We start from the raw sequence: 115,343 nt of genomic DNA, 5'->3' as shown, positions 1-115,343 counted from the left end.
AATTGCCCTTACCTTTTGGTTTGCCTCAAGAAATGGAATTGGAAAAAAGTTGTCCATATGGCCATGCAGTCATTACGCATGCCAAACCTGGTAGTCCACCCAGAAGCTGGGACGATCGCTACTTAAAAGAACAATTAGAAATACCTACTTACCTAAGAAAAAAAGTACCACTAGAGACTATAGATCCAGAGAAAGAGTGGGTACGCTATCGGTTAGATGATCCACTAAGTGATCTTTCTTTGCAAAAGGATCATGTATAGTATAATTAGATGGTTAATAGTAGAGAAATTTGTATGGCAGTATGAGCTGTAACTTTTCTGATTTATTCGCTATCCTTTAACTTAAAAAAGCGCTTAAATTCAACTATACTGGACTAATTTATTCGGACATTTTTTTCTTAATTTTATTTTCTATTTTTTCCCATTTGCTAATCTACCAATTTTACATGGTTAAGATAGACGTTCATAGGTTTTTGATAGTTAATACTAGAATGAAACCTTTGGTAATTGTATTTAACGTGAGTCCGGGATTAGATTATTTTTTCATTTGATAATCAATATTAATAAAAATTTATAAAATTTGTTTTATAGACAGTTAAATAGGTAGTTGAATAACAAATAATTCTTATAATCAGTTTATTATATATATTATATTTATAAAATTAGATATAAAAACTTGTTAAATAGGTGCAAATATTAACTAAATAATTGATATTAAATTGTTGTAAATCAGTCAAATAAATCCCGAACTCACGTTCTTAATTTTTTATTCCGAACTAAAATGCCTAATCTTATTTCTACCCATCTGATTAATTTATTGTATGACTCTAAAACTAAACGATACGGAAAATAAATTAAAATATTTTTGTCCGATTTTTTCAGTCCAGTATAGTAAGGAGTGCTTGCAACAAATTTTTACACAGGGCTTGACTTTTTGCACACTTTTTGATCAAGCAAAAAGTAAATTTTACATCTCCTTGAAACCCCTAACAAGCTGTAAATTGGCGTAAAAAAGCAAGATGATTTTCCGAAAACAACCGTAGGTCATCAATTTGATAGCGTAACATCGCTATACGTTCTATGCCCATTCCAAAAGCGAAGCCACTGTATTGTTCAGGATCGATATGGCAATTGGTTAAGACATTAGGATCAATCATACCTGCACCCAATATCTCCACCCAGCCTGAGTGCTTGCAAACCGTACATCCCTTTCCTTGACACAACCTACAATTCATATCTACCTCTGCACTTGGCTCTGTAAAAGGGAAATAAGAAGCTCTAAAACGCAGCTTAGTGGCTTGACCAAACATGGACTCGACAAAATGATAGATCGTACCCTTTAGGTCACTAAAGGTAACATCTGTGTGAATATACATTCCATCCACTTGGTGAAAAAAACAATGCGATCGTGCAGAGATCGCCTCATTTCTAAAAACACGTCCCACAGCAATAGATCGAATAGGAGGGCTTTGAGCCACACATGTTGAAATCTGTACAGAAGTGGTGTGTGTGCGCAACAACTGATCTGGATTGCGCTGCAGGAAGAATGTATCCTGCATATCACGTGCAGGATGGTTTTCAGGGAAATTTAATGCACTAAAGTTATGCCAGTCTCCTACAATTTCTGGCCCCTCTACAAGATTAAAGCCCATACGCTGAAATATGGAGATAATCCTGTTTTGCACAATGGTTAAGGGATGTAGGCTACCTATAATCGGACCAAAAGCAGGAAGGGTTACATCTACTACTGGTTGCGCTGTAGATGGCACCGCGTCTGATTCTAGTACGCTTGCCGCATTTTTAAACTTCTTTTGTGCTTGATTTTTTAAACTATTTAGCGCTGGACCTATTGCTTTTTTTTCTGCAATAGAGAACTGCTTGAAGGCTTCAAATAGGCGCGCAATGTGCCCCTTTTTACTGATAAAATCGCGCCGAAAGCTTTCTAATGTTGCTTTATCCTTAATAATCGTACCTTCAATTTTTTCCAGTAATTGGGCAATGCTATCCATCATAATATGTAAATTACCATCTATATTGTAGGCCACCTGTAATGTTGATTTTTTTATCAGGATAACCGGTATAAGTAATATGCTTTCGGTTTAGAAGGTTACTAACCATTAAAAATGCTGCAAATTTTTCGGTAATAAAATAATCCATACCTAAAGAAAGATTTATAATGCTTCCGAGTTGCCTAGGAGTACCATCTATATTTTTTACAATGGTTGGGCTATGTAGATGCAGATTACTTTTTAGTAAAACTTTTAAATGTGGTCTATAGGTGAGCATTTGCTTTAATTTATATAGAGGTTTATGGTACCACCAGATCAGATTCGATGTATTGCCGGAATATCGGTAATAGGTTCCCTTTATGGTTGTATGGAATTTTGTATGAGGCATGCTATAGTTGACTAGTCCAGTGGCTTTTAATACATTACAGTTCTGTGGATTATACTCCAGTCTAATCTGATCCTCCGCAACAGCAACGATTCTAGATTGGTTCTTAAGCTTTCGATAGACCATATGCAGGTGATAAGAAAGATGCGGTGAAAGGATACCTCTAGTACCACCATATAGCTTGAAGTATTGATGAGGGTGTAATAGCTTCGAATTAGAAGCTATAAAAGGATTTTTGGCTACTAGATTATGTAAATGTAATGGAATAACACTACCGCCTACGCCGATACCCTTTATGCCCATATAAGGAGTAAGCCAGGTGGTCACAATGCAACCTATTTTGACGATAGGGTACAGATCAAAATTAGGTATTTTGTCAGGAATTGGATCATTATGGTAGGCCATTCCTAGACCAACTTTTAGCTGAATAGCTTTGGGTAAGGTTAAATAGAGACTAGGCGCAATCGAAAAAATAAAACGGGTTGGTTGGTTTGTATCGTTTTTATAGCCAGCTATATCATTGTAGCTAGCTACTTTTAAAGACCACTTATCGAGCTGTTTAACCCATTTATATTTCAATGTCAACAGCTGTTCGTTTATGTATTCATGGTGGTACTTAAGTAGGCTTAGACCTACCTGTCCATCTTGAGTGGAAGATTCATTAGCTTGTTTAACCACTAGATCAAGCTTTCCTTGATGAAGGCGTCTAAAGGTTGTATGACTATCGCTATATTTGTACCAATCATGCTGATAATGTAAATTGGGTTGTAGGAGCCATGTCCCTATTCCATATTTGCCTTGTAGGGAAAGTGAAGTTTCCCTTGACTTTTTGTTCCATAACTCTGGAACAAAAGCTAAATGGGTCGACCAAATGGCTTGCGCAAAGGAGCAGTTGTCTAGTGCAACTTCTAGATAAGGAAGCGCTAAGGAACCAATACCTAGCCTGCAATAGTGGTCAAAGGAAAGACCAGCCCCTTTCTTTTCTAAACTAAAGGGAAGATATATTACAGGTGCAGGATCAAATGCTATATCTTCTAGCGTTAGCGCTTGTACAGTTGCCAAAGGCTTGTTAAGGCCTTTTGTGGTTCGAGTGGGCGCGTTAAAAAATAGCCTTTCTTCCTGGTTTACCTTATTCTTTTTTTGCTTTTCAATTACAAATTCCGCATCCTTGATTGCCCCTGCCTCACTTTCTGCGTGGCATATAGACACAGCTATCCAAAAAAACGAAGCACTCAATAACCAATTGTATCTCATTTTGCTAGTTTTTTAAAGAAAAAAGGAATTATATCATACTTTTTGCTTGATCAAAAAGTATGCAAAAAATCAAGCCCTGATGCAAAAAGTTGCCAAAAGTGTTCCCCTAAAGATGGAAAATCAGAAGCCACCATGCGGTCCCCAATTAAACTTTTTTATAGTGGACTGATTTATTCAGACAAATTATTAATAATTTTGTTTCCTAAATAATGCACATTGTCTTTCCTTGGGTAGGTTGGGAAGCTTGGATCTAACAAGACTTTTCTTACTTAGTCGTCCCTGAAGTATTATTTATCTACTTGTTAATTAAAATAAAAAATATTAAAAATCTGTTAAATTTGTATTAAGAAATAATCACTTTTTGAGTTGTTTTATATAAAAATCTTGCAAAACAAGGATCAAATTTAAGCAGATATATAATATTTGTAGTAACCTGAGTTGTAGATTTATTCGCCTGATTTACAAATGTTTAGTATTACTTAATTCGTTAATATCTATATCTACTAAATAAGTATTTTATCTATAGATCATATATAATATACTGATAATCAAAATAACTTGTTGTTCAGTTATTTTATTTAATTATATATAAGATGAGTTATGTAAAATAAATTTTTATTTATAGTGATTATCAATATAAAAAATAATATAATTCAGAACTTATAATAATACTTCAGGAAAGACTACTTAGTAAATTCAAGCTCTTTAGCTTTCCCACTGCCCAATCTTACTCAACGGTAGCTTTTCCTAAAGCCTTCGCAAGTTCATCGTTTTGATACTTAAGTGTGTTAATTTCATCTTTATACACACTAAAAACCTCGGATGGATCAAAGGCTATCAAGGCATTCTCTAAATACGAACTATGTTAAAAAGCAAGTATCATCTTAAAAAATTTGGTTTATGTAATCCCAATTCCCCCGTTAAGAAGGATTTACCTTCAGCTTAGATAGATAACCATCCACATAAAAAGTATGATCCCCAAGGATAGCAAATATCTGCCTAATCAGTTTATTAGCCACAGCAATAAGCGCCACCTTTCCAAGTTTCCCTCTGGCTTTTAATCTTTCATAAAATGCTTTACAGGCCTTATTAAAGCGTATAGCCGACCAAGAAGCCATATAGAGCAAAGAACGCAGCTGGGAGTTCCCATGACGGTTGATATGACCCTTTTTCCTTATGGAAGAGCCTGAATGTTCATAACTAGGAGCCAGTCCAATGAACTTGGAGAACTGTTTGGCCCTTTGAAAATGTTGCCCCCCTCCAGTGGCAACGATAAGCTCCAGAGCGATTCTATAACCAATGCCTTTAATAGAACTAATGCGCTTATAGAGCTCATTATAGGTCGCCTGAGTAATAGAAAGCATTTGTTGCTCGAGAAACGCTATCTGTTCTTCCAGAAATGCTATAGTTTTCTTGAGCGCTTTTATGGCTAAAGCATCTACTTTAGGCAATACACTAAAAGACTCTAACAGATTATAGGACATAGTAAGTTATTTTTTCAGCTGATTAAGAATCGTTTGTTGTTGCTTTAAGGTCTGTATATTGGGCGAAGGAATTATATAAGGGGTAGGCTGCATCTTTTCTCCATAAAGGGGAATAAGTTGGGCATCTACCTCATCGGTTTTGGTTACAACTAGCATCATGCGCGCAAAATGTTTGGTTTGCTTGGGATTGACCATCGACACAACTATTTCATGTGCTGTAAGCATCTGCAATAATAAGGCTCCATAGTTTCCTGTAGCTTCTAAAACACAGTGATCGATGATTTATCAAGTTGAGCTAAAAAGGTTTCAATGCCCTTGGTATCATTCTTATAGGTAATGGTACGGTATCCTTTTTCTTGGGGAAAAGCTGCTACAAAGTTGCTTTTTCCTAGATCAATGCCTATATATTTCATAATTTATAATATATGTATTATATTGATTCATCTTTTAAACTAACGTCGCATATACAGGCTTTAAAGCCTATCGAACTATTCAGTTTTTAAGATGAAAGACCTCGGGGCTGAACGTACTTAACGGTATCTAATATCAACTTGAATGCAGCCTTTTCCCAGATCCTTCTTTATTCTATTCTAGATTTACAAATCTATATCTACTTTATGTCTACAAACGCACGAAAACTTCTATAAACATACGACAACACTTCATCTAGACAAATAACAGGATCACTTCCGCTGAAGAACAATAGCCTTTAGAATACGGTAATAATTTGGAAGAAATCTTAAACATAGTAAATACCTTTTAACTAAAGTTACTAAAACTAAGAACTTCTTGAAAACAGGTGAGTAGGCCAAGGCATTTCAGCTTTAGCCTCTCTCAGAACCGTACTTGATAGTCTCCCATCATACGGCTCCCACTTAAACAAACACATTTACCATAACGGCTTTGTCTTTACCAATACTTCATCCTCTTACGAGTTGTATATTGTTAATGACTGTTTAAGCTCAATCCCTTCGCTCCATTGCCATTACAGAAACTTCTTCACTACTATAGATTGATCCGCCCCAGTGCCTTGTATCGGTACTCTATCCCTTATAGTGTTTTCTATTTGGGGGTCTCCCTTAACATCAAGACGACTGGTTCTCGTAGTTCCTCATATAAGCCAAAATTAGAATCATGCGCTCTTTATGCGGGATACCGTCTATACAGCAATCAGGTAAATTATAGACTTACCATGGAACCGCATTCTATTCCACTTTTGATGTCATGTATGTTCTTCTCGACACGTCAACAAAAGTTCATTTTTATTCATCTTTCTAATTCACACCTGCTGAATTTATTTTTAGCTTTTCCTTATGCGCTCACGACCATCACTCTTAATGACAACCGACTAAGGTGGTTTGAGACCTGCTACTGAAAACCGATCTCGAAGGGCCTTCTTTCATCTCATACGAAGCTTTTATTATCACTTTTTTTCATGATAATACCTCTCTACGACACACAACGCGACAGAACCTACAGAAGTCCGCACCAAAAATGATATCACTAGCTGCATTAAGAACCATCTTAACAAGCAATGTATTCAATACGTATTACTACTATTCTACTTCTTTTTTATCAGAATCTATTTCAGCAACTACTTCCGATACAACAGAAGACGTACTTTTCTTTCTTCTGCGTCGTGTTGTTTTAATGAACTTGGTTTCTTTTGTATAGATATCGTTGTAATCCACTAATTCAATCATGCACATAGCTGCATTGTCTCCAGCACGATTGGCCAACTTAACGATACGTGTATAGCCACCTGGACGTTGGTCAATTTTTTCAGCAATATGATTAAACAGTTCTTTTACAGGCTCTTTATCTTGAAAGTGAGAAAAAACTATTCTTCTAGAATGCGTAGTATCCTGCTTGGCTCTGGTAAGAATAGGTTCAATAAATGCGCGCAGCGCTTTGCCTTTAGCTAAAGTGGTAACGATACGCTTATGCATAATAAGCGACTTAGATAAATTCATAAGCAATGCTTTCCTATGCCCTGCAGGCCTACCCAGCCGATTAATTTTGTTTCTATGCCTCATTGATTTGTACTAATACGACCTTAAATGTACTGTATGCCTTAACTTTAAATAAAAACTACCCATCTAACTTATACCTAGAGAGATCCATACCAATTTTCAAATTCTTTTCTGCCAAAAGTTGATCGATCTCATCACGTGACTTACGACCAAAGTTTCTAAATTTCATGGTATCAAAATCTTTCACCGTGACCAGATCTTCTAAAGTCTCAATACCTGCTGATTTAAGACAATTTAACACACGAGAAGAACACTTCAGTTCACTAATATGGGTTTTGAGATTCCTTTGCATGGCTACTGTTTCTTCATCTAACAGCTGAACGATTTCATCCTCTGGCAACTGCACAGGAATTTCCTGTCCAGATAACAAATTGAGGTGCTGAATGATTAAGTTAGCCGCTTGCCTAATGCCCTCCTCCGGGCTAATGGAACCATCCGTTTTTACTTCAAAGGTCAATTGTTCATAATCTGTACGCTGCCCAACACGCATATTTTCCACACGATATTGCACACTTACAATAGGAGAAAAAATAGCATCAATAGCAATGAGATCTAAAACTGGTTCCTTAGGTTTATTCTCCTCAGCTAAAAGATAGCCCCTATGCTTTACCACATGGAGTTCTATATCAAAACTGGCAGATGCATCAAGCGTACAAATCAGTAGATCTGGATTTAAAACTTCGAAAAAAGGAGTAGCTTTAGCAATATCACCTGCACGAAACTCAGATTTGTTAACCCGAATCGAAATAATATCGTCACCCCCTTCTGCAACTTTCTTTAAACGAACCTGCTTGAGATTTAAAATAATCTCTACCAGATCTTCTTGTACACCTTCAATAGTAGAAAACACATGACGGACCCCAGGAATTTTAATGGCAACAATAGCATACCCTTCTAGGGAAGATAACAATACCCGCCTAAGTGTATTACCAATAGTAGTACCATATCCCTTTTCAAGGGGACGAAAACTAAAAATGCCATGTAAGGGATCAACCTTCTCCACAAATATCTTCTCGGGCATTTGAAATGCTAATGACGACATATAGAATCTTTAATTTGATTTAACAAGGAAACAATAGAAACATTACTTGGAATGGAGCTCCACAATACTTCGTTCATTAATTTCTTCTGGTATTTCAGAACGTTGCGGGAAAGCAAGGAATTTTCCTACCATCAATGTTGGATCCCATTCTAACCAACTATATTTATTAGATGGATTATTTGCTATATTATTAATAATCAAAGCCATTTTCTTTGCTTTCTTGGTGATGCCTATTATTTCTCCAGGCTTTAAAGTATAGGAAGGAATATCCACTATTCCAGTATTAACGGTAATGTGCCCATGGGATACCATCTGCCTTGCTTCCCCGCGCGTAGTAGCAATACCCAGCCTATAAACGGTATTGTCTAAGCGAGCTTCCAACCGCTGAAGTATGACTTCACCTGTAATACCTTTACTCTTAGCAGCTTTTTCACAAAGATTCTTAAACTGACGCTGTAATATCCCATAAGTATATTTTGCTTTTTGCTGTTCTACCAACTGAAGCGCAAACTGAGAACGTCTTTTACGCCTTTTACCATGTTGCCCCGGCGGATAACTTTTTCTTTGCAACACCTTATTAACAGACGAACCAAATATCGGACTATTATACCTTCTTGCAACTTTTGCTTTTGGACCACGATATCTTGCCATACGCTATTTTCTTCTAATATAAATAAGTAACCATCAGCTCTCTTTCGAAACTTAATTTCTAATGGCAATTTTGGTACCAAAGCTTACCTATGCTCCTCAAATACATCTAGTATTCTGCAGTGCTCGACTGCACTGCTCCTAAAAATTGCTCATCAGAAATAGGTTGCACAAGAGATCTATTTTATGGACGCCTACGCTTAGGTGACCTACAACCATTGTGCGGAAGAGGTGTAACATCTCTAATAGAAACTACTTCTAAAGCATGCTCTTGAAGGGTACGAATGGCCGACTCACGCCCAATCCCTGGCCCCTTTACAAATACATTCACCCGCCGTAAACCCAACTCATGGGCAGCTTTTGCACAATCGGCTGACGCGATTTGAGCAGCATATGGTGTGTTTTTCTTAGATCCCTTAAAGCCCATCTTACCAGAAGAAGACCACGCAATCACCTGACCCGCCTCATTTGTAATCGAAATAATCAGGTTATTAAAAGTAGCTTGAATATGCGCCTGCCCCTCTTTACCAACCTTTACAACCCTTTTTTTAACTTTATTTTTTCCCGTATTCTTCATCATAATCTTCTATAGACTTTCTTTAAATTTAAAAGAAAGGTAGCTTTTATTTGGTAGCTTTCTTTTTATTCGCAATGGTTTTAGGCTTGCCTTTACGTGTTCTAGCATTGGTCTTGGTCCGCTGACCACGAACGGGTAAACCCATTTGATGCCTATGACCTCTATAACACCTAATTTCAACTAATCGCTTAATATTCAACCGAATCTCAGATTTTAAGTCTCCCTCTATTTTATATACACCACGAATGGCCGTCCTAATGGCTTTTAATTCATCATCCGTCCAGGTAGACACCCGGCGATCTTTATCCATTTGAACCGCTTCAAGAATTTTATTTGCAGAACTCCTACCAATTCCATATATATACGTAAGCGCAATCTCTCCACGCTTATTATCTGGAATATCTACACCTAATACCCTAGCCATATACTACCCTTGTCTTTGTTTAAATTTAGGCTGCTTCTTATTGATGACATACAATACACCCTTGCGACGTACAATCTTGCAATCAGCGCTTCTTTTTCTAACAGATGTTTTAACTTTCATAATTAGCGTAACTACTCGGTTGTTTTGTATCTGTGCACTATCCTGGCTTGCGTTAAATCATAAGGAGTTAACTCCATCCTAACAGAATCACCAGGAAGAATTCTAATATAGTTTTTACGCATCTTCCCAGAAATATGAGCTCTAACGATATGGCCGTTTTTAAGTGCAACCTTAAATACCGCATTTGGTAATGCTTCTTGTACTATTCCACCTTGTTCAATAGGAGGTATCTTAGCCATATTATTTTATCTAATTTTACTTTATCTTAATTTTAGTTACTTCCGTCCTCGCTGCTCTGATGCGCACCATCATCATATAACAAAGAAAGACCCAACCAGGCCCAATATACTAAATTTATTGTGAATACCCAGTACTTACTACTTGATTCAAAAAATCACTTCACGCCAACCCTTTTGTTAATAATTACTTCATATCGACGCATTAACAAGTAACTTTCAATTTGTTGAAAGATTTCTAATATAGAACTGACCATAATTAACAAAGAAGTGCCTCCGTAAAACTTAGAAAAAGATGAACTTAAACCAGCCATACAGGCAAAAGCAGGCAAAACAGCAATAACTCCCAAGAAAATAGCAGCTGGAAGGGTTATCTTATCCAACACACCATCTAAAAAACGAGCGGTTGCATTGCCAGAAGTAATACCAGGAATAAAACTACCCGAACGCTTCATATCTTCTGCTATTTGAACAGGATTGACCGTAATAGCGGTATAAAAAAATGTAAAAACAATAATGAAAAAAGCAAACAAAAGGTTAAATAACCAACTGGTAAAATCTTGCAACATGCCACTGATATAGGCCAACCAAAGAAATTTATCTTTCCAAAGACCTAACAAAAATGAAATAGCAACAATCAAAAGATTGGCAAATATAATGGGCATCACACCTGAACTATTGAGCTTAAATGGTATATACTGACGCTTCCCCCCATATATCGTACTGGTACTCAATTGCTTTGCATATTGAATGGGAACCCTACGTGTGGCTTGTGTAAAAGCAACTAGCGCAAGCACAATTAAAAACAACACGAATAACTCCAATGCAAATAAAAACATAGACCTACTACCACGGTGGACCGCTTCCTCGTATAGGGCAGAGGGAAAAGCAGATACAATACCTACCATTATTAACATGGTCACACCATTGCCAATACCTTTATCTGTAATTTTTTCTCCTAGCCACATACAAAATAGGGCGCCTGCGGTCAAAATAATAATAGAAATAAAAATAAAAAAAGTGCGACTTATGGAAACATTTCCGCTACCTGTAGCAATAAATAAATATTGAAAAGACTGAAATATAGCAATAAAAATAGTAAGTACGCGAGAAATTTGCGCAATTTTACGTTTGCCCATTTCGCCTTCACGTTGTATTTTTTGAATTTTGGGCCAAGCAATGGACAAAAGTTGCATGATAATAGAGGCGGAAATATAAGGGGTAACCCCGACTGAAAAAACAGAAAACTGGTTAAGAGAACTGCCTAAAAAACTATCGAGCAAGCCAAATACGCGCTTTGCGCTACCAGAAATTTGCGTTACATCTATACCCGGCAAAACAATAATACTTCCTATACGGAAAAATACCAAAAAGAACAATGTATTCCTTATACGAATCCTAAGCTCTTTTATCAAAAAGATATCCTTAATAACCTTAAATAGTTTATTCATATATGGGCAATATACTAACTTCTCCTCCAAGATCTTGAATGGCTTGTAAAGCAGCAGCTGAACAACGATGCGCAGCAAGAGAAAGCTTAAAGATTAATGCGCCATCTCCCAATATTTTGTATTTTTCATTTTTCCCGATTACGTTATACTTTATCAAGAAAAAATGATCGATACAAGAAACCTGATACTTCTCGGCTAATACTTGCAAAGTAGAAAGATTCAAAGGTGTAAACTCGATTCGACTAGGACATTTAAATCCATACATAGGAATACGCCTTTGCAAGGGTTGCTGCCCCCCTTCAAAACCAATCTTTCTTTTATAACCAGATCTAGACTGTGCACCATTATAACCACGAGTAGCGGTTCCACCTTTACCAGAACCTTGCCCTCTACCTATGCGCTTTTTATGCTTTAAAGCACCTATTGCTGGCTTAAGTGTATGTAATTCCATAAACAATTATATCTTTTCTGTAACTACTAAGTGGTTGACTTTTTTTACCATACCCAATATTTGAGGGGTAACTTCAACGACAATACCCTTATTAATCCGCCCCAATCCAAGTGCTTTAATGGTAGCTTTTTGGGATTTAGAACGTTTTATTAAACTACGTACCTGAGTAATTTTAATTTGTTCCATAACAACCTTATCCATTAAAGACTTTATCTAAAGAGATACCACGCTGCCTAGCAATGGTCACAGGATCACGCAGTTGCAACAATGCCTTAAAAGTCGCCTTGACGACATTGTGCGGATTAGAAGAACCTTGAGACTTAGACAAAACGTTTTTAACACCCACACTTTCTAAAACAATACGCACGCCGCCACCGGCAATCACACCGGTACCGGAGGCTGCTGGCTTAATCAGGACATTTCCACCACCATATTTACCAGTTGCCCCATGGGGAATAGTGCCACGTAAAATAGGGACTTTGACAAGATTACGCTTGGCTTCTTCTACCCCCTTAGCAATTGCATCTGTTAACTCTTTTGCCTTACCAAGCCCATAACCTACAATGCCATCACCATTTCCAACTACTACCACCACAGCGGAACTAAACCTGCGACCACCTTCAACCACCTTGGTAACGCGCTTAATGGCCACTACCCTTTCTTCAAGATTATAGTCACTGGCCTTGAGTTTTTTACCACCTAATATCATTTTGACTAAAATTTAAGACCTTGTGCTCGAGCACCTTCAGCCAACGCTTTGACCTTACCATGGTAAACATAGCCAGAACGATCAAATACAATGGTTACAATCCCCTTAGCTAGGGCTTGCTCAGCAATGGCTTTTCCTAACACCAATGCCCCCGAAACATTATTTTTACTAATCTTTAACTTACCTAGAGAAGAAGAGAGCAGTGTTTCTCCTTTGTCATCATTAATAAGCTGTGCATACATGGAGGTATTGCTCTTAAAAAGAGAGAGACGTGGCTGCGCCAATGTGCCGTGCACACGCTTTCTAATCCTTTTTCTAACTTTAAGCCTCCTTTCTACCTTTTTATCCTTCACTTTCATCTTTTCTACTATATAGAAATACCAAATAGTTCAAACATATATTGATATGTTACTTCTTAGTAGATTTACCGACTTTACGTCGCACTTGCTCACCCAAGAATCTAACACCTTTACCTTTGTAAGGCTCAACTTTTCTTAAAGAACGAATTTTAGCAGCTACCTGACCAAGCAGTTGTTTATCCATAGATTCCAAATGAACCAATGGATTTTTGCCTTTAGGCAACTCAGTCGTGGCAGCGATCTCTTCTGGTAAAACCAAAACAATATCATGCGAATAGCCTAAACTTAACTCTAGCAATTTATCTTGGACATTGGCTTTGTAACCAACCCCTACTAATTCTAACGTGCACTTAAACCCAACACTGACGCCTACCACCATATTATGAATCAAAGCTCTATAAAGGCCATAAAAGGCTTTAAACTTTTTAGGATCAACTGGTACTACCTTAACCAACCCTTCGGAAACTTCAACCATAATAGTTGGATCAACACGCTGTTGCAACACACCTTTAACACCTTTAACCTGTACAATCCCTCCATCCATTGCCTCTACCACAACCCCTGGTGGCACATGAATGGGCTGCTTCCCTATTCTTGACATTTTTCCTAATTTTAGTAAACATAACAAAGCACTTCACCACCAACATGAATTTTACGGGCTTCCTTGTCTGTCATAATGCCCTTGGAGGTAGACAATATGGCTATACCCAATCCATTAATGACACTGGGCATAGCAGCAAAAGTGGCATATTTACGCAAGCCTGGCTTACTTACACGTTTCAACTTTACAATAGCAGATTGCTTTGTAAAAGCATCATACTTGAGTGCAATTTTAATGATAGGCTGAACGCTGTTGGGCCTAGAGGTCACCTTATATCCTCGAATATATCCTTTTTCTTGCAAGACCTCCGTAAGCTTCGTCTTGGTTTTTGAAGCGGGGATTTCTACAATGCTATGCCTGGCATGAATAGCATTTCTAATCCTAGTAAGATAATCAGCTATTGGATCTGTAGTCATAGTACTTATACATTAACAAATAATAAAAATAGGTATACACATTTATAGTTAGATGACTACCAACTTGCTTTCCGTATACCTGGTAACTTTCCCTCTAAAGCCCACTGTCTAAAGACCAGTCGAGAGACACCAAATTTTCTGATATATCCACGTGCTCTACCCGTTACATTGCACCTGTTGCGCAATCTAACCGGAGAGGCATTCTTAGGAAGTTTATCGAGTGCTATATAGTTACCCTGTTTCTTTAATGCAACCCTTTTAGCAGCATATTTGGCTGCCAAATACCTTCTTTTCCTATCTCTTGCTTTGACGGATTCTTTTGCCATAACTTTTTAAATTAATCTTGCTCCACATTAAAGGGCATTCCCAAAGCTTTCAAGAGCTGAAATGCGGCTTCATTGTCTTGGGCAGTTGTAACAAAAGTTATATTCATACCATTGATCTTAATGACTTTATCAATGCTAATTTCTGGGAATATGATTTGTTCCTGAATCCCTACATTGTAGTTACCCTTTCCATCAAATCCAGTGGTGCGTATCCCCCAAAAATTTCTAATTCTGGGCAGTGCAATGGATATCAAGCGATCCAGGAATTCATACATAAGCTTGCCACGCAAAGTAACTTTTACACCAATAGGCATACCTACTCTAAGCTTAAAATTAGAAACTGATTTTTTGGCACGGGTAGGTACCGCACATTGCCCAGTAATCGCGGTTAACTCTTCTAACCCAAGCTGGATTAATTTTTTATTGGATACACCATCACCTAATCCTTGATTAATACATATCTTCTGTAATCTAGGGACTTGCATAGGAGATTTATACCCAAATAGATCTTTGAGCGAGGGAATAACTTTTGAAAAATACTTTTCTTGTAATCTAGGCTTAAACATTTTGTATGAAATTTCCTGTTTTTTTAGCATACCGCTGGAGCTTACCGGATGCATTATGCTTTCTTCCCACACGAGTAGCGCCCCCACTTATTGGATCAATTAACATGAGATTACTGATATGAATAGGAGACGGTTGCTTCTGAATGACTCCCGTAGGACGTTCAGGAGAAGGCTTTACATGTCTGAGGACTATGTTCATACCTTCGACAATGGCACGGTATGCTTTGGGAAATACTTTTACAACAGTCCCCTGTTCATTTCTATGTTTGCCTGCCAAAATCTTTACGCGATCCCCTGTTCGAATGTGAATCTTGAGATTCTTTTTTATTGTTTTCTTCATGCTTTATAGTACTTCATCAGCTAAAGAAGCTATTTTCATAAACTTTTTATCTCGAACTTCTCGAGCAACTGGCCCAAAAACACCTGTGCCTTTGGGCTCATTGTTGTTTTCAATTAACACAATAGCATTATCCTGAAAGCGAATATAAGAACCATCTTTACGCTTTACTTCCTTTCGAGTACGAACCACCACAGCTTTAGAAATGGTGCCCTTTTTAAGCGCACTAGAAGGGTTAGCCGTCTTTACGGTTACTACAATTTTATCACCAACATGGGCATACCGCCTACGCGTTCCACCCAACACGCGAATACACAGGGCTGTCTTTGCGCCACTATTATCGACTACTTTTAGTATTGATTCCTGTTGTATCATCTTTTATTTAGCTCTTTCTATGATTTCAACCAGCCTCCATCGCTTCTTTTTACTTAAAGGACGCGTTTCCATAATTCTCACCAGATCACCAATACTACAAGTATTTTCCTCGTCATGTGCCATAAACTTGGTGGCCGTTTTGACAAACTTACCATATACGGAGTGTATGGCCTTGGTATCCATGACAACGGTTATGGTCTTATAGGACTTGCTACTGATGACCCTTCCTACCTTTTCTTTTCTTCTATTTCTCAGCATGGTGATTACAATTCTAATGGTTGCTTCAGGCAACTATTCCGAGCTGTTTTTAGTCTTGCAATACATTTTCTTGTTCCCCTAATTTTCATAGGATTCTCAATGGGAGAGACCAAATGGGCAAACCTTAGCTTTACTAAATAATCCAACGTTTCCTTTAACTTATCGTTGCGTTCTTGAGAAGAAAGCAACTGAATCTCTTTGTACTTCATTTTAAAAACTTATTGAACATCCACCTAATATAGCACCTAGCCATAGGCAAACCACCTTACATGCCATGCGACCCATCGAACCTATGCAGCTGGATGATAATCCCTTCGGACTACGAAATTTGCCTTAATAGGTAACTTATGGATGGCAAGACGCATGGCACGTTCTGCTACTTCCCTAGTAACACCATCTAACTCAAAGAGAATTCTACCAGGCTTAACAACCGCTACAAAACAATCTGGCGCACCTTTACCCTTACCCATCCTTACTTCAGCTGGTTTTTTGGTTAGGGGTTTATCTGGAAAGATTCTACTCCAAACCTGCCCTTGCCGTTTCATTTCTCTTGTAATGGCAATACGCATGGCTTCAATTTGCCGAGCAGTAATATAGGAAGGTTCTAGGGCCTTCAGCCCAAAGGTACCAAATTCTAATGAATTTCCCTTCATAGATAAGCCCTTTATTCTCCCCTTCTGCGTTTTTCTGTAACGTACTCTTTTTGGTTGTAACATTTTAGTGATTTAATACAAAAGTTAACATCATGGTAAGGGGCATCTAGCTATTTCCGTTCTCTAGAAGGCGCGATGGCTTTCTCTGCTATCCTATTTGCTTTGCTTGCTGAACGTTGTGCACGATGGACCGCAACATCACCTTTAGAAATCCAAACTTTAATACCTATTCTACCATAAATGGTATGGGCTTCAACGGCCGCATAATCCATATCGTTACGAAGCGTATGGAGCGGCACAGAACCCTCTTTAAACGCTTCTGACCTAGCCATTTCAGCACCATCTAATCTACCGGAAACCTTCATCTTAACACCTTGCGCACCGGCACGGATCACTGCAGCTATAGACTGCTTCACCACGCGCTTATAAGGCATACGACCTCTAATCTGTTGTGCAATTTGCAAGGCAACCAACCTAGCTTCCAAATCTGGTCTTTTTACCTCAACAATATTGAGTGCAACTTGTTTTTTAGTGAGCTTTTTGAGCTCCTCTTTTACCTTATCGACTTCCGCTCCCGACTTGCCAATCACAATGCCTGGGCGAGCGGTTCGAATGGTAACGGTAATTTTTTTGCCCGCACGTTCTATAAGAATTCTAGCAACGCTGGCTTTAGCCATTCGAGCATCTAGATAGACCCGTATTTTTTCATCCTCCATTAACTTTTCTGCATAGGAGGCTTTTGATGCAAACCAACTAGAATCTGGCTTTCGGATAAACCCAACTCTAAAGCCGACGGGATTAACTTTTTGACCCATTGTAGTATTATTTCATCTATAGTGTGGCTAGGTAGTTGTACTTGAAACGATCTCACGCGGGACAGCAGCAAAATTGGTTGCGCTATCTACCACAATAACAACATGACTAGATCTTTTTCTAATTCTATGCGCTACACCTCTTGGTGCGGGCATAATTCTTTTGAGCATACCTGCCCTATCCACGGTTATCTTTTTTATAAAAATTGGCACCTCTTCCAAATCCACTCCATTATGATTCTGCCAGTTTGAAATAGCAGAAAGCAAGAGTTTTTTAAGTTGAACAGCAGCCTGCTGTGGCTTGCTCTGTAAAATAGCTAATGATGTAACCACGCCTTTACCTCTAATAAGCGCCACCAATCGCCCCATCTTACGCGCAGATATAGGTAGTTTTCTTAACTTTGCAGTTGCCTCCATAGTTCAAATTATCTTTTTTTAGACGTATGGCCTTTAAAATTTCTTGATAAGGCAAACTCACCTACCTTATGACTTACCATTGATTCTGTAATAAAAACAGGAATAAACTTATGACCATTGTGCACCGCAAGGGTATGGCCTACAAAATCTGGCGTAATGGTTGACCGCCTAGACCAGGTTTTAACTACCGTTTTCTTACCGGATTGATTGAGTATATCTATCTTACGTTGTAGATGATGCGCCACATAGGGTCCCTTTTTTATAGATCTACCCATTATTTTTTCTTTTTACTAATGATCAGTCTAGCAGAATATTTATTGCGATTTCGGGTCTTTTTACCTTTTGTATATAACCCTCTAACAGACCTAGGATGACCTCCAGAGGCCTTGCCTTCGCCACCACCCATTGGGTGATCAACAGGGTTCATTACAACTGCCCGGACACGCGGCCTTTTACCGAGCCAACGGCTTCTGCCTGCTTTAGCAATGGTAACATTATCATGGTCACTATTGGAAACAGATCCAATAGTAGCCATGCAATGGCCCAATACCAAACGCCTTTCACCAGAAGGCAATTTAATGGCCACATACTTGCCACTTTTAGAAAGCAGCTGCGCATAAGACCCAGCACTTCTGGCTAGTGCAGCGCCACGCCCAGGTGCTAGCTCAATATTATGAATAATCGTTCCCAATGGAATATCCTTCATTTCCATAGCATTTCCTAAATCTATTGGGACATCTGAACCTGCTACAACCTTAGCCCCAACCTTAAGCCCTTCCGGTGCTATAATGTAGCTTTTTTCACCATCTACATAATGCAATAGGGCTATGTATGCCGTACGCATAGGATCATACTCAATAGCGTGCACAAATGCAAGAATACCAAATTTCCTTCTCTTGAAATCAATAAGACGGGCACGGCGCTTATGTCCACCCCCTCTATGCGGAACGGTGATTCTACCTCGATTATTCCGACCACCTGTGCGCTTGGTCTTCACTAAGAGTGACTTCTCCGGTTTACGAGCCGTAATAACGGTAGAAAAATCTGGCGCTATTCTAAAACGCTGACCGGGGGTGGTTGGATTAAGTTTCTTTAATGGCATAACTAGATCAACTAACAGCTATAAAATTCAATGCAAAAGGTTAGAAATTACTATAAAAATCTATAACATCCCCTGCCTTAAGCGTTACAAGTACTTTCTTATAGGAAGGCCTTTTCCCTTTCATTACGCAGGACTTGGTATACCGCGTTATGGGTTTACCAGCATAACGCATGGTATTAATTTTATCCACTGTAACGCCATAAAAGCGTTCGATTTCTTTTCGTATCTGGTGCTTATCTACACGACTATCTACAATTAGACCATACACACCATACTTATTAAGTGCCGATACTTTTTCGGTTACCAAAGGTTTCTTTAGGATGCTCATCTGTTATTGAGTCAATTTTTCTACTATAGGTGCTATTGCATTCTCCATAATCAACAATTTTTTTGCATGCAACAGGTCATAGGTATTGACGTGATCCACACAAAGCACCTTTGTTTGCTTGATATTTCTACTGGATAGCACAATATTTTTGTCTGCGTTGGGTAAGATCAATAATGTCTTTTCATCAAAAAAAGACAAGTTTTGTAGCATGCCTAAGTAATTTTTTGTTTTTGGTGCATCAAAAGAAAAGGGCTCTAAAATGGAGATATGGTTTGCCTTAGCTTTATAGGTAAATGCAGATTTTCTGGCTAATTTTTTTACCTTACGATTCAATTTAAAACTATAATCCCTTGGTTTTGGACCAAAAATACGACCTCCTCCTCTGAACAGAGGCGACTTGATGTCACCAGCCCTAGCCGTACCTGTACCTTTTTGTCTCTTAATTTTTCTTCTAGAACCACTTACTGCACCACGCTCCTTTGCCTGATGGGTCCCTTGACGCTGACCGGCCAGAATAGACTTTACATCCAGATAAACAGCATGATCATTTGGTTCAATACCAAAAACCTCCTCTGGCAATACAATAGAACGACCCGCCTCTTCCCCTGTATATTTTAATACTGATAGGTTCATTTTACTTCTCCAAAATTACATAACCATTATTTGCACCAGGGACTGCTCCATGGAGTACGATCAGATCTTTTTCTGGCAACACCTTGATCACTTGAAGGTTTGCCACTTTAACCCTATGGCCACCTGTTCTTCCAGCCATACGCATTCCCTTGAATACACGGGATGGAAAAGAAGCCGCACCAACAGAACCGGGTGCCCTTTCTCGATTGTGTTGACCATGGGAACGTCCGCCTACCCCACTAAAACCATGTCGCTTTACAACACCTTGGAAGCCCTTACCCTTGGATGTGCCCACCACATCTATAAACTCACCCTCCTGAAAAACATCTTCTATACGCATCACCTGACCCAATACCATCTGCTGGAACAACTCCTCATCATCACACCTAAACTCAACTTGTTTTCGCTTGGGGGTAGTAGCAGCTTTGGCAAAGTGGCCTATAAGGGGCTTAACCGTATTCTTTTCTTTTTTATGGCCATAAGACAACTGAACCGCCTGATACCCATCTATAGGTTTTGTTCTAAGCTGTGTCACCACACAAGGACCTCCTTGAATAACGGTACATGCCTTCTTTTGACCTTTACTATCATAAAGACTGGTCATCCCAATCTTCTTTCCTATGATTCCAATCATCACTTAAACATTAATCGTACCCACTCGATCGCTCCAAAACTAGCAAAAAAAACCAGAAAGGATATATAGCGAGAGGGCAAGTTTAAATAAAAATCTAAGCCGGATCAAGCGATCCACCTTAAAACCCCACCACATCCAGGGTGCGTGTGACTCAAATATATAAAAATTAACGAACAAAGAAAAATAGTAGCTAGGTTAGTAGTACGTTATAAACCTAAACTATATATTTATGTACATGCTGGGCAAAAAATAAAAGCACGCGCCTTATAAAAGGCTGCTGAAAGCTGCGCTTTCTAATTGCAAATTTTTACAAGGCGCGTGCTTTTTCGTAATATGTACAGTCCGCTACATAAGTTATAAACAGACTTTCAATATATAAAAATTATATAGCAACTATGGGTTACATTACAAATTTAAATTTATGCCTGTGAAAGGCTATTTATTTCCTGGTCAAGGGAGTCAATATGTAGGAATGGGCAAAGTGCTCTATCACCATAGCAGATCAGCACGTCAAATGTTCGAAACAGCTGATCGAATTTTAGATATGGATCTGACGCAAATGATGCTAGAAGGTTCTCAGGAAGCATTAAAAGCAACTGCAGTTGCGCAACCTGCTATTTTTTTACATTCGGTTGTTACTGCTTTTGTGAGTGATGCGTTTCATCCAGCAGCTGTAGCGGGCCATTCTTTAGGTGAAATAGCGGCCTTAGTGGCCAGTGAAGTGATTCCATTTGAAGATGGGTTGCATTTGGTAGCCGTCCGCTCTAAAGCTATGCAAAAAGCCTGTCAGCTTTGCCCTGGTACAATGGCCGCTGTACTCGGTCTAAGGGATGAAGTAGTTGAAGAAATTTGCGCAAAGATTACACAAGAAATCGTTGTACCAGCTAATTATAATTGTCCAGGCCAATTGGTTATCTCTGGAAGCCAGTCAGGCGTGGCGTTGGCTGTAGAAGCTTTAATCAAATCGGGTGCGCGGAAAGTCATACCATTGCAAGTAGAAGGAGGATTTCATTCTCCGCTGATGGCGCATGCTCAGGAAAGTTTTGCAGAGGTACTCTCCTCTATTCCCTTTTCTAAGGGGATCTGCCCCATTTATCAAAATGTTACCGGACAGCCTGTGACCAATCCCCAAACCATCAAGGCCAACTTACTGCAACAGTTGATTGCACCTGTTTTTTGGACTAAAACGATTTGCCATATGGTGGAAGATGGTATTACTGAATGCATTGAATGTGGCCCAGGAACTGTTTTACAAGGGTTAACCCGAAAAATAGCTGCTGCACTATCCATTGGTGCTATGTAAGCAAACCACCATCAACCTGAATGACCTGCCCTGTAATATAACTTGACGCATCGGAAGCTAAAAAGCGTACACAATTGGCTACATCTTCTGAAAGCCCCACGCGCTTAAGCGGAATCTTTTGCATCCATTCTTTCTGTAGTGATTTCTCAAGTTGATCTGTCATAGCAGTTGCTATAAAGCCTGGAGCAACAATATTGGCACGTATGTTTCTACTTCCTAGCTCTAAAGCAATGGATTTGGTAAAACCAATCATACCAGCCTTGGAAGCAGCATAATTTGCTTGTCCGGTATGGCCCCTAATGCCTACAATAGAGGCTATATTGATAATAGAACCACTGCGCTGCTTGAGAAAGGTTTTTATAGATGCTTTCACTGTGTTAAAAACAGATTTTAAATTCACATTCAATACCACATCCCAATCAGCTTCTGACATGCGTAGTAGTAAATTGTCTCTAGTGATACCCGCATTGTTAATCAACACATCTAATCCACCAAATGCCTCTACCACATCCTCTACTACTTTATGGGTAGCATTAAAGTCAGAGGCATCTGCATGAATGCTCTTTACCTCTACACCAAAGGCGCGTAATGCCGCTTCTGTAGCTTGTACTGCTTCCAAATCAGATTCGAAATAGGTAAAAGCAATATCGCCTCCTGCTTCTGCTAATTTAAGTGCAATCGCTTTCCCAATGCCCCGTGAAGCACCTGTAATAAATATTTTTTTCCCTTTTAGATGCATAATACAAAACGCTACCGAATGACCCTAATATTATATGTTGCAAAATACAATCATTTCGTGGATCATCCATTATATTAATGAATGGTTTACAATAAACCACTAATCCTTTAGCATAGCTAGATTTAAAACCTTTTCAGTATGTAACTGCAATTCATGGGTTATATCGACTAGTTGCAATTGCGCTGCTAGTGGTATATAAAATTTTTGGATTAACCTTACTTTTTCTATCTGTTTTTCTACAGTGTGGCCAGAAATGGTTCTTGCATTATCAGCTTTTTGGCTGGGTAGTTCTTTTTCTAAGCGCGCTGCAGCCCATACAATCTGTGTAATACAAGCGCCAAATAGGGTCGTTAAGCCTGCTTCTGTAAAAGGCGTATTTTCTACTATATCATGGACTAAACCAGCAATAATCACACTAGAATCTTCCGTTATAACGTGAGTTCGGGATTAGATTATTTTTTCATTTGATAATCAATATTAATGAAAATTTATAAAATTTGTTTTATTAGACAGTTAAATAGGTAGTTTAATAACAAATAATTCTGGTAATCAGTTTATTATATATATTATATTTATAAAATTAGATATAAAAACTTGTTAAATAGGTGCAAATATTAACTAAATAATTGATATTAAATTGTTGTAAATCAGTCAAATAAATCCCGAACTCATGTTTATAGTCAATAAAATAGAAGCTACCGCCATGGGATGCAAGTAAAATAGCTCGCCTGTTTTTCTTCTTTGTGTGGCATAATAGACTTTAATCAATTGCAGTGCATCGATAACTGCATCCAGATTAACGCCTTTTTTCTGTTTAACTGTATCTAAAAAAGTTGCTTCTTCTTTGATACTTATTGGGTCCAATGCCATCCTTTGTGTATAGACGACAGGCGAAAGTGTAGCAAATGCGTTAGTAATTTCTTTTACATTTACAGGTATCACGTATAAATGGGTGATTTCTGATTCGGAACAGAACCGCTCATAGTAACCGTAATGTGCATGCACAATATGTTGATTTTCCAAATCTATTCTTTCTTCATTTTCATTTAAGATCTGAATGTCTGCCATTTCTGCCACCTTATAGATGGAGCGTATGGTAGGCAACCGTGCTGCAGTTGTGATGACAAAACTGATTGCATTTATTTTTTGTAGTTTACCCTGTAAAAGGGTTAGTCAATAACCCAACTGTGTATCATCTATATATAGAGAGATATCTTTTCTTTGAGCTTTATGTAACGATTCATGTGCGTTACAGGAGTATAAACTACTGATAATTAATTTTTTATACTTTCTATAGCACACTGTATGTAGAGGTGCTTTGTATGCATTATTACATATGGCGCATCATATATATTTCTAATTTCTATAGCATCAAAACATTCGGCTAATAGTTGATCAATGCTAATCCAACCTCTGATGGCTCTAAGCGACGAATCAGTTGATTATTCAATTGGGATATGATATAGCTGCTTTCATAAGCAAGTGCTTCTACTTGCTGTTTATTAAAAAATTGCTTTGCATTTTGCTCCTTTTGTTCACTAGTTAATGCTTGTATCATGGATGAGCGTTTATTCAAGCCCTTGTTATGGTACAAAAAGCCACCCACTAAAACGAATAGCATAAATATTGCATAGACAATATTTAGATTCAGGTCTAAGAAGCAATCTATCAATATGCTATTACCATCTATATAGTGGAGCACTATCCACACCACTATACCACTCATTATACATTCAAACAATAGCACAATCAATGGAGTAAGAAAGATAGATAAGCAGAGGTTAAGTATCAAAATGATGTCATGTAAATGCGCGAACTTACTAAGCATAGCGATGCCAGTACCTACTAAGAAAAGAAAATAGACATAGCTTAATGGCCATATTACGGACACAATTTTACGGACATATGGTTGGGGTGCAATGAAGACATACACTAAAAAAAATGTGGCAACAAAGAGGCTTGGCAAAAGGATAAACGCTTCTAATCTAGCATACCATATGGGATTACTGGAGAAGGTATAAAAAGAACCATAACCTGTCAAGAGAATATAAAAACTAAAAAGTATATACGGTAGGTTATCCTTAGGCAATTGTTTTTGAAGATAATCCCAAAGATTAAATTTCTTAATCCAGACATGTTGAGCCAACCGTTTCCATAATGATAGCCGTTTAGGTACTGGTGCTTGGGCCAAGCTATTGGTTAAGTAAGGTTGATCTGCACTCTGTTTACCCTTGAAAAATTGGACAACCATCATACTGAGTAGATTCATCACAATGGCTGGGAGTAACCCATTCATACCTACATTAGGTACAAAACAGCACCACGCCATAGTAGTTATCCCACCCGTTAGCATACCTATTAAAACGGTGTATGGATGCAGTGAAATGCCGATTAAAGAAAGTAGTAATGGTAGGCTTACAAACGTTTTAAATAAAATAATGGTCATCCATAGCATTTGGTCTTTAGGATATAGTTCAAGCAGCGTTGCCATCACCCCTACCATAAACCGATAGATAATAGGTTTTTTAATCCATTTAAACAGATCGGGAAGGTCGTTAGTCATTAAACCAGTAGCTGCATGCAAGTTTGCACCTGCTGTAGAGCTGATTAAAGCAGCAAAGCCTATCATAAATAACCCTTTTAAGCCTAGATAGGCATCAAAAGTGCTTAAGGGAATAGCCGATAGCATCAACCTACTAGAATTTTTTTGTGTCAACAGCGCAATCCATAGCAAAAGCAAGTTTATGCTTAATGAAAAGAAACCGGCACCATTAAAAGAGCACTTTATTTGGGTGGCATTTTTAGCCATTAAAATAGAGGCTACCTGAGCAGGGTAAAAAGCGGGTATCGCAAAAGCAGTCAAATAAACCATATAGTCCAGTGGAGCAGCATGAGTATGCATCAAGCTACTCCAAGAGCGTTTCATGGCTAAAGCAAGGCTAGCCTGATCAGCATTATATTGGTTTACCATGCATTTCCATAAAATCCAAGCAATGATGGAGAGCAATATGCCAAAGATTGTACAACGTATTACACGTATTAGTGGCAGTAATTGTAGGTTATTGGATCCCATACTACTCATTATAAGGAGCGCTGCTATAAGCAGACTATAGTGTGCTTGAATAGTAAAGCACGAGCACATAGCGATTGCAAGTAGTTTGAATTGCATGGCAACTACCGAAACGCTATGTAGTATACCACATATGGCCACAATTTTTCGAATAGAGTTGCCATAGAGTCGCCCCATTATTTCTGCTACTGAGCAATTGTTTAAAAAAAGATGTAAACGATATACCAGCAAGATGCCTATTATAAAATAGCTCATCGCGCTACCTGTCAAGCTTAGTAAGCTATCTATATGGAGTGAATGACACAACACCTCCCCTCCATAGGTTATGACTAGAATAGCCGCTATAATATGGGCTGTAGTAAAGCGAGTAGCTTGGATACCAGCATACTTAATCGCACAGATGCTAACCAATAGATTGATCAATAAAAAAGGGACAAAAATAAGACTGTCTAAATGCATTGTCAACTCTGTAATTATTACTACAAAAATGTGTCTGTATAAAGATCTACCCCACAGTCACCTGTTAAATTTTCCATATAAGCAACAGAAGGACCCATCCATCAATTATTAAAACCATACGAAACAGCAATAGGTGCTATTGAAAAACTCTTAAGATAGTTCTTGATCCAGCAAAGTGCTAAAATGTTGCAACGATCTAAGAACAGCCCTATTTAAAATAGGATATTGGATCTCTTGCTCTTTCCCAGTATACACATATCCTATTAAAAAGAAAAATTTAGAACGGGTAGTAAACAAAGCATCTTCCAATATATATTTATTGGTTCGATAGGCTTCTCTAAGCAAGCGCTTCACTTTATTACGTTGCACAGCAGCACGAAGGTGCCGTTTAGAAGCAGTAAAAAGAACTTGACTGCATACCAATAGCTCCTTCCTTTTTTCTAGGTAAAAGATACTGCAGGCAGGTAGCTTAAAAACGCTCCCCTCCTGAAAAAGCATTTTTATATGCTTTCGGTTGACTAGCTTATTGCACTTAGGCAGGCTGTTTTGTCGCATAACCAGTAGCGGAAGGCAATATTAACGTTTGTGCCTAGGTTCATCAGAAACAGTTAATTTGACTCTTCCTTTGGCGCGTCTTCTAGCCAATACGGAACGGCCATTAGCAGTTGACATACGCTCCCTAAAACCATGCTTATTGCTTCTTTTTCTAAGTGATGGTTGAAATGTTCTTTTCATAGTGCATTAATAATCTTAGATTTAGGCAAACAAAACCTTTATTTTTATTATTTCTTTACTGTTATAAACGGACCAGCATTGAAAATTTGTTGGCTTATAAATAGCAACGCAACCCCGCTCAATTTACCAGTTGGGGACTAATCTATACTCATATGCTCTCGCATTCCAATACGATACAATGCGCCAAGGCTTGCTTTGGGAAGGTATGTAAATCTACAGTAGAATCCAAATTATTCTATCTATCCCTTCGGGAAAATGAATTTGCATGCTACGTTTTGCTTGATCAAAGGAATTTGCACCCTATTTTTTCTTGATAAAGCAGTAGCGAAAAATCAAGCCTTGTGCAAAAAGCTTATCGAAACTTTTTACAAGGGACGTTTTTTCTTCTTTTATGTTGCCAGAAGGCTAAATGGCTGCGTTTTTTGAACAGATACCATGTTGAATCGATAGGAGCAAAAACTATAAACCTGAGTTCGGGATTAGATTATTTTTTCATTTGATAATCAATATCAATGAAAATTTATAAAATTTGTTTTATAGACAGTTAAATAGGTAGTTTAATAACAAATAATTCTGATAATCAGTTTATTATATATATTATATTTATAAAATTAGATATAAAAACTTGTTAAATAGGTGCAAATATTAACTAAATAATTGATATTAAATTGTTGTAAATCAGTCAAATAAATCCCGAACTTACGTTATAACATAGCCTCTAAGTAACCTTCTGGAAGTTGTACGGTAACCTTTTTTTGTGCTTCATTAACGTTTACCAGAAATGGCTTAGAATAGGGAATCAATAACTCTTTTTCATGATGGTCAATAGCCATCATATACTGGTCTCGTACACAATATATAGCTTGTATACTGCCAAGCTGACCCAATACAACCTCCTCTACTAAACCATCTACTAAACTATACGGCAGCGTAGTTTTTATCCATTCCGGTTTAAGGGCTACTGGCAGAAATAGGGGTAGATTGCAGAGCGCATAAGCCTCTGTTTTAGACTGGATAAGATCTAATTGTATAATCGTTTTAGCCTCCCTAGCTATAATATGCTTAATGCAATAAGGTACTTTTGCATGATCTATTTCTACAAATAGAGCGGGTAATTTTAATAGCTCAGCATGATCTAACGGATATAAAAATGAAGCCACTAGGCCCCCTTCCATTCCAATGGGCTTTTTAAATGCACCAATTTGGAAATATTGCTCATTTTGAATGGATTCGTAAAAAAGTTCTATAGGATACAAGGCCATAAAGGAACTGGTCTGCTGCTTTTTGCTTGATAAAAGAATTTTTATCTCACTTTTTGCTTGATCAAAAAGTGGATAAAGAATCAAGCGCTGATAAAAAAATGGCTACAAGGCTACCTTAAATTTGGAAAATCAGCATCAACGATCAGCAAAGCGCCACACAAGCGGTCTATACACACAGATGCAATAAAACATACTTGCCTTAAGTTGAGACTATTCAGGGGAACACTTCCCATACGTAACCTTTTGTACAAGGAGGCATTTTGTTCGTAATGTGGAGCTGGAGGGAATCGAACCCTCGTCCGAACAAGACAATCGCAACGCTTTCTACATGCTTAGTCACTGTTTATTGTCGGCGCAACCAAGGTCAGCCACACACCTGATGTTACGCTTATGCGCAGTTATTGCTTATGTCGCCATCACGCACCTAGCAACACTAGTCCTATGCATCGATGCCCCTATGCTGATCCCATAGAACAAAAACCAGCGGGACAAATCCCCCTTAATCTATCGATTAAGCAGCCAGAAGCAATTCGCCGCCTTCTCCTTCATCTTCATCTTCTTCTCGTCGAAGCGCAACAAATTTGCAACGGCGAGGATTGATAACAGCTAAGTTGCCGTTTATGCACTGTGTAAGTTTTATATTTAAGAGGTAATACTTACAACACCTCGCATGCTTACATTGGATTTAACCTTCCCGTCAATTCCAGTCAACCCCAATCTGTTTTAGCTTAATTCATATAAGTATGGTTAAATATAATACTTTTTATTAGCCGAACAAAAAAGCGCCTTTTGTAAAAAGTTGCGATTAGAAAGGCCACCCCTTAAAGATAGAAAATCAGCAGCCGCTCTGCGGGACCCAACCAAACTGATTTTCTTTCTATCTTTAGGGTTGGCCCTACTTTTTGCATGAGGGCCTGATTTTTTAGCTACTTTTTTATGGAGAAAAAATAGCATATCCACTACTTTTTCTAGAAATTTATTATAATTGCTTTAGCGGATACAGCCACAACCTATTCTGCAATTTGCTTCATTCAGTTGTATTCAAAATTTTTTTAGTATGTCTACCAACTTTACGGATCATAAATTTGGGTTGCCCAAACCAGACTTTCAAGCACTGCCTAAAAAAAAAGTTACATGGCGCCTGCTGGTTATTGTAGGTATAATCGTCCTGCTTGTCGCAGCCAAAGTGAGTTATAATTTCTTTTTTAAGGAAGTAAAAAACCCTACATCTTGTGCTCAAGCAGCCAATAACAAGCCCACTACCGACCAAACCACAGATACAAGTAAACCATCGCCTTCCGAAATAAGGCCTTCAACAGAAGTGGGTGCAAATGCTCATACAACAATCCATCCATCCGTTTGTGAGGCCAATACGTTTGAACATAAACAAAACAACAAAATAAAAAAAAGCATTAGTGCGACTCAAAAGCAGCTGGCAGCCAAACAAAGTAAGTCACTGGTCAAACCAGGTACCTATCAAGAAGTAAAGGAACCACAGGGCATATACCATCTAGTGGTGGTCAACCATTTAGACAAATGGTCTGCAATGAAAGTGGTGCAGCAGCTAATGAAAAACAACTTGGGTGTCTGCCTTATCTTACCTAGAATCGACAAGAGGGAAAAGTACTATCGTGTTACTATAGGGCATAGTAAAACCCGATATGAAGCAGATGCAAAGCTTGCACAATTCAAACGAATGTACAACAATATCTTTATTTTGAAATATTAATCCCTATATTTAGGCTAACCTTAGCCACCCTATACTAGTTAATAACTATGAATATATATACCTCACGAACACTATTAGGCCTGCTGTTAAAAGGTGGTTGGCTCATGTTGCCGCTTGTATTGTTATCGTTAATAAGCCTCTACATAATAGCAGAGCGTCTATTGACTTATCGAAAGTACTTGAGCTGTTCTAGCAGTTTTTTAGAGGCGATAGAAGAAGTATTAAACAATGGAGATGTGTCTAAAATACAACACATCTGTGGTGAACAGGATAACATCATAGAAAAAGTAATCAGCAAAGGGATCGAGCAACAGCAAGCTTCCAATCTTGCATTGATTTTAGAAAGTGAATCTAATAGGATGATAGCCTTTTTAGAAGAAAAGCTTTCTTGCCTAGCGACGATCTCTGGAGCAGGACCTATGATTGGCTTTTTGGGTACTGTAACCGGTATGATTCAAACATTTATAGCCATTTCCGAAGAAAAGCATCACATCTCTTCTCAGCTTTTTTCAAGTGGCATTTATGAGGCAATGGTTACAACTGTAGCAGGATTGATAGTTGGAATTATAGCTTACCTGGGTTATAATTACTGTATTGCTCAGGTCAGTAAAGCTACAGCAAGGTTGAGCTATCTAGTAAATCTCTTTTTAGCTAAAGTTAAATAGGTATTGGCAGCATACTAAAACAAGTAAGAATTTGAAAATCAGCACAAAAAATACAATAGATGCTTCTTTTAGCATGGCTTCTATGACTGATATTATATTTTTACTATTGCTTTTTTTACTTATTACAACCAGTTATAGCCCCAAGACGCTTCCTATTGACTTGCCATTAAGTACACATGAAAGAACCGAGCCTGTACAAGTCAATGTCACTGTTACCGCTCAGCCAGCCTATTATGTGGAAGGGAAGCGGGTTGCCTTTAACCAACTACAAAACGTATTAGAGGATGTATTAGCCAAAACATCCAGTAAAGTTGTTTTATTACATATGGATAAAGGGCTTTCTATAGCCCATATGGTTAAAGTAGCGGATATAGCTAATCAACTAGGAGCTGCTGTTTCCATAGCCACCGAATTTGGAAAGAAACGATGAAAAGTAGCGGGTTATTTTCCCCAAATGGAAAAGGCATCGCCATATCGATCGGTTTACATCTATTTGTTTTAGGATTAGCCTATTATATGCAACGCATCCCAACGGCAGGCGCTTCTAGCGGGCAAGCTTATAGAATTGCTTTACAACCGGCTACCATTTATACTATAACAAAAGATCATCCGTCTAACCATAACCCTCAAGCACAAAAACAAACCGCTCGTCCAGTAGTCGCCCAAACCAATCCGTCATCTAAGAAAAAGAATACGTACTTGCGTGCGCAACAGCAGCACCGAAAGCAACTAGATGGAAAGGGAACACAAAAACTTGCACAACCTCATAAAAAACCTCTTAAAACGCCTAAAATAGATGAAAGAGGGTTATACAACAGAGGAAAAAACTGTGTCAAACAAACAGGCGCTATCCTTGAATTAAAGGGTTGGGAATGGGATGCAGTGCCCAATCCAAATGATACTACAGAAGAATGCGGTAAAATAGTTTTTGAAATTAAAGTAGATCAAGATGGTGAAATTATTTCTATTCAAACTATTGAGAAAACAGTTACCCCTATGGTAGAAAAGATCTATGCAGATGCACTGCGTGCGCTTACCTTTAGCAAAACAGCTGGGACACCATCTGGTATCTCTACAGGTAAGGTTACCTTTGTGCTAATAGCCAAATAGCAATTTATTTAATAGCATGTGTCTATCTTACTTTTTATAAGGCGTGGTTTTTGCTTGTATTGGCTAACACGACCAGGTAGCTGAACAGGCAATGGACATTCGTAATGTTATGGAAACTTTGTGAAAAATAAAAAAGTTCATAGCTTTATTGAGTTTATTGCTTCACAAAAACATCTTTTCATAATATTCTTATGTTTTTAGCTTCTTATAAATGCTTTTTATTTAAACTTTTTAAGCGTAGCTTAACCATTCTATTGGTACTTACTTATATAACAATGGGCAGTTGTGGTACGATTCCTGATGACAAAGGAGAAATTATAGGTTACAGCAATAAGGTAAAATGGAAAAATGATGTCCCTTTAGGTATGGTACTTATTCCAGCTGGTACATTTTTAATGGGTGGCGGGGTCAACCAAAGCGTGATTGCCAAAACCCATATCACACAAATTACAACTGTAGCGCCATTCTATATAGATGAGGCGCCCGTTACCAATGCAAAATACCGTGCATTCATAGATATTGTTCAAGCTGATCCAACAGCATATGGGTTAAACGAAGCATATATCAATGAAAAGTTAATTCCTGACATAACAGTTTGGCGAAAAGATTTTCCAGATATGTTTATGGACGACTCATTTGGTGCAAACTATTGGAATGATTGCCGCTTTGATCATTACCCTGTAGTGGGCATCACTTGGGAGGCAGCACAACAGTTTGCACATGTTCGTTCTATTTACAGGAACAAGTATTTAGAAGCTCAAGGACTACCTCCTGCTCCTAACTTTAGACTTGCTACGGTTGCTGAATGGGAATATGCTGCAAAAGGAGGCCGAGCATCTGGACAGTATCCATGGGGAGGTCCTTCTGTAAGAGATCAAAAAGACAAGTTATTGGCTAATTTTCAGGTTACAAAGGGGAACTATGCTGCATCTGGTTACGCCTATACCGCTCCAGTAAAGGCTTTTCCACCTAACGATTATGGCCTTTATGATATGGCAGGTAATGTTTCAGAATGGTGTAAAGATGCATATAGCCCCTTACTGATCCATAAAAGTGAGGCAATTAGTCCCTTTTATAGAGATGAAGAAGGAGTGTTTAAGGTCATCAAAGGAGGCTCCTGGAAAGACTATGCCTATTCGCTACAAACAGGAATTTCTGATTGTGAGCATAAAGATATACCACGCTGCTATATTGGCTTTAGATGTGTGATGTCTGCCATATAACTTGTATTAATCATACATTTATTGACTATTTAAATTCTTAAAACATAATGAAACATAATCTAATAAACAGTTCTTTTACATATAAGTTTTATAATACTATCATGCCCTTTATCTACAATATTGGTGCAGCCATTGTAATTTTTGGGGCCATGTTTAAGTTATTAAACCTACCTGGAGGCAGCATCATGTTGGGGATTGGACTTTTTACAGAAGCAATCATTTTCCTTTTAAGTGCTTTTGCACCTAAGGAACAAGCCATAGATTGGTCGCGCGTATATCCTGAACTAGCGCCTGATTATAAGGGTAAAAATTTGGCAAATCGTTCTGTACCAACAGCCCATACCATTACCCAAAAGTTTGACCAATGCTTGGAAAAAGCTTCCATAGACATCTCTTTATTAGAAAATTTAGCGGCTACTATGCGTCGTTTTTCAGAAAATATGGCTAATGTGCCTTCTTTTGCTAATGTTAGTGAGGTCACAGAAGCCTATGTGCATCATGTAGGACAGGCTACGCAAGTGATTGGAGATATTGCTAAAGTAAATGACGCAGTTGGGCATATACTTCATTCGCTTATAACGCTCTCTTCTGAGCGTAAATTGACCCATTATTTTAGTCAAATGGAAGAAATGACTGATACATTAACCTCCATGAATGGGCTTTATAAAAAAGCTTTAGCCCATATGGAAGACCAGATTACCCATACCAGTACGCTGTATGACTATTTAGAAACCGCTTTAAAAGCAATGGAAGTAGCAGGTAACGAATCGATACACTTTAAAAAAGAGCTTGCCTTACTAAATGAAAAAGTAACCGCCCTGAACGAAATATATGCCAAGACTTTAACCGCTTTTAAAAGCTAAATGGTTATATAATTCATAAAAATAAGTTACTAATCAATGTTTAAATAGTATGGGTCAAGAAAAATTAAGTTCCAGACAAAAAATGATAGGGGTGATGTATCTAGTGTTAACGGCCATGTTAGCACTTCAGGTCAGCTCTAGTGTATTAGATAAATTCATGGTATTGAGTCACAGTATTGATACCAGTCGAAAGCTACAATTCAGCCAAAATGAACGTGCCATTCAGTCATTAAAAAACATGGGCAAAGATATGGGCAATCGTCGAGAAGATATAAAAATATTGACACAAGTGTTGGCTATGCATCAGGATACGGTAGCACTAGTGGATTATATCGATGGATTAAAAAAGCAGTTAATTGATGCAGAGGGCGGTATCGATCGCCTCACCAAATTACCCAAAGGGTTGAAAAGTGACACGGCAGTAGCCCGCTTTATGATCAATAAAGGAGAAGGGGGTATATTAAAAACCAAATTAAATGGATATATAGCACAGCTTTCTAACCTGGTTCATAAACCTTATACACCTATTGCTTTTGATGCAAAGAACCATGATTTTTTTAGTCATGATCCCAATCAAGCTAAAAAAGACTTTGTTACATTAAATTTTGACCACACACCACTTGGTGCTGCATTGGCTACATTGAGCCAGTTCGCATCTGAAGTGGTCACTACAGAAGCAGATGCCATCAACACATTGGGCAACATTATTGGTTCTTCTGATGTTAAATTTGACACACTTAAATTATTAGCCAACACCAAGTCGTACATTGTCACTGCTGGAAGCAAGTATGAAGCAGATTTAATTTTAGCGGCCTCTTCTTCTGCAGTAACTCCAGAAATGTTTATCGATGGCCAACCCATTAGGGTACAAGATGGCGTAGGAAAAGTCTCCTTTACAACCTCCCCTGGTAGCTATGACAGCCATGGATTTGCTAAAAAGACCTTTAAAGCTGCTATAAAATTGAGGCTACCTGGGGGTAAGGAATCTATCATTACAGAGGATATACCCTATCAGGTTGCCAAACCTGTAATTCAAGTAAAGGCTGCTGCAGTACAGTCACTTTATCGCAATTGTGGAAACGAATTGGACATTCAAGTCCCTTCTCTTGGTGCTGCCTATAATCCACGCTTTAAAGTAGAAGGGGGTATTATCATACCTGGGCCCAAAAAGGGAGTAGTCACCGTGATGCCTAAGGCTAACGAAGTTAAATTGAAAGTATATAATGAAGACAACTTAATAGATACAGTATCTTTTATAGTGCAAAATATTCCGACTCCACAAATTTCTATCACCACCAAAAATAAGCCTATTGATATGAAATTAGGCATACCTGCACCTGGGCCCAGGGTAGTTGAAGCAAAAGTAATCCCCAACAAGTATTTTCAGGATTTCCTACCCAAAGATGCCAGGTACCAAGTAGTAGAATGGGTGATTACGTTAGCCAGAGGTAGTCGTCCTGTGCATACATTAAAGGTAAACCAAAGTATTGCGGATTTGCACAGCATAGCATCTCTTGCTAAACCAGGTGATCGATTGGTAGTTGAAATAAAAAAAATAGAAAGAAAAAACTTTAAAAATGAAGTTGAAACCATTATGGATAGATCATGCTTCAATATTTTACTTAATTAATTGTACCACTACTATGTCTTTCAACAAGCGTTTTTTTGCCCTAGCTATTTGGTTAAGTCCTATTGCATCGTCCTATGGACGTACAGATCATTTATCCCAAAGTTATAGTCCCCATGCTACTCGACCTATAGCTAGAGCCTATGTTTTATATGCCAGAAAAGTTTGGAGGGAAATATATTTAAATGAAAAACAAAATGGTCCTTGTTTTATGCATGGCAAAGAAATTTCCAAAGTCATTGTAGATGGAGCAAAAAATGGATTACTGACAACCTATATAGATGACACCCTGACGGAAATCATGCCTCAAGCGCAATTTTTGAAAAATTTACAAATTTCAGGAGAAGATGCACAAACTACTACGCATGAATTTTTTCCAAAGGAAATTTCTACATTAAGATTGGTAGAGCATGTAATCTTTAATAAGATTACGGCTAGACAAGAGTATGATATTGAATCTATTCAATTAATTGTCCCGGGTAGAAACCATCCTCCCACCTATTTAGATCACACTATAGCTACTTTCAAGTATAAAGATGTAATAGATTATTTTAACAAGCTACCTTTTGAATCAGTTTGTTGGTACAACACCGCCAACGCTGCAGAAAACTTAACCTGGATAGATGCTTTTGCACTTAGACTATTTGGCAGCAGGATTGTAAAAGTGGGCAATATAGATGATACCACTGTAGATGAGCTATATGAAAAACAACCTGGTGACGGCAAAAGGTTGATTGCTTCTCAAAAGCTAGCGGTAGAAATTGATGTAGAAACGGAAGCATTTTTATCTGATTATTAACTAAAACAGAATCCACTATACGGACACCATTACATTGTGTATCTGCTTAACTGTAGGGTGTACTTTCCAAGCACAACTTTTTGCAAGGGGACATGATTCCTTGTTTTGGGGTAGTATTCCAGATGACTGAATGGATAGAAGTAAAATTTCTAGATAGATAAACAAATCCAATATGAAGCTAAAAATAAAACGATCATTGCCACTTTTATGCCCATATATTGCTTTTACCTGCGCGCTGTCACCTTCTATTCAAGCGGCTGCTCCTATAAAGTCTTATGCTAAACCCCTTACTATAACAGCTATAGCGTTACACCTTCCTTATGCCGTGCACAAATTGCGCAGCAAAAATGAAAGTTTGTATAGCAGACTATTTTATAATGGGGATCACTGAGCAACACTATGGAATCATTCCTTGAATTTAATCGGTTTTGCTGCCCTAAGTAGTGCACTACCTGCCAAATATCTATTTTTAACAAGCGCTATTTTATTCGGTTTACAAACCTCTACCTATGTTTTTTGTCAATCTTATGGTGTGTCTTTGGTATGGTCTGGCCTAACAGGAATACTCTGTCATAGACTATGCATACAAAAAGAAGTTAAATGGCATTTGCTTTTAGCTATATTACTCAATAGTGCTACCATTGGTCTATTATGCCTATACTAAACCAGCTATAACTACTATTTCCCATTTAGGGGGTGCTTCGAGCGGTTTTGTCTTGTCATTTTTACTTCCTTATAAAAATCAGCTGTAGCGTATCCATTCAGCCCATGGCGTCAACTTAAAGAAACATATCAGTGATTACTCCAGAAAATGTACCCGTTCATCCAACGGCGTCAACTTAAGGGTTTTATTTTATTGATTTTCAATTATAAAAGTATAATTTTTAGATTAACCTGAGTTCGGGATTAGCTTGTTAAAAAATAGCTTTAAAAAGCTCCTTTGTGTTTTAAATTTGGAGATAAAAAAATACTAACCAGATTATCCAAAGGAGCCAATTATGAATGTAGAAAAATTAGTTGAAATATATTATGCTGTTGATGAATTTCTCATAAAGTTTATGCCGTATATAGAAAAACAACTGTTAACCAACTCTAAAAGAAAACCCACTAGAACTTGTTCATTAACTTTGAGTGAAATAATGACTGTTCTTATTGCCTTTCATGTGATTGGTTTTAGAAATTTTAAGTCTTATTATATTCATTTACAGCAATTTCATTCTAGTAAATTTGGAAAGTTAGTAAGCTAGAATAGATTTATAGAACTGATCCAAAGAACGTTAGTTCCCTTGTACTGTTTTACACAAAGTCTTTCTAAAACAAAAACAGGTTGTTATTTTATGGATGCAACAGCCATCAAGGTTTGCCATATCAAAAGAGCCTATACGCACAGGGTTTTTAAATCGATTGCTACTAAAGGTAAAACCAGCACCGGTTGGTTTTTTGGATTAAAGTTACACTTGATAGTCAATGATTTAGGAGAAATTATGAATTTTCAACTGACCACAGGTAAAACTAATGATAGGCTTCCTGTAGAAAATTTGTGTAAACACTTGATGGGTAAAATGTTTGCCGATAAAGGTTACATAAGCAAAGATTTATTTAAAAAACTGATCGAGAAAGGCGTGGAACTCATTACCCAGATCAGAAAAAATATGAAAAATGCTTTTATGCCACTCTGGGATAAACTGATGCTTAGAAAACGATCTATAATTGAAACTATTAACGTGAGTTCGGGATTTATTTGACTGATTTACAACAATTTAATATCAATTATTTAGTTAATATTTGCACCTATTTAACAAGTTTTTATACCTAATTTTATAAATATAATATATATAATAAACTGATTACCAGAATTATTTATTATTCAACTACCTATTTAACTGTCTATTAACCTCAGTTCGGGATTATACGTATTGTGAACCAGTCATATATATATTAGTTATAGAAGGTTTTTTCTCTTTTAGTGCATAAGCTGTAATTCCAGCTATCAAATTGACTAGAAAATTAGGTATGCTTCTATGCCTGGCATGTTCTATCTGGCTAATATTTTTGAGCTGATCTATAATAGTTTCAATTATAGATCGTTTTCTAAGCATCAGTTTATCCCAGAGTGGCATAAAAGCATTTTTCATATTTTTTCTGATCTGGGTAATGAGTTCCACGCCTTTCTCGATCAGTTTTTTAAATAAATCTTTGCTTATGTAACCTTTATCGGCAAACATTTTACCTATCAAGTGTTTACACAAATTTTCTACAGGAAGCCTATCATTAGTTTTACCTGTGGTCAGTTGAAAATTCATAATTTCTCCTAAATCATTGACTATCAAGTGTAACTTTAATCCAAAAAACCAACCGGTGCTGGTTTTACCTTTAGTAGCAATCGATTTAAAAACCCTGTGCGTATAGGCTCTTTTGATATGGCAAACCTTGATGGCTGTTGCATCCATAAAATAACAACCTGTTTTTGTTTTAGAAAGACTTTGTGTAAAACAGTACAAGGGAACTAACGTTCTTTGGATCAGTTCTATAAATCTATTCTAGCTTACTAACTTTCCAAATTTACTAGAATGAAATTGCTGTAAATGAATATAATAAGACTTAAAATTTCTAAAACCAATCACATGAAAGGCAATAAGAACAGTCATTATTTCACTCAAAGTTAATGAACAAGTTCTAGTGGGTTTTCTTTTAGAGTTGGTTAACAGTTGTTTTTCTATATACGGCATAAACTTTATGAGAAATTCATCAACAGCATAATATATTTCAACTAATTTTTCTACATTCATAATTGGCTCCTTTGGATAATCTGGTTAGTATTTTTTTATCTCCAAATTTAAAACACAAAGGAGCTTTTTAAAGCTATTTTTTAACAAGCTAATCCCGAACTCAGGTTAATAGGTTTTAACTTTGTAAAAAGAAAGAGTCCAACAAGTGGCAGAAATAGCATTTATGTATTTCCAACGAAACAATCCCAACAAAGCATCCGTAACAGACTAAAATACCTGACTTGTAGAAGAGCATCAATCAAACCTCAAGCATTCATCGAGCAAATAAAACCAGTAGTGTTAACGTGAGTTCAGGATTTATGTGACTGATTTACAACAATTTAATATCAATTATTTAGTTAATATTTGCACCTATTTAACAAGTTTTTATATCTAATTTTATAAATATAATATATATAATAAACTGATTATCAGAATTATTTGTTATTCAACTACCTATTTAACTGTCTATAAAACAAATTTTATAAATTTTTATTAATATTGATTATCAAATTAAAAAATAATCTAATCCCGAACTCACGTTATTAATAACCGATTTCGCAGATACTTAACCCATAGAAGAAAAGGCCTTGGGTGTGGGTGGCAAAGCTATCCCAATAGAAAACTCTATACAATGGGGATGTTGTACATTGGTAGTGGAATGATTAAGTATCCTGAGAGAGTTGTGCAAGGTTTATAAAGAAGACTGTCGGACCACCGTATTCGGGAAAACTGAACGTACGGTGGGATGAGGAGGGAATGGGTAAACAATGAAAAATCAAGTTAGTCAGTACTGTATTGCGAGCAATCAGAAGCAATAGATATGCCTAATTTTAAGTGGTCCAACCATTTCTTTACTCTAGACCATTACAGGGATAGAAAACATTCGTATGATTCAAAAAGGAAGTGTTCTATAAACTGTGTCACATCTCCTGTTCATCTCAACGTCTCTTTTAATCTACCGGGAAAAAAGATGTCTATCTGAGATATGGTCAACGCCCAGTTTCGCAGCGGAATAGTCCATTTATCCTCGATCTTCTTTATGGCACAATATACTAATTTATACAAAGCATTTATACTGATAAACGCTCCTTTTGTCTTGGTAAACTTCCTAATCTGCCTATGCAAGCTTTCTATAGGATTGGTGGTATAAATTAGCCTTCTGACAGAATCTGAATACTTAAAATAACCAGACAAATGTTCCCAATTATTTTGCCGAGATTTGGTAACCATTGGATACTTCCCCCCCCCCATTTTTCTTCTAATTCCAATAGATAATGCTCAGCAACTTCCTTACTTGAAGCTTGATATATTTGCTTTAAATCAGTTAAAAAACGTTTTACGTCTTTGATAGCTACATACTTGAGTGAGTTTCGTATCTGATGTACTACACAGACCTGCACTTGTGCATTAGAGAAAACGCTATTTATGGCTGAAGGAAAGCTTTTTAGGCCATCAACACAGGCAATAAGGATATCTTCTACACCTCTTTCCTTAAGCTCGTTAAGTACACCCAATCAGAAGTTAGCCCCCTCACTTTCAGACAAATAAAATCCCAATACTTCTTTTTTACCCTCTTGATCTATGCCTAACAAGGTATACATGCATTTGCTTACACATCTGCCATCTTCTTTTACCTTAAAAAACATCCTATCCATGAAAACTATCGGATAAACTGATTGAAGAGGGCGGTTACGCCATTCATTTATTATCGGTAACAAGCTATCTGTAATAGATGATATTTCAGCAGCTGATACTTTATGATCATAGATCTCTTCAACATGAACGGCTATAGATTTATAGCTCATACCACTAGAAAACATGCTTAAGATCTTGCTTTCCAGCTCAGGATGTAGGCTTGTTTGACGCTTTTTAACTATTTGTGGATCGAAACTACCTGTCCTATCCCTAGGAGTTAGCAGATCAAAGGAACCAGAACTTGTACGTAAAGTTTTAGAGCTTTTGCCATTTCTTCTATTATTTTCTGTTGAATCACTAGATAAATGGTGTGCCATTTCACCTTCTAGACTTACCTCTAGAAGCTTTTTTATCAGAGGCGTTAAAGCACCACCTTTTCCTGTTAAAGGCTTACCTAAACGGATAGAGCACAAAATATTTTCCTACAGAAATTTGTAATCTACTAAACCAACATAGGAATTGTTCTTATTTTCTTCCATGTCTAAAACCTTTAATGTTTATTTAATTAATTTATAACTTTTTATCGCCTTGACACAGTTTATAGAACACTTCCAATTAGTCTACTCATAGCCCCCTTCCTGGCCATATCTATTGGTCAAACTCACTGATCCAGAATGCTTATTGAACAGATCATAAGTAGCATAAGCAGCTAACACCGACTTTCCAGAAAAAGCAATGCCTACCTCTACTACTTCTTTTACATGAGGGTAGTGCAATATTTCAGTATGATAGGCTTGTGCTTGTATTTGCGCTAAGGCCAGCTTAGCTGCGTTTTCTAATTCTTCCTCTTGCCCAACTTGCTTAAATTCTAATAGAAGCGCTTTTGAACCTTCTTTTTTAGGTATTAATAAAAGATCATAACGGCCTAAGCCGCTTTCTCTATTCGACCGTATATAATGGGTTATACCTAAACTTGCTAACATCCCTAACACAAAACCATGATAAAAGCCTTCTGGTATTTTACTTTTTTTTGTATCAAAATAGCTAACACTTCTACACAAAAAGTAGCTAAGCTGCTCTACAAAAGAAGAGACTTCACCAGCTGCCAAATATTTTACAAAAGAATCATATTGCCTCTTTCGCTCAAACTGATTAATGAACCATTCTTGAAAGAATGTGCTATAAAGTTTCCATATTTCATAATTAGGAACTCTGACTCTACAATCATATACATTCGTATAGGCACTTAAATTATTTGTTTCAAAAGTCAAATAACCAGCAAATAATAATAGGCTCCAAAAAGATGTATCGTCTTTATCTAGGATGTCAAAAGAAAGATGTTTGTTAATAGATATATCTAAGGATTCCCGTCGCATCAACTGTTCGAACTGCTCTTTGATATCCGAATCAGCAGTAAGTATCTTTTGTTCGATTAAGTTATTATTACCCGTATTCACCCAATAGACATCAAAGCAACTCGATCTATTGATATAGGAAATAATAGACCAAGGATTATACATGACTAACTTGCCTACTCTGTAACCATTGTACCAATTTCTTACTTCTTCCATGGAAGTATTAAGACCATTTGCTTTAAATAAAGATGAAACCTCATCTTCACTAAAGCCAAAGTGGCTACTATATTCTTCGTCTAGCAAGGTATAGACTTCTAAGTTATTTAACCCAGATAACATACTATCCTTAGAAACACGCAATATTCCTGTTAATACGCCCCTCTCTAGCGTAGTATTACCCTTTAGAGAATTACTAAAGAGATTACGCATAAACTTAACCATAGCTTGCAAGTATCGCTCATTGCCATAAGCTTTATTTAGCGGAGTATCATATTCATCTATCAGAATATATACTTTTTGGCCATGATGCTGATACAAACACTGACTCAGCAGCTTTAAAGAGCTTTCTAACTGTTGCTGATTAGCCTCATTACCTGAAATTCTGTACAGTTTTTTTAGCTGTATTTTATTAACTTTATCACTACTAAATAAATAGGCATAGGACTCATAAAGGGTCGATATCAATTCATACACCGCATTATAAGCTCCTTGAAAATCATCCGAATTGACATCCTTAAAACTTAGCATAATGACAGGATACTTACCTTGATGTTGCTTAAGGTATTTGCCACCATCTAGCCTACCAATGGCTAAATTATCAAATAAGCCTGCTGTACTTATCCCATTAACCTCTGATGCAAAAAAATGCTGAAACATAGACATATTCAGTGTCTTTCCCCAACGACGGGGACGCGTAATTAAGATAACCTTATCACCCTTTTCAAGAAACTCAGCAAGCATGGCTGTTTTATCGCAAAACAGATAGTCTCCTCTCACTAACTCTTGAAAATTATCAATACCAATCGGTAACTTGTACATACTACTGTAGGTCCTTTTGAATTAGTTAGTCGTTATAACTAAGCTTATTACTAACCAATATTGTATATATCATTTATAAAAAGTTCGCCATGGCGAACTTTTTATAACACATCAATAAACGGTTCTGTCGCGTCTATATTTTCGTTAGTAAAGGCTTTTCTTTTAAGTGAAGGGATATATATTGGGTATTATTTGGCCATTAGCATAACAAAATTCTCAAAAGTAGAAAGATGATTTTTAGCTCCAATTACTTGTCCTTTTTGAATCATACGAATGTTTTCTATCCCTGCAATGGTAATGGCTGCAGACTTAAAACACTTAAAACTAAGTATAGGTTTTAGCCGTTTTTTGATAAACCTATGATCTTGTTCAACTCTATTATTCAAGTATTTGTTTTGAAATATTTAAATGGTATGATCTTGATCAAGTTCTGTATTGATCGTATCAAGGGCAGCTTTATTACTACCGCTTTTGTCAATTACTACTTTCTTAGGAATATTATTTTCTGTGATCGCCTTACGAAAAAAAGAAAAAGCTGCAGACTTGTCTCTATTCTCAGATAGAAAAAAGTCAACTGTATCACCATAACGATCTACTGCTCTATATAAATAGATCCACTTCCCGTTTAGTTTAACATAGGTTTCATCCATTCTCCAACTACCACCAACTGGTCGCTTTCTTTTTCTTACTGCTTCATCTATAAGAGGAACAAACTTAATAACCCATCTTTGTAGCGTAGAATGATCAACTCTTGCGCCTCTCATACGCATCATCTCTTCCAAATCTCTATAGCTCAAGGAAAAACGACACTTCATCTAGACAAATAACAGGATGACTTCTGCTGAAGAACAATAGCCCTTAAAATAAGGTAATAATTTGGGCGAAATATTAAACATAATAACTACTTTTTTAACTACAGATACTAAAATAATGATTTTTTAGAATAAACGCGACAAAACCAAATGAAAAGCTTGTTTGATCCGATCTTTTAGTTTATGCAACATGGTGGCTACTGGATGTTACATATTTTTCCCATTTCTCTATCAGTTTAATAAAGTTTTCTGGTAAAGGGGCTTCAAAGGAGATGGCTGCTTCTGTTACAGGGTGCTTAAATCCAAGAACAGCTGCATGGAGTGCCTGGTAAGGCATTAGTTTAAAACAATTATGTACAAAGGCCTTATAGGAGGCATACCGCTCGCCACTAGCAATTACATCGCCGCCATATTGAGGATCACCAAAGACAGGGTGGCCTATATGTTGCATATGCACGCGAATTTGATGGGTGCGTCCTGTTTCTAATCTACAGGCTACAAGGGCAACATGGTGTAGTCGCTTGATCACTTGATAATGGGTAACGGCTCTTTTACCTTGTTGATTGTCTGGAAAAGCTGATATTTTTTGATGGTTATGGCTGTCTTTACCTATATTGATATCAATCGTGCCGATCTCATTTTGGGGATTGCTCCAGACCAATGTATAATAGGTTCGTGTTACGGTATGATTATAGAATTGACGGGTCAAAGCTACCAAGCTCTCCGCTGTTTTGGCCACTACCAATAGACCTGATGTGTTTTTATCAATCCGATGTACCAAGCCAGGCCTGGTGGGCATATTGTCTTTTAAAGGCAAATGCTTATAGCGATACAATAGTCCATGGGCTAACGTTCCGGTTCGATGGGCTGTATCCGGATGTACGACCATTTGGGCCGGTTTATAAACAACAAGTAGGTGGTCATCTTCATATACAATATCCAATGGTATCGTTTCTGGAGTAAGTGTGGCTGCATCAATGGGTTTAGGGATATGCGCTACTATTTCGTCTTCAGGCTGTACCATATAATTCGACTTGATAAAATGTCTATTGACGGAAATCGATCGATTGGCAATCGCCTCTTGGATTTTATTTCGACTGATTTGTAAAATGTCTGATAAAAATTTGTCTATACGGAGATTAGACTGTTCCTTTGTAACGGTAACGACATATTCCGTAAAAAGTGTTTCAGGTAGAGGATAATCTTTCATCTGTAATAGGGTTAATGCATGCGCAGCATGCGCTCAGGCAACGGTGGGGACTTAAGGTAAAGTATTACTGCTTATTTTTATATAATATTTATTTTGTTTTGAAAATTGTATCGATTCAACCTTCTGACCACACTGCCTAAAAACAAGAAAAATCGCGTATTGTAAAAAGTTGCGCATAGAAGAAATAGCCCTTCAATTTAATGGGGCCTCGGGGCGGCTTCTGATTTTCCAGCTTTAGGGGTAACTTTTCACCAACTTTTTGCACAACGCTTGATTTTTTGCTTACTTTTTGATCAAGCAAAAATTAGCATACAAATTCCTTATTATACAAAGTTACGCTATAAAATCTTTTCGCTGCATAAGCGCATCCACCAGTAATATATGTCTAAATAATTTTCGTTTTCTACCAAAGGAGACCTTTCGATCTTCTATTGCACTAGAGGCTAATCGGGAGGACTGGGGTTTTTTCGCTACTACCTCGTGCAAAGGAACAGCTTGAGGTGCTTTGCGCACTACTTGTTTAGTGATGGGAAGGGGCGTAATAGGAGCGGTATCCTTATCCTTTACCTCTATCTCATCTTGATCTTCATCTAGCTCCTCATTAACCGTTGAACCATCCGAAGCAGTCAAATGCTTATATAACCATTGAATGCCCCAAAAGATTAAAACCATAATGACCTTAATCTCTGTTTCAGATTTGCATACAAAAAATCCCATAAGTTGAAAAATAAGAAAACTTCCCCCTGTAAAAAGTTGCAATCAGAAAGTAGAGCTTACAACTGCACAGAAAAACAGTTAAATGTAGAGGCCGCAGGGTGGCTTCTGTGTTTCTCGGTGTGTTTTCAGCAGATTTTTGCACAGGACTTAATTTTTTGCTACTTGTTGATCAACCAAAAAGTAAAATACAAATTCCTTACCTGGAACTTAAGTTAAAAGTAAGCTTTTTTTTCTAGAGTTGACGCTTGATTTCCTTTCGTTCAAAGCCTTCTATAATATCTCCAACTTCAATTTCATCAAAATTTTTAATATGTATACCACATTCAGAAACAGATTTTACCTGTTTAATTTCCTCTAACCCATGCTTTATAGTGTGGATCGCACCCGTAAATACAACCTGCTCTTTCCGAATTACGCGTATCGGATTGGATTGTGCAATAAAACCTGTTTGTACTTGACATCCTGCAATATTACCAATTTTTGAAAAAGTAAAGATCTTTTTAATTTCTGATCGACCAGTAGGAATTTCTTCTATAGTAGGCGCTAAAAGTCCCTGTACCGCACTGCGCAGATCATCTATAGCACTATAAATAATTGAATATTGTTTGATTACTACTCCTTCTCTTTCAGCTAATTTTTTGGCTTGTGCAGATGGTTTAATGTGGAAAGCAATAATAATCGCTTCAGCGGTAGCAGCAAGGAGTACATCAGACTCTGAAACGGCTCCTACACCTTTGTGTAGAATATTCACCTTTACTTCTTCATGTGATAACCTAAGCAATGCGTCTGCTAATGCCTCGATAGAACCATCCATATCTCCTTTAATGATAATATTCAGCTCCTTAAAGTTTCCTACCGTTAAACGACGTCCAATTTCATCAAGGGTAAGGTGGGATTTGGTACGTAATGCTTGTTCGCGCAATAACTGCTGCTTTTTTTGCGCCAATTCTCCTGCCTCTTTTATACTATCCATCACACGAAAAGTATCTCCTGCCCTGGGGGCACCATTTAACCCCAACACTTGTACAGGTGTGGCAGGAGAAGCTGTTTTACGCGCCATGTTTTGATGGTCTAACATGGCTTTTACCTTTCCATAATAGACACCAGCCAGCACAATATCACCTAGATGTAAAGTGCCATCTTGTACAATTCCAGTCGATACATACCCTCTACCAGGATCTAGGAAGGACTCAATAAGCGTACCTCTTGCTTTTTTAGAAGGAGTTGCCCGTAACTCCAGTAAGGATGCTTCCAGAAGAATTTTTTCTAAAAGCTCATTTACCCCTTGGCCTGTTTTAGCCGAAATCTCTTGGCATTGATATTTCCCACCCCAATCTTCAACTAAGATGTTGAGATGGGCTAAATCTTCTTTAACCTTTTCTGGGTTGGCTCGAGGTGTATCAATTTTATTGATGGCAATAATAATTGGACAACCAGCTACTTGCGCATGACTAATCGACTCCTTGGTCTGGGGCATAATGCTATCATCTGCCGCTACCACAATCACAATAATATCGGTTACCTGTGCACCCCTGGTACGCATAGCTGTAAAAGCCTCATGGCCAGGTGTATCTAAAAATACAATCTTTTTGTTTTGATCAGTCATAATATCATAAGCCCCAATGTGCTGGGTAATGCCACCAGCTTCTTTTGCGGTTACTTTTGTAGTACGAATACAATCCAATAATGAAGTTTTTCCGTGATCCACATGCCCCATAATGGTTACAATAGGTGGACGCTCCACAAGCTCGCCACCTCCCTGGTCTATATCCTTGGATGCTTCTTCATCATGTAGGTCAACAAATTCTACGCTATAGCCAAACTCATCTGCAACAACAGTAATGGCTTCTCTATCTAGACGTTGGTTGATCGATATAATCATACCTAAAGACATACAAGCAGAAAGTACCTCATTTACCGTAACGTCCATAAAAGAAGCTAGTTCATTGGCTGAAATAAACTCGGTGATTTTTAAAACTTTTTCTGTTACCTTTTCGTGATATTGACGCTTTTCCTGAGCTTCTAGGTAGGCACTACGCCTATCTCTCTTATATCTAGAGCGTGCACCATCGCCGGCGCTTTGGTGCAACTTTGCTAAGGTTTTTTTTATTTGGCTTTCTATTTCTTGAGAGGATACGCCTTCTTGTTCTTTTGGACCTAATTCTATTTTAGGACCCTTTTCTTTACGAAAATGCGTAACGGGTGCGTTACATTTATTACCGATGGATCTAGGGACAATAGTGATGCCTATGGGGTTTTTTAACCTAGCTGGTGGCTTTGTGTCTCCTATTTTAGAGGTACCCATTGAGCCATTCAGCTTTTGTGATACCCTTCCACGGCTATAGCGATGCCTTCTAAAGGCAGATTCAGGTAACGTCATTTTGCCTACTATAGTAGGTCTTTTAAATTGATCTAAAAAAGTTATTTTATCTGGTTTAGCAGGGGCTTGTTCCGTTGCTTCCTCCAATTGCTTTAAAGGTGCTGTAGTGCCGGATTCTACTATTACTGGAACAGGTGGCAATGCTGTCGTGTCAGTAACAACAGACTGACTTTCAGCTTTAACTTTTTCAGCAGCTAAGTCAATCTTCCCAATAGCCTTTAAACCAGGTAAAACCGGAACAGAAGCTTGATAATGAGTAGGCGGTGCGGTGTGTTCTTGCACTACGCTTTTAATTTTTGCTTGCGTTTCTGTCTTCTTTTTGGCCTGTTCTTTACTTTTTACACGAGTATGTTTACTAGCCAAAGCAGAAAGACTTGGATAGGTTTTGCCAATGGTTACATACGCAGCTTCTTGTTTATCCACACCAGCTGAGATAAATTCAGCAGCGAGCAAATTAAATTGTTCAACCGTTATCTTAGCATTGGGCTTATTGTCTACTACAAACCCTTTTTGGGCTAAAAAAGAAGCAATGGTCTCTGTTCCTACATTTAATTTTCGAGCCACTTGGCTGAGTCGCATGTTTTTTTCTTCATTCATGGGCTATCTTTCTCTATCTAGAAGGCATATTTAGGTTAACCATTAAGCGCCTGATCTAATATAGCATAGATTTCATCTATCGTTTCCTCTTCCAAATCAACACGTTGCTCAAGGGTTACCCTGGATAAGGTTAAAACACTTCTAGCTGAGTCTAAACCAACTTTATGCAATTCCTCTAAAATCCAAGGCTCAATCGTGTCACTAAACTCAGAAAGCGGAATATCATTTTGCGCTAAATGGTTGGGAATGTCTCTATAAACATCTATTTCTTTGCCAATGAGCAGACCTGCTAGTTTAATGTTTTGGCCTCCTTTACCAATGGCTAATGCAATTTGATCAGGATCTAAGTAGACAGACACTCTTTCACCATTTTGCTCGACCCGATTAATGCATGCAGGGCTTAGGGCACGGGCAATATACAGCTCTAAATTATCAGTATAATTGATAATATCAATGTTTTCATACTGGAGCTCTTTAGTAATACCATGTATACGAGACCCTTTGATACCTACACAGGCCCCAACTGGGTCAATTCTATCATCAAAAGTCTCAACAGCTACTTTGGCACGAGCCCCTGGGTCTCTTACAATTTTTCTTATGGCAATAAGCCCATCCTGGATTTCAGGAATCTCATTTTCAAATAGTCTTTCTAAGAAAAGAGGAGATGTCCTAGAAAGTATAACGCGCGGAATCGCATTATTAAATGTCATCTTGCAAACGACCGCACGAATATGCTCTCCTTTTTTAAATTGATCCTTAGGTATTTGCTCTGACTTTGGTAAAAAAAGCTCATTGTTTTCATCATCCAATAAGATCACTTCCTTACTTAGAATTTGATTTACTTCAGCTGAAATCAAGCAACCCACTAGCTGTTCATATTTATTATATAGGGACTCTTTCTCTAGTGCTCGAATCTTTTGTATAAGCATTTGCTTGGCAGTCAGTATGAGCCTTCTACCAAAATCGGAAATTTTAATTTCCTCGGATAGCTCTTCCCCTAGCTCAAAATCAGCCTCTATTTTTCTAGCTTCCGAAAGTGGTATTTTATTAGGCGCAGATGCGTCTACTGCATCATCAGCTATAACTTCACGAAAACGCCATATCTGCAAATCTCCTTTATCAAGATTGATAATGATATCAAAATTATCACTGTTTCTAAATTTGCTGAGCATAACCGCACGAAACACATCCTCTAAAATACGTATGACGGTGGGCCTATCAATATTTTTAGATTTAGCAAATTCTGCAAATGATTCTACTAATTTATTACTATCCATTGATCACTTAAAACATAAGTACGCATAAAAGCAAAATATCCACAAAAAGGCAGAACAAAGGGAACCCTACAACAACAGGCTGTCTGGTCAGGGCTATACAACTAGGTTACACGCTTTACTCATTTTTATTAAAGGTTACACAAACGTACGCTGGGAATTAAAAATAATAATTTAATTTAGTGTAACTAAAAATCCAATCCCAAACGGATGCTATGTAGCAACCCTAATATTATGCTTTTTTAGAATGATTCCAGTTTACAGCGGTAAGATTGGAATCCTAGCAATATACAAAAAAAATAGCTCTAAAACATTTTAGATTTTATAGAAATAGTCAAAAGTAAGTTTTAATCTTACTTAATATCTTAGTAGTACATTATACACGATAGTAACGTGAGTTCTGGATTTATTTTACTGATTTACAACAATTTAATATCAATTATTTAGTTAATATTTGCACCTATTTAATAAGTTTTTATATCTAATTTTATAAATATAATATATATAATAAACTGATTACCAGAATTATTTGTTATTCAACTACCTATTTAACTGTCTAATAAAACAAATTTTATAAATTTTCATTGATATTGATTATCAAATGAAAAAATAATCTAATCCCGAACTCACGTTAATAGCTTTTTACAAGGAGTGGTTTTTTGTTTTTAGGCAGTGTTTCTCAAAAAGCTAGATGGATACTTTTCTCCTTGCCCCATCACATTGCCAGAGAGCAGAACGCATGGTCTTATTTTTGCTTTTGATGATGTCAAATCATAGATACATTTCAGTTATCTTCAACTTATTTTGCATTCCAAACCCAAGGTTATGTTGCCATTTAACGACTACGCTTTTATATACTTTATAGGTATTGGTGGCATAGGCATGAGTGCTTTGGCACAATTATGCGCTAAGCAAGGTTACCAAGTTTTTGGGTATGATCAGTACCCATCTGCTGTAGTATTACAACTTGAAAGGGAAGGTATTACGATATATTGTAATGATACGCTGACTGCTATTCCTGAAGTTATTTGCAACCAACCCAACCAAACCCTAGTGATTTATACACCAGCTATTCCAACCGATAGTCCTATTTTAAACTATTTTAAAGGGGCTGGTTACAAGATCCAATCACGTGCAGAGGTTCTAGGAATTATTTCCAAACCATTTGCTACGATAGCAGTGGCGGGTACACATGGCAAAACGACTACTTCAGCTATGATCGCCCATATACTCTATCAAAGCGACCTGCCAATGGTTGCCTTTGTGGGAGGTATGATGCGTCTATATGATACCAACTTATTATACAATCGTTCATTAGAGGACGTAGAACTAATGGTAGCAGAAGCCGATGAGTTTAATAGATCTTTTCTCCATCTTCAACCCACCTTTAGCATTGTGACTGCCGCAGATGCAGATCATCCAGAAACCTATACAACAACAGCCCTTATGGAGGATGGTTTTATAGAGTTTATCCAAAAAAATCAGAAAAATTTACTTATACAACATAGAGCTGCAGATCAGCTAAAAGTGTGCAACCATTATGACAAACCTTTCCTAACCTATGGGTTGGATCAAGGAGATGTGGTAGCGGGTAATGTAGCTATTGCACCCCATCAAAGTACTTTCGACTATTTAGGACCGGGTACAACCATTTCTAATGTAGTTTTACCTATAGCGGGATTATATAACATTGAAAATGCATTAGCAGCTATTACAATCTGTTTGACACTTGGTATAACAGAAACCCAAATACGGACTGCCATTGCCAATTTTCCTGGTATAAAAAGGCGCTTTTCTTTTGTTTGCAACCATGAGCAGTATCTTTTTATAGATGATTATGCGCATCATCCTGTAGAAATTAGTGCTTTACTAAGCTCGGTTAAAAAGCTCTATCCTAATAGTGCTATAACGGCTATCTTTCAACCCCATCTTTTTTCACGTACCCAAGCTTTTTATAAAACATTTGCTACTAGCTTAAGTCTAGCAGATCAGGTTTTTATATTACCCATCTATCCAGCCAGAGAGGTACCCATTCCAGCTGTTACCGCACAACTTATTTTTGATGAACTAACCTGTAAAAGAAAAGCCTTGGTGACCATGGATGGTTTACTTACAGAGCTGACTGTTTGTGCCACGATTCAAGCACATCAGATCATCCTTACCATTGGTGCGGGAGATATAGGCCAGGCGGTTTCAGCTATAGCTACTACCTTACAACAGATTTTTGGGTATACACATTAAAATATAGGCCATTTGAGACCGTTGTGATAGGTCGATAATATAATTTTGCTATTTTTCTAGCATTATTTTTTTGATTTTTAGTGTTATGGGTCTAAATATTCTTATTATTTATTGATTTTCAGGTTTATTTCAGTTTATTTTTGATAGACCATTCCCCTAAACACCTTTTAATATGCTATTTGGCGACCTGTATAAGTTATAGGCTATTGCGTCCAAAACGTATTGTGTATGGGTTTTAGCAAGACCTATATAACGCGCTCTTGAACTTCGGAACCAACTTTTGATACTTCCAAATACGCGTTCCACCTTATACCGAGTTTGAGCTACTAACGTGAGTTCGGGATTAGATTATTTTTTCATTTGATAATCAATATCAATGAAAATTTATAAAATTTGTTTTATTAGACAGTTAAATAGGTAGTTTAATAACAAATAATTCTGATAATCAGTTTATTATATATATTATATTTATAAAATTAGATATAAAAACTTGTTAAATAGGTGTAAATATTAACTAAATAATTGATATTAAATTGTTGTAAATCAGTCAAATAAATCCCGAACTCACGTTACTAATTTATTAAACCGCTTGGCAGTAGGTGATAAGGGATTATTTCTAGTGGCTTTCTTCTGAATAGCTGATTTTAAGGCTTTATTCTTTAATAAGGTTTCATTAGGTGAGCCGCTGCAGCCCTTATCTGCATATAGCCTACTACCTGCTTTTAGCTCTACTTTATCCAATAAGACTTGTAAATGAGCACTATCATGACTAGATGCTTTTGTGGTACTGACTGCTAGGACTAAGCCTTCTTTACTTTCCACAAGAACGTGTCGCTTATACCCATAGTAGAGATTATTTCCTTTTTTTGTCCAACTCGCTTCTGGATCTACACCTTTTTGATAACTTTCAGCTACAGTTATAGTGCCATCTTCATGGAGATCATAGCTTTTTTTACCTTTAGGCCGTCTAGGCGTGGGGGTAATAGAGGCATCAACAACTGCACCATGTTGAACGAGTAGTCCATGTGCAGCTAGCTGATCATTAATCATTTTCAATAACTTTTCTAGGGCCTTTTGTTCGGTAAAGGAAGTCCTAAATCTGCTTAATACACTATGATCTGGAACAGAACTATCCATCGAAATACCACAAAATCTGCTAAAAGTAATACGATCATTTACTTCTTCTTCTACTTGATAGTCACTGAGTGCATACCAGGTCTGAAGCAAGAACATTTTAAACAAAAGCAGCGGACTATACGCTGGCTTTCCTGATAAATGTAAGCCTTTAGGGTAATATGAGCGGAGTAATTTTTCTACTGATGACCAATTAACTAGCTTATTAATTTGATCAAAAAAGGTATGTTTGCATTTACCCCTGTTCGCTGAAATATCTGCCAAACTTAACTGACCACTTGTTTGAATTGCCATAACAATACTATTAAAAAGCTTAAGTATAAACGATTAAAGAAGTAACATAATTTAACTATTGTATAACACTAAAAGTCACTTTTTATACCAAAGCTTAAAACTCTATTGCAACGGCCTCCATTTAAAAAAAGCGCCAACATGATGGCAACCCTCATCATAAGGTTACATAAGCGCGCTAGAAGCGATCAGAAAATCAGCTTAATGACGACCTATAGAATGGATGCTGATTGCCTAGCTTTAAGCGTGATTTTTCAGCAACTTTTTGTATCAGTGTTTGCTTTTTTGCATACTTCTTGATCAAGAAAGTTGAAAAAGTCCTTTTAAAGGGCTATATTTGACCCCTGATGCTGGATCCATTGAAAAATAGGTTCCCTTTGGACAAAGGGTTAGCTTAGCATAGAGCGGAATCCCTAAATTTATAATGACAGATTGTATCTCTGCAAGGTTTATCTACCTATACCACACTTAGTGCTGCTTTGGATTCAGTAAGTGGCTTTCAGCTAAATCACTTAATGGCTATGCAATATAACACACTTCTATATCGCTTCTTTTTTGATCCACTTGCACATGGTATAGCTTGTGTAATCGTGGCTTACCTAGTTGCACCTGCTCAATTTGTAAAAGTAGTCTATCAAGAAACAGGCGAATCATATTCCTCTATTGTCACAAGATGTATACGTGCTAAAAATTTTAAATTGTTTTTTTCCGGAGCACATATTTATGCACTTCGACAGTTTATAGCTGCTTTGGCCTTTGGGGGTTCACAATGGCTTTTCCTTTGTTCTACGGGCTATTGTGCGATAACCAATTTTACGCTATTGGTCATCTGGGAGTGCTTTTTAGCTGGAATAGTAGAAACGGTTGTCACCATATACAGCGAAACAAAAGAAATTGCCGCTAATAAAGGTTCTTTAATGAAACGAAAAGAAAAGGTTATGGATATTTTAACCCCCGTTCTTTTAAGGAACATACTGGGTGGCTCGGCATGTATACTGGCCTACGAATTTACAAAAGATATAAGTGGGATAGGCGCAAATATAGTTGTGAGTGCGTTGTTGGGTATAGCTGTATCTGCCTTAAGTATGCCATTTGATCTGATCGCCACTCAAAATTGTGGCTCAGAGGTGCGTATGACTTGGATAGGTCGATTAAAACATAACATTATAGTTGAAAAAAAAATTTTTGCAATCTTTAATGGATTAACCATGCGCATTTTGCAAATCGTTCCTTATTCTATTGCCCACAGCCTTGTAATGGTTTTCCTGGGAAAATGCTAAGGTTAAGAATGATGTATCCTATTTTTTTTGATAAAAGGAATTTGTACGCTATTTTTTGCTTGTTTTTGGGTAGTATGACCAGAAGGCTGAACGGATACCCGTTTAATAAACTTAAAATCAATATGAAACAAATAAGCGTCCTACTAAAAAAATGGCACCTTATGCACTGGCCTATTAAGGGCAGTGCGCTGCAAAAATTTTTTTCTATGGCCATCTTAATGTTTCTTATTTTGTTGAATCAAAATTTAATCCGTGGCATAAAAGATGGTCTTGTCGTTACCTTAATAGGAGCAGAAGTATTGAGCTTTATTAAACTATTTGTTGAAATGCCCGCAGGGATTTTATTTGTAGTGATCTATACCATCTTATGTAATCAGGTCACAACAGAAAATATTTTTAGAGGCATTATACTTTTTTTTCTCTTTTTTTTTATTCTATTCGGCTTTTTTTTGTTTCCTTATCAAACGCTATTACATCCCGATCCTTGTAGGGTAGATGCTTACATTAAGCTTTATCCTCATTTTAAATGGTTCTTTATCATGTGGGGTAAGTGGACATTAATACTCTTCTACATGCTAGGTGAACTGTGGCCCATGATTGTTTTTACCCTGTTATATTGGCAGTTGGCCAATAAAATAACTACAACAGAAGAAGCGGGTCGGTTTTACTTCTTTTTCAACTTGATTGGACAAGCCAATCTACTTATTTCCGGCACTATCATAGTATACTTTTCGCATACCGATCATTTTTTATTACGCTTTACAGATAGCTATAAAATGGAAGCAGCATCAAAAATAGCCACGCTGATGATCGTTATTACCTCCTTATGTCTCTTTATTCTACTTTTACACAAGTATATCGAAAAGTATATTATCTACAGTCAAAGGGTACCAGCCAGGCCAGCTACCACATTACAATTAGGACTATATAAAAGTTTTAAAATGATTTCCACATCTAAATACCTTGCATTAATTTGTGTATTAATGATCTCTTACTCTATGGTTGTACACTTAATAGAAGGCCTCTGGTTTTATGAAACCAGTCTTTTTTATAAGAAAGATCCTACAAGTTTTATTACTTACCAAGGTAAGGTCTTATTCTGGACAGGCGTTTGTACATTGTCTTGTTCTTGTTTTGGTAATGTAGTGATTCGAAAGCTAAGTTGGTTAGGTGCAGCACTGATTACACCTGTTACAACACTTATAGTGGGAGGCTGTTTTTTCCTGCTTATCATTGCCACGCATTACAACTTTTTATCAGAGACTATAATGGGTATATCCACTTTAGCTGTTATTGTAACCATTGGTGGTCTACAAAACGTATTAGCTAAGGGAACTAAATATTGTTTTTTTGATGTAACCAAAGAGATGGTTTACATTCCCTTAGACTGTGAAATGGGCACAAAAGGAAAAGCAGCGGTTGATATATTAGGTGGAAAAATAGGGAAATCTGCGGGGGCTATTTTACAAGTTATCTTTTATACTATTTTCACTTCTGCACAGCCCAATCAACTGGCGCCATTTTTAATGGTAATATTTTTGTTTATTTGCATCGTTTGGATGACAGCAGTTTGCATGCTCTCAAAAAAATACCATAGCCTAATCAACAAGGCAAACTGTCCAATTTTCAGGCCAAGCTTAACCAAGGCTAAATAAAGGCATTTATATCACACTTTTTTATCAAGAAAAAAGTGTGATATAAATCAGGCCCTGTGTAAAAAGTTTCTGAAATCCCCCCTTACATCGAGAAAAGCAGAAGCCACCTTTCAGCCCCTATTTCAATTATTTTTCTTTTCAACTGCAAGCTGCACTTTCTGATTGCAACTTTTTTAAGGAGGTGGTTTTTTTATTTTTTTCGTGGAACGGCCATACCGCTAAATAGGTACTACCATTTAGTACTCACCTCAGTTCGGGATTAGACATATTGTGAACCAGTCATATATATATTAGTTATAGTTTGCTGTCTTTGAAGCTTGGTCATGCCCAGCTCCGCAGTAATGGAATAATAACCAAGGGTATCTGTATGTTTGAACCAAAAATCTGCTAATTTGGCTTGAATGTTATATAACCGCATTCTATGCGAAAATGGAATATAAAAACATTTTAGATCAAGGAAAAGTTTACTACTGGAATAGTAGATCAATTCTGAATCTAAACTTCCCAATGGCACCCCCCTATAGCTTACACGAACGATATCACAAATTTGCAGTAAGATGGCTACAATACGGACAACGGCTAGATCAGAAGCATTCTGACCGTTAAGCATGGCACCACGGTACAATTTGTAACGCTTTAATCTATTCAGCTCCACTAATATAGAGACTATTTTTAAGCCAAAACGCTTTTGAATGGTTGCTTTCTGGACTAAGCCTTGTAAGAAAGGTGGCGCTAAGATCGCAGTAATAACACCAGGAAGACCCAAAGACAGCTCCATAACAGCAATCATAGCTACCTCGATAGATGCCCTTAGGGAATGCTTGAACATTTTTGAATTTGCTTGTCTTGCAATCCTTTCTGCCCATGAATACGCCTCCTGTATCTTTGGCCAAGTATGTTTTATTTCTTTTGGCGTTTCAGACACCGCTCTTGTAAGTTGATGCAAGTTCCAATCATTTAGATTGAGTATTTCATTTCTTTTCATGACTCTATACAATCAAAAGTTTCCTACATAAACCAATTGCGTAATGTACGGCTTTTGGCTAATGCCTCACTTCAAGTAAAGTTCTTTACTTCGCTTCAAAGTTACAACTTTATACATTTGCATGGCAAACAATAGAAGCAGCAATGCTCTAATTTTGGGAAGCCTCCAAAGCGAATAAACTATAATTTAATTATAAACAAAGCCCAATAGAATTACAAAAATAAAACTGGTATTAGATAGCTCCTTCACTATCGCTGCTCACACCCAAAGCAAAAAAATATTTTTATATCTTACTTATTGCTTGATCAAAGCGTGGGGCAAATCCTTCCATTAACCCTGCACGAATAACATAGCACTTAATAGTACCTGAGGCCGGAATCGAACCGGCACGATATCACTATCATTGGTTTTTGAGACCAACGCGTCTACCCATTCCGCCACTCAGGTAAAAAAGCGAAAGCAACTACCAAATAGATGTCTATGAGCAGATAGAAAGAACCATTCAAAGTGGATAGGTAAGAGGTCGCGAGTGGGGTTGAACCACCGTAAGAGGTTTTGCAGACCTCCGCCTAACCACTCGGCCACGCGACCCAAATACAGCAACTACCCTTTCTCTTCTCCTTTTGTGTTCTGTTCTAATTTTTCTTTCAAGTCAGCAAAAGCTTCAAACCCTTTAGCAGATGGTGCTTCCTCTATTTTTCCTTTTGTATCCCCTTTTGTTTTGCCCTCAACTTTAGTTTCCATTTCTGGATTAAAAAGAATTTGATATGACAAAATTATTTTTTTATCTCCTTTAGAAAATTTGATTACTTCAAAATCTAACTCCTCTCCAACTTCTGCTTCCCTACCATCTGATTTAATTAAATGCTGCTGCGGCACATGACCTTCTATACCATGCGCCAATTCAACCATTGCCCCACGACCTGGAGTCTTTTTCAGTACAGTACCTTTATGTAGCGTACCTATTTGGAAAATCTTTTCACAGGCATCCCATGAATTTCTCTGCTTTAATCCAAGTGAGAGGCGCCTGTTTTCCCGATTAATACCTAATACGATCGTTTCTAATTTTTCACCCAATTTCAACACGTCAGCAGGGTGTGCCACCCGTTTAGTACCAGAAAGACGAGAAACGTGCAACAGACCTTCAATACCTGGTTCTAGCTCTATAAAAGCACCAAAGTGGGTCAGATTGCGCGCAATACCTTCATGGGTGGTCCCTACTGCATAAGTAGATAAGAATGTATCATGTTCCCACGGATCTCCAGTTAATTGCTTGATGCCCAAAGATATTTTATGATTCTTCCGATCCAATGACAATATATAGGTATCAATGGTATCACCTATTTTGTAATATTCATTGGTATCACGCAAATATTGTGACCATGAAATATCTAAAACATATACAAAACCTTCAACACCTGGCATCAATTCTATAAAAAGGCCATAATCAGCAATATTGGTTATGGTGCCCTTAATGGTGGATCCTACTTGCACCGTCTCTGGAAGGGCATCCCATGGATGGCCTTGAAGCTGCTTCAAGCCCAAAGAAATACGCTTTTTATCTTCATTAAAACCAATGACCACTACACTTAGCTTTTGGCCAAGCGTAAACAGCTCCTCTGGATGGTTGACCCTACTCCAGGCCATATCTAACTTATGGAGTAAGCCATCTACCCCCCCTAAATCAATAAAAGCACCAAATTTAGTGATGTTTTTTACATAGCCCTCTAGAATTTGACCTTTTTCAAGCTTACTCATGATTTCGAGTTTCTGTCCTTCTAGTTTTTTCTCAGTTAGTGCTTTATGGGAAACAACCACATTATCATTGGCATGATTGATTTTAATAACCACTACATCAATGGTTTTACCTACAAAAACATCAAAGTCTAAAACAGGCCTAATGTCAATTTGTGAACCAGGTAAAAAGGTTTCAATATCACAGACCTCTACAATCAATCCTCCTTTAGTTCTACGTTTGACAAGTCCTTCTAATACCTCCCCATGTTCCAATGCATGCTGAATTTTCTCCCAAGCTCTTACTAATTTTGCTTTTTTACGAGAAAGAACCAATTGACCTTTGGCATTTTCTGTTTCTTCTATATATACTTCAACCTCGTCACCTGGTTTTAATTCAGGCAGATCCCTAAACTCAGAGACAGAAATTAAACCATCGGACTTGTACCCAACACCTACAATAACATCTTTATTGGTGATGCTTATCACAGACCCTTTTATTACTTCATACTGGCTAATAGCGCTTAAGGTAGTTTCATATATTGCGGCAATATCTGCTCTTTTTTGATCTGTATATGCACTGCCTAATTTACCAGCCTTGTCATATTGATCCCAGTTGAAAACTCCTTCTGTTGCATTCATAAGGGGAAGGTGTTGACTTTTATGATTACTTGAAAACAGCTATTAAACTACTCGTTTGATGCTGCTTTACGTAGTTAAAAAATGAAATTAAATATACGACTTCTACATAAGTGCTCAGAACTGAATAGTCAGCCTTGCCTTACAAGCTATAAAGTTACAAAAAAAATATAAGGATTCGTATGGGTTACCTAATGTTAGACATATTTCATTAGCTTATATTCATAACGCTGGTTGGGGATTACAATATTTTTGGTTTTGTCGCGTTTATTCTAAAAAATCATTATTTTAGTATCTTCAGTTAAAAAAGTAGTTATTATGTTTAATATTTCGCCCAAATTATTACCTTATTTTAAAGGCTATTGTTCTTCAGCAGAAGTCATCCTGTTATTTGTCTAGATGAAGTGTCGTTTTTCCTTGAGCTATAGAGATTTGGAAGAGATGATGCGTATGAGAGGCGCAAGAGTTGATCATTCTACGCTACAAAGATGGGTTATTAAGTTTGTTCCTCTTAATAGATGAAGCAGTAAGCAAAAGAAAACGACCAGTTGGTGGTAGTTGGAGAATGGATGAAACCTATGTTAAACTAAACGGGAAGTGGATCTATTTATATAGAGCAGTAGATCGTTATGGTGATACAGTTGACTTTTTTCTATCTGAGCATAGAGACAAGTCTGTAGCTTTTTCTTTTTTTCGTAAGGCGATTACAGAAAATAATATTCCTAAGAAAGTAGTAATTGACAAAAGCGGTAGTAATAAAGCTGCCCTTGATACGATCAATACAGAACTTGATCAAGATCATACCATTCAAATATTTCAAAACAAATACTTGAATAATAGAGTTGAACAAGATCATAGGTTTATCAAAAAACGGCTAAAACCTATGCTTAGTTTTAAGTGTTTTAAGTCTGCAGCCATTGCACGCCGGCACAGGTGTGCAACAAATGGGGTGTAAGTCCCCTGACTCTAATTTGTCTATTTCGGGAGTCTAGATTGAACCGATCTTCGAGGCTGATTTTCATGAATGTTCATACGGCTATAGACCGAAACGAGGAGCCAAACAAGCGAGTTTAGTGATCCGAGAAGATCTATACCAGCAGGCATGGGGCGTAGTTGAGATTGATTTTCAATCATACTTTATTAGCATCCCACACGAAAAGTTATTAAAACTTATTAGTAAAAGGATAGCAGATGGCAGTATGTTGAAGCTAATTAAACAAACCCTAACAACGTCAATAGTAAAACAAGGTAAAATTACATGCAAGAAAGTTGGAGTACCGCAAGGATCACCAATATCACCGTTGTATAGTAATATCTACCTAAATGTTATAGACCAAGTGTGGCACTCAAGGGGGTATCCAGAAAAGCTAAGCGCAACCTTGCATAGGTATTGTGATGATGCAATTTTGGTATGTCGTAAGAGTGCTAGCTTAGCGCTGGAGAAATTCACAGAATTAGTAAAGAGGTTATCGCTCATTATTAACCACCAAAAGACACGAATAACGAAACTGAAAGAAGGCTTTAACTTCATAGGTTTTTACTTTGTAAAAAGTAAAGAGTCCAACAAGTGGCAGAAATAGCATTTATGTATTTCCAACGAAACAATCCCAACAAAGCATCCGTAACAGACTAAAATACCTGACTTGTAGAAGAGCACCAATCAAACCTCAAACATTCATCGAGCAAATAAAACCAGTAGTGTTAGGATGGGTTAACTATTTTAAACATACGAATGCGAGTGAAGCTTTTGTTAGATTGCAGGACTTTATTAATAACCGATTTCGCAGATACTTAACCCATAGAAGAAAAGGCCGTGGGTGTGGGTGGAAAAGCTATCCCAATAGCAAACTCTATACAATGGGGATGTTGTACATTGGTAGTGGAATGATTAAGTATCCTGAGAGAGTTGTGCAAGGTTTATGAAGAAGACTGTCGGACCGTCATATTCGGGAAAACTGAACGTACGGTGGGATGAGAAGAGAATGGGTAAACAATGAAGAATCAAGTTAGTCAGCTACTGTATTGCGAGCAATCAGAAGCAATAGATATGCCTAATTTTAAGTGTCCAACGATTTCTTTACTCTAGAATTTATTAAACCTCTTGGCAGTAGGTGATAAGGGATTATTTCTAGTGGCTTTCTTCTGAATAGCTGATTTTAAGGCTTTATCCTTTAATAAGGTTTTGTTAGGTGAGCCGCTGTAGCCCTTATCTTCGGAAGTGTTCTATAAACTGTGTCACATCTCCTGTTCATCTCAACGTCTCTTTTAATCTACCGGGAAAAAAGATGTCTATCTGAGATATGGTCAACGCCCAGTTTCGCAGCGGAATAGTCCATTTATCCTCGATCTTCTTTATGGCACAATATACTAATTTATACAAAGCATTTATACTGGTAAACGCTCCTTTTGTCTTGGTAAACTTCCTAATCTGCCTATGCAAGCTTTCTATAGGATTGGTGGTATAAATTAGCCTTCTGACAGAATCTGAATACTTAAAATAACCAGACAAATGTTCCCAATTATTTTGCCGAGATTTGGTAACCATTGGATACTTCCCCCCCCATTTTTCTTCTAATTCCAATAGATAATGCTCAGCAACTTCCTTACTTGAAGCTTGATATATTTGCTTTAAATCAGTTAAAAAACGTTTTACGTCTTTGCTAGCTACGTACTTGAGTGAGTTTCGTATCTGATGTACTACACAGACCTGCACTTGTGCATTAGGGAAAACGCTATTTATGGCTGAAGGAAAGCTTTTTAGGCCATCAACACAGGCAATAAGGATATCTTCTACACCTCTTTCCTTAAGCTCGTTAAGTACACCCAACCAGAAGTTAGCCCCCTCACTTTCAGACAAATAAAATCCCAATACTTCTTTTTTACCCTCTTGATCTATGCCTAATAAGGTATACATGCATTTGCTTACACATCTGCCATCTTCTTTTACCTTAAAAAACATCCTATCCATGAAAACTATCGGATAAACTGATTGAAGAGGGCGGTTACGCCATTCATTTATTATCGGTAACAAGCTATCTGTAATAGATGATATTTCAGCAGCTGATACTTTATGATCATAGATCTCTTCAACATGAACGGCTATAGATTTATAGCTCATACCACTAGAAAACATGCTTAAGATCTTGCTTTCCAGCTCAGGATGTAGGCTTGTTTGACGCTTTTTAACTATTTGTGGATCGAAACTACCTGTCCTATCCCTAGGAATTAGCAGATCAAAGGAACCAGAACTTGTACGTAAAGTTTTAGAGCTTTTTCCATTTCTTCTATTATTTTCTGTTGAATCACTAGATAAATGGTGTGCCATTTCACCTTCTAGACTTGCCTCTAGAAGCTTTTTTATCAGAGGCGTTAAAGCACCACCTTTTCCTGTTAAAGGCTTACCTAAACGGATAGAGCACAAAATATTTTCCTCCAGAAATTTGTAATCTACTAAACCAACATAGGAATTGTTCTTATTTTCTTCCATGTCTAAAACCTTTAATGTTTATTTAATTAATTTATAACTTTTTATCACCTTGACACAGTTTATAGAACACTTCCTATACGGCATAAACTTTATGAGAAATTCATCAACAGCATAATATATTTCAACTAATTATTTCTACATTCATAACTGGCTCCTTTGGATAATCTGGTTAGTATTTTTTTATCTCCAAATTTAAAACACAAAGAAGCTTTTTAAAGCTATTTTTTAACAAGCTAATCCCGAACTCACGTTATCATCCAAACCAGAAATTCTTGTTTGACGATTAGGCAATAAAATAGGTTCAAAAGTCGATGCTCTATCTCTGGGTACTTCAACCGATATAACGCCATTATCAGTAATAACTTGCTTACTGGATAATCCATTACGTACATTCTCTGAATCACTACGTGCATACTTATTTATAACCTAAATGGTCATCCATTTCTGACTGTAAACGTGAGTTCGGGATTAGATTATTTTTTCACTTGATAATCAATATCAATGAAAATTTATAAAATTTGTTTTATTAGACAGTTAAATAGGCAGTTGAATAACAAATAATTCTGGTAATCAGTTTATTATATATATTATATTTATAAAATTAGATATAAAAACTTGTTAAATAGGTGCAAATATTAACTAAATAATTGATATTAAATTGTTGTAAATCAGTCAAATAAATCCAGAACTCACGTTTTAAAGTAGTGCATTGAAAATTTGGTAACGCTTTCATTTTAAACTGGTTCCTTTGCAACGTTATGATAGCCTTAACAATTTAAAGGTATCTTTTTATCTCGGTTCTTTTTTGTTAAATTTGATGCTCCTTATACTTAGTTACACTATGGTAATCGTATACCAAATCCTGGGTATATACTAATCAGAAAAATTTTAATTTTTACATTGATCACAAACAACAGATATGAAAGTAATAGAGATTTTAGGGTATAAAAGAGCAAATCTCGGTAAAGCTGAGTCTAAAAAGCTAAGAACAGCTGCACACGTTCCAGGTGTATTGTATGGCGGCACAGAACAAGTACATTTCCATATGCCTATGGTTTTTTTACGTGATTTGGTTTACACACCTTATGCCCATTTTGTAGATCTAAATATGGAAGGAGCTATTTATAGATGTATTCTACAGGAAATGCAGTTCCACCCTGTAAGTGAAATGATGTTGCACGTGGATTTTTTGCAAATTTTTGATCATAAAAAAATTAAAATGCAGATTCCTACTGCATTTGTTGGTAAAGCCATAGGTGTGACCAAGGGGGGTGTGCTCTCTAAAAAACAAAGAAAACTAACGATTGCTGCATATCCTAAAGATATGCCATCGATGGTCCATATCGACGTTTCTGATCTGGATTTAGGACAAATTGTACGTGTATTCCAAATTCCAATAGAAAACTATATCATTTTAGCATCGCCTAATACGCCAGTGGCCTCTATTGAAATTCCAAGGGCATTACGTAGTGCCGCCAGTAAAGAGGAGAAAAAAGGCAAGCAATAGTAAATTGCTTTTTGCATGTATTCAGAATATTACCATTGGCTAAAGGGGCAAAATATATTATGAAGTTGTTACTGGTTGGATTAGGCAATATTGGTGCAGAATATGTTCATACTAGGCATAATGTAGGTTTTTTAGTAGTGGATTATCTAGTTGCTCAACAAAAAGGTTCATTTCGAGTAGGTAGACTGGCTGCTACTGCCTCTTTCAATTACAACTATCATCAAATCTATATGATTAAGCCTACAACCTATATGAATGATAGTGGCAAGTCCGTTAGGTATTGGTTGCATCATTTAAACCTACCAATCGAACAAAGTTTAACTATTGTAGATGATATCACACTGCCTTTCGGTACAATGCGCCTACGTTCCAAAGGCTCTGATGCAGGTCACAATGGCCTAAAAAGCATTGCCGATGCTTTAACCTCAGACCATTACCCGCGTCTTCGAGTGGGTATCGGGAACGATTTTCCTAAAGGAGGACTGTCAGATTTTGTATTAGGCAATTTTAATACAAAAGAATTACAAGAGATAGATGGTCACTTAAATAGGGCGTGCCAAATATCGATGGCTTGGTGCAATGGAGGCATTGTGCATGCTATGAACCAGTTTAACTAAACAAACATACCACTAGTGGAAGTGCCAGCCACCTATCCATTCAAGTCAAGCACCTAGCGCATACAAAGATTGTCTTGATTAGACTTTTTACTTGATTAAAAAGTCTAATCAAGCAAAAAATGACATATAAGCCATTAGCTTTTTTTTCACCTTTCTTTAAAAAACTTGGTAAACGTTAAAGGTGTAAGCTGGTGCTGGTACTTGAAGGCATACTCAGCACAATAAAAGCTTTTATAGCAACGCATCTATTTTGGTAGGCTACTTCTGTCATCTATTTATGCATACATTATTTTGTCATCCTCAAAAAACAAACCATACAACGGTTAGTTACCATAATAGAGATCAGTCATATACCTAGCTTTAAAGGCTATACAGAATCAACAGCTTTAACTTTTGCTGCAAAAAACTTAGAATGCTTAAAAAATGGGATATAGTGCTCCTCTACAACAATAGCTGTATTGGTACTAATGTTACGTCCAATTTTTTTTGCTCGTTTTTTTTTAGAAAAACTACCAAATCCACTAAAATGAACGCGATTGTTATTTGTTACTGCATCTTGAATAACATGGAATAACGCATCTAACGTATTTTTGACATCTTCTTTTTCAAGTCCCGTTTTACGAGAGATTGCTAAAATTACTTCTGCTTTAGTCATAACGTATACTAATTTATAAGATTATACAACGGTTGATATGGATGGGTGGTTTTTAATTAGACCAATCAAATCCCTTCCATTCTATGGATAACAAGTTCATTATCATGCCATGAATTTACATGAGACAGTTTGAACTTGCAATTATTTCGCCCAATAAAACGACTATTATTTTTGATAAATAGCAATTTATGCATTACATTTGCATTAGACTGTAGCACTTCGTGCAAGTTTTAAGGTCTGGTAGTTCAGTTGGTTAGAATGCCTGCCTGTCACGTAGGAGATCGCGGGTTCGAGTCCCGTCCAGACCGCTTGTATCTGGGATTAGATAGAAAAACAGTTCCTCTAACAGCTACAAAGTAGCTTAGTAAACAAATAGGCTGTATATACGCATACAGTTTTTGATATGGCTTAATCCCTTAAGCTATACCTAAGGTAGGAAGATAATAGAGGTGATCCAACGCATCTTTTGGGACCTGGCCTATTGGTCATGCTGTGCTTTATAACTTTACTTCGTTTTTGTATTTTTTGTTTCTTATAGTATTGCGCATGATTCAAAGAATTCAATCCCTCTATTTGGGCACAGTATCTATTATTATGGTCGCCTTTCTTAGGGTCGCAGTTTGGGTAAAAGTAGATTTGGATGGTGTTTGTACCATCAGGCCCTATGCACTTATTGCTTCTACAGGGCAACATATTATATTCCCTTATGGCCTGTCCGCTTTATTAGCCTGTTGCCTTATTGTAACCGCAACGTATGCCATCATACGGCATGATAATAGAAAGTTACAGCTTCGTTTAACCGCTGGCATGAATCGAATATTGGTTATATTGCTCATCTTGATTTTAGTGCTTATTAAAAAGGCCCATATAGCCTATCTTCTGAGTGGATATGGTAGCTATAAAATAGGCATTATGCTTCCTTTCATTGCCTTAGTAGCCAATCTATTGGCACGGTATCATATTAAAAAAGATGAACAGTTGGTCAATGAAGATCGCTTAAGATAAGCAGTTTGTATCTTATTGCTTGCTTGACCAAAGAAAGTGATGGCCTACTTTTTTCTTGATCAAGAAGTAGCCCAAAAAATCAAGCCCTGTGCAAAAAGTTGCCAAAAAGTTACCCTTAAAGCTGGAAAAATAGAACTTGCCCACCGTGCAGACTTCAAACAGGCTGATCGGCCGATCAACTTTAGGGTTACCTTTTCTAATCGCAACCTTTTACACATGGGCATTTTTTCTTGTTTTGTGTTGCCAGAAGGCTAAATGGATAGAGGCAAACCGTGCGCTCGGAAGGACTCGAACCCTCAACCTTCGGAGCCGAAATCCGACGTTCTATCCGATTGAACTACGAGCGCGCAACCAAAATTTTGTATATTCGCCAGTAAAGATACAAAATTTTATGCATATATGCTTGTAGCCAAAGAAGTTTGTAAATCTTATCATGGATATAAGATCCTGAAACAGATCCATTTATCCATCCATGCTGGAGAAATGGTAGCCATTATGGGGCCCTCCGGGGCTGGAAAAACCACTTTGTTACATCTTTTATCTACATTAGATAGGCCAGATAGTGGTTCCCTAACGATGGATGGGATAGATCTTATAGAGCTAAAAGGTAGTGGATTGGCCACATTTAGAAATAAAAAAATAGGGTTTGTCTTTCAATTTCATAACCTGTTACCCGAATTTACACTTTTTGAAAACATTTGTATTCCTGGTTATATTGGTTTTTTATCAAAAAAAGAAGTAGCACAAAGGGCTGCTGACCTGTTAGCTTTACTGGGCATTAGCCATCGAAAAAATCATCTGCCAGAGGCGGTTTCTGGAGGAGAACGGCAACGTGCAGCTATAGCTAGGGCATTGATCAATAGCCCATCGATTATTTTCGCGGATGAACCAAGTGGCAATCTTGATGCCAAAAATGCAGAAATGCTGCATGCGCTATTCTTAGATCTCTCAAAGCGGTTAAAGCAAACTTTCGTCTTGGTAACCCATAACCAATCGTTGGCAACCATTGCAGATAGAATTTTATTACTAGAAGATGGTATATTGCAGTCAGCTAAAACGGCTGCTGGCAATGGTAAAGCGTACCATGCGCCATGATTGTCGCTTAAAAAGTATGCAAAATAGCGGCCTTAACGGCTGCTGGCAATGGTAAAGCGTACCATGCGCCATGATTGTCGCTTAAAAAGTATGCAAAATAGCGGCCTTTTAATCCAGTAATACGCCATAGGTTCTGTCGCGTCTATATTTTCGTTAGTAAAGGCTTTTCTTTTAAGTGAAGTTTTGGATGTATATTGGTTTTGTCGCGTTTATTCTAAAAAATCATTATTTTAGTATCTGCAGTTAAAAAAGTAGTTATTATGTTTAGTATTTCGCCCAAATTATTACCTTATTTTAAGGGCTATTGTTCTTCAGCAGAAGTCATCCTGTTATTTGTCTAGATGAAGTATCGTTTTTCCTTGAGCTATAGAGATTTGGAAGAGATGATGCGTATGAGAGGCACAAGAGTTGATCATTCTACGCTACAAAGATGGGTTATTAAGTTTGTTCCTCTTAATAGATGAAGCAGTAAGCAAAAGAAAACGACCAGTTGGTGGTAGTTGGAGAATGGATGAGACCTATGTTAAACTAAACAGGAAGTGGATCTATTTATATAGAACAGTAGATCGTTATGGTGATACAGTTGACTTTTTTCTATCTGAGCATAGAGACAAGTCTGCAGCTTTTGCTTAGTTTTAAGTGTTTTAAGTCTGCAGCCATTGCACGCCGGCACAGGTGTGCAACAAATGGGGTGTAAGTCCCCTGACTCTAATTTGTCTATTTCGGGAGTCTAGCAGGAGGTTGGATTTGTGGGGTGATTCACAGGTTTAAGTTACCTTTAAATGCATCTGCAAAATAGCGGGCTGCAACAAAAGTGAACCTAAATTAGCCTCGTTAAGCCGTTTAAGCGCATTTGCCGACTATCTAGTGGCTACAGGAAGGCTGATAGTAGGATGGAAAAAATAGACCATGACCATCATACAAGTGCCGGGGTGTTAGGGGTTGCACGCTATGAATGTTTCACATCGTAGTCCGGGAGATCTGATATGAATCCAGTAGGCCACTGGAAACTTTATTGTATAAGTAAAGCGAAATCAATAAGGGTGATATCAGAAGTCCGCGGGGTCTATAATACCGTTCGTATTGATTGGGAAACCACTCAAGAGGAAAGGGACCCTACTTCAGTTAACGAGTTTAAAAGAGTTGAGAATGTCTGATTGCCCTAAAGCTATGAACGGAACATTAAAAGTTCAGCAACTCCAAAGAACTCTATATCTCAAATCCAAGCAATGTAAGGAAGTCAGATTTTATAGTATATATGATAAAATTTATCTAAAAGATGTACTTTGGGAAGCTTGGCGTCAAGTCAAAGCAAATCAAGGTTCAGCAGGGATTGATGGTAAAAGCATAAGTGATATAATAGATCAAGGTGAGGCAAAGATTATCAATAAATTGCAGCAGCAACTACGCGCAAAGCTATACAAATTTACCTCAAGCAGGTTGGTAGAAATACCCAAAGCTAAAGGTGGAACAAGGCCACTAGAGGTAATGACCGTAGAAGATCTCATAGTGCTCACAGCAATGAAAATAGTCATTGAACCGATCTTCGAAGCTGATTTTCATGAATGTTCATACGGCTATAGACCGAAACGAGGAGCCAAACAAGCGAGTTTAGTGATCCGAGAAGATCTATACCAGCAGGCATGGGGCGTAGTTGAGATTGATTTTCAATCATACTTTACTAGCATCTCACACGAAAAGTTATTAAAACTTATTAGTAAAAGGATAGCAGATGGCAGTATGTTGAAGCTAATTAAACAAACCCTAACAACGTCAATAGTAAAACAAGGTAAAATTACATGCAAGAAAGTTGGAGTACCGCAAGGATCACCAATATCACCGTTGTATAGTAATCTACCTAAATGTTATAGACCAAGTGTGGCACTCAAGGGGGTATCCAGAAAAGCTAAGCGCAACCTTGCATAGGTATTGTGATGATGCAATTTTGGTATGTCGTAAGAGTGCTAGCTTAGCGCTGGAGAAATTCACAGAATTAGTAAAGAGGTTATCGCTCATTATTAACCACCAAAAGACACGAATAACGAAACTGAAAGAAGGCTTTAACTTCATAGGTTTTTACTTTGTAAAAAGAAAGAGTCCAACAAGTGGCAGAAATAGCATTTATGTATTTCCAACGAAACAATCCCAACAAAGCATCCGTAACAGACTAAAATACCTGACTTGTAGAAGAGCACTAATCAAACCTCAAACATTCATCGAGCAAATAAAACCAGTAGTGTTAGGATGGGTTAACTATTTTAAACATACGAATGCGAGTGAAGCTTTTGTTAGATTGCAGGACTTTATTAATAACCGATTTCGCAGATACTTAACCCATAGAAGAAAAGGCCGTGGGTGTGGGTGGCAAAGCTATCCCAATAGCAAACTCTATACAATGGGGATGTTGTACATTGGTAGTGGAATGATTAAGTATCCTGAGAGAGTTGTGCAAAGTTTATGAAGAAGACTGTCGGACCGCCGTATTCGGGAAAACTGAACGTACCTTGGGATGAGAAGGGAATGGGTAAACAATGAAGAATCAAGTTAGTCAGCTACTGTATTGCGAGCAATCAGAAGCAATAGATATGCTTAATTTTAAGTGGTCCAACCATTTCTTTACTCTAGACCATTGTAGAGATAGAAAACATTCCTATGATTCAAAAAGGACAAGTAATCGGAGCTAAAAATCATCTTTCTACTTTTGAGAATTTTGTTATGCTAATGGCCGAATAATAACCAATATATATCCAAAGCTTCACTTAAAAGAAAAGACGTTGCTAACGAAAATATAGACGCGACAGAACCGGTTAAGCTAGCAGATCTAATGAAGCAAGAACTAGCAGAACTGCAAAAAAACATGCAAGAAAAATCCTAAAGAAGTATCAAAGGCAATAGTCTTCTATTACCTGAACAAACATCCACTTTGGAATGGTTCACTCATTTACCTTTTACAAACTAACCTTGCGATCTAATCTGCTTAAAAAGGATTGTAATATAATCGCAGCACTTACTTTATCTACATTGCTTTTATGCACTCTATCCTTTTTAGAATAGCCCGCTTGGTAAAGCCCCTGAATAGCCAACTTAGAGGTAAATCGCTCATCCTGGTAGTAGAAGCTTTGCGCTGGAAATGCCTTTTGTAATTGCACACCGATATGCTCTACGATCCTACTCATTTTAGAAGGTGCTCCATTTAAACCTTTGGGCATACCCATCACAAAGCTTACCACGCTTTCTTGTTGTAGATAGTCCTTCAAAAAAGGAAATAAAGTGGGGGTGGCTATCGTCGTCAAAGGGGTAGCAATGATTTGTAAGGGATCGGTTACAGCAATACCAACACGCTTGCGCCCATAGTCTATCGCCATAACCCTACCTGCTTTTTTTTCCATTATTTTTTTAATGATTAACGTGAGTTCGGGATTTATTTGACTGATTTACAACAATTTAATATCAATTATTTAGTTAATATTTGCACCTATTTAACAAGTTTTTATATCTAATTTTATAAATATAATATATATAATAAACTGATTACCAGAATTATTTGTTATTCAACTACCTATTTAACTGTCTAATAAAACAAATTTTATAAATTTTCATTGATATTGATTATCAAATGAAAAAATAATCTAATCCCGAACTCACGTATGATTAAATAAACAGCCTGTTTTTAGCGCCTCCATTCAGCCATCTGCTAGAATTGGCCCTTTATACTGGCTACTATACACTTTGCTGCTTCTGTAGCACCATGCTTTTGACCCAATAATCGACGAATCGTTTGATAGGCTTCTTTTTGCCTGGCGCCACCACTTCCTGATAAAAGACCCTTTAAAGTGGCATAGATCTTTTCACTAGTGAGTTGATATTGAATCAATTCTGGAACCACTGTTTGATTTACCAAAAGGTTGACTAAAGAGATATGTTTTACCGTGATCATGCTTTTGTAAAACCAGTAAGCCAGTGGATGGGTCTTATAGATCACTACTTGCAACAAATTAAATAAAGCAGCTTCTAAACTAGCTGTGCCAGAAGCAATGATACCCGCCTTTGCAACGGCCATTAGGTCGTAGGTTTGGTCGTAAACCACTTGGATGGTAGGTGGACATATTGCCTTATACAAACCATTTGGAATATGACGCAATCCAGCTACTACAAACTGATAGGTATGGTCTACTTGGGCAACCATCAGGGGCAATATGCGCCGAATTTCATCCAACCTACTACCGGGCAATAAAGCGATAATAGGCCGGTCATCCAGTCTATTATCTGCTCTAAAATAGGGATTGATGCGATGGTCGGCTATCTTTTGAACCAGCGGATTGCCTACATAATCAATGGTATGGTATCCCTGCGCCTGATAATAAGCTACTTCAAAGGGCAAGATGGATAATACTTTGTCTACATCCCGCTGGATTTTTGTAATCCTTCGTGAACTATGTGCCCAGATCTTGGGCGGTATATAGTAACATACTCGAAATCCATTTCGCTTGGCAAAGGCGGCTAGTCTCATATTGAAACCACTGTAGTCGATTAAAATGACTACATCGGGCTGGTAACCGATTAAACCTTTTTGGCAAAATTTTAGCAACTGCCATAGGGTATAGCACTTTTTTAAAAAATCTATCCCCATATAGGCCATTGTTGAACCATCTACCCTGCAAGGCTTACCAATAGCTTTTGACATAACCATACCCCCACAAGCCCAAAAATCGGCATAGTGATCTATGGCTTTGATTTGCCTAATCAAATCAGCGCCATGCAGATCCCCGGAATGCTCGCCAGCAATAATGTAATAGCGCATGGGTATTTCCGTTTTAGATGCAAGGATTTTATGTGATCCTTTTTGCTGGATCAAAAAGTATTCAAAAAATCAAACGCTGATGAAAAAAGTAGCCATTAATACTTTCCCTTAAACCGACACCATTGATGTTACGGCTGTGCACAAATTAGGAAATAAAAGTAAAAAAATATAAATTCAAGGGTCCAATCATTGCTTTCTAAGCCTGGCTCATACGAAAAAAAAATTAAAATATTCACCCATTGAAATTCCGTACCAGCTTATCTTTCTTGCTGTGGTTTGCCCCATTGGTTGTATTGCAGGCTTCAAACGACTCCTTTTGGAGGCGCATTCAGCTACAGGGTGCCTTTTCTATAAAAGCGGATAGATATAAAGTACACACTAGTGGCATGCACCCTGGTAGACAAGAGGGTGAAATGGAAGTCAATGGTAAAGATGAAACTACCATACACGCCTACCGCATACGTTGGTATCATGCGTCTTCTATTTACTTTGAAAGAGATCAAGATACAGATGATCTCGAACAAAGTGGTTATGACCCTAAAGGTATGTATGGTTTTACGGGAAAGGGTATGACCCTTGCTGCCCAACTTTTGGTAGCTATGGACCTTCAGCAGTTGCGAATCGGCGCGGGTGTGGGTATAAGGTATTCTTTTTTAGAAAGGATGGAGGGGCAATGGGTCCATGGTAAACCATCGGATGACGATCAAAATAAGGAAAATAAACTACTGGCCTATATACCTGCACGTCCCTATTACTTTACTTGGACTCCCTTACTCCGATTAGGTTTTAAACTGATTGAAAATCAAAATTATGATTTATTAATAGATGGCACTTGGGCACCTTGTACTTATCACTTTTCTGAATTGGGAAAAAGCGGTCATTGGCACTACAGCCGTAATGGTGATTTGGGAGGTACATGGAAAAAACAGATTACGCGTTGCATCTATTGGAGCCTTCGAGTGGCTTATGGCTTTTGCTTCAACAATGAGCTTATAGAACCGTATGAACCATCTAGCCCTGATCATCTGCTTAGTGTAAGCCATTATATAGATGGTATAATGGCCCAAGTGGGCATCAGCATACGCATACCGGGACTTAGCAAATGTCCTATAGTGGGATGCCATACCACACTAGACCATATGCATGGTGGCAAGCAGTACAGAGGAGATAGACTTCTTACTGGATTATGGTAAATTACAAAACCCCATGTCCACAAGACAAACATATGAAATGGTATACCCATCCAAAAAACTTTTTCTGTTAGATGGTATGTCGCTCATCTACAGAGCACATTTTGCCCTTGGCAAGGCAGCGCCTACTACCACACAGGGGATTCCAACAGGAGCCATATTGGGCTTTGTAAATACCCTAGTAGAGGTATTACAAAAAGAAAAACCGACCCATCTCATCGTGGCCTTTGACGGAAAAGAAAAAACCTTTCGCCATGAACTATTTCCAGCCTATAAGTCCCACAGACCGGTACAACCAGAAGCTATCTCTATAGCCATTCCTTATATTAAAGCTGTTCTAGATGGGTTTGGTATCTTATCTGTAGCCTGTAGTGGATATGAAGCAGATGACCTATTGGGTACGCTGGCCCAAAAGGCGGAGGGATCTACTACCTACATTATGTCCACAGACAAAGACTTAGCCCAAATGGTACAGCATGGCATCTATCTTTATAAGCCTAGCAGCCATGTCCAAAAGGCGACCATACTCGGTGAAAAGGAAATTCTGGCACAATGGGAAATCGCTAGACCAGAACAAGTAAAGGATATTTTGGCATTAGAAGGAGATCCTTCTGATTTTATTCCAGGTATTCCGTCTATTGGCAAAAAAACTGCTCGAAAGCTTATAAAAGAATTTGACAATCTAGAAAATTTATTGGCGCATAGCCATCAGCTAATGGGCAAATTACAAGCAAATGTCATCCAATATGCAGACCAAGCTATACTTTCCAAACAACTGGCAACCATTCGCACAGATGTACCCATCACGCTAGATTGGGAAAGGTGCCGTTACCAGGGACCCAATAGAGCCAAATTGGAACCACTACTTACCTTACTGGAATTCAGGCAGCTCAACCAACGGTTATTTGGGCAAAAGGGACAAACAGCTGATTTATTTGCAGCTACCGACAAGGTTGCTTATACCCTTATAGACACCCTGCCCACCTGCGAAGCATTGATGCAAAAGCTGCAGAAAACAACTATATGGGCTTTCGATATAGCCACCACCAGCATAGATCCACACACAGCCCATTTACTAGGCATTGCTTTTGCTTACCAAACTGGACAAGCGGATTATGTAGCCATACCCACACATACCGCAGCGGCCAAGCCATTTGTATCCCTGCTTCAGGCACTATTCGACCGAACAGATGCGATAAAGGTAATACATAACTTAAAATATGCGCTGATCGTATTGCAGCAGCATGGCCTCAGCATGGCCCCTCCCCTATTTGATACGATGATTGCCCATGCGTTGATTGCACCTGATAGGCAACACCATTTTACTGCATTATCGGAACAATATCTAAACCATACCCCCTCTAAAAAACAGGTCAATAGGGCAAAAACAGCACCCGAGCAGATCAAAGACCCTATAAGCGAGCAAGCGGATCTTACCTTACAAATTTACCCAATTATTGCCCAAGCATTAACGGAACAAGCGGTTGCTGATTTATTTTACCGAGTTGAAATGCCATTGGTTCAAGTATTGGTAGCTATGGAACTAGAAGGTGTTTCCATTGATCTAACCTTTCTGGCTACCCTAGGGGAAGAAATGGCGCGCACCACCAACGACCTGAAGCAAAAGATTTATACATTGGCGCAAACCACATTTAATATGGATTCCCCAAAGCAACTGGGTGAGGTATTGTTTGAAAGGTTGCAACTGCATGAAAAGCCTATCAAAACCAAAGGGGGACAATATGCAACGGGAGAAGCGGTATTGGCTAAGTTCATGAAAGCACATCCTATTGTTCCAGTCATCATGGAACACCGTATCTGGCAAAAACTCCGCTCGACCTATGTGAATGCACTACCCAAGATGGTCCACCCTATAGACAAACGGCTCCACACTTCCTATCACCAAACCGTGGTCACTACTGGCCGGTTGAGCACTACAGGACCTAATCTGCAAAACATACCGATTAGAACCCCCTTAGGACGTGTACTGCGCAAAGCTTTTATTCCACACCACAAAGGCGATCGTCTCTTTTCTGCTGACTATTCACAAATAGAACTGCGGATTATGGCAGCTTATGCACAAGATGCAACAATGATCATGGCCTTCCAAGAAGATAAAGATATACACCAGATCACGGCACACAAACTCTTTAAAACAGATGTGGTAGATGAGGAAATGCGGCGAAAGGCAAAAATAGCCAATTTTGGCATTATATATGGCATCTCTCCCTTTGGCCTTTCGGAACGCATGGGCAATTTATCTAGAAAAGAAGCAGCTGAGTTGATCGCCGCCTACTTTGAAGAATTTCCAGGTATTAAAAGATATATGAAAACAACTATAGCCAAGGCCCAAGCAAATGGCTATGTAACCACCCTACTGGGTAGAAAACGTTTCCTGCCCGATATACACGCTCAAAATAGTACGATACGAGGCGTTGCAGAACGCAACGCAATAAACACTCCCATTCAAGGCAGTGCGGCTGAAATGATTAAATTGGCAATGATCCAGATTCACCATTGGTTGGAAAGCCATAAGCTTAAAAGCAAAATGATGATACAGGTACACGACGAATTGGTTTTTAATGTACCAAAAGCAGAAGTAGCCGATCTACAGCATCATATTCCGCTACTCATGGCACAAGCCTTGCCATTGGAAAATGTGCCTATTAAAGTAAATTGGAATGTGGGGGCCAATTGGCTTGAAGCACATGAACCAGTTGTGCCTACAAAAACGCCCATCAACTTCTAGTGCGTATGTTTTTCCTGTTAAATTTTTATATCATTGTAGGAGCCTATTAGCTTGAAAATAGGAAGAGATGCAGGCGATGCATCGTTTATTAAAAACAGACCCTACACCTATGTTGAAAAAACAAAACAATTTTATACAACGTTTTCTTTCGATTGTCTTCTTTACACCTGTTATTATTTTTTCCATTTTTTGGTCCGCATGGACCTACTTTTTTCTTTTCTTTTATGTAGTCATGCTGGCCATGCTAGAGTTTTACAAGTTGCTTAAACAAGCAAATGTTGCGCCCATGCGCGGCTACGGCATTTGGCTAGGGCTACTCCTGTATACCATAGCTTTCTCCTACTACCTTCAAGTTAACTACTCACCCCTATTAAGCTATGGTTGTATTCCATTAACTATTTTAATATATGTAGCTACATTGTATAGCCGAAAACCCTCTAACCCCTTTTTAGATATCGCAGCTACCTTTTTAGGTATTTTGTATATTGCCCTTCCCTGTAGCATGCTGCATTATCTAGCTTTTTTTAACGGCATCTATTCCAACCAGCTGATATTAGGCTTACTGGCCATTGTTTGGAGCCAAGATACAGGGGCCTACCTAGTAGGTTCAGCTATAGGACGCTCTAAACTTTTTAAACGGATATCGCCTCAAAAAACATGGGAAGGCTTTTGGGGAGGTGCCTTATTTTCGGTAATAGCTGGCTATGCGATGGCCTATGTTTTTAATATTTTACCCTTATGGCAGTGGCTTTCGATCTCGGTGATCACTATTTTTACAGGGACTTATGGAGACTTAGTCGCCTCATTGCTTAAAAGAAGTGTAGATGTAAAAAATGCTAGCGAAATGATTCCAGGCCATGGAGGACTCTTGGACAGAGTCGATAGTTTATTGTTAACCATCCCCACAGTAGTTGCATTTTTAAAAATCACTTTACTGTATGGGTAAAAACATTACAACCAGTAAAAGTGTAGACGACTGAATAATCTATAACACTACCAGGACTATAGATTTTTAAGTTTTTAAATAATGAAAATACATAAAGAAGGAAAAGAAATTTTATTATGGACACCTGTCTTACTGTTGCTTATTTACTATGGCATGCATAAAAAAGTGGTACTCAGTTACCATCAATCCATAGGATTTGCAATAGTGAGTGGTGCTTTTTATCTTTGGTTAATCTATTTTTTTAGAGATCCATACCGCATCATTCATACCCAAGATCAATACATATTAGGGCCAGCAGATGGTAAAATCATTACCATTCAGAAAGTATATGAGGAGGAATATTTAAAGGAAGAACGCATCAAAATCAGCATATTTATGTCTCCTTTTAATGTACACGTCAACCGATTTCCAATGTCTGGCAAGATTGTATTTTTTAAATACCACCCAGGCCAGTACCTGATTGCCTTTCATCCTAAAGCCAGCACGCATAATGAAAGAACTTCCATTGTCATTGAAAATGAAAATGGTCAGCAAATTCTTTTTAGACAAATAGCTGGTTTTATGGCACGCCGCATTAAGTTTTATTTTAAAGAAGGTGAGGAAGTGCAACAGGGTGAAAAATGTGGTTTTATTAAGTTTGGTTCAAGAGCAGAGATTTATTTGCCGCTAGATGCTGATATTCAAGTAGCTGTAGGCGATAAAATAAAAGGCGGCATTACCGTTTTGGCCAAGATATAAGTAGCATACAAATGCCTTATTTATTACCATTTTTTAGATTAATATATGGCGGTACATGTACGCTTTGCCCCTAGTCCAACGGGTGCACTACATATTGGTAGCGTGAGAACCATTCTTTATAATTATCTTTTGGCCCAAAAAGAGAAGGGTCGGTTTATATTGCGTATTGAAGACACGGATCAAAAGCGTTTGGTAGCTAGTGCGGAATCTTACATGCTAGAAAGCTTGCGTTGGCTGGGGATTGTTCCAGATGAAGGTCCTGAACAAGGGGGACCATTTGTGCCTTACAAGCAATCTGAACGCATTGCCATTTATCAACAATACATCAAACCCTTATTGGACGCGGGGCATGCCTATTATGCATTTGACACACCAACAGAGATCGAGGCGATGCGGGAACGGCTTAAAGCAGCAAAAGTGGCCCACCCACAGTACAACGCCATAAGCCGTGCATGGATGCGCAATGGGCTTACCATGCCTGCAGAACAGGTAGAGGAATGGATAGCGGCCGGTAAACCCTATGTCATTCGATTAAAAGTAACGCACAAAGAACTTATACGCTTTCAAGATGGTGTCCGTGGCTGGGTAAAAGTAGATACTTCTGTATTGGACGATAAGGTGTTGATGAAATCAGATGGCTTGCCTACCTACCACTTTGCTAGTGTTGTAGATGATCACCTCATGAAAATTACCCATGTCATCCGTGGCGAAGAGTGGTTGCCCTCTACTCCTATTCATATATTGTTATATCGTTACTTAGGCTGGGCAGATCAGATGCCTCAATTTATCCATCTTCCGCTCCTATTGACACCCGATGGTATCGGAAAATTAAGCAAACGCCATGCCGATCAATATGGATTCCCGGCATTCCCTATTACCTGGAACAGCCGAGACCTTACAATTGACAAAGCCTTTAGAGAAGCAGGCTATTTGCCAGAAGCTTTGTTGAATTTTTTGGCTTTATTGGGGTGGAACCCAGGCACTAATCAAGAAGTATTTACCAAACCAGCTTTAATAGAGGCTTTTTCTCTGGAACGACTAGGCAAATCAGGTGTGAAATTTGATATAGCTAAAGCCAAATGGTTTAACCAACAGCATATTAAACAACAAGGACCAACCGCTTGGGCCAGCTACTTTATAACAGAAGCAGCTAAAGAAAGTATAACGTGTAATCAGGAAGATGCAATAGCCATTTGTAACCTGGTAAAGGATAGAATTACTTTTCCAAAGGATTTCTGGCAAGAAGGTAGGTTTTTTTTCTTTGATCCTGTTGATTATGACGCTGAGCTGATCCAGAAAAGGTGGAACAACCAAACCAAAGAGGGAATGGTGGCTTTTACCCAAAGTCTTACTGCCCTAGTAGAATGGAAGGCCCATAAGATTAAACCGTTGTTACAGGCAGTTCCTGGCATCATGCCCCTCTTGCGTATGGCCCTTACAGGAAGTACAGCTGGTCCAGACCTTATAGAAATTATAGTCTTACTGGATAGAGATAGGACCCATAAAAGAATAACTGCTTTTTTAGAAAAAAAGGGATAGAAGAATATCACTTCCTTACCTTGGCAGCAGCTAACTTTGCAATAGGCACTCTATATGGAGAACAGGATATATAATCTAAACCTATCGACTCGAAAAATTCAATAGAAGGTGGATTGCCTCCATGTTCGCCACAAATACCTATTTTTAAATTTGGATTGGCCGACCTACCTCTTGCTACCGCTATTTGAATCAATTTTCCAACGCCTTCTTGATCAAGCGTAACAAAAGGGTCTCCTTTAAGCAAGCCCTTTTGTTGGTAACTGTCTAAAAATTTTGCGCCATCATCACGTGAAATACCAAGGGTAGTTTGGGTTAAATCATTGGTTCCAATTCTAAAAAAATCGACCAATGGTGAAATGGTTGCCGCTTGTAAGGCTGCTCTTGGCAACTCTATCATTACACCAATCTTATATAACCTGAGTTCGGGATTAGCTTGTTAAAAAATAGCTTTAAAAAGCTCCTTTGTGTTTTAAATTTGGAGATAAAAAAATACTAACCAACGTGAGTTCGGGATTAGATTATTTTTTCATTTGATAATCAATATTAATAAAAATTTATAAAATTTGTTTTATAGACAGTTAAATAGGTAGTTGAATAACAAATAATTCTGATAATCAGTTTATTATATATATTATATTTATAAAATTAGATATAAAAACTTATTAAATAGGTGCAATTATTAACTAAATAATTGATATTAAATTGAAGTTGTTGCAATAGAGTTTTAAGCTTTGTTATAAAAAGTGACTTTTAGTGTTATACAATGGTTAAATTAGGTTGATTCTTTAATCGTTTAAACTTAAGCTTTTTAATAATATTGTTATGGCCGTCAAAACAAATAATCAATTAAGTTTTGCAGATATTTCAGCCAGTCGACGTAAGTGTAAGCATACTTTTTTCGATCAGCTTAATAAGCTGATTACTTGGAAAGTAATAGAAAAAGAACTTTTCTTGTATTATCCTAAAGGTTTGTGTTTATCAGGAAAGGCAGCTTATAGCCCACTTCTTTTATTTAAAATGCTGTTGCTTCAAACATGGTATGCTCTGAGTGACTATCAAGTAGAAGAAGAAGTAAATGATCGTATCACTTTCAGCAGATTTTGTCGTATTTCCATGGATAGTTCTGTTCCAGATCATAGCGTATTAAGCAGGTTTAGGACTGCGCTTACGGAGAAGCAGGTCCTAGAAAGGTTATTGAAAATAATTAACGATCAACTATCTAGTCATGGTGTATTAGTTCAACATGGTGCAGTTGTTGATGCCTCTATTACGCCTACCCCTAGGCGCCCTAAAGGTAAAAAAAGCTATGATCTCCATGAAGATGGCACTATAACTGTAGCCGAAAGTTATCAAAAAGGTGTAGATCCAGAAGCGAGTTGGACAAAAAAAGGAGATAATCTCTACTATGGGTATAAGCGTCACATCCTTGTGGAAAGTAAAGAAGGCTTAGTCCTAGCAGTCAGTACCACAAAAGCATCTAGTCATGATAGTGCTCATTTACAAGTCTTATTGGATAAAGTAGAGCTAAAAGTAGGTAGTAGGCTATATGCAGATAAGGGCTATAGCGGATCACCTAATGAAACCTTATTAAAGAATAAAGCCTTAAAATCAGCTATTCAGAAGAAAGCTACTAGAAATAATCCTTTATCACCTACTGCTAAACGGTTTAATACATTGGTAGCTAAAACCAGGTATAAAGTAGAACGTGTATTTGGAAGTATTAAAAGTTGGTTCCGAAGCTCAGGAGCTCGCTACATAGGACTTGCTAAAACTCATACGCAACACGTTATCGAAGCAATAGCCTATAACTTATACAGGTCGCCAAATATCATATTAAGAGGTCTTTAGAGGAATGGTCTGTCTAAAATGCAATAAAAGTACATGAAAATCAATAAATAATAAAATTAATACCACTTTAATACCAAAAATCAGTCTAAACAACCCTAAAAATATTATAATAGAAATCTATCACAACGGCCTAAAATTGTTGTAAATCAGTCAAATAAATCCCGAACTCACGTTAATTAGTATCCATTCAACCTTTTAGCCATACTACCCTAAAACAAGAAAAAATGCGCATTGGAAAAAGTTGTGAGTAGAAAATGTAGCTTGTAGCTGGAAAATCAGCTGTAAGCTACATTTTCTACTCACAACTTTTTTCATCAGCGCTTGATCTTGATTTTTTGTCCACTTTTTGATCAAGCAAAAAGTGGTAGATATCATCCTTCGTATCAAGAAAAAAAGTATCCATAAAGTGCTTTACACTACTGTTTCAGTAGATAGGCTTTGTAACTTTTTCCTTTGTACTTCAATGACATCATCTTCAATTTTCTCAAATAATAATATAGGAAGTGCTAATGGATCCCCTGATTGTACGAGCTTGGTCACATGTAAGTTCCCCCAGCCTGTTTCTTTTAACCCCAACATATGCGCCATTTTCTCACTTGTTGTAGGCAAAAAAGGTTTGATCAACAGGGTTACAGTAGCTATGAGTTGCAATGTGACATGCAATACAGTGCCAGCCTCTTCTAGGTTGCTTTTTACCAAATGCCATGGTCGCCTATCGGTTAGGTATTTATTGCCCAATGTAGCGTAGCCCATACATAATTGGAGTGCTTCTTTAAATTTAAACTGTTCTATAGCATTACCTACTTCTGTAAAAGAAGCCATTAATGTAGTCAGTAAGGATTGATCCGCTTCATTAGGCGCCATATTGGGTGGAACCAATCCACGAAAATATTGATGCACCAAACTTAGGGTTCTATGGACCAAATTGCCAAGGTTAGCTACCAGTTCATAATTATTTTTATCCTGGAAATCTTGCCAAGTAAAATCGCTGTCTTTATTTTCTGGCGCAATGGTACAGAGTACATAACGCAATACATCTGCTTTATCTGGAAAATCTGCTAAATAATCATGCAACCAAACCGCATGGTTGCGGGATGTAGAAATCTTCTTTCCCTCTAAATTTAAAAATTCATTGGCTGGAACCTGCTGAGGCAAAATAAACTTTCCATGTGCTTTAAGCATAACAGGAAAAATAATACAATGGAATACAATATTGTCTTTGCCAAGGAAATGGACAAGCTTGGTAGCTGGATCTTTCCAAAAAGGTTTCCAATCGATTTGTTGTGCTTTTGCCCACTCTTTGGTTGCGCTAATATACCCAATCGGTGCATCGAACCAGACATAGAGGACCTTTCCGCTTCCTTCAGGCAGTGGAACAGGAATGCCCCAAGCTAAATCACGGGTTACAGCACGTGGACGCAAACCTTGGTCTAGCCAGCTTTTACATTGACCATATACATTGGTTTTAAAATCTTTATGTTCTTCTAAAATCCACTTTTTAAGCCAGCCTTCATACTTATCTAGTGGTAGATACCAATGTTTAGTGGATCTTAAAATAGGTTTTGCGCCGCTAATAACAGAAATTGGATCAATCAATTCTTCTGGACTTAGTGTGCTGCCACACGCTTCACATTGATCTCCATAGGCATCGGGATGATTACAGTTCGGGTTCGGACAGCTGCCCTTGATGTAGCGATCAGATAGAAATTGCTCACAAACAGGGTCATAATATTGCTCTGTTGCATACACCTCAAATATGTCCTTTTGGTGCAATTCCTTAAAAAATTCCGTTGCGGTCTCATAATGAGTAGGTGAGGACGTTCTTGCAAAGATATCAAAGCTAATACCCAATCCATCTAGTGATTCTTTAATAAGTGTATGGTATTGATCCACTACTTTTTGAGGCGTAGAACCTTCTTGTTGGGCACGAATTACCACAGGCACCCCATGTTCATCAGAACCACTAATAAACACTACAGTAGCTTGTTTTTGCCTTAAATAACGAACGTAAATATCAGCAGGAAGATAGGCCCCTGCTACATGACCTAAGTGGACGGGCCCATTTGCATAGGGAAGTGCAGCGGTAACCGTATATCTTTTTGGATGAGCCATTTGTGTACTAATAACGTGAGTTCGGGATTAGATTATTTTTTATTTGATAATCAATATTAATGAAAATTTATAAAATTTGTTTTATAGACAGTTAAATAGGTTGTTGAATAAAAAATAATTCTGATAATCAGTTTATTATATATATTATATTTATAAAATTAGATATAAAAACTTGTTAAATAGGTGCAAATATTAACTAAATAATTGATATTAAATTATTGTAAATCAGTCAAATAAATACCGAACTCACGTTAATAAGGATGATGAATGTTGCTTTTTGCTGGATCAAAAAGTAGCCAAAAAATCAAGCCCTCATGCAAAAAATTGCTGCAAGCACACCGAGAAAAACAGAACTCGTCCGCTACGCGGGCTTCAATTTTTCTTTTCATTTGTAAGGTGCACTTTCTAATGGCAACTTTTTACAAGGGGCGTTCTTTTTCGTAATAGGAACAATAAGCAGCACAATTTCTGAATTATTAATTTTATTTCCAATATGCTATGCCTTGTAGTAGGGTGTATTTGACGAGCATAAACAAGCTTCGACACCAAAATTGTCATTAGAAATAGGCTTCAAAATAGGTCTAATTTGATATTCAATCAAATTAAAATACATTTTCCTTTAAGTTGGCGCCACCCAATGACTTCCTGGCCAATTGGATAGCTCGCTTCACCGGCCAAAGGGAAGCTAAAAGACTAAATAAAGTGGTTACAATAGAGGTGTATAAGCAATCGAACCGATGCATCTCTATAGGATAAGGGGTCCTATTGCACGCCTTAGTAAAGGTAATGATGCCAAATTTTTGCTGCAACAAGCACAAAGCCCACCCTATTATAAGACCATATAGAATACCTTTCAAGGATACCAAAAGCCCACTATAGAAAAAAACCTTACCTATTTGACCCGGTGTAGCCCCAAGTGAAGAAAGGATCATGATATCTTTTTGCTTGTGTAATATCAACATGCATAGCATAAAGAAAATATGAAGCGAGGCCAAAAGCAATACCAAAGCAAAAATAAAAGAGACGCAAAGCCGCTCAATAAAAATAGCTCTACGACGGGTTTCATTTTGTTCATCTCGATTGGTTACCTTATAGCCATCTGGTAATAATCTTTGTATGCTTGCTTGCGTGCTTGTTAGCGCCGCTGTATCTTTGATTACAACCTCCCAATAGGTACGTTTATGGAAGCCATCGGTCAACGCTTCCACAAAGTGAATAGAGGTAATCATATACTTGCTATCTATTTGCCGCGCTATAGAGAAAAGGCCATTCACCTCTAAAGTTACACGCTTATAGGGCTGATGTAGATGGTGGCTGCCCTGCTTTGGATAAAAAACCTCTACCCTATTGTTATCAGGTGCCCATTGTAAACATTGGGCAACCCGTATACCCGCAGCAGCTTGAAGCTTACCATCCCCCCAAAAAGTAACCGCATCCATACGCCTGCAATTTCTATAAAAGTCACTTTCTGGGAAATTATTTGAAACGCCTTTAATGGTCACAATGGTCTGCTGACGCTGCAACCGTACCAGTGCAGTTGCTTCTAATACTTCCACAATATTTGTTACACTAGCAAGATGCATCAGCTTACTTTTTAATTTGGGATCATAGACAAATGTTTTACTTGTTCTAGGTTCTATTTTTAATGTAGGCGTATAGGAATAAAATAAAGCGGATAATAGCTTTTCCATACCATTCATAGTGGATAGTATGCATACTAAAATAGCTGTACCCAATGCCATACTATAGCAAGCCAGTCTAGACAATTTACAAATCAGGGTTGTGTAGCCATGTTTTTTAACGTAACGTTTGGCAAGAAAAAAAGAAATTTGCATATAATTATGTACAATATCAGTGAACGTTAGTGTTAAGATGTGGATAAAAAATATTAAATAGTAGTAGCAGGAAATACTTAGGAAACTTCTTGTACAAATTTAAAATTTACTATATTTTAGCCTCCTAAAAGGAAGGTCTAAAGCCTATCAAACGCAGTTTAAATTTAAATTATTTTTCACTTTTGCATTATGTACTGGACACTTGAATTAATATCACATTTAGAAGACGCACCTTGGCCAGCTACCAAGGATGAATTAATAGACTATGCCAAACGGTCAGGCGCCCCCTTTGAGGTCATTAGAAATCTAGATGAATTGGATGATGATGATGATCTATTATATACATCTATTGAAGAAATATGGCTTGACTGCCCAACAGGTGATGACTTTATCTTTGATGAAGATTAATATTAAGACTTGAAAACCAGAAACTGGGGTAAAACACAACGCTGCATCCGAGTCGTATAGTATGTATGATCCATTCAGGCCCCATCAGGTAGAAGCATCCTGCATCTTATATATGATTTAGCAATCATTTCTAGGTAATAAGGTGTTATAGGTTAACATCTTATCCTAGATTTCAGGCCGCACCACCACTATCCATATAGCGCTATAACGTTTTAAATGGGTTACATCCATGCAGAAAAAAGATAAAGGCCTTACACAGTCTATAAGCTTAACAGCCGGACTATTGCTTGCTTTTTTTATACCAGGTAAGGTAAAGGCAGATTTCCCTGCTTCTTATACACTTAGAACCATAACCATAGCATCTACAGGTGCTATGGAGCCAATGGTTGGAAAGCCATATCCTTACTTACGTTTGTTAAAATGGCTTACCCCTACAACAGATGCCTCACTCATTTACAGATACATCACCTTGGAACCTGGTGCAACTTTTAATGCGAAAGCACTCTTGTTTATCCAGAAACGATTGATCGCATTACCCTACTTTTCGACTGTATCTGTTAGACGCAAAGGGGTTGAGGGAGGTAGTGCAACCATCCTATCTGATCTGCTCGTACAAACCAAGGATCGATTTCCCATAACAGTCGATATGAGTCTAGATGAGGGGCCGTTGCTTACCATCACGCATCATAATGCATGGGGCTATGGACATGGCTTAAGCCATCAGCTGTTTCTTAAAACAAGATGGGGCTACGGATTGGCCTATGAACTGCCTAAGCTACATGGAAATTATTTTTTTGGGGGACAATGTTATAAACAGATAGGCAATGCCTACGGCAATAGCTATAAATTTAACTACCAAAATCTATGGGTGGGCAAATTATTTGCTATAAAGGCTCCCTTCTCTCTTTATTATTGGATTACTGGACTAAGCGGCTCCAAGAAACAGTTTGCTGCACCTGTTCAGGCTATGGAAAATAAAACTTACTATAATAATTATGCATTTATATTGGGTAAGGTAGGATGGGTAGTAGATGACTACGCCACTATAAAGCGCGTGTACAGATTGCATGCTTTGGAAACATTACCCAAGGGTGGATCTATAGAAATGCTATATGGCTACCAAAATGGCGCCCTTAACAATAGACACTATATTGGTATCAATTGTATTAAAAATATAACAAACTCTACGCTTAAATATTTGCATTTAAGCTGTGAGTCAGGGTCTTTTATCCATAAAAAAACATTCGAAGCAGCAATACTGAAACTAGCATTGGCCTATGCTGGTCCATCTATACAAACGTGTAATGGCACACGCCAATTTATTGCCATACACTATATAATAGGTTACCGCATGCCTAAGGAGCGTATGTTGGGTATCAGACGCCGAGACTCTGAAGCCTTAGAGGCCCCTGATGACGATAAGAGCATGCAAGCGCCGATCCACGCACGGCTCAATGTCGATCTAGACAGCACCTTGCATATGCCCATTATGGTAGCCCCCATCCGCTTTGTTTGCCTTGGATTTGCTCATTTTATAGCCCTTTACAATGAGCATAATGCCTTATTGAATCAGACATGGGTAGATAGGTATGGGATAGGCTTACAATTAGAACATGTTACCATGCAATGGCTGACCGCAGCATTGAAAATAGGATATAGCCCTTTATTAGACAAAGTAGTGCCATCGGTGCAGCTTGCCATACGCCACTTTAAGAATAAAACAGATCCTAAACCTACACCGGTTGCCTATCACTAATCGCTTACCATTATTCTATTTACTTGCTTATGGTGGCCATAGAAGCACTTTACCAGAAATATTTAACAGCGCAGTCTGTAACCACAGATACACGTCATTTGGATCCAGGTGCACTTTTTTTTGCTATTCGGGGCCCTCGCCTTAATGGCAATGCCTTTGCAGCAGAAGCCCTTGCAAAGGGTGCCCGTTATGTAGTTATAGATGACCCTGCTTATGCCACACCCTCATCTGCTTATATTTTAGTAAAGGATAGTCTGGCCACACTCATACAATTAGCCAGCTACCATCGGTCGGAATATGGCCCTCACTTTCCGGTTATAGCCATAACCGGTTCTTATGGTAAAACCACCACCAAAGCGCTTATCTACACCACCTTGCGGACCACCTATAGAACGGTAGCCACCAAAGGTAACTTAAATACCCCTATTGGGGTGGCTTTAACCCTTTTATCTATGAAGCAGGATACACAAATAGCAGTTGTAGAAATGGGTGCTACCCAATTGGGTGATATTGCATTATGTTGCAACATAGCTCGACCTACACATGGTCTCATCACCGCTATTGGCGCAGCACACCTTGAAGGATTTGGGAATATAGCAGGTGTGATTCGAGGTAAAAGTGAGTTATATGATTACCTCCATGCTACTGGTGGCACTATTTTTTTGAATATTTTAGACCCCTTATTGTCTACCATAAGTAAGCGATTCAGGCAACCCATTACCTATCCCCACGACTTTGCACCGATTGAGCTGGTGCGTGAAGCGCCCTATTTGCATTACAAATCCTCAGACCGAAAGGAGTTTACCACCCATTTATTAGGGAAACCCCATATACACAATATAGCAGCAGCGCTTTGTGTTGCCCAATACTTTAATGTACCGAGCCCAGTAGCCCATCAAGCCATTCAAGCCTATATCCCTACCAATCAACGGATGCAATTAGTGGTTAAAGGGAGCAATCAATTGATTATTGATAGCTATAATGCCAGTCCTGCTTCCGTTCAAGCAGCACTGGATACATTGTTGCAATTAAAGGTGCGTTACCGTATCGTTATGTTAGGTGATATGGCTGATTTAGGAAGTCAGACTACTGCTTGGCACAATCAAATTGTTGAACAACTTTTTCAACCTTACTATGATCGCGTACTGCTATGTGGTCCTTTTTTCACCCTGGCTGCCCACAAACAACCCAACCCAAAAATCCATTGTTTTCCAGACAAAGCGGCATTAGCTGATTATTTAGGTAGCCATAACTTTCAAGATAGTGGCATTTTATTAAAAGCATCCCATAGTATAGCCATGCACACGCTAGTAGAGCGGCTGCAATAGCCATAAACCCTCATTTATACTAGATACAACCTAAGTTTTTGAAAATTATATGCACTTTTTTGTTATAACTTTAGTAAATTTACATGCCTTATATCTGTCAAGGTTATATGGATAGGTGGGTGAGTGGCTTAAACCAGCAGTTTGCTAAACTGCGGTATGGATTGTTCTGTACCGGGGGTTCGAATCCCCCCTTATCCGCCCACTATCTTACTTGTAACGTGAGTTCGGGATTAGATTATTTTTTCATTTGATAATCAATATTAATAAAAATTTATAAAATTTGTTTTATAGACAGTTAAATAGGTAGTTGAATAACAAATAATTCTGATAATCAGTTTATTATATATATTATATTTATAAAATTAGATATAAAAACTTGTTAAATAGGTGCAAATGTTAACTAAATAATTGATATTAAATTGTTGTAAATCAGTCAAATAAATCCCGAACTCACGTTTGTACATTCGGGGCGTAGCGTAGCTCGGTTATCGCGTCTGCTTTGGGAGCAGAAGGTCGCAGGTTCGAATCCTGCCGCCCCGACGAAAGGAATGTATATCCTACTTTTTTCTTGATAAAGAAGTAGCCAAAAAAATCAAGCTCTGTGTAAAAAGTTGCTGAAAGTGTACCCCTAAAGCTGGAAAACCAGAAGCCGCCCTACAAGCCCAACCAAACTGATTTTCTGGTCATCTTTCAGGAAAGGGTGATGAGTCGCAACTTTTTATAATGGGCATTTCTTCTGTTTTTGGAGTGTAACGTTACCAGGTAGCTGAATAGATACTTATAGTGTGCGTTTTTTTCGTAGCCTAGCCAGGTAGTAGCATGCATACAATTTTTTCCAACTAAATAAACGGATACATTTTAGGTTCCGTAGCTCAATGGATAGAGCAACTGCCTTCTAAGCAGTAGGTTGAAGGTTCGAGTCCTTCCGGAACCACACGCATTATATCTTTGTATCCATTCAGCCGTATGGCCATGTAACAAAATAAACAAAAAAGGGTTCTGTCGCGCTTATTCTAAAAAATGATTATTTTAGTATCGGTATTTAAAAAAGTAGTTATTATGTTTAATATTTCTCCCGAGTTATTACCATATTTTGAAGGTTATTGTTCTTCATCAGAAGTCATCCTGTTATTTGTATACATGAAGTGTCGTTTTTCCTTGAGCTATAGAGATTTGGAAGAGATGATGCGTATGAGAGGCGCAAGAGTTGATCATTCTACGCTACAGAGATGGGTTATTAAGTTTGTTCCTCTGATAGATAAAGCAGTAAGAAAAAGAAAACGACCAGTTGGTAGTAGTTGGAGAATGGATGAAACCTATGTTAAACTAAACGGGAAGTGGATCTATTTATATAGAGCAGTAGATCGTTATGGTGATGCAGTTGACTTTTTTCTATCTGATCATAGAGACAAGTCTTCAACGCTTTCTTTTTTTCGAAAGGCGATCACAGAAAATAATATTCCTAAGAAAGTAGTAATTGACAAAAGCGGCAGTAATAAAGCTGCCCTTGATGCGATCAATACAGATCTTGATCAAGATCATACCATTCAAATATTGCAAAACAAATATTTGAATAATAGAGTTGAACAAGATCATAGGTTTATCAAAAAACGGATAAAACCTATGCTGGGTTTTAAGAATTTTTATTCTGCTTCCATTACTATTTCAGGGATAGAAAACATTCGTATGATTCAAAAAGGACAAGTAAGAGGAGCTAAAAATCATCTTTCTACTTTTGAGAACTTTGCTATCTTAATGGCCGCATAATATCCAAAATTTGACTTAAACGAAAAACCTATACTAAGAAAACTATAGACGCGACAGAACCAGCTTTTTTGCCTACTTTTTGATCAAGCAAAAAGCAGGATATAAATGCCTTTTTTATCACTGACCTAAACAGATACCCCTAACTTTGTTGCAATAAAAATAATTGCTTATAGACCCCTCCTTTTGCTAGTAGACTTGAATGGGTGCCCTGTTCTACTACTTTTCCTTGCTCCAATACAATAATTTTATCGGCATGATAGATGGTGCTTAGCCTATGGGCTACCACAATAGAAGTTTTACCTTTAATGAGTAATTGAAGACCTTCTTGTACGCTTCGCTCAGAAGCGGTGTCTAAAGCTGAGGTGGCTTCATCTAACACCAAAACAAGTGGATTCCCTAATATCGCTCTAGCAATGCAAATACGTTGCTTTTGACCACCAGAGAGCTTGTTGCCATTTTCTCCAATAACGGTATGATAAGCTTGGGGAAAAGTCATAATAAAATGATGAGCACAAGCTATTTGGGCAGCTTTTATAACCTCTTCTTGGCTGAATCCTGGCCTATTCAGCACAATATTATTAAAGACCGTATCGTGAAATAAAATAGATTCCTGGGTGACCACCCCCATTAAACGATGTAGCGATGCAGCACTAATCTGGGAAATGGGCAGATCATCTATTTCAATGCCACCATCATTTGGTTGGTAAAGGCCCGATAAAAGGGATAAAAGGGTAGATTTTCCTGAGCCAGAAGCGCCAACCAATCCTATAGTTTCGCCTTTTCGAATTGTAAAATTCACTTGATGTAAGACCTCTTTGCGGTTATTATAGGAAAAAGAAACATTTTTAAAGACTATTTCACGCTTAAATGTGGTACATATGCGCTCCCCTGAAACATTTTTAAACTCAGCTTTTTCATCTAATAAATCGAAAATACGTCTTCCAGCAGCTATCCCCCGCTGAATATGGCCAATAAATCTTGAAATCATTTTGATCGGTATAAGGGTTTGGGAACAAATAACGATGTAAGCAATAAAAGTACTGGGCGTAAGCATGCTACGATCCAAAAGGACCAGATGGCCACCATAGGCAAGCATAATCGAAACCGCTACCACACTTAACGATTCAGATATAGGCGCAATCATATACGATTTTTTTGCTACAACCATATTGGTATGGGCATAGAGCTTGCCTTCTTTACCAAACTGATCAACAGCATATTTTTGCGCACCAAAAATTTTGATGATACGAATGCCACTTATGGTTTCTTCCATCAAGTTCATTAAACTTCCCAACGACTTTTGCGTTTCATCTGTCCATTTACGGAGGGATTGTATAATCGCAGCTATGGCCCACCCCACAATGGGTAAAAATAATAAAGTGAAAATACTAAGCGTTGGGGACATGTAGAATAGAACAACAATGTAACAAAAAAGTTGAGTGGGCTCCTTTAAAAATAGCCGTAACGTATCAGCTACAGCATGTTCGATTTCTTGAACATCAACAGTAATACGTGCCATTACATCCCCTTTCTTTTTATCAGTAAAATATTGAACAGGAAGATCTAAGCTTCTTTGAAAGAGTGCCAAGCGTAAGTTATGAACTAGATTTATGCGGACTTTAGCCATGGTAATATCCGCTATATATCTAAAAAATCCACTAATAGTATTAGATAGCATAAATAAAAATGCCAACAAACAGAGTGCACTTATTTTACCGTAATGGATAATTACTTTTATAAAAAAGTAATTAAATAAGCTAGTAAGATAACCAATGTCTAGCTGCCACTTTGGCCTCACTTGTTCTGCCAATAGCAAATGGTTTAATTCCTCTTGATTAAATAGCACCTTAAGCAAAGGAATCACCAAGCCATAGGTAGCCACTCCAAAAAAAATGGATAGAAGAATAGCAAAAAAATAATAAAAAGCGCACTTCCTTAAAGGTCTTACGTAATCTAAAATTCTAGAATAAATGCGCATTGGAAAGAATTTATATCACACTTTTTGCTTGATCAAAAGGTAGCCCAAAAATCAAGCCCTGTATAAAAAGTTGCTTCAAGCACACCGGAAAAAACAGAAGCGACTTCGTGACCTTCACCTAAACTGTTTTTCTTTTCAACGGTAATATGGACTTTTGCATCGCAACCTTTTACAAGGGGCCTTCTTTTTCGCAATAAGGTCAGTAAGCAGCAGAGGACATTGAGCGATTAACCACCCACAAAAAGATCACTTGCTATTTTATCAGCTAGCAATTTACCACTATTTGTTAAATAAAGTGTATGGCCAATCAAATTGGCCAATCCGCATAGGATAATTTTTGCTAAATAATCCTTTTGTGTGACCATAAGGTCAATAGCATATTTTTCACGAATCCAAGCCAGGTCACATCCCCAGCAGGTTCTGATACTGGTCATAATATATTCATTTACATGATTGGCCATCGTTAATGTTTCTTCCGTATAAGGCAGCTTGCCATTTTGAATGGCTTTAATATACAGTGCATTATGGGAAATATTCCATTGCCTTTGCAGACCATTATAGGCATGTGCACCAGGTCCTATACCTATATATAGGCCGGATTTCCAGTAGTTTGTATTGTGTCTGGAGTATTTTTCCGGCTTACAAAAATTAGAAATTTCATAGTGCAGATAACCCTGTTTGCTACAAGTTGCTACTGCTAGTTCAAACTGTTCTGCCGTTAAGGTTTCATCCATTTCACTTATGCTGCCTTGTTGATGCCAATAGCCAAATACGGTTTTGGGTTTAATCGTCAAACAATAGGCAGAGATATGCTCTGGTTCTAGCAATAGGGCTTGTGTTAAATCGGCATACCAATCCAGCGTTGTAGTACCAGGAATCGCATAAATAAGGTCTAGATTTAAGTTATCAAAGCCAGCAACACGTGCCCATTTTACACTGTTTTGGGCCATGGCACTGGTATGGGCCCTATTCATATAACGAAGTACTTTATCATGAAAGGACTGTATGCCTATGCTGAGTCTATTCACACCCATGTGGTGCAATCCTTGCAATTTTTCAAGCGTTATGTCATCAGGATTTGCCTCTAGTGTAATCTCTGCCGCTGGTACTATAGGAAAAAATCGTAAGAGTTGATGGAGCAACCGCTCTATTTCTGAAAGGGTTAATAGGGAAGGCGTACCTCCACCAAAATAAATGCTGGTAATCGGAATACCTTGCAAATAATCCTGACGCAGCGCAATTTCCTTAAGCATACTGTCTATCATTAATGATTTTAAGGATACTTTAGTACTAAAGTGAAAGTTACAATAGTGGCAAGCTTGCTTACAAAATGGGATGTGTAGGTAAATGCCCGCATGGCTTTTTATTTGTTCTTTGATCCATGGGATCTGACTATTGTAACACAAACTCGTAATGACAGGTATGTAAGGATAACAGGCCAACAAATTTTATAAAAAAGCGCTTTATAAAAATATTTTTTTCTGAAAGTGCGTTAAAAATAGATAAATTTTTGTAAAAAGTTTTAGTTTTCATCTCAATTGGTTTTTTCTTGTTTTTAAGCAATATGGCCAGAAGGCTGCATGCATGTCAAATTTTTTATTGGCGGCCATACGCGATGAGACATACCAACGATTCATAAACCGTTTTTTACGCGCCTGCGCTAATATTTTTCAGGTCAGTGGTAAAAAAGGAATTGATGTGCTGTTTTTTGCTGGATCAACAAACAGCACCCCCATGTCTTATCCCCATACTATCCCTATTGCACATTGCTTACCCACTACTTGTAGGTCCATGCGATCCAACGTTAGGTCATTACATACTACTTTTGTCGCCGTAGTAACGGCTTTAAGATCTTGGCTTAAATCTTCCTCTAAAAGTGTACCACGAATGGCAAGCAATGCAATAGGCGATTTTATAGAAAGCTTACAATCTGCTTTAGCCTTACGTACCAACCCAATGATTACTCTAAGATGGACTACTTGGTTCAGTTGCGATTGACTTACAGTAGCGTGTAATGCCCATTTAGGCCAATTGCCTCTTCGGTGAATAGAACCTTTATGGGGATAAAGCCCCTGAGACAGTTCTTCCGTAATATGGGGCAAAATAGGTGCAAAGAGCTGTAATAGACCATAGAAAGTATGATAAAGCGTTAAAATAGCACTACGCTGACCTTGACCATCCTGCTGAAGTCCATTATAGACCCTAGCTTTACTAATCTCGAGATAATCATCACAAAAAATGGACCAAAAGAATGTTTCTACCGATTCCAACGCCTCTGCATACCGATAGGCTAGTAACTGTAGATAGACCTTTTCAGTCAGTTCTGCCAGCGATTGCAAGAGCCATTTATCTAGCGTATGGGTGATTTTTTGCAACTCAAGCGGGTGATTGAATCCTTCTATTTTATCCAAATGGCCTAAAATAAACCTACCGGCATTCCATAATTTAGTAACCAGCCTTTTCCCATTTTTCATCACATTATCAGAATAACAAGTATCTGAACCTAAACGAGCATGGGCTGCCCAATAGCGGATAACATCGGCCCCATACGCTTGTAAAAGCTTTTCTGGAAGGAGCACATTACCCTTAGATTTAGACATTTTTTGTTTATCTGGCGCCAGGCACCACCCATGGATCATTATATTTTTCCAAGGCACACTATCCTCATGCAAATGGGCTTTGAGTAAAGTATAAAAGGTCCAAGTTCGTATAATTTCATGGGCTTGTGAGCGCAAATCCATTGGAAACAACTTGAGATGCCTATTATAGTCCACACTAAAGTCCTTATGAATAGCATGAGAAGAAAGTTGGGGAGAAATACTACTAGTTGCCCAAGTATCCATCACATCATAGTCTGGTTCTACCTCTGCGCTGGTATAGCCTATGGGTAGATCTTGAAGTGGATTTACAGGCAACTGGTCTATAGTGGGCACCAAAACTTTACCTTCTTCTCCAGATCTTTTAGAATACCAAATCGGAAAAGGAACACCAAAATAACGTTGACGGCTAATACACCAGTCCCAAGCCATGCCATTAATCCATTCCTCTAGCCTATGCTGCATGGCAGCAGGATGCCATTTGAGTTGCTTGACTTTAGCTAAAAGTGCTGCTTTATGGTCCATGGTTCGTACAAACCATTGGGGGGTAGTAAGCATTTCTAAGGGTGCACCAGAACGTTCTGCACATTTTACAGACTGCTGTATGACGGTTTGCTTGACCAACAGCAACTGATCTTTTAAGATTTGAAGGATTTTTTCACGCGCTTCTGATACCTTTAACCCTTGTAATGGACCAGTATGCGTGACCCTACCTTGTTTATTCAGGATGATACAAGTAGGCAATTGGTGTTTTTTCCACCACATTACATCCGTTGGGTCTCCAAACGTGCAACACATCACCAAACCAGTGCCCTTATTGGGTTGAACCAACTCATCTGCTAAAATAGGGACCCTTATATTAAATATAGGTGTAATCGCATAGGTGTGGGCCAGATCCTGGTAGCGCAAGTCATCGGGATGGTAGAATAAGGCCACACAAGCGGGCAACAATTCTGGTCGAGTCGTAGCAATGGGTAGAGGGGCTTGCGTCGCTTCATGTGTAAATAGAATATCATTCATATAGGCGACACGCTCCTTGTCTTCAATATCAGCTTGTGCCAAAGCGGTACCATCTACTGGATCCCATAACATAGGTTGCGCACTACGGTATACCGCACCTTTTTCCAAAAGTGCCAAAAAAGACATCTGCGAAAGCTTACGAGATAGTGGGCTAATCGTCTGATATTCCAAGCTCCAGTCAACCGAAAGGGCCATAGCCTTAAAAAGATTCCTACACTTTTCCTCTTCAGTAACTACTACTTCCCAGCATAATCTTATAAACTCCTCTCTATCCATATCAGCCACACGAACGCCTTTTTGCTTTTCTACCAATCGCTCTGTGGGTAAACCATTATCATCAAAGCCCATTGGATAAAAAATATTTTTACCCAACATGCGTTGAAATCGGACTATAAAATCAGCTTGTGCATAGCTGCAGGTATGGCCTATGTGCAACTGTCCAGAAATACTAGGAGGAGGCGTATCTACCACAAAAGTATCTGCACGAGGCAATGTGGGATCCCAGCTATATAGCGATTCTGTTGCCCAAAAGTGCTGCCAATATTTTTCTCGTTCCAAAAAATTATACCGTTGGGGCAAGGAGAATATGGTCATTTGTTCTTAAGTAAAAAAAATAGTTTGGATATTAAAAATATCACAAATATAACTGGCTTGTAGACATTATCCTACATCTTAATCGCCTAAAGGCTTGTTGTACCTAAGCTTTTTAATCTACACTTAGGCTTAAAAATGTATAAAAAAAAGGATCTAAAATGTCTCTTTCTCACATCCACCAGCTGGTTCATATACTATAAGCTTAACGGGCGCTTGAGCCAAATAAGCCATAAGCGACTTATGCCCTTTATCATTATTACCAAACTCTATGATATACAGGTTTATTTTCTGCATTACAAAAAGATGCATCAAGCTATTTTTTGCTGACATCTAAGTCTAATAACGTGAGTTCGGGATTTATTTGACTGATTTACAACAATTTAATATCAATTATTTAGTTAATATTTGCACCTATTTAACAAGTTTTTATATCTAATTTTATAAATAAAATATATACAATAAACTGATTACCATAATTATTTGTTATTCAACTACCTATTTAACTGTCTATAAAACAAATTTTATAAATTTTCATTAATATTGATTATCAAATTAAAAAATAATCTAATCCCGAACTCACATTAATATTGTATTCATGGTGTATTATAATTATATTTTCTTGTTCTTACATCGTATAAGAAAATGCAACACATTCTTCTGCTATTTTATGCAAAACAAATAATGGCAAGTAGGTAGTTATTCTTTTTTCGACTATATAAAATAAAGTCCAGCAGCAGACCAATAACCTACTTATTTAATATACACTTATTACTTGCTAAGCTAAACCAGATAGGTTGGATCAACATTTTAGCTACGATCATTTTGTAATTTACTATTTAACGTGAGTTCGGGATTAGATTATTTTTTAATTTGATAATCAATATTAATGAAAATTTATAAAATTTGTTTTATAGACAGTTAAATAGGTAGTTGAATAACAAATAATTCTGGTAATCAGTTTATTATATATATTTTATTTATAAAATTAGATACAAAAACTTGTTAAATAGGTGCAAATATTAACTAAATAATTGATATTAAATTGTTGTAAATCAGTCAAATAAATCCCGAGCTCACGTTATTTAACACCAATATAAGTAGCATATCAAATCCTTACTTTAGAAATCGAATGAAAAAAGTTGCTTTTCATACATTAGGCTGCAAACTGAATTTTTCCGAGACCTCTGCCATTGGCCGCTTGTTTACAGAAGAAGGATTTGTTACCGTAACCTTGGCACAACGTCCGCATGTTTTTGTCCTGAATACTTGCTCTGTAACGGAAAATGCAGATCATAAATGTTCAAAAATTGTTAGAGAAACGCTAAAAATGGCACCAGAAGCTTTTGTAATTGTGATAGGCTGCTATGCCCAACTTAAGCCAGAAGAGATTGCGGCCATACCAGGTGTGGATGCAGTATTCGGAACACATGAAAAATTCAAACTACTCGACTGGATTACCGATTGGAATAAAAAAAAATCGGATGAGTTGGCAACCATACAAATTACCTCTATCAAAGAAAGGCTAACCTTCTCCCCTGCCTATTCTATAGGAGACCGCACCAGAACTTTTCTTAAAGTACAGGATGGTTGTAGTTATGCATGTTCTTTTTGTACCATACCACTTGCTAGAGGTCCTAGCAGAAGTGCCACCATTTCAGAAGTGGTCGCACAAGTCCAACCCATTGCTAGCAAAAATGTAAAAGAAATTGTCCTGACTGGGGTCAACCTAGGGGATTTTGGCATTATTGATACCAAACGCCAAACCAATTTTTTTGAACTGATTCAAGCCTTAGATGCAGTAGACGGGATAGAACGTTTTCGCATCTCTTCTATTGAACCCAATTTACTAAACAAGGAAATTATAGATTTTGTAGCTACTTCCAAACGATTTGTGCCACACTTCCATATTCCCCTACAATCTGGTAGTGACAAGATTTTAAAATTAATGCGCCGTCGCTATTTAACCGCACGCTACCAAGAGCGTATAGCAGACATAAAAGCACAAATGCCCGCTTGTTGCATAGGTGTAGATGTACTAGTGGGATTTCCAGGTGAAACAGAAGAAGATTTCTTAGAAACCTATCACTTTTTAAATGGATTGGCTATTGCATATATACATGTATTCCCTTACTCAGAAAGGGCTAACACAAAAGCCGCTCATATGGCTGATGTAGTACCGCAAAAAGAACGTGTAAAACGGGCCAGAATGCTGCGCATACTTTCGGAAAAAAAACTAAGACATTTTTATAGCCAACATCTGGGTCATACCGCTACGGTTTTATTTGAATATGGAGCAGACGACGGCGTTATGGAAGGGTTTACAGAAAATTATATTCGGGTACAACTGCCCTACCAAGAGGCATTAGCCAATAGACTCTGTAAGGTGCTACTCAAGGAAATAAATGCAGAAGGAGTAGTTATTCCAGAATTGGTTGCGTTCACATAAAAGGATTGAGGCCGTTATGATAGGTCGGTAGTATAATTTTGGTTCTGTCGCGTTTATTCTAAAAAATGATTATTTTAGTATCGGTATTTAAAAAAGTAGTTATTATGTTTAATATTTCTCCCGAGTTATTACCATATTTTAAAGGTTATTGTTCTTCATCAGAAGTCATCCTGTTATTTGTGTACATGAAGTGTCGTTTTTCCTTGAGCTATAGAGATTTGGAAGAGATGATGCGTATGAGAGGCGCAAGAGTTGATCATTCTACGCTACAGAGATGGGTTATTAAGTTTGTTCCTCTGATAGATAAAGCAGTAAGAAAAAGAAAACGACCAGTTGGTAGTAGTTGGAGAATGGATGAAACCTATGTTAAACTAAACGGGAAGTGGATCTATTTATATAGAGCAGTAGATCGTTATGGTGATACAGTTGACTTTTTTCTATCTGATCATAGAGACAAGTCTTCAACGCTTTTTTTTTTTCGAAAGGCGATCACAGAAAATAATATTCCTAAGAAAGTAGTAATTGACAAAAGCGGTAGTAATAAAGCTGCCCTTGATGCGATCAATACAGATCTTGATCAAGATCATACCATTCAAATATTGCAAAACAAATATTTGAATAATAGAGTTGAACAAGATCATAGGTTTATCAAAAAACGGATAAAACCTATGCTGGGTTTTAAGAATTTTTATTCTGCTTCCATTACTATTTCAGGGATAGAAAACATTCGTATGATTCAAAAAGGACAAGTAAGAGGAGCTAAAAATCATCTTTCTACTTTTGAGAACTTTGCTATCTTAATGGCCGCATAATATCCAAAATTTGACTTAAACGAAAAACCTATACTAAGAAAACTATAGACGCGACAGAACCTACTTGCATGATAAAATCACTAAAACGTACATAAATCTTGGTAATTGATTACCAATTAACTTATTAACGTGAGTTCGGTATTTATTTGACTGATTTACAACAATTTAATATCAATTATTTAGTTAATATTTGCACCTATTTAACAAGTTTTTATATCTAATTTTATAAATATAATATATATAATAAACTGATTATCAGAATTATTTGTTATTCAACTACCTATTTAACTGTCTATAAAACAAATTTTATAAATTTTTATTAATATTGATTATCAAATGAAAAAATAATCTAATCCCGAACTCAAGTTATTATTATCTCATTAGAAATAGTTACTAAAACTAAATCTTTAATATATTTACATATTCTATTACAGAAGTAGAATATAAATCCATATAAGGGGTAAAATTTTTTTAATGCATCGGCAACGTATTTTTCCACATTCATAAGTGACTTCGTATATTAATTAATACTTTCAAGCAGCTATCTTCTAGTTATCTAATCCTAAACCCACATTAATAAACATTTATCTGGTAAATTATGGAAGCACAAAACATACGAGATATTATTTCATCTGATTACCCATATGGTTTTGAGAGCAATATTCCTGTAGATGCGATTCCAAAAGGCTTAACGGAAGCTACCATTCGCCTGATTGCTGAGAAAAAAAACGAACCAGATTGGTTGCTAAAACGGCGTTTACAAGCTTTTGATCATCTCTCCAAAATAAAAGAGCCTACCTGGGCAAAGGTATCCTATTCACCTATAGATTACCAAAATATTATTTATTATGCAGCACCCAAACAAAAAGCGCAATTAAACAGTTTAGAAGAGGCGGATCCAGAATTATTGGCTACCTTTAAGCGCTTGGGGATTTCGTTAGAGGAGCAAAAAAGGCTAGCAGGCGTAGCTATGGACGTAGTATTGGATAGTGTTTCCGTTGGAACCACCTTTAAAGATACGTTAAACAGGCTAGGCATTATTTTCTGTTCTTTTAGTGACGCCGTTCAAAAGTACCCTGATTTGGTTCAAAAATATTTGGGTAAGGTAGTCCCTATGACCGACAATTACTTTGCTACCCTCAATACTGCTGTATTTAGTGATGGCTCCTTTTGCTACATTCCCAAAGGTGTGCATTGTCCTATGGAGCTTTCCACCTATTTTCGCATCAATGCCACCAATACGGGTCAATTTGAACGCACTTTAATTGTAGCAGAAGAAGATGCTTGTGTTAGCTACTTAGAAGGGTGCACAGCCCCTATGCGGGACGAACATCAATTACATGCCGCCGTAGTAGAGATTTATGCTGAAAAAGGGGCCCATGTAAAATATGCTACTGTACAAAATTGGTATCCAGGCAATAAGGATGGCGTGGGCGGGGTCTATAATTTTGTAACCAAGCGAGGCCTTTGTGCAGGCGCGCATGCTAAAATTTCCTGGACACAAGTAGAAACAGGTTCATCTATTACTTGGAAGTACCCTAGTTGCATTTTAATGGGAGACCATTCGGTAGGTGAATTTTACTCTGTAGCAGTGACTAAGAACAAACAGCAAGCAGATACAGGCACAAAAATGATTCACTTAGGGAAACATACCAAGAGTCGAATTGTATCCAAGGGTATTGCAGCTGGTCAGTCCAGCAATAGCTATAGAGGGTTGGTCAAGCTCACGGCTGGAGCAGCATATGCCACTAATTTTTCTCAGTGCGACTCTTTATTGATGGGAGATAATTGTGGCGCCCATACTTTCCCTTATATAGAAGTAAAAAACCCAACTGGGCAGGTTGCACATGAAGCTACTACCTCTAAAATTAGTGAAGACCAACTTTTTTATTGTAATCAACGTGGTATTGATCATGAGAACGCCATTGCGCTTATTGTCAATGGCTACTGCAAGGAAGTACTCAATCAGTTGCCTATGGAGTTTGCTGTAGAAGCACAAAAACTACTAGCACTTACTTTAGAAGGCAGTGTCGGATAAGGTGACACCATTGGCCAAACGGGTTCTGTCGCGTCTATATTTTCGTTAGTATAGGTTTTTCGTTTAAGTCAAATTTTGGATATTATGCGGCCATTAAGATAGCAAAGTTCTCAAAAGTAGAAAGATGATTTTTAGCTCCTCTTACTTGTCCTTTTTGAATCATACGAATGTTTTCTATCCCTGAAATAGTAATGGAAGCAGAATAAAAATTCTTAAAACCCAGCATAGGTTTTATCCGTTTTTTGATAAACCTATGATCTTGTTCAACTCTATTATTCAAATATTTGTTTTGCAATATTTGAATGGTATGATCTTGATCAAGATCTGTATTGATCGCATCAAGGGCAGCTTTATTACTACCGCTTTTGTCAATTACTACTTTCTTAGGAATATTATTTTCTGTGATCGCCTTGCGAAAAAAAGAAAGCGTTGAAGACTTGTCTCTATGATCAGATAGAAAAAAGTCAACTGTATCACCATAACGATCTACTGCTCTATATAAATAGATCCACTTCCCGTTTAGTTTAACATAGGTTTCATCCATTCTCCAACTACTACCAATTGGTCGTTTTCTTTTTCTTACTGCTTTATCTATCAGAGGAACAAACTTAATAACCCATCTCTGTAGCGTAGAATGATCAACTCTTGCGCCTCTCATACGCATCATCTCTTCCAAATCTCTATAGCTCAAGGAAAAACGACACTTCATGTATACAAATAACAGGATGACTTCTGATGAAGAACAATAACCTTTAAAATATGGTAATAACTCGGGAGAAATATTAAACATAATAACTACTTTTTTAAATACCGATACTAAAATAATCATTTTTTAGAATAAACGCGACAGAACCTTGAAGGTTCACTTACGCATCGCAGTTTTTTACAGGGGACGTTTTTTCTGGTTTGTAGACAGTTTGGCCATTGGTTGAACGGATACGGCTTGTATAATTGAAAAGAAACCATTACATTAACCGTAAGTACAACAGCAACCTGAGGTTATCTAAGGAATCCCAAAAACTATCCTTTTACGAAGCATAGCCTATAAAAGAAATGTATCTACTCTGCTTTTTGCTTGGTCAGAACGCATGCAAGCAATACCCTTTTTAGTAACAAGTTGCGCTACTCTCTACTAAGAGGGGGCTTAAAGCGGACTCTTTGCTTGTCGCAACATTGCCATCCAGCCGAATGAAGCATAAACAAGCAATGATATTGGGAAGTATAACTTAATGAACAGTAAAAATTATGGGGCGCATTAACCTACCTAAACATAGTAAAATACCTATCTTAATAAGTATTTCTAGTTTTCTTCTTTGCGTATTTACTAACGCTTATGCAGGAAATGTAAAAAATACAACCAGTAAAAACTCCCTGACGATCTTACAAAAGATAAAAGAATTTTGCAAGCGACATTCCTCTAAAAAAAGCAAAAAAGACCATTGTGGTTCCATCCCTACCCAAAACAATCAAACGAAGGATGCCTCTAATGAGGCCCTTTTAAGTCAGGCTATGGCACAACCCATAGAGCCAACTGATGGTGATAACAAAAGCGAGATCGTGCTAAATGAATATGAAAAAATAAAAGATCTGTATGCTTACGATCCTATTGGGCAAGTATGGGTGCAAATCAAATCTTTTAAAATTATAAGTGACTGTCGTAATGATAAACCAATAGATTTAACCGTCGATGGTAGCCCTTATATAAATTTTTGGACATACGATTTGTCCAATCAAACATGGCACAAAGTCAACCTTAGACCTTATTTGCAACAACCCAACATCCAGATAAATAGTGATTTCTCTGCCATTGCTACAAAAGAATCAGTCCCACCCAATCATAATAACCCGCTGAATGACGTGGCTGCAGATGCGTTATTGGAAGAATTGCTGGGTGTGCACACATTTATTAAGCCCGCTCATTCTGAGCAGAGTATATGGGCCAACTTTTCATTTGATTTCAGTATAGGAGCTGGAGCTGTTTTTTATAGTAATCGCTTGGAACAGGTGCGTTTATTCCAAAGGCCAAAACAAGATTACTTTTTTATAACTAAGGCCAATGACGTATAGAAGCCCAATTGATTCCACGATGCGCTTAATACGGTGAGGAACTTTGACCAATCTGATCGTATAACATGTTGGTTCTGAAAACGCAACATTTCAAGGCAAAAGGTGGGGGGTGCCTATTAACGTGAGTTCGGGATTTATTTGACTGATTTACAACAATTTAATATCAATTATTTAGTTAATATTTGCACCTATTTAACAAGTTTTTATATCTAATTTTATAAATACAATATATATAATAAACTGATTATAAGAATTATTTGTTATTCAACTACCTATTTAACTGTCTATAAAACAAATTTTATAAATTTTCATTGATATTGATTATCAAATGAAAAAATAATCTAATCCCGAACTCACGTGTCTATGCGATGTACCAAGTATAATCCACCTAAACATGCAAAAAACAAAATATGCCAAGATAAAAATTAGCCATTAAATGGCGTAAGCAAGCTGGAAGGTCTACAAAATTTGCTGGATTGAGATGAATGGTTCCTTGTAAATATTGTTTGTAAGCATAATATTTATTATAATTAGTTATCTGATAGCTCAGTATTTTTTACAACAGTAAGCGCGCTGGTTAGGCGGATAGCTGGCTTTTTAGTCTCTTTTTACAAGGGGGCCTTAAGTAGGACTATAATAAGTTATATAATTTTGAACATGTTATTGCTATGAAAATTAAAATCGCGTTACTTGGCTTATTTTTTGCCAATAGCATCCTACATCCTATATATGCTGATCAATGTGGATTTCAATTAGAAGAAGATGAAGTAGATAAAAAGGCAGAAGAAGCGGCAGAAAAAAAAGATGATTCTAAAAATTTAATAAAATTGGGCACTACTGTTACGATGAGCCCTGCCTTTGTATACCAACGCCAAACGTGGTCGACTAAAAATAGTCTTGGTGCGCAGCTAACATTCAATGCGGATGTGCCAAAAGCTTGGTGTAACAAAGATGCAACCGTAAAGATAGATGCTAAGTGGGATGGAAACACTTTTACCATTAAAAATTCTACTGTAACTATTGGAAGGATGGTAACGATGGGCTATACTTCTAGTATTTTTGGTTATGAAAAAGCAGATCCTGCTTGGTTTATATCCACAGACGCAACTGTGTTGCAACTAAAGTATGAGTATACTTTTGATTGGTTCCGGATGGGTTGTGCTATTGAAAGGCCTGTTGCGCTACAAGTAGGATTGTTTGATAAAAACAAGTCAGCATTGGAAAAAAAAGGTGATAAAGAGGAAGATACAAAGAATCAAAGTATTCAACTAGATCATTTAAAAGATAAGAAACTTCCTTTCAAAGTTAAGAATAGTATACCAGCTAGTGGCTTTAATTTAAGCGTTGTTACGGATCGCTGTAATACTAGCTTAAGTGGCTTACTCCGTTGTACAGACTATACACATAGTACTAATTCTGAAGAAAAAAAATTGCAGCGTATTTATTACGCTACCTACGGTGGGAATTTAGGCATGCAGTATCAAGTGGTACCTAAAAAATTTACAGCTACAGCGCAAGGTATTTATGTGCATGGTTTGGGTGATTACGTATCAGGACTTTCAGCTATTCAAAAAGATGAAGAACGCAAAGAGATGTGTGCGGCCTACTATATAGATAAGGAAAACAATGCATTGTCCTCTATAAATGCATGGGGTCTTGGGGCTACTTTAGAGTACTGTGCAACACCTAAATGGACATTATCTATAAGAGGATCTTATCTGGAAACGGTAGAAGATGCACAAAAGCCTGTTGAAGCCTTTCGGGCTCAGTGGAATCTAATTCCGAAAGTTGCCTATGCAGTCAACAAGTATTTCACGCTTTCTGGCGGATATAGTCTAGTAAAAGAGTGTAGAGTAGATAAGACAAAAAATAAAGCAAGAGAACATAAATTATCTGGAAGTATAAAGTTTAGCTTATAATATTTTATAGACTAGATATTTTTGTAAGTAGTATATTCACTATCTCAGTTGTAATAAAATAGTTATTTTATTACAACTGAGGTAGTTCCGTTCTGTCGCGTTTATTCTAAAAAATGATTATTTTAGTATCGGTATTTAAAAAAGTAGTTATTATGTTTAATATTTCTCCCGAGTTATTACCATATTTTAAAGGTTATTGTTCTTCATCAGAAGTCATCCTGTTATTTGTGTACATGAAGTGTCGTTTTTCCTTGAGCTATAGAGATTTGGAAGAGATGATGCGTATGAGAGGCGCAAGAGTTGATCATTCTACGCTACAGAGATGGGTTATTAAGTTTGTTCCTCTGATAGATAAAGCAGTAAGAAAAAGAAAACGACCAGTTGGTAGTAGTTGGAGAATGGATGAAACCTATGTTAAACTAAACGGGAAGTGGATCTATTTATATAGAGCAGTAGATCGTTATGGTGATACAGTTGACTTTTTTCTATCTGATCATAGAGACAAGTCTTCAACGCTTTCTTTTTTTCGAAAGGCGATCACAGAAAATAATATTCCTAAGAAAGTAGTAATTGACAAAAGCGGTAGTAATAAAGCTGCCCTTGATGCGATCAATACAGATCTTGATCAAGATCATACCATTCAAATATTGCAAAACAAATATTTGAATAATAGAGTTGAACAAGATCATAGGTTTATCAAAAAACGGATAAAACCTATGCTGGGTTTTAAGAATTTTTATTCTGCTTCCATTACTATTTCAGGGATAGAAAACATTCGTATGATTCAAAAAGGACAAGTAAGAGGAGCTAAAAATCATCTTTCTACTTTTGAGAACTTTGCTATCTTAATGGCCGCATAATATCCAAAATTTGACTTAAACGAAAAACCTATACTAAGAAAACTATAGACGCGACAGAACCACACAACCATGCGGTTGAACAGATACCGTCCAGCTAAAGTCCATGGCTAACAGTTGTTTTACAGCCATTTTAACCATATACTTGTAACCTTTTTTCTACATGCTTGTTTCTTTTTCGGTTTCTTTTGTCCCGCTGAAATATCTTCGAAAAGCTTGTATACTCTTTTGGCTATTGGGGTTGCTAGCATGTAAGGACTTTAAAAGTTGGGAAAGTAAATATTCTGATAAGATAAACATTGCATTTGATTCAGAAAAGGATAAGCAGGACAGTAATAAGTTCAAAGATTTGCAGAGCTATAAACTTTCAAAACTGAATTTTAAAATAAAACCGCCCGCTACAAATGGCGACACAAATATTTCATTAAATAAAAAAAATAAGCGACTACCTATACGGCTCGATCCAGATGCCAATGAAGTTAGTTTTGAGTTAGAGGGTTTAGAGAATAATATATACTATCACAAAGTTACCATTCGTTATAAACGTATCGTCTCCCTAATTTCTCCTAAAGCTGGAGGACTTCAGATACAATATGTTATTGAGGGTATAAAATTTAGTCCCAAGAGGCATAAAAGGCCTATCTTTAAGGAAGGTAAAAGCGAAAATCCAGTTCCCTTGAAAGGAGAGAGAGAGAAAGATAAAACGCATGTTATCTTATATTATTAGACTGCTATTTTTTATTTTGGGTTGTACGTTGCCTCAGTATATAATGGCCAAGCATAAAGCGCCCCAAAATAGGATCTGGCCAACTACCTGGTACCTTGGTGTAGATCTAGCGAAAACTTTCGTGGGTTGGTACCAAAACACAGGCCATGCTTATGAAATACATGGGTCTATCGATTTTAGCGACATCTTATTGGATGTAGACTATGGATTGGGGCACATTCAGCGTAATCACACGCAATACAACGGCTCCTTTGCATCTGCTACTGGTCCTTATTTTAGAATGGGCTTAGGGTATAATTTTTTGACATCCACTGCAGATCACAATCAATTTTTTATAGGCTTCCGTTATGCCAGAAGCTTTTTGGGTTTTCAACTAAAGAGTGATAAGTTTCAGTGCAACCACCCACGAGATAAAGGTTGCGATAAGCAGTGTATCCTTCCTCCTCCGTTTCTTCGGGATATAAAAAGTAGTGCCATAGCCCATTGGTGGGAAATTGTAGCAGGCGGAAAGGTATATCTGATGCATATATTATCTATTGGCTGTACCGCTCGCTACAAGTTCGGTAAAAGAATAGCAAATAATTTAATAAAAGATAATGTATATGCTTTGCCATTTGATATCCCAGGTTTTGGCTTGGCAGCATTTGACCATGCTTTTGGTTATAGTTTGTATATTTTATTGCGCATTCCACTACAGAAAAGCAATAAGACTTACCATGAGCATGTTCCTCAAAAAAGCGTAACCTAAGCCCATTTAATCTTGTAAAAATATATTACACGTTATTGTATCATGAAGCGGTATGGAAAATACATTTTAGTATTGTTATTGATCATTCTTGCAGATCAAGGATGCAAGCTTTGGGTATATAGTCATATGGAGTTAGGTCTAGATCACCAGATTAAAATATTTGGCAACCTATTTAAGTTGACCTATGTTCTGAACTATGGCATGGCTTTTGGGTTGCAATTTGGCTTTAAGTATGGAAAACTATTGATCACCTTTGTGCGTCTTTTTGCTTCGTTTTATATTGCACTTCATATTGTTCAATCACTGGCTCAGTCATCCCCTGCGCTTTGGATTTGGGGATGGGTATTGCTTTTAGGAGGTGCTATGGGCAATACCATTGATAGTATTTTTTATGGTGTTTATTTAAATAATGCACCCGACATAGCGCCTATGAAGTGGTTTCATGGTCAGGTAATTGATATGCTCTATGTTGATTTTTGGTCTGGTCTTATGCCCCATTGGGTACCTATTTGGGGAGGAAAAGAGGTCTGCATTTTACCTATTTTCAATATAGCAGACCTGGCTATTTTTCTCGGATTAGGGCTTGTTTTTTGTTCTTTTAGTACATTGGCTCTATCGAAAAAAAAGGATTAAGTAATGGATCTTATCGTATAAAAATTTGTGTATATGAAGCAGTTTATAAAATATTTTTCTATTGTATGGTTGATTATCTTGGCAGACCAAGCGTTTAAACTTTGGGTGCACACCCATATGGCAATGGGGACAGATGGGCAAATTAATCTTTTGGGCAATGTCTTGAAGCTTACCTATACTTTAAATGCTGGAATGGCTTTTAGTATCCATTTGGGTTTTAAGTATGGCAAGTTATTGATTACTATGTTCCGTGCTTTGGCCTCTTTATCTATTTTGGGGTATATCATTCAATCTATAAGAAGCAATGCACCTGCTGCTTGGATCTTCGGATGGGCCTTGGTTTTAGGAGGCGCTATTGGCAATAGTATAGATAGCATTTTTTATGGTGTATATTTGAATAACGCACCTGCTGACGCCCCTATGAAGTGGTTTTATGGTCAGGTAATTGATATGCTGCATATTGATCTTTGGTCTGGCGTTATGCCTAGTTGGGTACCCATTTGGGGCAATTACTATGTATATTGCCTTCCTGTTTTTAATATAGCTGATGTAGCTGTATCTGCTGGATTAGGGTTCTGTCTCGTTTATTCTAAAAAATCATTATTTTAGTATCTGCAGTTGAAAAAGTAGTTATTATGTTTAATATTTCGCCCAAATTATTACCTTATTTTAAAGGCTATTGTTCTTCAGCAGAAGTCATTCGGTTCTGTCGCGTCTATAGTTTTCTTAGTATAGGTTTTTCGTTTAAGTCAAATTTTGGATATTATGCGGCCATTAAGATAGCAAAGTTCTCAAAAGTAGAAAGATGATTTTTAGCTCCTCTTACTTGTCCTTTTTGAATCATACGAATGTTTTCTATCCCTGAAATAGTAATGGAAGCAGAATAAAAATTCTTAAAACCCAGCATAGGTTTTATCCGTTTTTTGATAAACCTATGATCTTGTTCAACTCTATTATTCAAATATTTGTTTTGAAATATTTGAATGGTATGATCTTGATCAAGATCTGTATTGATCGCATCAAGGGCAGCTTTATTACTACCGCTTTTGTCAATTACTACTTTCTTAGGAATATTATTTTCTGTGATCGCCTTGCGAAAAAAAGAAAGCGTTGAAGACTTGTCTCTATGATCAGATAGAAAAAAGTCAACTGTATCACCATAACGATCTACTGCTCTATATAAATAGATCCACTTCCCGTTTAGTTTAACATAGGTTTCATCCATTCTCCAACTACTACCAATTGGTCGTTTTCTTTTTCTTACTGCTTTATCTATCAGAGGAACAAACTTAATAACCCATCTCTGTAGCGTAGAATGATCAACTCTTGCACCTCTCATACGCATCATCTCTTCCAAATCTCTATAGCTCAAGGAAAAACGACACTTCATGTATACAAATAATAGGATGACTTCTAATGAAGAACAATAACCTTTAAAATATGGTAATAACTCGGGAGAAATATTAAACATAATAACTACTTTTTTAAATACCGATACTAAAATAATCATTTTTTAGAATAAACGCGACAGAACCAGACCAATGGATGTAAATGCTTCTTAAGTTTACGATAAATCGGTTTTGCATACAAAACTGTAACTGAACATAGGTATACTACCACTGTAAAGAGACAGGTATAAGCTGTTTCTTTATATATCATCAACCAAATCTTATGGATAGGAAATATCCTGGTGAAAAATATTCCCATTATAAGATGATCCACAAGTGCAGAGATGTATAGACTGATACAGTTGCTTATCGTAAAACCGTACCGCGCCTTTAGCTTTAAAAACAGTTTGAAGCCAATGTATGAAGCAATCAATATGGCGCATAAAGAGGCTGGTATAAGCCCCCTAATAAGTTTACCGGCAATGTAATATTGCTTATTACATAATAAGGCAAGACTGGTGGATGTGCATAAAATTATACTTATAGTAGCCTTTTTGCTACCATGACACTTTGCTATACAATTTAAGATCAGCATTAAGAAAGTAAATATTAACGAGCAATAGACTAGTTTATTAGTAAAATTCATGCACAATGTAGAGGCAAACAATAAACCAAGTTTATAAAAATAGTTGTTTAAATTTTTATTCATGATATTACTTGCATTTAATTTAATATGTTGTGAACATACCATAGCACGTTTCAAATATACACATTTATTTTCTTTATAACCTCTATTCGAGATTGTAGATTTTATTTTTAAATAGAGCATACATGGTATAAAATGAATAAAGCAGGCCAACCGGTTCTGTCGCGTTTATTCTAAAAAATGATTATTTTAGTATCGGTATTTAAAAAAGTAGTTATTATGTTTAATATTTCTCCCGAGTTATTACCATATTTTAAAGGTTATTGTTCTTCATCAGAAGTCATCCTATTATTTGTATACATGAAGTGTCGTTTTTCCTTGAGCTATAGAGATTTGGAAGAGATGATGCGTGTGAGAGGTGCAAGAGTTGATCATTCTACGCTACAGAGATGGGTTATTAAGTTTGTTCCTCTGATAGATAAAGCAGTAAGAAAAAGAAAACGACCAATTGGTAGTAGTTGGAGAATGGATGAAACCTATGTTAAACTAAACGGGAAGTGGATCTATTTATATGGAGCAGTAGATCGTTATGGTGATACAGTTGACTTTTTTCTATCTGAGCATAGAGACAAGTCTTCAACGCTTTCTTTTTTTCGAAAGGCGATCACAGAAAATAATATTCCTAAGAAAGTAGTAATTGACAAAAGCGGTAGTAATAAAGCTGCCCTTGATGCGATCAATACAGATCTTGATCAAGATCATACCATTCAAATATTGCAAAACAAATATTTGAATAATAGAGTTGAACAAGATCATAGGTTTATCAAAAAACGGATAAAACCTATGCTGGGTTTTAAGAATTTTTATTCTGCTTCCATTACTATTTCAGGGATAGAAAACATTCGTATGATTCAAAAAGGACAAGTAAGAGGAGCTAAAAATCATCTTTCTACTTTTGAGAACTTTGCTATCTTAATGGCCGCATAATATCCAAAATTTGACTTAAACGAAAAACCTATACTAAGAAAACTATAGACGCGACAGAACCTCCCCCACATCAGGGTACTGGTGTGCGGGTTCTCACACAACTTAATCGGTTATGCCTATAACAAGCTGTCATGTTATTCTACGTAGTCGAATTGAAGTTACTATTGATCAGCATAGTCAAAATAGTATGCTCCAACATATCATTCATAAAATTATCCGGAAACGGATTATGCCTATTTTATCAAAACTCTTTGCTCAATATGTGCCGAACGATGTAGTCATCCATTTAGACAAGATTGCCATAGATGTAGGTAGCTTCAATCTATCCAGCCTTGACAAACAACTACCCTGTCAGGTGGAACAAATGTTAACGCTTAAGCTAAAAGAACAGATTGGAAAGGTAATTCATAATCCTACTTGGTATCAAGTCATTCCACTACCAGATGCAAAACGGCAAGCTATAGCACACTATCTATCAGAAGGTAATTTTGCTTGGTGGATGGTCGAACGTTGTGAAAAACAAATTGAAAAAATATATCTAGCGTTGCTCCGCCATACGCCTCTGCTTATAGAGCAACTTTGGTATAATCTGACCAAAAAAGAAAAAGCCGTTCAACGTTGCATTGCAATTTTTTCCCCGGCTACCTTGGAGCATACCCTTGCGTGTTTATTGAAGCAGCCTATAAAATATTTTAAGCCTATCTTAGCTGAAACAGGGTTATTGTTATATCAAGCGAAGATTTTACCCAACTTGTTGTATACACCGGGACAGCAGGTGCTTTCCATGACCCTATTAGGTATGATCAACCAACAAAGATCTAAAATAGACCGTATGGGTTTGTTGCGTATGCTCCTCCAACAAGTAGCCATACAAACCTCCACCAGCTACGAAAAAATTCTAGAAAAGTTACACACTTACTGTGCACAAAATGAGGAAAAATCCTCATACGACCCAACCATAAAAGCATTAGTCCTTCAGTTGCGTGACTTACTCATAACGCCACCAAAATTCTGGTATCAGGATATTAAAAATCAGGAAAAGGTATTAAAGGAATTGGACAAAATAGGCAATAACACAATGGCGTTCTATCAACTATCAGTAGCTATGAGTGGCATTAAGATAGCAATGGACAAAGCCGGTATAGGTCCTCTAGTAAAAAGTTGGCTTCAAGAAGAAAAAAATAGAGAAAAACTGGCTAAAAACTTACCTGATACCCTCTTTGTTGCATTTTTAGAATCTATAGATCCCTCTATTGTATCTATATTTTCTGATTTTATGCAGATCTCAACTGCTACTAATGCTGCCATCGCACTTGTTTGCGCGATTAAAGCCATTACTTTAGCCTATTGTGCCTTTGGATATGCTCAAACGCTCTATTTTGAAGAGATTCAATCGTTGTTTAGAAAATATATTGCCAATAGCCTTATCAACAAGCAACGACTTTCCGCCTTGCTTACTACTCAAACGTATAACCTAGCTATAAAAGCCATTATGGTTCCATTGGCATCCACAGCGATCCTTCCATCAGATGCTTTCAAAACAACCATCTACCAAGATGGACTACATCATCCACCTATCGTTAACCCACTCCAGCCTATTGTATGCTCATCTGATGCAACAGATAGAAAGGTGTCAATCCATCGGCCTATCATAGAACGTAGTCTTGCACAACACATGCCGATTGCAATGAAGTTTCTAGATAGACTAGAAACTGTGCTCATTGCATTGCTTCAGACTACTGAATGTCAGGTAAATATAGACTCGATAAAAAATATGTTGATTACAGCAGCGACTGTAGATCCACCGATTACGGAAAGACACTATATAGCACGTATTGTAGACTACCTTATGCCTTATACGCCATTTTCTTATGATATATTATGTGATCGGTTATTGGATAGGGCCACACAGGCAGGGTATCAACATCTAGCAGCGTGCTTTTCTAGTTTGGCATCATTTCAAAACGATGCAATAAATAAAGATAATCATTATATAGTAAAAGGCTACTCAGCGGCAGAACTACTTGACACATTGCAAACAAAGTATTACACAGCGCACTTGGATAGGGATCCTATTTCAGTCGAAGAAAACCCATTATCTGATGTAGTAGATTTCCTTGCTTATAATGAATTACCACCCAATCAGTTGGTGCCCGCCTATTTAATAGTCAAATGTTTGGGGCGTGCAACACCCCAACAAATACGGGATCAATTAGCGCCTTTATGCCGAGAGGCCGCTATCTTAAAAAAGTTAATGCAACATGCCACAGAGGTCACCTTATCTAAACTATTACAGGCCTTTATTCCATTTTCCAATCAGATGCTAGATGGGTTAGAAAGGGTGATCATACAATCAAAAATGCTCCAGAGTACCCAGCAGCAGACCAATATCCGTTTAATCAAAGAAATTTTTATTGCAGCAGCGATCACCCATACGCCACCCGAAAAACAATATATAGAGCGCATATTACTCCATCTTAGCGCACAAGCTTCATGTCGTCCAACAACCTTATGTAATCAGTTAATAGATGC

At 37.5% G+C, this 115,343-nt stretch carries 107 protein-coding genes, 7 tRNA genes, 1 other RNA gene and 10 pseudogenes (2 of these 125 cut by a window edge); 52 read left to right on the top strand and 73 right to left on the bottom strand.

The annotated features are described in order from the left end of the window. Positions 1-260, top strand: partial view of a cell division protein FtsZ gene (gene ftsZ / locus NBW36_RS01140; protein ID WP_250238550.1) — the final stretch only. 1,171 nt of this gene lie to the left of the window's left edge; only the last 260 of its 1,431 coding nucleotides appear in the window; the start codon falls outside the window, past its left edge; its stop codon occupies positions 258-260. Positions 261-985: 725 nt separating this feature from the next. Here ftsZ and pheS read toward each other — a convergent pair. From pheS to rplC, 33 genes are all read right to left on the bottom strand, one after another. Further along, a complete protein-coding gene (pheS, locus tag NBW36_RS01135; protein ID WP_250239055.1) occupies positions 986-2,011 on the bottom strand; it encodes a phenylalanine--tRNA ligase subunit alpha in 1,026 nt (341 codons plus the stop codon). Positions 2,012-2,021: 10 nt separating this feature from the next. Beyond that, positions 2,022-3,647, bottom strand: coding sequence for a hypothetical protein (locus NBW36_RS01130; protein WP_250238549.1), 1,626 nt, complete (start codon positions 3,645-3,647; stop codon positions 2,022-2,024). 920 nt (positions 3,648-4,567) lie between these two features. Further along, positions 4,568-5,131, bottom strand: a complete 564-nt coding sequence (locus NBW36_RS01125; protein ID WP_250238548.1) for a transposase — start codon at positions 5,129-5,131, stop codon at positions 4,568-4,570. A gap of 6 nt (positions 5,132-5,137) precedes the next feature. Continuing rightward, positions 5,138-5,356 (bottom strand): IS110 family transposase, encoded by a 219-nt coding sequence (locus tag NBW36_RS01120; protein ID WP_250239047.1) that lies wholly within the window; start codon positions 5,354-5,356, stop codon positions 5,138-5,140. 35 nt (positions 5,357-5,391) lie between these two features. Then, positions 5,392-5,544, bottom strand: a complete 153-nt coding sequence (locus NBW36_RS01115) for a hypothetical protein (RefSeq protein WP_250238547.1) — start codon at positions 5,542-5,544, stop codon at positions 5,392-5,394. 1,143 nt (positions 5,545-6,687) lie between these two features. Beyond that, the gene (gene rplQ, locus NBW36_RS01105; RefSeq protein WP_250238546.1) at positions 6,688-7,167 is read right to left on the bottom strand and encodes a 50S ribosomal protein L17; all 480 of its coding nucleotides are present in this window, start codon (positions 7,165-7,167) and stop codon (positions 6,688-6,690) included. Between the two features lie 55 nt (positions 7,168-7,222). Further along, positions 7,223-8,206, bottom strand: coding sequence for a DNA-directed RNA polymerase subunit alpha (locus NBW36_RS01100; protein ID WP_250238545.1), 984 nt, complete (start codon positions 8,204-8,206; stop codon positions 7,223-7,225). Positions 8,207-8,248: 42 nt separating this feature from the next. After that, a complete protein-coding gene (rpsD, locus tag NBW36_RS01095; protein ID WP_250238544.1) occupies positions 8,249-8,857 on the bottom strand; it encodes a 30S ribosomal protein S4 in 609 nt (202 codons plus the stop codon). A gap of 181 nt (positions 8,858-9,038) precedes the next feature. Then, a complete protein-coding gene (gene rpsK, locus NBW36_RS01090; protein ID WP_305883059.1) occupies positions 9,039-9,431 on the bottom strand; it encodes a 30S ribosomal protein S11 in 393 nt (130 codons plus the stop codon). A 46-nt stretch (positions 9,432-9,477) separates the two neighbouring features. Then, entirely contained in the window at positions 9,478-9,855 is a 378-nt protein-coding gene (gene rpsM / locus NBW36_RS01085) for a 30S ribosomal protein S13 (RefSeq protein WP_250238542.1), read from the bottom strand. A 3-nt stretch (positions 9,856-9,858) separates the two neighbouring features. Then, positions 9,859-9,975, bottom strand: coding sequence for a 50S ribosomal protein L36 (gene rpmJ, locus NBW36_RS01080; RefSeq protein WP_243018400.1), 117 nt, complete (start codon positions 9,973-9,975; stop codon positions 9,859-9,861). An 11-nt stretch (positions 9,976-9,986) separates the two neighbouring features. Continuing rightward, the gene (gene infA / locus NBW36_RS01075) at positions 9,987-10,214 is read right to left on the bottom strand and encodes a translation initiation factor IF-1 (protein ID WP_114910315.1); all 228 of its coding nucleotides are present in this window, start codon (positions 10,212-10,214) and stop codon (positions 9,987-9,989) included. A 155-nt stretch (positions 10,215-10,369) separates the two neighbouring features. Next, on the bottom strand, positions 10,370-11,662 hold the full coding sequence (secY, locus tag NBW36_RS01070; RefSeq protein WP_250238541.1) for a preprotein translocase subunit SecY: 1,293 nt from the start codon (positions 11,660-11,662) through the stop codon (positions 10,370-10,372). Further along, on the bottom strand, positions 11,655-12,113 hold the full coding sequence (rplO, locus tag NBW36_RS01065; protein WP_250238540.1) for a 50S ribosomal protein L15: 459 nt from the start codon (positions 12,111-12,113) through the stop codon (positions 11,655-11,657). The genes secY and rplO overlap by 8 nt, the downstream gene beginning before the upstream one ends. A gap of 6 nt (positions 12,114-12,119) precedes the next feature. Further along, on the bottom strand, positions 12,120-12,299 hold the full coding sequence (gene rpmD, locus NBW36_RS01060; protein WP_250238539.1) for a 50S ribosomal protein L30: 180 nt from the start codon (positions 12,297-12,299) through the stop codon (positions 12,120-12,122). A gap of 7 nt (positions 12,300-12,306) precedes the next feature. Further along, positions 12,307-12,822: a 30S ribosomal protein S5 gene (gene rpsE, locus NBW36_RS01055; RefSeq protein ID WP_250238538.1), complete on the bottom strand. Its 516-nt coding sequence runs from the start codon at positions 12,820-12,822 to the stop codon at positions 12,307-12,309. Between the two features lie 5 nt (positions 12,823-12,827). Next, entirely contained in the window at positions 12,828-13,181 is a 354-nt protein-coding gene (gene rplR, locus NBW36_RS01050) for a 50S ribosomal protein L18 (protein ID WP_250238536.1), read from the bottom strand. 49 nt (positions 13,182-13,230) lie between these two features. After that, the gene (gene rplF, locus NBW36_RS01045) at positions 13,231-13,782 is read right to left on the bottom strand and encodes a 50S ribosomal protein L6 (protein ID WP_250238534.1); all 552 of its coding nucleotides are present in this window, start codon (positions 13,780-13,782) and stop codon (positions 13,231-13,233) included. A gap of 11 nt (positions 13,783-13,793) precedes the next feature. Further along, on the bottom strand, positions 13,794-14,198 hold the full coding sequence (gene rpsH, locus NBW36_RS01040; RefSeq protein ID WP_250238532.1) for a 30S ribosomal protein S8: 405 nt from the start codon (positions 14,196-14,198) through the stop codon (positions 13,794-13,796). A gap of 56 nt (positions 14,199-14,254) precedes the next feature. Continuing rightward, positions 14,255-14,524: a 30S ribosomal protein S14 gene (gene rpsN / locus NBW36_RS01035; RefSeq protein WP_250238530.1), complete on the bottom strand. Its 270-nt coding sequence runs from the start codon at positions 14,522-14,524 to the stop codon at positions 14,255-14,257. Between the two features lie 11 nt (positions 14,525-14,535). Then, positions 14,536-15,090 carry a 50S ribosomal protein L5 gene (gene rplE, locus NBW36_RS01030; protein WP_250239045.1) on the bottom strand — a complete coding sequence of 185 codons (555 nt, stop codon included), beginning with the start codon at positions 15,088-15,090 and terminating at the stop codon, positions 14,536-14,538. Further along, a complete protein-coding gene (gene rplX / locus NBW36_RS01025; protein ID WP_250238528.1) occupies positions 15,083-15,430 on the bottom strand; it encodes a 50S ribosomal protein L24 in 348 nt (115 codons plus the stop codon). The genes rplE and rplX overlap by 8 nt, the downstream gene beginning before the upstream one ends. Positions 15,431-15,433: 3 nt before the next feature. Beyond that, positions 15,434-15,802, bottom strand: a complete 369-nt coding sequence (gene rplN, locus NBW36_RS01020) for a 50S ribosomal protein L14 (RefSeq protein WP_250238526.1) — start codon at positions 15,800-15,802, stop codon at positions 15,434-15,436. A 3-nt stretch (positions 15,803-15,805) separates the two neighbouring features. Beyond that, positions 15,806-16,060 (bottom strand): 30S ribosomal protein S17, encoded by a 255-nt coding sequence (rpsQ, locus tag NBW36_RS01015; protein ID WP_250238524.1) that lies wholly within the window; start codon positions 16,058-16,060, stop codon positions 15,806-15,808. 5 nt (positions 16,061-16,065) lie between these two features. Then, positions 16,066-16,269 carry a 50S ribosomal protein L29 gene (gene rpmC, locus NBW36_RS01010; RefSeq protein WP_250238522.1) on the bottom strand — a complete coding sequence of 68 codons (204 nt, stop codon included), beginning with the start codon at positions 16,267-16,269 and terminating at the stop codon, positions 16,066-16,068. A gap of 81 nt (positions 16,270-16,350) precedes the next feature. Next, positions 16,351-16,776, bottom strand: coding sequence for a 50S ribosomal protein L16 (gene rplP / locus NBW36_RS01005; RefSeq protein ID WP_250238520.1), 426 nt, complete (start codon positions 16,774-16,776; stop codon positions 16,351-16,353). A 47-nt stretch (positions 16,777-16,823) separates the two neighbouring features. Then, complete coding sequence (rpsC, locus tag NBW36_RS01000) at positions 16,824-17,528, bottom strand: 30S ribosomal protein S3 (RefSeq protein WP_250238518.1); 705 nt, start codon at positions 17,526-17,528, stop codon at positions 16,824-16,826. A gap of 27 nt (positions 17,529-17,555) precedes the next feature. Next, the gene (rplV, locus tag NBW36_RS00995) at positions 17,556-17,942 is read right to left on the bottom strand and encodes a 50S ribosomal protein L22 (protein ID WP_250238516.1); all 387 of its coding nucleotides are present in this window, start codon (positions 17,940-17,942) and stop codon (positions 17,556-17,558) included. Between the two features lie 8 nt (positions 17,943-17,950). Next, entirely contained in the window at positions 17,951-18,217 is a 267-nt protein-coding gene (gene rpsS / locus NBW36_RS00990) for a 30S ribosomal protein S19 (RefSeq protein WP_250238514.1), read from the bottom strand. Next, positions 18,217-19,044 (bottom strand): 50S ribosomal protein L2, encoded by an 828-nt coding sequence (gene rplB / locus NBW36_RS00985; protein ID WP_250238512.1) that lies wholly within the window; start codon positions 19,042-19,044, stop codon positions 18,217-18,219. The genes rpsS and rplB overlap by 1 nt, the downstream gene beginning before the upstream one ends. Positions 19,045-19,084: 40 nt before the next feature. Beyond that, complete coding sequence (gene rplW, locus NBW36_RS00980) at positions 19,085-19,372, bottom strand: 50S ribosomal protein L23 (protein ID WP_250238510.1); 288 nt, start codon at positions 19,370-19,372, stop codon at positions 19,085-19,087. A 3-nt stretch (positions 19,373-19,375) separates the two neighbouring features. Further along, entirely contained in the window at positions 19,376-20,005 is a 630-nt protein-coding gene (gene rplD / locus NBW36_RS00975; RefSeq protein ID WP_250238508.1) for a 50S ribosomal protein L4, read from the bottom strand. A gap of 1 nt (position 20,006) precedes the next feature. Further along, positions 20,007-20,639, bottom strand: a complete 633-nt coding sequence (rplC, locus tag NBW36_RS00970) for a 50S ribosomal protein L3 (protein WP_250238506.1) — start codon at positions 20,637-20,639, stop codon at positions 20,007-20,009. A 427-nt stretch (positions 20,640-21,066) separates the two neighbouring features. On the opposite strand from rplC, the gene fabD reads away from it, so the two are divergent. Next, positions 21,067-21,942: an ACP S-malonyltransferase gene (fabD, locus tag NBW36_RS00965; protein ID WP_250238505.1), complete on the top strand. Its 876-nt coding sequence runs from the start codon at positions 21,067-21,069 to the stop codon at positions 21,940-21,942. On the opposite strand, the gene fabG is transcribed toward fabD, so the two are convergent. The 8 genes from fabG to ssrA form a co-directional block, all read right to left on the bottom strand. Continuing rightward, positions 21,935-22,681, bottom strand: a complete 747-nt coding sequence (gene fabG, locus NBW36_RS00960) for a 3-oxoacyl-[acyl-carrier-protein] reductase (RefSeq protein WP_250238503.1) — start codon at positions 22,679-22,681, stop codon at positions 21,935-21,937. The genes fabD and fabG overlap by 8 nt on opposite strands. 99 nt (positions 22,682-22,780) lie before the next feature. Then, complete coding sequence (locus tag NBW36_RS00955; RefSeq protein ID WP_250238502.1) at positions 22,781-23,095, bottom strand: hypothetical protein; 315 nt, start codon at positions 23,093-23,095, stop codon at positions 22,781-22,783. 237 nt (positions 23,096-23,332) lie between these two features. Further along, positions 23,333-23,749, bottom strand: coding sequence for a hypothetical protein (locus NBW36_RS00950; protein ID WP_250238501.1), 417 nt, complete (start codon positions 23,747-23,749; stop codon positions 23,333-23,335). A gap of 316 nt (positions 23,750-24,065) precedes the next feature. Next, positions 24,066-26,210 (bottom strand): SLC5/6 family protein, encoded by a 2,145-nt coding sequence (locus NBW36_RS00945; protein WP_250238500.1) that lies wholly within the window; start codon positions 26,208-26,210, stop codon positions 24,066-24,068. Between the two features lie 150 nt (positions 26,211-26,360). Beyond that, positions 26,361-26,765, bottom strand: coding sequence for a ribonuclease P protein component (gene rnpA / locus NBW36_RS00940; RefSeq protein WP_256465588.1), 405 nt, complete (start codon positions 26,763-26,765; stop codon positions 26,361-26,363). 21 nt (positions 26,766-26,786) lie between these two features. After that, the gene (rpmH, locus tag NBW36_RS00935; RefSeq protein WP_250238498.1) at positions 26,787-26,945 is read right to left on the bottom strand and encodes a 50S ribosomal protein L34; all 159 of its coding nucleotides are present in this window, start codon (positions 26,943-26,945) and stop codon (positions 26,787-26,789) included. Positions 26,946-27,649: 704 nt separating this feature from the next. Next, positions 27,650-28,207: a ribosome maturation factor RimM gene (locus NBW36_RS00930; protein WP_250238497.1), complete on the bottom strand. Its 558-nt coding sequence runs from the start codon at positions 28,205-28,207 to the stop codon at positions 27,650-27,652. 269 nt (positions 28,208-28,476) lie between these two features. Continuing rightward, positions 28,477-28,922: a transfer-messenger RNA gene (ssrA, locus tag NBW36_RS00925) on the bottom strand. A 342-nt stretch (positions 28,923-29,264) separates the two neighbouring features. Between ssrA and NBW36_RS00920 the strand changes: the two genes are divergently transcribed. The 9 genes and pseudogenes from NBW36_RS00920 to NBW36_RS00880 form a co-directional block, all read left to right on the top strand. Next, positions 29,265-29,936, top strand: coding sequence for a hypothetical protein (locus tag NBW36_RS00920; protein WP_250238496.1), 672 nt, complete (start codon positions 29,265-29,267; stop codon positions 29,934-29,936). A gap of 104 nt (positions 29,937-30,040) precedes the next feature. Next, positions 30,041-30,601 (top strand): MotA/TolQ/ExbB proton channel family protein, encoded by a 561-nt coding sequence (locus NBW36_RS00915; protein ID WP_250238495.1) that lies wholly within the window; start codon positions 30,041-30,043, stop codon positions 30,599-30,601. 31 nt (positions 30,602-30,632) lie between these two features. Beyond that, a complete protein-coding gene (locus NBW36_RS00910; RefSeq protein WP_439099478.1) occupies positions 30,633-31,031 on the top strand; it encodes an ExbD/TolR family protein in 399 nt (132 codons plus the stop codon). A gap of 86 nt (positions 31,032-31,117) precedes the next feature. After that, positions 31,118-31,711, top strand: a complete 594-nt coding sequence (locus NBW36_RS00905) for a hypothetical protein (protein WP_250238491.1) — start codon at positions 31,118-31,120, stop codon at positions 31,709-31,711. 191 nt (positions 31,712-31,902) lie between these two features. After that, complete coding sequence (gene porK, locus NBW36_RS00900) at positions 31,903-32,934, top strand: T9SS ring complex lipoprotein PorK/GldK (protein WP_250238489.1); 1,032 nt, start codon at positions 31,903-31,905, stop codon at positions 32,932-32,934. A gap of 101 nt (positions 32,935-33,035) precedes the next feature. Further along, positions 33,036-33,797: a type IX secretion system motor protein PorL/GldL gene (porL, locus tag NBW36_RS00895; protein WP_250238481.1), complete on the top strand. Its 762-nt coding sequence runs from the start codon at positions 33,036-33,038 to the stop codon at positions 33,795-33,797. 49 nt (positions 33,798-33,846) lie between these two features. Then, on the top strand, positions 33,847-35,427 hold the full coding sequence (gene porM, locus NBW36_RS00890) for a type IX secretion system motor protein PorM/GldM (RefSeq protein ID WP_250238479.1): 1,581 nt from the start codon (positions 33,847-33,849) through the stop codon (positions 35,425-35,427). A 13-nt stretch (positions 35,428-35,440) separates the two neighbouring features. After that, positions 35,441-36,223 carry a type IX secretion system ring subunit PorN/GldN gene (porN, locus tag NBW36_RS00885; RefSeq protein ID WP_250238477.1) on the top strand — a complete coding sequence of 261 codons (783 nt, stop codon included), beginning with the start codon at positions 35,441-35,443 and terminating at the stop codon, positions 36,221-36,223. A 998-nt stretch (positions 36,224-37,221) separates the two neighbouring features. After that, a pseudogene (locus NBW36_RS00880) lies at positions 37,222-37,944 on the top strand (IS982 family transposase); the annotation flags it as partial. 186 nt (positions 37,945-38,130) lie between these two features. On the opposite strand, the pseudogene NBW36_RS00875 reads toward NBW36_RS00880, so the two are convergent. From NBW36_RS00875 to nusA, 8 genes and pseudogenes are all read right to left on the bottom strand, one after another. Then, positions 38,131-39,012, bottom strand: a pseudogene (locus tag NBW36_RS00875) (IS982 family transposase). A 915-nt stretch (positions 39,013-39,927) separates the two neighbouring features. Next, positions 39,928-41,105, bottom strand: a pseudogene (locus tag NBW36_RS00870) (IS256 family transposase). A 144-nt stretch (positions 41,106-41,249) separates the two neighbouring features. Next, positions 41,250-43,022 (bottom strand): AAA family ATPase, encoded by a 1,773-nt coding sequence (locus NBW36_RS00865; protein ID WP_250238475.1) that lies wholly within the window; start codon positions 43,020-43,022, stop codon positions 41,250-41,252. A 188-nt stretch (positions 43,023-43,210) separates the two neighbouring features. After that, positions 43,211-43,918 (bottom strand): annotated as a pseudogene (locus NBW36_RS00860) (IS6 family transposase). Between the two features lie 97 nt (positions 43,919-44,015). Then, on the bottom strand, positions 44,016-45,044 hold the full coding sequence (locus NBW36_RS00855) for an RluA family pseudouridine synthase (protein WP_250238473.1): 1,029 nt from the start codon (positions 45,042-45,044) through the stop codon (positions 44,016-44,018). A gap of 333 nt (positions 45,045-45,377) precedes the next feature. Further along, the gene (locus NBW36_RS00850) at positions 45,378-45,761 is read right to left on the bottom strand and encodes a hypothetical protein (protein ID WP_250238471.1); all 384 of its coding nucleotides are present in this window, start codon (positions 45,759-45,761) and stop codon (positions 45,378-45,380) included. Between the two features lie 232 nt (positions 45,762-45,993). Next, a complete protein-coding gene (infB, locus tag NBW36_RS00845) occupies positions 45,994-48,738 on the bottom strand; it encodes a translation initiation factor IF-2 (protein WP_250238469.1) in 2,745 nt (914 codons plus the stop codon). Positions 48,739-48,773: 35 nt separating this feature from the next. Next, positions 48,774-50,015 (bottom strand): transcription termination factor NusA, encoded by a 1,242-nt coding sequence (gene nusA, locus NBW36_RS00840; RefSeq protein ID WP_250238467.1) that lies wholly within the window; start codon positions 50,013-50,015, stop codon positions 48,774-48,776. 822 nt (positions 50,016-50,837) lie between these two features. On the opposite strand from nusA, the gene murC reads away from it, so the two are divergent. Continuing rightward, a complete protein-coding gene (murC, locus tag NBW36_RS00835; protein WP_250238465.1) occupies positions 50,838-52,253 on the top strand; it encodes a UDP-N-acetylmuramate--L-alanine ligase in 1,416 nt (471 codons plus the stop codon). 156 nt (positions 52,254-52,409) lie between these two features. Here murC and NBW36_RS00830 read toward each other — a convergent pair. Continuing rightward, positions 52,410-52,580: pseudogene (locus NBW36_RS00830) on the bottom strand (transposase); the annotation flags it as partial. 240 nt (positions 52,581-52,820) lie between these two features. Beyond that, a pseudogene (locus tag NBW36_RS00825) lies at positions 52,821-53,681 on the bottom strand (IS5 family transposase); the annotation flags it as partial. Positions 53,682-54,199: 518 nt separating this feature from the next. On the opposite strand from NBW36_RS00825, the gene NBW36_RS00820 reads away from it, so the two are divergent. Continuing rightward, on the top strand, positions 54,200-54,958 hold the full coding sequence (locus NBW36_RS00820) for a hypothetical protein (RefSeq protein WP_250238463.1): 759 nt from the start codon (positions 54,200-54,202) through the stop codon (positions 54,956-54,958). Positions 54,959-54,960: 2 nt separating this feature from the next. On the opposite strand, the gene NBW36_RS05435 is transcribed toward NBW36_RS00820, so the two are convergent. Next, positions 54,961-55,089, bottom strand: a complete 129-nt coding sequence (locus NBW36_RS05435) for a hypothetical protein (RefSeq protein ID WP_256465585.1) — start codon at positions 55,087-55,089, stop codon at positions 54,961-54,963. Between NBW36_RS05435 and NBW36_RS00815 the strand changes: the two genes are divergently transcribed. Next, positions 55,033-56,613: an Npt1/Npt2 family nucleotide transporter gene (locus NBW36_RS00815; protein ID WP_320412875.1), complete on the top strand. Its 1,581-nt coding sequence runs from the start codon at positions 55,033-55,035 to the stop codon at positions 56,611-56,613. The genes NBW36_RS05435 and NBW36_RS00815 overlap by 57 nt on opposite strands. 259 nt (positions 56,614-56,872) lie before the next feature. On the opposite strand, the gene NBW36_RS00810 is transcribed toward NBW36_RS00815, so the two are convergent. The 4 genes from NBW36_RS00810 to NBW36_RS00795 form a co-directional block, all read right to left on the bottom strand. Then, positions 56,873-57,598, bottom strand: coding sequence for a hypothetical protein (locus tag NBW36_RS00810; RefSeq protein ID WP_250238459.1), 726 nt, complete (start codon positions 57,596-57,598; stop codon positions 56,873-56,875). Between the two features lie 363 nt (positions 57,599-57,961). Beyond that, positions 57,962-58,045 (bottom strand) — tRNA-Leu (locus tag NBW36_RS00805). A 73-nt stretch (positions 58,046-58,118) separates the two neighbouring features. Beyond that, positions 58,119-58,189 (bottom strand) — tRNA-Cys (locus NBW36_RS00800). Positions 58,190-58,201: 12 nt separating this feature from the next. Then, positions 58,202-59,974, bottom strand: coding sequence for a 30S ribosomal protein S1 (locus NBW36_RS00795; protein ID WP_250238457.1), 1,773 nt, complete (start codon positions 59,972-59,974; stop codon positions 58,202-58,204). Between the two features lie 315 nt (positions 59,975-60,289). Here NBW36_RS00795 and NBW36_RS00790 point away from each other — a divergent pair. The 3 genes and pseudogenes from NBW36_RS00790 to NBW36_RS00780 form a co-directional block, all read left to right on the top strand. Then, positions 60,290-60,890, top strand: a pseudogene (locus tag NBW36_RS00790) (IS6 family transposase); the annotation flags it as partial. Positions 60,891-60,963: 73 nt separating this feature from the next. Next, positions 60,964-61,551, top strand: coding sequence for a reverse transcriptase domain-containing protein (locus NBW36_RS00785; RefSeq protein ID WP_320412880.1), 588 nt, complete (start codon positions 60,964-60,966; stop codon positions 61,549-61,551). 1 nt (position 61,552) lies between these two features. Beyond that, positions 61,553-61,894 carry a group II intron maturase-specific domain-containing protein gene (locus NBW36_RS00780; RefSeq protein ID WP_320412879.1) on the top strand — a complete coding sequence of 114 codons (342 nt, stop codon included), beginning with the start codon at positions 61,553-61,555 and terminating at the stop codon, positions 61,892-61,894. Between the two features lie 165 nt (positions 61,895-62,059). On the opposite strand, the pseudogene NBW36_RS00775 reads toward NBW36_RS00780, so the two are convergent. The 3 genes and pseudogenes from NBW36_RS00775 to NBW36_RS05515 all read right to left on the bottom strand — a co-directional run. Further along, positions 62,060-62,182 (bottom strand): annotated as a pseudogene (locus NBW36_RS00775) (IS5-like element ISCca3 family transposase); the annotation flags it as partial. A gap of 37 nt (positions 62,183-62,219) precedes the next feature. Next, positions 62,220-63,458, bottom strand: a complete 1,239-nt coding sequence (locus NBW36_RS00770; RefSeq protein ID WP_250238455.1) for an IS256 family transposase — start codon at positions 63,456-63,458, stop codon at positions 62,220-62,222. Positions 63,459-63,683: 225 nt separating this feature from the next. Beyond that, positions 63,684-63,818 (bottom strand): transposase, encoded by a 135-nt coding sequence (locus NBW36_RS05515; protein WP_369127321.1) that lies wholly within the window; start codon positions 63,816-63,818, stop codon positions 63,684-63,686. Positions 63,819-64,377: 559 nt separating this feature from the next. On the opposite strand from NBW36_RS05515, the gene NBW36_RS00765 reads away from it, so the two are divergent. Together NBW36_RS00765 and pth are read left to right on the top strand one after the other, a co-directional pair. Then, entirely contained in the window at positions 64,378-64,965 is a 588-nt protein-coding gene (locus tag NBW36_RS00765) for a 50S ribosomal protein L25/general stress protein Ctc (protein WP_250238454.1), read from the top strand. Positions 64,966-65,024: 59 nt separating this feature from the next. Beyond that, on the top strand, positions 65,025-65,582 hold the full coding sequence (gene pth, locus NBW36_RS00760; protein WP_250238453.1) for an aminoacyl-tRNA hydrolase: 558 nt from the start codon (positions 65,025-65,027) through the stop codon (positions 65,580-65,582). A 367-nt stretch (positions 65,583-65,949) separates the two neighbouring features. On the opposite strand, the gene NBW36_RS00755 is transcribed toward pth, so the two are convergent. Further along, positions 65,950-66,237 (bottom strand): HU family DNA-binding protein, encoded by a 288-nt coding sequence (locus tag NBW36_RS00755; RefSeq protein ID WP_250238452.1) that lies wholly within the window; start codon positions 66,235-66,237, stop codon positions 65,950-65,952. Positions 66,238-66,471: 234 nt separating this feature from the next. Between NBW36_RS00755 and NBW36_RS00750 the strand changes: the two genes are divergently transcribed. The 3 genes from NBW36_RS00750 to NBW36_RS00740 all read left to right on the top strand — a co-directional run bounded on the left by NBW36_RS00750 (position 66,472) and on the right by NBW36_RS00740 (position 67,497). Next, positions 66,472-66,545: transfer RNA gene (locus tag NBW36_RS00750), tRNA-Asp, on the top strand. Between the two features lie 238 nt (positions 66,546-66,783). Next, complete coding sequence (locus tag NBW36_RS00745) at positions 66,784-67,242, top strand: DUF4293 family protein (RefSeq protein WP_250238451.1); 459 nt, start codon at positions 66,784-66,786, stop codon at positions 67,240-67,242. Positions 67,243-67,281: 39 nt separating this feature from the next. Next, positions 67,282-67,497, top strand: coding sequence for a hypothetical protein (locus tag NBW36_RS00740; RefSeq protein WP_250238450.1), 216 nt, complete (start codon positions 67,282-67,284; stop codon positions 67,495-67,497). Positions 67,498-67,515: 18 nt separating this feature from the next. Here NBW36_RS00740 and NBW36_RS00735 read toward each other — a convergent pair. Continuing rightward, positions 67,516-67,589: transfer RNA gene (locus tag NBW36_RS00735), tRNA-Arg, on the bottom strand. A gap of 52 nt (positions 67,590-67,641) precedes the next feature. On the opposite strand from NBW36_RS00735, the gene NBW36_RS00730 reads away from it, so the two are divergent. The 5 genes and pseudogenes from NBW36_RS00730 to NBW36_RS00710 form a co-directional block, all read left to right on the top strand. Beyond that, on the top strand, positions 67,642-68,337 hold the full coding sequence (locus NBW36_RS00730; RefSeq protein WP_250238449.1) for an ABC transporter ATP-binding protein: 696 nt from the start codon (positions 67,642-67,644) through the stop codon (positions 68,335-68,337). 260 nt (positions 68,338-68,597) lie between these two features. After that, a pseudogene (locus NBW36_RS00725) lies at positions 68,598-68,961 on the top strand (IS6 family transposase); the annotation flags it as partial. Positions 68,962-69,486: 525 nt separating this feature from the next. After that, positions 69,487-70,263 carry a reverse transcriptase domain-containing protein gene (locus NBW36_RS00720; protein ID WP_250237548.1) on the top strand — a complete coding sequence of 259 codons (777 nt, stop codon included), beginning with the start codon at positions 69,487-69,489 and terminating at the stop codon, positions 70,261-70,263. Further along, positions 70,214-70,798: a group II intron maturase-specific domain-containing protein gene (locus tag NBW36_RS00715; protein WP_250238134.1), complete on the top strand. Its 585-nt coding sequence runs from the start codon at positions 70,214-70,216 to the stop codon at positions 70,796-70,798. Before NBW36_RS00720 ends, NBW36_RS00715 begins: the two co-directional genes overlap by 50 nt. A 164-nt stretch (positions 70,799-70,962) precedes the next feature. Next, positions 70,963-71,070: pseudogene (locus NBW36_RS00710) on the top strand (IS6 family transposase); the annotation flags it as partial. 215 nt (positions 71,071-71,285) lie between these two features. On the opposite strand, the gene ruvX reads toward NBW36_RS00710, so the two are convergent. Both ruvX and lpxB read right to left on the bottom strand, forming a co-directional pair. After that, positions 71,286-71,726, bottom strand: a complete 441-nt coding sequence (gene ruvX / locus NBW36_RS00705; RefSeq protein WP_250238447.1) for a Holliday junction resolvase RuvX — start codon at positions 71,724-71,726, stop codon at positions 71,286-71,288. Between the two features lie 305 nt (positions 71,727-72,031). Next, positions 72,032-73,192: a lipid-A-disaccharide synthase gene (gene lpxB, locus NBW36_RS00700; RefSeq protein ID WP_250238445.1), complete on the bottom strand. Its 1,161-nt coding sequence runs from the start codon at positions 73,190-73,192 to the stop codon at positions 72,032-72,034. Between the two features lie 212 nt (positions 73,193-73,404). Here lpxB and NBW36_RS00695 point away from each other — a divergent pair, with 212 nt between their 5' ends. The 5 genes from NBW36_RS00695 (at position 73,405) to gltX (ending at position 80,300) form a co-directional block, all read left to right on the top strand. Further along, entirely contained in the window at positions 73,405-74,331 is a 927-nt protein-coding gene (locus NBW36_RS00695) for a hypothetical protein (protein WP_250238443.1), read from the top strand. Beyond that, positions 74,282-77,077 carry a DNA polymerase I gene (polA, locus tag NBW36_RS00690; protein WP_250238441.1) on the top strand — a complete coding sequence of 932 codons (2,796 nt, stop codon included), beginning with the start codon at positions 74,282-74,284 and terminating at the stop codon, positions 77,075-77,077. The genes NBW36_RS00695 and polA overlap by 50 nt, the downstream gene beginning before the upstream one ends. A gap of 109 nt (positions 77,078-77,186) precedes the next feature. Next, positions 77,187-78,023 (top strand): phosphatidate cytidylyltransferase, encoded by an 837-nt coding sequence (locus NBW36_RS00685; RefSeq protein ID WP_250238439.1) that lies wholly within the window; start codon positions 77,187-77,189, stop codon positions 78,021-78,023. An 81-nt stretch (positions 78,024-78,104) separates the two neighbouring features. Beyond that, positions 78,105-78,761: a phosphatidylserine decarboxylase family protein gene (locus NBW36_RS00680; RefSeq protein ID WP_250238437.1), complete on the top strand. Its 657-nt coding sequence runs from the start codon at positions 78,105-78,107 to the stop codon at positions 78,759-78,761. Positions 78,762-78,806: 45 nt separating this feature from the next. Then, the gene (gene gltX, locus NBW36_RS00675; RefSeq protein WP_250238435.1) at positions 78,807-80,300 is read left to right on the top strand and encodes a glutamate--tRNA ligase; all 1,494 of its coding nucleotides are present in this window, start codon (positions 78,807-78,809) and stop codon (positions 80,298-80,300) included. Positions 80,301-80,307: 7 nt separating this feature from the next. Here the strand turns inward: gltX and NBW36_RS00670 are convergent, their stop codons facing one another. Beyond that, positions 80,308-80,706: a putative PEP-binding protein gene (locus tag NBW36_RS00670; RefSeq protein ID WP_256465599.1), complete on the bottom strand. Its 399-nt coding sequence runs from the start codon at positions 80,704-80,706 to the stop codon at positions 80,308-80,310. A 416-nt stretch (positions 80,707-81,122) separates the two neighbouring features. Between NBW36_RS00670 and NBW36_RS00665 the strand changes: the two genes are divergently transcribed. Continuing rightward, the gene (locus NBW36_RS00665) at positions 81,123-82,148 is read left to right on the top strand and encodes an IS5 family transposase (protein ID WP_250238426.1); all 1,026 of its coding nucleotides are present in this window, start codon (positions 81,123-81,125) and stop codon (positions 82,146-82,148) included. Positions 82,149-82,559: 411 nt separating this feature from the next. Here NBW36_RS00665 and metG read toward each other — a convergent pair whose 3' ends face one another. Next, a complete protein-coding gene (gene metG, locus NBW36_RS00660; protein ID WP_250238425.1) occupies positions 82,560-84,260 on the bottom strand; it encodes a methionine--tRNA ligase in 1,701 nt (566 codons plus the stop codon). A 602-nt stretch (positions 84,261-84,862) separates the two neighbouring features. Continuing rightward, positions 84,863-85,951 (bottom strand): ABC transporter permease, encoded by a 1,089-nt coding sequence (locus NBW36_RS00655; protein ID WP_250238424.1) that lies wholly within the window; start codon positions 85,949-85,951, stop codon positions 84,863-84,865. A gap of 333 nt (positions 85,952-86,284) precedes the next feature. On the opposite strand from NBW36_RS00655, the gene NBW36_RS00650 reads away from it, so the two are divergent. From NBW36_RS00650 to NBW36_RS00620, 7 genes are all read left to right on the top strand, one after another. Further along, positions 86,285-86,503: a DUF2795 domain-containing protein gene (locus tag NBW36_RS00650; protein WP_250238423.1), complete on the top strand. Its 219-nt coding sequence runs from the start codon at positions 86,285-86,287 to the stop codon at positions 86,501-86,503. Between the two features lie 229 nt (positions 86,504-86,732). Beyond that, on the top strand, positions 86,733-88,259 hold the full coding sequence (locus NBW36_RS00645) for a BamA/TamA family outer membrane protein (protein WP_250238422.1): 1,527 nt from the start codon (positions 86,733-86,735) through the stop codon (positions 88,257-88,259). A 29-nt stretch (positions 88,260-88,288) separates the two neighbouring features. Beyond that, positions 88,289-89,587 carry a UDP-N-acetylmuramoyl-tripeptide--D-alanyl-D-alanine ligase gene (locus NBW36_RS00640; RefSeq protein ID WP_250238421.1) on the top strand — a complete coding sequence of 433 codons (1,299 nt, stop codon included), beginning with the start codon at positions 88,289-88,291 and terminating at the stop codon, positions 89,585-89,587. A 109-nt stretch (positions 89,588-89,696) separates the two neighbouring features. Continuing rightward, positions 89,697-89,785: transfer RNA gene (locus tag NBW36_RS00635), tRNA-Ser, on the top strand. A gap of 267 nt (positions 89,786-90,052) precedes the next feature. After that, positions 90,053-90,127: transfer RNA gene (locus NBW36_RS00630), tRNA-Pro, on the top strand. A 321-nt stretch (positions 90,128-90,448) separates the two neighbouring features. Continuing rightward, positions 90,449-90,521, top strand: a tRNA-Arg gene (locus NBW36_RS00625). A gap of 125 nt (positions 90,522-90,646) precedes the next feature. Beyond that, entirely contained in the window at positions 90,647-91,354 is a 708-nt protein-coding gene (locus NBW36_RS00620; RefSeq protein ID WP_250239039.1) for an IS6 family transposase, read from the top strand. A 139-nt stretch (positions 91,355-91,493) separates the two neighbouring features. On the opposite strand, the gene NBW36_RS00615 is transcribed toward NBW36_RS00620, so the two are convergent. From NBW36_RS00615 to NBW36_RS00595, 5 genes are all read right to left on the bottom strand, one after another. Continuing rightward, a complete protein-coding gene (locus NBW36_RS00615) occupies positions 91,494-93,332 on the bottom strand; it encodes an ABC transporter ATP-binding protein (RefSeq protein WP_250238419.1) in 1,839 nt (612 codons plus the stop codon). Between the two features lie 32 nt (positions 93,333-93,364). Next, on the bottom strand, positions 93,365-93,526 hold the full coding sequence (locus tag NBW36_RS00610; protein ID WP_250238417.1) for a hypothetical protein: 162 nt from the start codon (positions 93,524-93,526) through the stop codon (positions 93,365-93,367). Between the two features lie 33 nt (positions 93,527-93,559). Next, positions 93,560-94,774 carry a radical SAM family heme chaperone HemW gene (hemW, locus tag NBW36_RS00605; protein WP_250238415.1) on the bottom strand — a complete coding sequence of 405 codons (1,215 nt, stop codon included), beginning with the start codon at positions 94,772-94,774 and terminating at the stop codon, positions 93,560-93,562. A gap of 297 nt (positions 94,775-95,071) precedes the next feature. Further along, positions 95,072-97,543, bottom strand: coding sequence for a valine--tRNA ligase (locus NBW36_RS00600; protein WP_256465583.1), 2,472 nt, complete (start codon positions 97,541-97,543; stop codon positions 95,072-95,074). Positions 97,544-97,696: 153 nt separating this feature from the next. Further along, a complete protein-coding gene (locus NBW36_RS00595) occupies positions 97,697-97,873 on the bottom strand; it encodes a hypothetical protein (protein ID WP_250238412.1) in 177 nt (58 codons plus the stop codon). Between the two features lie 799 nt (positions 97,874-98,672). Between NBW36_RS00595 and mtaB the strand changes: the two genes are divergently transcribed. From mtaB to sufB, 3 genes are all read left to right on the top strand, one after another. Continuing rightward, complete coding sequence (mtaB, locus tag NBW36_RS00590; RefSeq protein WP_250238411.1) at positions 98,673-99,989, top strand: tRNA (N(6)-L-threonylcarbamoyladenosine(37)-C(2))-methylthiotransferase MtaB; 1,317 nt, start codon at positions 98,673-98,675, stop codon at positions 99,987-99,989. A 104-nt stretch (positions 99,990-100,093) separates the two neighbouring features. Then, on the top strand, positions 100,094-100,801 hold the full coding sequence (locus tag NBW36_RS00585; RefSeq protein ID WP_250239037.1) for an IS6 family transposase: 708 nt from the start codon (positions 100,094-100,096) through the stop codon (positions 100,799-100,801). A gap of 598 nt (positions 100,802-101,399) precedes the next feature. Next, positions 101,400-102,839: a Fe-S cluster assembly protein SufB gene (gene sufB, locus NBW36_RS00580; RefSeq protein WP_250238409.1), complete on the top strand. Its 1,440-nt coding sequence runs from the start codon at positions 101,400-101,402 to the stop codon at positions 102,837-102,839. Between the two features lie 82 nt (positions 102,840-102,921). Here sufB and NBW36_RS00575 read toward each other — a convergent pair whose 3' ends face one another. Then, complete coding sequence (locus NBW36_RS00575; RefSeq protein ID WP_250239035.1) at positions 102,922-103,629, bottom strand: IS6 family transposase; 708 nt, start codon at positions 103,627-103,629, stop codon at positions 102,922-102,924. A 455-nt stretch (positions 103,630-104,084) separates the two neighbouring features. Here NBW36_RS00575 and NBW36_RS00570 point away from each other — a divergent pair, with 455 nt between their 5' ends. The 7 genes from NBW36_RS00570 to NBW36_RS00540 all read left to right on the top strand — a co-directional run bounded on the left by NBW36_RS00570 (position 104,085) and on the right by NBW36_RS00540 (position 110,399). After that, positions 104,085-104,906 (top strand): hypothetical protein, encoded by an 822-nt coding sequence (locus tag NBW36_RS00570; protein ID WP_250238407.1) that lies wholly within the window; start codon positions 104,085-104,087, stop codon positions 104,904-104,906. Positions 104,907-105,574: 668 nt separating this feature from the next. Continuing rightward, on the top strand, positions 105,575-106,825 hold the full coding sequence (locus NBW36_RS00565; protein ID WP_250238405.1) for a hypothetical protein: 1,251 nt from the start codon (positions 105,575-105,577) through the stop codon (positions 106,823-106,825). A 152-nt stretch (positions 106,826-106,977) separates the two neighbouring features. Next, positions 106,978-107,685, top strand: coding sequence for an IS6 family transposase (locus NBW36_RS00560; protein ID WP_250239027.1), 708 nt, complete (start codon positions 106,978-106,980; stop codon positions 107,683-107,685). Positions 107,686-108,031: 346 nt separating this feature from the next. Further along, positions 108,032-108,409, top strand: coding sequence for a hypothetical protein (locus NBW36_RS00555; RefSeq protein WP_250238403.1), 378 nt, complete (start codon positions 108,032-108,034; stop codon positions 108,407-108,409). Further along, positions 108,390-109,157, top strand: coding sequence for a DUF6048 family protein (locus NBW36_RS00550; protein WP_320412873.1), 768 nt, complete (start codon positions 108,390-108,392; stop codon positions 109,155-109,157). Before NBW36_RS00555 ends, NBW36_RS00550 begins: the two co-directional genes overlap by 20 nt. 78 nt (positions 109,158-109,235) lie before the next feature. After that, positions 109,236-109,790: a signal peptidase II gene (locus NBW36_RS00545; RefSeq protein WP_250238399.1), complete on the top strand. Its 555-nt coding sequence runs from the start codon at positions 109,236-109,238 to the stop codon at positions 109,788-109,790. A 33-nt stretch (positions 109,791-109,823) separates the two neighbouring features. Then, positions 109,824-110,399 (top strand): lipoprotein signal peptidase, encoded by a 576-nt coding sequence (locus NBW36_RS00540; protein WP_256465582.1) that lies wholly within the window; start codon positions 109,824-109,826, stop codon positions 110,397-110,399. 154 nt (positions 110,400-110,553) lie between these two features. Here the strand turns inward: NBW36_RS00540 and NBW36_RS00535 are convergent, their stop codons facing one another. Then, the gene (locus NBW36_RS00535) at positions 110,554-111,261 is read right to left on the bottom strand and encodes an IS6 family transposase (protein ID WP_250239033.1); all 708 of its coding nucleotides are present in this window, start codon (positions 111,259-111,261) and stop codon (positions 110,554-110,556) included. 842 nt (positions 111,262-112,103) lie between these two features. Here NBW36_RS00535 and NBW36_RS00530 point away from each other — a divergent pair. Then, positions 112,104-112,811 carry an IS6 family transposase gene (locus tag NBW36_RS00530; protein WP_250239031.1) on the top strand — a complete coding sequence of 236 codons (708 nt, stop codon included), beginning with the start codon at positions 112,104-112,106 and terminating at the stop codon, positions 112,809-112,811. 112 nt (positions 112,812-112,923) lie between these two features. Further along, positions 112,924-115,343: the 5' portion of a contractile injection system tape measure protein gene (locus NBW36_RS00525; RefSeq protein ID WP_250238395.1), read on the top strand. The gene runs 2,182 nt beyond the window's last position; the window shows 2,420 of its 4,602 coding nt (coding positions 1-2,420); its start codon is at positions 112,924-112,926; its stop codon lies off the right edge, out of view.

This window comes from Cardinium endosymbiont of Oedothorax gibbosus (assembly GCF_936981045.1).
Lineage (GTDB): Bacteria > Bacteroidota > Bacteroidia > Cytophagales > Amoebophilaceae > Cardinium.
Note: the sequence above shows the minus strand (reverse complement) of the source record. Positions and strands in the feature narration are given on the sequence as shown.

What these genes read in the sequence shown, in the direction of transcription:
- gltX (WP_250238435.1), top strand. Translation starts at nt 78,807, where the DNA reads ATGGCGGTACATGTACGCTTTGCCCCTAGTCCAACGGGTGCACTACAT.
- NBW36_RS00730 (WP_250238449.1), top strand. Translation starts at nt 67,642, where the DNA reads ATGCTTGTAGCCAAAGAAGTTTGTAAATCTTATCATGGATATAAGATC.
- NBW36_RS00765 (WP_250238454.1), top strand. Translation starts at nt 64,378, where the DNA reads ATGAAAGTAATAGAGATTTTAGGGTATAAAAGAGCAAATCTCGGTAAA.
- NBW36_RS00720 (WP_250237548.1), top strand. Translation starts at nt 69,487, where the DNA reads ATGTCTGATTGCCCTAAAGCTATGAACGGAACATTAAAAGTTCAGCAA.
- metG (WP_250238425.1), bottom strand. Translation starts at nt 84,260, where the DNA reads ATGGCTCATCCAAAAAGATATACGGTTACCGCTGCACTTCCCTATGCA.
- NBW36_RS00650 (WP_250238423.1), top strand. Translation starts at nt 86,285, where the DNA reads ATGTACTGGACACTTGAATTAATATCACATTTAGAAGACGCACCTTGG.
- NBW36_RS00815 (WP_320412875.1), top strand. Translation starts at nt 55,033, where the DNA reads ATGACCAGAAGGCTGAACGGATACCCGTTTAATAAACTTAAAATCAAT.
- sufB (WP_250238409.1), top strand. Translation starts at nt 101,400, where the DNA reads ATGGAAGCACAAAACATACGAGATATTATTTCATCTGATTACCCATAT.
- polA (WP_250238441.1), top strand. Translation starts at nt 74,282, where the DNA reads ATGGTGGCAAGCAGTACAGAGGAGATAGACTTCTTACTGGATTATGGT.
- NBW36_RS00535 (WP_250239033.1), bottom strand. Translation starts at nt 111,261, where the DNA reads ATGTTTAATATTTCTCCCGAGTTATTACCATATTTTAAAGGTTATTGT.
- NBW36_RS00745 (WP_250238451.1), top strand. Translation starts at nt 66,784, where the DNA reads ATGATTCAAAGAATTCAATCCCTCTATTTGGGCACAGTATCTATTATT.
- NBW36_RS00795 (WP_250238457.1), bottom strand. Translation starts at nt 59,974, where the DNA reads ATGAATGCAACAGAAGGAGTTTTCAACTGGGATCAATATGACAAGGCT.
- NBW36_RS00645 (WP_250238422.1), top strand. Translation starts at nt 86,733, where the DNA reads ATGCAGAAAAAAGATAAAGGCCTTACACAGTCTATAAGCTTAACAGCC.
- NBW36_RS01125 (WP_250238548.1), bottom strand. Translation starts at nt 5,131, where the DNA reads ATGTCCTATAATCTGTTAGAGTCTTTTAGTGTATTGCCTAAAGTAGAT.
- NBW36_RS00530 (WP_250239031.1), top strand. Translation starts at nt 112,104, where the DNA reads ATGTTTAATATTTCTCCCGAGTTATTACCATATTTTAAAGGTTATTGT.
- NBW36_RS00550 (WP_320412873.1), top strand. Translation starts at nt 108,390, where the DNA reads ATGTTATCTTATATTATTAGACTGCTATTTTTTATTTTGGGTTGTACG.
- porL (WP_250238481.1), top strand. Translation starts at nt 33,036, where the DNA reads ATGCCCTTTATCTACAATATTGGTGCAGCCATTGTAATTTTTGGGGCC.
- NBW36_RS00770 (WP_250238455.1), bottom strand. Translation starts at nt 63,458, where the DNA reads ATGGAAGAAAATAAGAACAATTCCTATGTTGGTTTAGTAGATTACAAA.
- rplN (WP_250238526.1), bottom strand. Translation starts at nt 15,802, where the DNA reads ATGATACAACAGGAATCAATACTAAAAGTAGTCGATAATAGTGGCGCA.
- rplD (WP_250238508.1), bottom strand. Translation starts at nt 20,005, where the DNA reads ATGAACCTATCAGTATTAAAATATACAGGGGAAGAGGCGGGTCGTTCT.
- rplW (WP_250238510.1), bottom strand. Translation starts at nt 19,372, where the DNA reads ATGAGCATCCTAAAGAAACCTTTGGTAACCGAAAAAGTATCGGCACTT.
- NBW36_RS01130 (WP_250238549.1), bottom strand. Translation starts at nt 3,647, where the DNA reads ATGAGATACAATTGGTTATTGAGTGCTTCGTTTTTTTGGATAGCTGTG.
- rpmD (WP_250238539.1), bottom strand. Translation starts at nt 12,299, where the DNA reads ATGGAACAAATTAAAATTACTCAGGTACGTAGTTTAATAAAACGTTCT.
- porK (WP_250238489.1), top strand. Translation starts at nt 31,903, where the DNA reads ATGTTTTTAGCTTCTTATAAATGCTTTTTATTTAAACTTTTTAAGCGT.
- rpsH (WP_250238532.1), bottom strand. Translation starts at nt 14,198, where the DNA reads ATGACTACAGATCCAATAGCTGATTATCTTACTAGGATTAGAAATGCT.
- rpmC (WP_250238522.1), bottom strand. Translation starts at nt 16,269, where the DNA reads ATGAAGTACAAAGAGATTCAGTTGCTTTCTTCTCAAGAACGCAACGAT.
- NBW36_RS00950 (WP_250238501.1), bottom strand. Translation starts at nt 23,749, where the DNA reads ATGGCAGACATTCAGATCTTAAATGAAAATGAAGAAAGAATAGATTTG.
- rpsD (WP_250238544.1), bottom strand. Translation starts at nt 8,857, where the DNA reads ATGGCAAGATATCGTGGTCCAAAAGCAAAAGTTGCAAGAAGGTATAAT.
- rpsS (WP_250238514.1), bottom strand. Translation starts at nt 18,217, where the DNA reads ATGGGTAGATCTATAAAAAAGGGACCCTATGTGGCGCATCATCTACAA.
- NBW36_RS00740 (WP_250238450.1), top strand. Translation starts at nt 67,282, where the DNA reads ATGGCCTACTTTTTTCTTGATCAAGAAGTAGCCCAAAAAATCAAGCCC.
- NBW36_RS01115 (WP_250238547.1), bottom strand. Translation starts at nt 5,544, where the DNA reads ATGAAATATATAGGCATTGATCTAGGAAAAAGCAACTTTGTAGCAGCT.
- NBW36_RS00565 (WP_250238405.1), top strand. Translation starts at nt 105,575, where the DNA reads ATGAAAATTAAAATCGCGTTACTTGGCTTATTTTTTGCCAATAGCATC.
- rplV (WP_250238516.1), bottom strand. Translation starts at nt 17,942, where the DNA reads ATGGAGGCAACTGCAAAGTTAAGAAAACTACCTATATCTGCGCGTAAG.
- NBW36_RS00755 (WP_250238452.1), bottom strand. Translation starts at nt 66,237, where the DNA reads ATGACTAAAGCAGAAGTAATTTTAGCAATCTCTCGTAAAACGGGACTT.
- infA (WP_114910315.1), bottom strand. Translation starts at nt 10,214, where the DNA reads ATGGCTAAGATACCTCCTATTGAACAAGGTGGAATAGTACAAGAAGCA.
- rplO (WP_250238540.1), bottom strand. Translation starts at nt 12,113, where the DNA reads ATGGAATTACATACACTTAAGCCAGCAATAGGTGCTTTAAAGCATAAA.
- NBW36_RS01100 (WP_250238545.1), bottom strand. Translation starts at nt 8,206, where the DNA reads ATGTCGTCATTAGCATTTCAAATGCCCGAGAAGATATTTGTGGAGAAG.
- NBW36_RS00945 (WP_250238500.1), bottom strand. Translation starts at nt 26,210, where the DNA reads ATGCATTTAGACAGTCTTATTTTTGTCCCTTTTTTATTGATCAATCTA.
- rpmH (WP_250238498.1), bottom strand. Translation starts at nt 26,945, where the DNA reads ATGAAAAGAACATTTCAACCATCACTTAGAAAAAGAAGCAATAAGCAT.
- rplE (WP_250239045.1), bottom strand. Translation starts at nt 15,090, where the DNA reads ATGTTTAAGCCTAGATTACAAGAAAAGTATTTTTCAAAAGTTATTCCC.
- NBW36_RS00570 (WP_250238407.1), top strand. Translation starts at nt 104,085, where the DNA reads ATGGGGCGCATTAACCTACCTAAACATAGTAAAATACCTATCTTAATA.
- rpsN (WP_250238530.1), bottom strand. Translation starts at nt 14,524, where the DNA reads ATGGCAAAAGAATCCGTCAAAGCAAGAGATAGGAAAAGAAGGTATTTG.
- murC (WP_250238465.1), top strand. Translation starts at nt 50,838, where the DNA reads ATGTTGCCATTTAACGACTACGCTTTTATATACTTTATAGGTATTGGT.
- NBW36_RS00905 (WP_250238491.1), top strand. Translation starts at nt 31,118, where the DNA reads ATGCAACGCATCCCAACGGCAGGCGCTTCTAGCGGGCAAGCTTATAGA.
- porN (WP_250238477.1), top strand. Translation starts at nt 35,441, where the DNA reads ATGTCTTTCAACAAGCGTTTTTTTGCCCTAGCTATTTGGTTAAGTCCT.
- rpsK (WP_305883059.1), bottom strand. Translation starts at nt 9,431, where the DNA reads ATGAAGAATACGGGAAAAAATAAAGTTAAAAAAAGGGTTGTAAAGGTT.
- nusA (WP_250238467.1), bottom strand. Translation starts at nt 50,015, where the DNA reads ATGGATAGTAATAAATTAGTAGAATCATTTGCAGAATTTGCTAAATCT.
- rplF (WP_250238534.1), bottom strand. Translation starts at nt 13,782, where the DNA reads ATGTCAAGAATAGGGAAGCAGCCCATTCATGTGCCACCAGGGGTTGTG.
- NBW36_RS00680 (WP_250238437.1), top strand. Translation starts at nt 78,105, where the DNA reads ATGAAAATACATAAAGAAGGAAAAGAAATTTTATTATGGACACCTGTC.
- NBW36_RS00810 (WP_250238459.1), bottom strand. Translation starts at nt 57,598, where the DNA reads ATGAAAAGAAATGAAATACTCAATCTAAATGATTGGAACTTGCATCAA.
- rpmJ (WP_243018400.1), bottom strand. Translation starts at nt 9,975, where the DNA reads ATGAAAGTTAAAACATCTGTTAGAAAAAGAAGCGCTGATTGCAAGATT.
- NBW36_RS00540 (WP_256465582.1), top strand. Translation starts at nt 109,824, where the DNA reads ATGAAGCAGTTTATAAAATATTTTTCTATTGTATGGTTGATTATCTTG.
- infB (WP_250238469.1), bottom strand. Translation starts at nt 48,738, where the DNA reads ATGAATGAAGAAAAAAACATGCGACTCAGCCAAGTGGCTCGAAAATTA.
- NBW36_RS00655 (WP_250238424.1), bottom strand. Translation starts at nt 85,951, where the DNA reads ATGGAAAAGCTATTATCCGCTTTATTTTATTCCTATACGCCTACATTA.
- rpsQ (WP_250238524.1), bottom strand. Translation starts at nt 16,060, where the DNA reads ATGCTGAGAAATAGAAGAAAAGAAAAGGTAGGAAGGGTCATCAGTAGC.
- NBW36_RS00585 (WP_250239037.1), top strand. Translation starts at nt 100,094, where the DNA reads ATGTTTAATATTTCTCCCGAGTTATTACCATATTTTAAAGGTTATTGT.
- NBW36_RS00560 (WP_250239027.1), top strand. Translation starts at nt 106,978, where the DNA reads ATGTTTAATATTTCTCCCGAGTTATTACCATATTTTAAAGGTTATTGT.
- pheS (WP_250239055.1), bottom strand. Translation starts at nt 2,011, where the DNA reads ATGATGGATAGCATTGCCCAATTACTGGAAAAAATTGAAGGTACGATT.
- fabG (WP_250238503.1), bottom strand. Translation starts at nt 22,681, where the DNA reads ATGCATCTAAAAGGGAAAAAAATATTTATTACAGGTGCTTCACGGGGC.
- NBW36_RS01120 (WP_250239047.1), bottom strand. Translation starts at nt 5,356, where the DNA reads ATGCTTACAGCACATGAAATAGTTGTGTCGATGGTCAATCCCAAGCAA.
- rpsM (WP_250238542.1), bottom strand. Translation starts at nt 9,855, where the DNA reads ATGGCTAGGGTATTAGGTGTAGATATTCCAGATAATAAGCGTGGAGAG.
- mtaB (WP_250238411.1), top strand. Translation starts at nt 98,673, where the DNA reads ATGAAAAAAGTTGCTTTTCATACATTAGGCTGCAAACTGAATTTTTCC.
- NBW36_RS00685 (WP_250238439.1), top strand. Translation starts at nt 77,187, where the DNA reads ATGTTGAAAAAACAAAACAATTTTATACAACGTTTTCTTTCGATTGTC.
- NBW36_RS00640 (WP_250238421.1), top strand. Translation starts at nt 88,289, where the DNA reads ATGGTGGCCATAGAAGCACTTTACCAGAAATATTTAACAGCGCAGTCT.
- rplB (WP_250238512.1), bottom strand. Translation starts at nt 19,044, where the DNA reads ATGCCATTAAAGAAACTTAATCCAACCACCCCCGGTCAGCGTTTTAGA.
- rnpA (WP_256465588.1), bottom strand. Translation starts at nt 26,765, where the DNA reads ATGCGACAAAACAGCCTGCCTAAGTGCAATAAGCTAGTCAACCGAAAG.
- NBW36_RS00600 (WP_256465583.1), bottom strand. Translation starts at nt 97,543, where the DNA reads ATGACCATATTCTCCTTGCCCCAACGGTATAATTTTTTGGAACGAGAA.
- NBW36_RS00865 (WP_250238475.1), bottom strand. Translation starts at nt 43,022, where the DNA reads ATGTACAAGTTACCGATTGGTATTGATAATTTTCAAGAGTTAGTGAGA.
- NBW36_RS00850 (WP_250238471.1), bottom strand. Translation starts at nt 45,761, where the DNA reads ATGGGATTTTTTGTATGCAAATCTGAAACAGAGATTAAGGTCATTATG.
- NBW36_RS00620 (WP_250239039.1), top strand. Translation starts at nt 90,647, where the DNA reads ATGTTTAATATTTCTCCCGAGTTATTACCATATTTTGAAGGTTATTGT.
- porM (WP_250238479.1), top strand. Translation starts at nt 33,847, where the DNA reads ATGGGTCAAGAAAAATTAAGTTCCAGACAAAAAATGATAGGGGTGATG.
- NBW36_RS00915 (WP_250238495.1), top strand. Translation starts at nt 30,041, where the DNA reads ATGTTGCCGCTTGTATTGTTATCGTTAATAAGCCTCTACATAATAGCA.
- rplP (WP_250238520.1), bottom strand. Translation starts at nt 16,776, where the DNA reads ATGTTACAACCAAAAAGAGTACGTTACAGAAAAACGCAGAAGGGGAGA.
- rplQ (WP_250238546.1), bottom strand. Translation starts at nt 7,167, where the DNA reads ATGAGGCATAGAAACAAAATTAATCGGCTGGGTAGGCCTGCAGGGCAT.
- secY (WP_250238541.1), bottom strand. Translation starts at nt 11,662, where the DNA reads ATGAATAAACTATTTAAGGTTATTAAGGATATCTTTTTGATAAAAGAG.
- rpsC (WP_250238518.1), bottom strand. Translation starts at nt 17,528, where the DNA reads ATGGGTCAAAAAGTTAATCCCGTCGGCTTTAGAGTTGGGTTTATCCGA.
- NBW36_RS00820 (WP_250238463.1), top strand. Translation starts at nt 54,200, where the DNA reads ATGCAATATAACACACTTCTATATCGCTTCTTTTTTGATCCACTTGCA.
- rplX (WP_250238528.1), bottom strand. Translation starts at nt 15,430, where the DNA reads ATGAAGAAAACAATAAAAAAGAATCTCAAGATTCACATTCGAACAGGG.
- NBW36_RS00615 (WP_250238419.1), bottom strand. Translation starts at nt 93,332, where the DNA reads ATGCGCATTTATTCTAGAATTTTAGATTACGTAAGACCTTTAAGGAAG.
- pth (WP_250238453.1), top strand. Translation starts at nt 65,025, where the DNA reads ATGAAGTTGTTACTGGTTGGATTAGGCAATATTGGTGCAGAATATGTT.
- NBW36_RS00595 (WP_250238412.1), bottom strand. Translation starts at nt 97,873, where the DNA reads ATGTCAGCAAAAAATAGCTTGATGCATCTTTTTGTAATGCAGAAAATA.
- ruvX (WP_250238447.1), bottom strand. Translation starts at nt 71,726, where the DNA reads ATGGAAAAAAAAGCAGGTAGGGTTATGGCGATAGACTATGGGCGCAAG.
- NBW36_RS00920 (WP_250238496.1), top strand. Translation starts at nt 29,265, where the DNA reads ATGTCTACCAACTTTACGGATCATAAATTTGGGTTGCCCAAACCAGAC.
- rplC (WP_250238506.1), bottom strand. Translation starts at nt 20,639, where the DNA reads ATGATTGGAATCATAGGAAAGAAGATTGGGATGACCAGTCTTTATGAT.
- NBW36_RS00665 (WP_250238426.1), top strand. Translation starts at nt 81,123, where the DNA reads ATGGCCGTCAAAACAAATAATCAATTAAGTTTTGCAGATATTTCAGCC.
- rplR (WP_250238536.1), bottom strand. Translation starts at nt 13,181, where the DNA reads ATGAAAGTGAAGGATAAAAAGGTAGAAAGGAGGCTTAAAGTTAGAAAA.
- NBW36_RS00930 (WP_250238497.1), bottom strand. Translation starts at nt 28,207, where the DNA reads ATGGCCTTGTATCCTATAGAACTTTTTTACGAATCCATTCAAAATGAG.
- rpsE (WP_250238538.1), bottom strand. Translation starts at nt 12,822, where the DNA reads ATGATATTAGGTGGTAAAAAACTCAAGGCCAGTGACTATAATCTTGAA.
- NBW36_RS00855 (WP_250238473.1), bottom strand. Translation starts at nt 45,044, where the DNA reads ATGAAAGATTATCCTCTACCTGAAACACTTTTTACGGAATATGTCGTT.
- NBW36_RS00575 (WP_250239035.1), bottom strand. Translation starts at nt 103,629, where the DNA reads ATGTTTAATATTTCTCCCGAGTTATTACCATATTTTAAAGGTTATTGT.